This window comes from Stenotrophomonas sp. (assembly GCF_032061965.1).
Lineage (GTDB): Bacteria > Pseudomonadota > Gammaproteobacteria > Xanthomonadales > Xanthomonadaceae > Stenotrophomonas.
This window is the reverse complement of sequence record NZ_DAMBEF010000004.1, coordinates 1-115343: the sequence shown is the minus strand read 5'-3', so window position 1 is coordinate 115343 and position 115343 is coordinate 1. Positions and strand designations below refer to the sequence as shown.

The window sequence follows — 115343 nt, the reverse complement described above, 5'->3', positions numbered from 1 at the left end:
CCGCCAACAATGCCGACGGCACCGGCCTGTCCAACTACGACATCACCTATGTCGACGGCACCCTGGACGTGGGCAAGGCAGCACTGACCATCACTGCCACCGACATGTGGAAGTGGGTAGGACAGAGCCTGATCCTGCAGCGCTACTCCGTTACCGGGCTGAAAAACGGCGATACAGTCGACGGCGTGCGTTTGGCCAGCGCAGGGAGCGATGCTTCTGCCCTGCCCGGCTCGTACGACATCCTTGCCAGCGATGCCATTGGTTCCCGCCTGGGCAACTACGACATCCACTACCTGGGCGGTCAACTCGAGGTGGCCGGCACATCCGCCCAAGCCGCGGCGCTAGCGGCACAACTTGTCGCCGCCAACCTGCCGCCCGCCCCTGCCCCGCTGCCGGAAGGCGCCAGCCCGTTGATCTCGATCCGCGAGGGCGGGGTAAGGCAGCCGACCCTCTGCACCGATGCCGAACGGGGCAGCTGCCTGGGCATGCCGCCCGAGTGACGCCCCCAGCGGAATAAACAAGGGCGCATCCCGTGGGATGCGCCCTTGTTTTGTTACCTGGCCAACGATCAGTGATTGAACACGATGTCGGCGATGATGCCGGTGGCAATGGCCACCATCAGCATGTTGCCGCGATCATCGCGGATCCAGCGATGACCATGCGGCGGGCGGCGCACGTGGTAACGGTCATAGTCGTTGACCACGTAAACCGGGCCACCGTAGTAATTGCTGTAGCGGTAGCCGCGCTGGAAGCCATACGGCTGGTACACCACCCGACGTGGCGGGGCATAGTAGCGGCGATCATTGTGACGAGCGTCGCGGTAGCCCTCGCGGTAGCCGTTGGCGTAGTGGCGGCGATCATCACGCCATTCGCGGCGGTCATCCCGACGGTCATGCCCACGACCGCGGTCATTGCCCCGACCACGGTCATCCCAGCCATGACGGCCACGGTCATGGTCGCGATCGCCAGCGGCAAAGGCAGGGGCCGTGGCGCCAAAGGCCAGCAGGGCGGTCATGGCAGCGACAACTAGACGGTTCATTTTCATGGGTGGCCCTCGTAGGGTTGGGTGACGGTTTCCATCATGCTCACGGCGACTGAACGAACTCCGGCTGGAAACGGTTACCTTCTTTCGCATTCACAAATCAGCAAGCCACGTACCCCAATCCGGGCGGGCCGGGCTTGCGGCTATAATGCCCCATTCCCTATTTGCCTTGGGCCCAGTCCCCTCCCGGACCGGGCGCAGGCGTGCGCTACGGAGACGTCATGTCCTCGCAATACATCTACACCATGAACCGCGTCAGCAAGGTGGTCCCGCCCAAGCGGCAGATCATCAAGGACATCTCGCTGTCGTTCTTCCCCGGTGCCAAGATCGGCCTGTTGGGCCTGAACGGCGCCGGCAAGTCCACCGTGCTGAAGATCATGGCCGGTGTGGACACCGATTTCGAGGGCGAGGCCCGCCCGCAGGCCGGCATCAAGGTCGGCTACCTGGAGCAGGAACCGCGCCTGGACCCGGCCCAGACCGTGCGTGAAGCGGTCGAGGAAGGCGTGGGCGAAGTGCTGCAGGCCCAGGCCGCGCTGGACAAGATCTACGACGCCTACGCCGAAGAAGGCGCCGACTTCGATGCACTGGCAAAGGAACAGGAACGGCTGGAAGCCATCCTGGCCGCTGGCGATGCCCACACGCTGGAGAACCAGCTGGACGTGGCCGCCGACGCCCTGCGCCTGCCGCCGTGGGACGCGGTGATCGGCAACCTGTCCGGCGGTGAGAAGCGCCGCGTGGCCCTGTGCCGCCTGCTGCTGCAGAAGCCGGACATGCTGCTGCTCGACGAACCGACCAACCACCTGGACGCCGAATCCGTGGAGTGGCTGGAACAGTTCCTGGCGCGCTATACCGGCACCGTGGTGGCCGTCACCCATGATCGCTACTTCCTGGACAACGCCGCCGAGTGGATCCTGGAACTGGACCGCGGTCGCGGCATTCCGTGGAAGGGCAACTACACCGAATGGTTGATGCAGAAGGACGAGCGCCTGAAGCAGGAAGATAACCAGGAAAAGGCCCGCCAGAAGGCGATCCAGAAGGAACTGGAGTGGTCGCGCCAGAACGCCAAGGGTGGCCGTACCAAGGGCAAGGCCCGCCTGGCCCGCCTGGAAGAGCTGCAGAGCGTTGACTACCAGAAGCGCAACGAAACCAATGAAATCTTCATCCCGCCGGGCGAGCGCCTGGGCAACTCGGTGATGGAGTTCAAGAACGTCTCCAAGAAGTTCGGCGAGCGCCTGCTGATCGACAACCTGTCGATGATCATCCCGCCGGGTGCCATCGTCGGCATCATCGGCCCGAACGGTGCCGGTAAGTCGACCCTGTTCAAGATGATCACCGGCCAGGAAAAGCCGGACTCGGGCGAGATCGTGGTCGGCCCGACCGTCAAGCTGTCCTATGTCGACCAGAGCCGCGACGCGCTGACGGGCAACCACAACGTGTTCCAGGAAATCGCGGGCGGCCTGGACATCCTCAACATCAACGGTGTCGAGATCCAGTCGCGTGCCTACATCGGCCGCTTCAACTTCAAGGGCCAGGACCAGCAGAAGATGGTCGGCTCGCTGTCCGGTGGTGAGCGTGGCCGCCTGCACATGGCCAAGACCCTGCTGCAGGGTGGCAACGTGCTGCTGCTCGACGAACCGTCCAACGATCTGGACATCGAAACCCTGCGTGCGCTGGAAGATGCGTTGCTGGAGTTCCCGGGCAACACCTTCGTCATTTCGCATGACCGTTGGTTCCTGGACCGCATCGCCACGCACATCATTGCCTTCGAAGGCGACTCGCACGTGGAGTTCTTCCAGGGCAACTACCGCGAGTACGAAGAGGACAAGAAGCGTCGCCTCGGCGACGATGCCGGTCCCAAGCGCCTGCGCTTCAAGGCGTTGAAGTAATACCCGACAGACGGCCGCCCAGAGCGGCCGTCTGCTTTTGGCGACGGCGCAGGACAGCGCGCCCTTCGCTTTGAAGCCCCTCTCCCGCCTGCGGGAGAGGGGTTGGGGTGAGGGCAAGCTCTGCGCATGAAACTGGCATCGTTTGCTTTGGTCAGAAAAGCTCAAAGAGCCGAAGAGCGGGTGAAGCTCCCCCTCATCCGCCCCTTCGGGGCACCTTCTCCCGCACGCGGGAGAAGAAAAGGCAGGACTCCGTTTTCGGTTCCTGCGACGGATGGCAGCACGCCCCGCTCCCGCCTCCGGCCCCCTCTCCAACCCAGCGAGAGGACACAGCCTGCAATCCACGGAATTCCCCCATGTCCCTGCTAGACCGAATCTTCAAACTGCAACAACACGGCACCAGCGTCCGCACCGAAGTGCTGGCCGGTATCACCACCTTCCTGACGATGTCCTACATCGTCTTCGTCAACCCGGAAATCCTCGGCACCACCGGCATGGACCCGGGCGCGGTGTTCGTGGCGACCTGTCTGGCGGCGGCGATCGGCTCGGCGGTGATGGCCCTGGCTGCCAACTTCCCGATCGGCATGGCACCGGGCATGGGCTTGAATGCGTTCTTCGCCTTTACCGTGGTGGGCGCTGCCGGTCTGCCCTGGCAGCAGGCCTTGGCCGCGGTGTTCATTTCCGGGCTGGTGTTCTGGGTGCTGTCGCTCACCGGCATCCGCGCATGGCTGGTGGCAGGCATTCCGGCCTCGCTGCGTTCGGCCATCGTGGCCGGCATCGGCCTGTTCCTGGCCATCATCGCGTTGCAGAAATCGAACGTGATCATCGCCAACGAAGACACCATGCTGACCCTGGGGCCGCTCAATACCGCCCCGCCGCTGTTGGCGCTGGCCGGTTTCCTGCTGATCGCCATCCTGGAGGCACGCAAGGTGCGTGGCGCCATCCTGATCGGCATCCTGGCCGTCACCGGCATGGGCTGGGCAATCGGCTCGGTGCAATACCAGGGCATCGTCTCGCTGCCCCCCAGCCTGGCCCCGACCTTCCTGCAACTGGATCTGCCCGGTCTGCTGCATCACGACGGCGGTGCGCCGCTGGCGGTGCTGCTGCAGGTGGTACTGGTATTCGTGCTGGTGGAAGTATTCGATGCCACCGGCACCTTGTACGGCGTACTCGGCCGCGCCGGCCTGTTGAAACTGGAAGACGGCAAGAAGCGCTTCAGTCGCGCCCTGCTCGCCGACAGCAGCGCGATCGTTGCCGGCTCACTGCTCGGCACCAGCTCCACCACCGCCTTTGCCGAAAGCGCCTCCGGCGTGCAGGTGGGCGGCCGCACCGGGCTGACCGCGCTGGTGGTCGCCGCGTTGTTCCTTGCCGCCCTGCTGTTCTCGCCGCTGGCGGCGATGGTGCCGTCCTACGCCACCGCCCCGGCACTGCTGTTCGTCGCCGGGCTGATGCTGCGCGAACTGGTGGACGTGAAGTGGGATGACCTGACCGAGTCGGTACCCGCCGCGCTGTGCGCGCTGGCAATGCCGTTCACCTATTCCATCGCCAATGGCTTGGCCTTCGGCTTCATCGCCTACGCGGCATTGAAGGCCGGCACCGGCCGCTGGCGTGAGGTCCACGCCGCCGTGTGGCTGGTGGCCGGCTTGTTCGTGCTGCGCTACGCATTGGAGTGATTTCTGCGGTGCCGGGCACCGCAGATCGTCTCTATGGGATTATCCGATCCACATCACCGCGATCACCGCTGCCACCACTGCCGCGGAGCTGGCCAGCGAAAAAATCGCCAATGCCAGGATCGTTCGCCACAGGGTTGATCCCAATGGGCGCCCCTGGAAGAACTGCATCAACGATGCTGCGGTATAGATCATCCCCAGCACCCCCGCTAGCACCTGCGTCTGCGGCAACCAGCGGTGCACCAGTACCAGCACCGACCAGATGACGAAGGTCTGCACGGTCAGCAAGGTGGTCACCACCAGCCACTCGGGATAGTTCAGTCTGCTGTAGCGCTTGAACACCAGCCAGAACACCAGCGCTTCGATCGGCAACAGCATCAGGGTGAAGGCGGCGAAATGCGACTCGATCCAAGCGCTGACCGAGCGATAGGCAGCAATGAACCGCAGCGCCTCGGCAGGCAGGGCCTGGCCCATGGCCTCCGTCTGCGAAAAGCCCTCATCCATAAACCCGCCGCCGGTGATCAGGCGATTCAGCAATACCACTGCGGCGGACATCATCGTAATCAACAACAGCGGCTTGACCTGATTGCCGCGCCTGCCTTCTATGTAGTCCCTGAGCAGCGGCCCGGGCCGCAGCATCAACTGCTTGAGCGAGTAGAGGATGCCGCGGTCCATGTGCAGCACGCTGTGCTCCAGCTCATGGCCCAGGAAATGCCAGTCAATGCGATGCACCGGTGTGGGTTGACCACAATTCGGGCAGTACTTCTGGGTGTGATCGGCAACCGCACGATCACAGTTGATGCAAACCTCGTTGACGTGCATCCCCATGCACAGCCCCCCTGATGGTTGAGGCTGCATTCTAGAACGGCGCGCGGACCAACCACCATGGCAATCCGTGCAGGCGCGCCCGGCCGAGGCCGGGCGCCCCACCGTTCAAGCGGCAACACGCTAGTTGTACTGGATGGTGAAAGTGGCCCTGCCGTTGGCCTTGCCCGGCGCGACCTTGCCGGCACGTGTCTGGATGTAGCGCGCCCGCAGCGGCAGGCTGAAGACCTGCGTGGAGGGCGTGGTCAAGCCAAGGTCGATGTTCTGTGCAAAGCGCACCGGCAGTTCGCCGGTACCGCTACGCCTGACCATCTCGATTCCTATACCCGTCGCGGAATCAACCGCTGCGGTCAAGGGCAGGACCCCCGGCAGGTTGGACACGTCCTGGGTCGCGTCCAGGCGAATGGCTATCCGGCTTTGATACTGCGCCAGGTTGCTGCCCCTGCAGTCCAGGGCAATTTCAAAATCCCTGTCCGCCACACGGGCCCCCACACCGCTGAATGCACTGCTGGGCACCGCGCCGAAATCAACCACCACGTTGCGACTGCCCGCCTGCACCGAGCAGGTCGGCGTCACCACCGTGGTACCGCTGCCAAAGAAGCTGGACGTCAGCACGGGCCTGGCCTGACTATCACCGTCGAAGTAGTACGAGGTGAACAGCCCGGGCGGCGCAATGGGGCCTGATCCGGTAGCGGCAGCGGTCTTGATCAGCTCCACCTTGAACGTACCGCCGGCAAGGCTGAGGGTACCGTTACCAAAGGTGAGGCTGTGCGGATAGAACGCCTGGATCTCGCCAGAGTCCCGGTAGACGCGGATGCCGACGCCGACAATATTGGTGGCGAATACGTTGCTGAAACCGGGTACGGGTATCTGCTGGGGCGCATTGACGAAACGCCCAATGGCCGAGCCACCACCGCCCGTGCAGGTGGCCACGCTGTTGCGCTGGTTTATCGGCACTACCAGTTCCTTGATCACCGCACCAATGGGCAACGTCGGCAGGATCACCACCTGCCCCATGTCCAATGCGCACGTCCTGTGCGACGAACGCGGTGGAACTGAGTGAACAGCGGGCCTTTGCCTGCGGCGCGAACGCAACCCCGGCCAGCACCAGCATCGCCATCCCGTGGGTGCGCAACCCAATACACGTCAGCGACATGTTGCCTCCAGCTTGATGAAGCCCAGCGCCGCACCTTCCGTCTCCGCTGGCAATTGATAGTCGACCCCGCACCGCTGATCCTCGGCCTCACCCCAGGAAACCACCAAGTGGCCGCGCTCAAGTTCGGTACGCATGTACAAACGCCCGCCCTGCCCCATCATGCCCACCGTCTGTCCCTGCACATCCGCAGCCTGGGCCCCCAACGGCAGGAATCCGCCCTGCGCATCGCGCAGCTGGATCAGCACCGCGCGGCCCTTGCGGGTCTGGAATTTCAGGTAGCTGATTGCCCCGGCGTAAGGAGCGATCGACTGGCTGCTGCTTTCCAGCTCAACGTCGCGCGCCATGTCCTGCGGATCCAGCGTCACCGTATTGAGGCGATAAGGGGACACATAGGGAACCACCGCATAGCCGCGCCCATCAATGCGCAAGCCGGGTGCATTGGTCAGGTGCGCATCCACGGCCCCCGGCGCCTGCACCAGAACCATGGTTTCACCGCGCTGCGGCGTAAAGGTCAGGCCGCCACCGTGGCCAACGATGCTGCCGCTGGCGCCGAGCGAGAGCTGGCGGAAATCACTTGAATAGCCGTAGGACGCGGTCATTGCCGCATAACGTCCCTGGTAGGCCATGTTGGCGACGGCATTGCCGCTGCCCTGGCGACTGTCGGTCACCGCCAAGCCATAACTGAGCGCATTATCCCGTCCAGCCGAACCCGTGATCCCGACGCGGCTGCTGTCATACCCACCGTGCTGGCGTGCGCCGATATCGGTACTGAAGGACACAGGGCGATCACCCCGTCCCAAAGGCATGTTCACGCTCAGCAGGTACTGGGTGTCGTTCCTGCCAAAGATGCCCTCTTCGGTCCGCAGTGCGGACACACCCAGGTTGAGCCTGCGCCAGGCGGTGTTATAGCCCAACTGGTACTGGGTGCTTGTGCCGGGCCGGTCATAGAAGTCACGCACCGACCCTGTCAGGTACAAGGCACCATAGCGCTGTCCCAGTGGCTGGTTCATCGTCAACTGGAACTGGCTGCGTTGACGCCCCTGCGCCAGCGTACCGAAACCACGCTCCACCGCGTCACGGGCGTACAGCGCGTCCTGCAGGCTGTAGAAACCACGCGTGGAGTAGCGATACGCCGCCAACGTCAGGCTGGTACCGGTACCCGAGAACAACGAGCTGTAACTCAGGCGCACACTCGCGCCTTGCCGATCCCCGAGAAAGTGCAGCTGCGTGCGGGCGTGGGTGACATCGGCTGCAAATGCACCCAGCGGCGTCGAGATGCCTGCGCCATACAACAGGGAGCTGTAGCCTTCACTCAACGCAGCACCGGCGTACAGGGTCAGCTGGTTGCCGATGCCACGCTGATAGGTGCCTTGCAGCAACCAGGGTTCATCGAGCAACCGATCGCTGCGGACCTCGCCCGCAGTAATCGCATAGCGCGATATGCCCGGGCGCAACATCTGCGCCACCGAACCGAAGGGAACCTTGAACTGGCGGTTCCTGCCATCGGCTTCTATCACCCGCACCTCCAGATCCCCACCGTACCCGGTTGGGTACAGGTCCTCGATCACGAACGCACCGGGAGATACCGTGGACGAATAGATCAGCTGCTGGTTCTGGCGGATTTCCACGCGCGCATTGGTCTCCGCGATGCCGCGCACCACCGGCGCATAACCGCGCAGCGAATCGGGCAGCATGCGGTCATCGCTGACCAGGCTCACCCCTCGGTACCCAACCGAATCAAACAGCTCGCCGTTGCTGAAGGCCTCGCCGATGGTCAACATGCCCCGTATGGGTGCGATGCCGCGCTGTGCATACGTCGAAATCCGCTGCCAATGACTGCCTGCACCTTCGCGCCAGGTGAGATTGGAATCCTGTCGAAGCTGCCAGCCCCCCAGGTTCAAGCCCAGGTTCAAGCCGAGGTAGGCGTTGCGATTACTTTGGCCACCGACCGTTCGCACATCGCTGTCCAGCACGTTGAAGTTGTAGCCAACGAACCCCGCATTGATACCTCGGTCCCATAACGCTGGATTGACGTAACCACGCGCTTGCCGGCGCATGAACGTCTGCGGGATGCTCACGTCGTAACGCAGGGAAGCACTGTCATAACGCCCGTAGGCATCCTGCATGCGCTTGTGCACTGGCACGCAGTCATCCGTGGCAGTATCCGCCGCGCGTGTGCCATCGGCGAGCTGCTGGGTGTCCACGCCCAGTTCTTCCAGCTGCGCCAGGCTCAAGCAGGCAGCTACGTCACCTTGGCTGTCTGCCTTGAACATCACGTCGCGGCGCCCCTGCCAAACACCGTTGACGTAGATGTCCACCCGGTAGCTGCCGGCAACCATGGGGTTGCCATTGGCAAACACCGAAAGGTCGACCTTGCGCCCTTGGCCGGACAGAAAGTCGGAATCGAATTCGGCGGTTACCGGCGCGCGCGCCCGGCTTGCCGCCGCGCCATCCAGCAAGGCGTGCGCACCTGGTTCGGGCGCTGGCGCTGCATGGACAGGACTTGAGCAGGCTGCCGCCGCCATCAGGCAGGCACACGGGCGCAGCATCACTGGCCTGGCCGCCAGTATGTTCCGCAACGATGTCGCCAACCTGCTCTCGATCACAGCTGCGTTCCTTCAGGACGATTGCGCTGACAGATCACTCCACGACGCGCTCAATGCGCTTGGCCATCCGCATCCAGGCTGATGGTGTATTCATTCCTTCCGCCATAGTCGTTGACGGTAGAGAAGCGCAATGACCGCGCCGTAGCGGGTGCCTTGAACTGCAGTGACTGTCCCGGCCCGACCATCTTCCCCTTGTCATCGATCACCTCTTCGCCGGCACTGGAGAGCGCCCATACTTCGGCAAGGGTCACGTGGTAGGGCGTTGGGTTTTCTACCCGCAGCCGCCCATCCTCTCGCTTCCATTGCAGCGCCTTGGGTGCCTCGTTGGCCAAACCCTTCAGGCCCTGCGGGCGATAGAACAGCTTGATGCGCGAGCGAAACGCGACCTGCAGGTAGTTCTGCCCATCATCCAGCTGCTGTGGCGAAGGCGGGACGTCCAGCACGTTGAGCCAGAACAGCGATTCCTGGTCCCTTGGCAGCTCCGCACCGGTGAACACCACGCGCAGGGCCTGGCTGCGCCCCGGCTCGACGCGGCTGATCGGCGGCGTCAGCATGAATGGTGCATCCGCATTGTCGGCGGTCTGTTCTACGTCACCGCTGTCGATCCACGCCTGCACCAACGCAGGAGAATCACCCACGTTGTCGACCTGTATGGTGATCTCGCGCGCCTGCGCCGGATAAATCGCGCGGGTACCGTTGACCACCACTCCCGCATCGGCCCGCGCTGCCGAAAGCAGCAGCACGAGCAGCACGGAAATGGAAAATTTCGTCTTCATCACGCGTGGTGCCCCATGGGAAAGTGCCCCGGTTGGACGCTGCCAACCGGGGCAAGCACAGAGCATCAGTTGTAGATGATCGTGTACTTCACGCTGCTGGTGACTTCACCCGGCGTTGCCGCACCAGTGGCGTAGTACTCGACGAAGTAGTTCAGATTGGCCGAACCATCGGCGGCCACCGTCACCCACTGCGAGTTCGCCTGCGCGCTGCCGGCACCGGCGGTCACAACCGGCAGGAAAGAACTGTTGTCGCCCAGCAACTGCAGCTGCACCTGGCCAGCGGCATTGGCAGCAGCGGTGTTGTTCAGGCGGCCACTGGACAGATCGATGGTGGCGCCGGGTTCGAAGTAGGTGGCGACGTCACCCGGATTGCAATCGGTCAGATTGATGGAGAACGGCGTGCGTCCGGCAACCTGTCCGGCAACTGCCAGCGTGCTGCTGGAAACGGTTGGCAAGGTCACCGTGAAATCCTTGCCCTGCGGCGTGGCGATCGTGCAGGTCTTGTCGGTGACCTCGCCATTGAAGGTGATGGTGCCGTCGACAGCACCGGCTGCGAATGAGGTGGCTGCAACTACGAGGCCAACGAAGAGAGAGACAGTGCGCATTGCGTTTACCTTGCCCTGGATTGGAATGAAGACCGGTGAAACAGGGATCAACCGCGGAGAACGCCCCTGCCTCGCATTTGATTGGGAACCCGATGCAACGCATCGCGTCCGGGTGCGAACACTAGCAACAAATAATGTGATGGCCTTCGCATTAATTGCGATTTGGCGCCGTACCCCAGTTAGACGCAGGCGTTGTCGGCTTCCTCAGTTGTAATCAACGCGGCTGCATTAACGATTTATCGTTTCGTACCCTTGATAAAAGCGAACACTGATGCGCTTTCTGCAGCGTCATTTGCCTGACAAATCCTAGTTTGATGGCGATCACTCAATGCACGTGATGGCTGCTGGCAGTTCTGGAATTTGCCCCTTCTGCATCACGAACGACAGGCGCCTACTGAAAGCCCACAACGCGGAGCGCAGCCATGAACCGTTCTCTCCTGCTTGCCGTGGCATTGATCGCAACAGCCGGCGTAGCGAACGCCGATGGAGGCACTGTGCACTTCGGTGGTCGGATCACCGATCCTGGGTGCGCAGCAAGCCTTACCTTGGCGCGACAGCAACTCCAGTTGAACGACTGCCCGCGCTCCGCACAGGGCGCCACGGTAAGCGTCGCGTTGCTGGATACGGGACGCATCGTTGATCTGGGTACAGACACCAACGCACCCGGCCTGCACACGCTGATAGCGCCTTCGCACCAGAATGGACGCCTGTTTTCCACGCACTATCAGCTGCGCCATCGCGAGCCCGTCGGCAGCGGCTACATGGTGATGATCAATTATCTCTAGCAGGCGTGGCAGCTCGCCCCGCCTGCGGCCGGGGGGAGCGATGCACATGCAGGGTCCCGACCCAATCGGCTACGGGACCGTGCATGTCACCAACGCACGCAAGGATGCCCGACGAAACCATCGTCTTGCTGCAGCGGTCCACCGTTAGTTGGCCGGCCCGCCTTGTCGCACCGCCCGCACCGTCCAGGCCACCATCACCAACAGGCAAACCGTGGCCAACAGCGCCGCCACGCCGATCTGCTGCCATTGCCCCAATGCCATCTGGAACACGCCAGCGGCGAGAGCCAAGGCAACTAGCGCCACCAAGGGCAAGCGGTAGATGACCGGGGCGCGCAACAAGCCGTAGCTGCGCAGGAACAGGAATGCGGTCAACAGGCAGCCGGCCAGTGCAGCCCACGCAATACCTGCCGCGCCCGTCAATGCCGGCACCAGCAGCAATGCTACCGCGTTGAGCGCACTGCCCTGCAGCTCGCAGCGCATCGGCAACACGGTATCGCCGGTTGCATACGCATAACGTGCCAGCAGTGCGTTCCAGGCGCCGAACACGATTACGCAGGCAAACCACGCCAACAGCAGCGGCAACTGGCCTTGCGCCATGCCGGCTGGCAGGAACAGTTCGACCAGCGACGGTGCCGCGCCCACCATGCCCACGGCCGCCGGCAAGGTCATGCTGGCCGTGACCAGCAGTCCGATCTGCAGCGCGTGGCGGCGTGCCGCGGCATCCCCCGCCAAGCGCGTCATCCGCGCCAGCACCACCTGGTTGAGGCTCATCAGTGCCACCAGCGGCAGGTTGACCAACTTGCGCGCAAGATTGACCACGGTGATCGCGCCTTCGCCCAGGAACGACGCACAGATGCGCTCCAGCAACACCAGTCCTTGGCTGGCACCGGCGCTGACCAGCAATGGTCCGAGCTTGCGATACAGCGCCCGCGCATCGCTACCGTTCCAGTTCCATTGCCAGGGGCGCCAGCCGGCGCGCCACAGCAGGGGCAGCACGGACAACATCATCAGTACCGCGCCGGCAATGAACGCCAGGGCCAGGGTGCGCTCCTGGGTGTGGCTGCGTTGCAGCAGCAGCACGATTACCGCGGGCAGGTTGTAAAGGAACGACCCCAGGCCGGCCAGCATGAAATGCTCCTTGGCCTGCCCTACCGCCGCTGCCAATGCGTGGACCATCACCAGCGGCACCGTCCATGCCAGCAACATCAGACTGGACGCTGCCACCTGCCGCACGGCCGGCGCCATGCCCGGACCGATCACAGTCACCCACAGGGTGGATGCGACACTCAGGACAAGTGCAATCAACACGCCGGTCAGCAGCAGGCTACCCAGCTGGGTGGCGATCCAGCGCGGTTGCTGCGGCGCAGCCACCCGCTGGAACAAGGGCAAGGCGGCCGAGGACAGCAGGCCCGCAGCCAAGGTCATGCGGATCGCCTCGGGCACGAACAACGCCACCAGGAAGCCATCGGTGCGCGCGCCCGCGCCCCAGGCATCGACCAGCAGCCACTCGCGGCCAAAGCCCAGCGCAAGGCCGGCGATGGTGGCAAGGGTCAACCAGAGCGTGGCGCGGAACATCGCGGATCAGTGCAGCAGGGTGAGGATGTTCTTGCCACCCACGCGGTAATTCAGGTTATGCGGGCGCTCCCCCATGGACTTGGCACCGGTACCGCCGATGATCTTGTAGGGCGGCACTTCCTTGGCGACCACCGTGTTGGCGGTGATCACGCAGCCGCGGCCCAGGTGCGCACCGTGTGCCACCAGCGCGCGGCTGGCGATCCACACATAGTCTTCGATCACGATCGGGGCCGACACCGACCAGAACTCCGGTGCAGTGAGGTCATGCGAGCCGGCGATGATCAGTACGTGCGAAGCGACCGCAACGTGGTCACCAATGCGCAGGCCGGCGCGCGCGTCGATCTGGCAATGCCAGGCGATCACGCTGTCCTTGCCGATCACCAGGTTGTTGACCCCCAGCACCTCGGTGTTGCGCCAGATGGTGGAGCCCTCACCGATCCTGGCGCCGCCGATGCGCAGCCAGGTCAGCCGCACCCAGTGGAAAGGCACCTTGTTGATGGCGATGTTGTACAACTGCTCCCAGATACGCAGGCAGCGGTCCTTGAAGGTGGGCCAGTTGATGCCGTAGCGCGGCACCAGCTGTGTCGGCACTTCGGTCTTGAGCACGTGGTAGAGCTGGCGTGCCAGCGGATGCTCGAGCTGCGATTCGATGTCCACCGAGCAGATCGATACCCGCACCTGGTCGGCACTGGCTTCCTCAAAGGCCCCCTCATTGGCCAGCAGCCACTCATAGGCCTCGGTCAACGCGGCCGGGGACACGCCCATGCGGCTGGCGTATTCGTCCAGCCGTGAGCGCAGGTCCAGCGAATGGAAAATGCGATGCTTCATTGTTGCTTCCTCAAGCTTGCCAAGGGCTGGCCAGGGCTGCCCGGTAGCACGGCGCCCGCGCTCTGCAGGCCCAGGCCCATCACCAGCCAGAACAAGGCCACCAGGACCATGGTGAAACTGTAGTAGTGATCGATCAGGCCGGTGAGCAAGGCGGCCACCAGCCCGGTCGTGCAGCCCATCCACAGGCCGTTGCGTGCATCCACCGTGACCACCTTGCCCTGCGGCCGCACCAGGCACCACCAGCGCCAGGTGACAACGCAGTACAGCAGCATGCCCAGCAACCCCAGCTTGTACATGTAGTAAAGCCAGAGATTGGAAATGCCCAACAAGCCGCTGCCAGGCACCGGCGGCTCGGTACGGAAGCCGATACCCAACGGATAGCGCGCCACTGCCTCGGGGAAACGCTTGTACTCATCCACGCGCACCTCGGTGCTGGCGTTGTCGGAAGAGAACATCGTCGCAAGCCGATCCTGCAATGGCGTGTACGTCACCGCCAGCACCGCGCCCAGCAGGATGCCGGACACCACCATCGCCCGCGCGTAAGGCACCCGCAGCCACGACAGCCACAGCAGGACCACGCCAATGGCCAGGATCGCGCCACGGGAACTGCTCAGCAGCAGCGCCGCGCAGCCCAGCAGCGCCACCGCCGCGCCCAGCAGGCGACGCCAGCCGTGCTGGTAAAGCGCATAGAACGCGGCCAATGGCACGAACATCGCCATCGCGCCACCGGTCAGGTTGGGATGCACCCACGGGGTGCCCAAACGTGCATTCTCTGCACTGAAGATATCCAGCAGCGCCTCGGGATGCGCGTAGTGCATCTTTTCCAGGATCGGGATCATGTCCAGCGCGCTGCGCGATTTGACGAACATGCCCAAGGACAACACCAGCATCGCCAGATTGCCCAGCAACAGCATCACCACCAACTGGTCTCGCTGCTTCTCCTGCCGCAGCATCAACGGCGCCAACAGCAGCAAGGAAAGGTTGGCCAGCCAGCGCACCCAGTTCACCGGGCCGTTGCCATCAGCCACCACCATCACCTGGCCGACCAGGAACGGAAAAGTACTGAACACCATCAGCAACATCAGGCTGCGCTCCACGCCCTGCCACTGTGGCCGCTCCAGCCGCTGGAAGAACAGCTGCAGCATCACCCCGGCCCAGGTCAGCCCAAGCATGGCTTCGGCCAAGGTAAAGCGAAAGCCGATCTGCAACGTGCTGTAAGGCATGAAGGTCGCCACCAGCGCGAACAGCGACAGGCCCACCACCGGCCAGCGCAGCACCACCAGCGCGGCGGGCAGGCCCGCCAGCACCACGAAGAATTTCGAAGGCGGCAGGAACAGCAGCAGCACACCAAACAGCAGGCCGCACAACACCGCCACGCTGCTGCCCAGCTTCATCGCTGCAGCTCCTGCAACAACTGCGCCACCCGCTGTTGATAGGGCGCCACGCCGAACACGCCAGCGGCAGCCTGCAGGGCCTCCGGCTTCTCTTCGGCCAGCCTGCCCGGCAAGGCTGCGATCAAGGCCTGCTGCAGCGAGGCCGGATCCAGCGGATCGAACCGCAATGCCTGCGCCGGGGTGATTTCATCCAGGGCGCTGCCCGTGGCCACCGCCACCGGCGTGCCGCAGCGCAAAGCCTCGATGACCGGCAGGCCGAAGCCCTCGGCGGTGGCCGGATGCCAAAGCCTTTCGGCGTCATGGTACAGGCGGGACAGCTGCGCATCGGTCAGGCCGCTGCGCCAATGCAGACCCGGCAGCTTGCCCAGCTCCACCGGCACATCGGCCGGATCACCTACCAGTACCAGCGCCGGCAGCGCCCTGCCCTGCTCACGCAGCAACTGCCAGGATTGCAGCAGGAAGGGAATGTTCTTGCGCGGCTCGCGCGTCCCCACCACCAGCCAATAACGCGCTGGCAACAAGGGATCACTGGCCGCATCCGGCACAGCAAGCGGGGACACGGCATTGGGTAACACAGAGGTGCGCGCACCGGCACCGGCAAACAACCGCGCAGCTTCGTTCGCACTGAACCGCGAAGGCGTCCAGATCGCATCGGCGCCACGCACTGCGTGCCCGATCAGGAACCTGTCCATCGCCGCATACACTGCGCCGCGCAGGCGACTGGCATGGCGCCCAGGCAGGGTCAGCTGGAACACATCATGCAGCAACAGCACTTGTCGCTTGAGGGATTGCGGGCGGCGCAACGGCAGCCCGCTATTGGCGGTTGCGATATAGAGCCCGATACCTTCGCGGCGCAACGCGCCCGGCAGGAAGCCCAGTTCGAATGCCAGGCGCGCGCGTGGCCGGTGCAGGCCCTGCGCCGGCACCGCCTGCTCCGGGCAGCAGGCCAACTGCCGATGCGGATGCGCCGCCGGTGCCATGCTGAAGCGCACGACTTCCTGGCCGGCCGCGAGCAAGGCCTGCTCCAGCGCCAGTACCTGCCGGGCGATGCCCGAGTACGGCGCTGCGGTGACCGGGCGGTAGTCGATGCCTACGCGCATGCGAGCCCGGCGTAGACCGCCTCAAGCTGATCGGCCGAACGGTTCCAGTCGTGCTGGTCATGCACATAGGCGCGCCCCGCTTCACCGGTTGCCCGCGCCAATTGCGGATCTGCCAGCAGCTGCAGCGCGGCCTTCACCAGCGCATCGGCATCGGCACCGCCCTGGTAGTGGATGCCGTTGCGCACGTCCAGGCCGGACACCGCCTGCGGCGTCGCCACCAGCGGCAAGCCCGCCGCCATCGCCTCCAACACCTTGAGCTTGGAGCCCCCGCCGTCGCGCAAGGCAGCGATAAAGACACTGCTGTGCGCCTGCACCGGTTGCAGGCTGGGGACGAAGCCACGCCATTCGATGCGTTGATCCTCCCAGCGCTGCGCCCACTGCGACGGCAGCGCGTAGCCACACAGGCATAGCCGGGTAGCCGGGGCTGCCGCCCATATCCGCGGCATGATCACATCCAGCAGCCATTCCACCGCATCGATGTTCGGCGCGTACTCGAAATTGCCGACGAACAATATCCGTCCGGCTGCCACGTCCGGAACGACGTCGGCGAACGCTGCGGTATCGGTGCCATTGACCACCACTGCGATCGGCTGCCGGCTGTAGGGTTGCAGCATGCTGGCATCGGCGGCAGTCAACGCCACCACCCGGGCAGCGGCCGCAACCACATGGCGCTCCCAACGCTGATAGCGCCAACGGTCCAGTCCGGCCAGCGGCCTGAGCACTGCCGGCAAACGGCTGTAGGTAACTTCGGCGAGCGTGGACTCAACATTGTGCTCGCTGAGCAGGAACGCGCGGCGATGCCGCCGCAACGGCGCGCGGCACGGCTCGAACATGTAGGAGTGCTCGATCTGCACGATATCCCAGGGTTGCTCCAGCAACTGGTCAAGCCGGTCGCTGAAGGCGGGGGCATGCCCGTTGACCGATGCCAACAACGGTGCCGGTGAAAGCAACGCGCTCAACATCGTCTTCGACGAGCGCAGCGGGCGTCGGGGCATGACGATCAACTGTTCGAGCAGCGGTTCCAGCGTTGCGCGTGTTGCCGGGTCCAGTACCGTCTTGCTCTGCACCAGCAAGGTGATGCGGTGCCCACGCGCGGCCAGGCAGCGCAGCAGATGGTACTGGCGCAGCTTGCCACCACTGGTGGTTGGCCACGGCAGATAAGGCAGTACCCACAGGATGCGCAGCGCAGGCATCACCACTCCAGCACCGACAGCGACGTACCCACGGCGATGGTGCCGTCTGCACCAACGACGCGTTTGGCGCCGGTCAGCGGATCGTGCAGCACCGCCTCGCGCAGGCCCTGAACCTGCAGCTGGCCCGCCTGCGCCGCCCAGAACAACCATAGCCGGCGACCATCCGGGCGCTGCCAGGCGATGCTGACCATGCCCGGCGGCGCGCCCGAAAACGCTGGCGGCTTGCCTGGCGCCAGCCGCGGTCCGGTCAGCGTCATCAGCCGTTGCAGCGCCACGTACACCGGCTTGGGATTGCCAGCCTCGTCGAGCAGGCCGTAGCGCCGGTCGCGCGCACCGGCACGCTGGTCCAGGTCACTCAGCGCGAACAGGAAAATCTTGTCGTAGTCCAGGGCGCTCATCAGCGCCAGCCGGCGCGTCACGAAATCCGCCTGGCCCTGGTCGCCGATGATGGGCTGTTCTTCCTTGGGCCCGGCGTAGCTGGACCAACCCCACTCGTCGGCCCAGATATCCTTGGCACCGGCCGCACGCAACGCGGCATTGCCCTGCCGCGCACGCTGCACGAAATCCATTGCGTGCGGGTCATCGCCTTCGGGATACAGCGAGTACGGGTGATAGGCGGTGATCACATCCAGCGAAAACAAGCCGCCCTTGGCCAGTTCTTCCACCATCAAGGCGCCACCGCGCGTGGGCATCTGGCTGAAGTAGCCCATGCCGCCAAGGACGATCTGGCGCCCGGGTGCGTGGCTGCGCATGGCCTGCACGCTGGCCTGCAACAAGCGGCCGTAAGCGGCCGGATCCTCGCGCGGACGCCAGAACGCCGGCAGGTTGGGCTCATTCCACACCTGCCAGGCAACCACCTTGGGATAGCGCTGGGCAAGCTGGACCAGCGAGCGCGCATACAAGGCCGGATCACGCGGTGGGTACTGATCGGGGTTGGCGCTGCCCGCCGGTGCCGAGCTGGCATGGGGTGCGGACCCGACCAGATACACCTCGGCCTGCAGGCCCCGTCGCTCCATCTCCGCCATCAGCGGATCCAGCACATCCCAGCGAAATACGCCCTGCTTCGGCTCGATGGTGTCCCAATGCAGGTCCACCCGTACCCAGTGCAGGCCGAGCGCCTGCAGTTGGTCCATCTGACGGCGGTACTGCGCCGGCTCGAACCACAGGAAGTGGGCATTCACCCCGAGATAGTCCGCCCACACCAGCGGGCGCTCCGGCGTCAGCTCCAATGCCGGACGTTCACCCTTGGCGCAGGCGCTCATGCCCCACAGCAGGACACCGGCCAACATCACGCAAAGGCTCAACCGCCAGAAGCGACGGGCGCGCGCGGACAAGGATTTCATCGCTTGGCCTCCACGGTTGCGGCAAACAGGTCGGAAAATTCCTGGGCAATTGTCGACCACTGCCGGCGTTTTCCGAGCGCCGCGGCCTTCGCGGCCCAATCGCCTGCCAGTGCCGGCGCATCCACCAACGCGCTGATGCACTGTGCCAATGCCTGGCTGTTGCCTTGCGCGAACACCACGCCATTGCCATGCGAAAGCTCCTCGGCGAACGCGCGCGCATCGGAGGCGATCACGCCGCGGCCGCAGGCGTTGGCCCAGGACAGGGCGCCACTGGTACCGCGCATGCGCCCCAGCAACGCGAGCTTTCGCGAATCGCGGTAAGGCAGCACCATCGCATGATGGGATTGCACGCAATCGACAATCGCGGTCTCCGGCAGGTCCAGGCGCCACTGCAGCATGTCGGCGATACCCAGGCTGCGTGCACGCTCCTGCAAATGCGCCACATAGTTGCCACGACTGCCGAATGCCAACTCCGGCGCTGAACCACCGGCCATGGTCAGCGTAAAACCGGCCTGTGCACGATCCCGGCGAACCAGCGCCAACGCATCAAACAGATCTTCGATGCCCTTGCCCGGGTAGATGAAACCAAAATAGAGCAGACGCACACCAGCAGCCGTGGGCAGCGGCGACGGTGGCAGCGCCGGGTTGCCATGCGCAATGAAGTGCACACGATCGGGATCCACGCGCATGCGCTCGGCCAGGCAGGCCGCGCCGGTGCGGGTCAGGGTCACCATGGCATCCAGCCCCGCCGCCAGCCGTCGCTCACGGGCCAGGGTGTTTCGATCACCTGCCAGCGCCAGTAGCTGCGGTAGCGGCCGGGGCCATGCAGCCGCCTTCCGCGCCAGGCCCTTGGCAGGATCGGGAGAACGCCACACCAGCCGTTCCGGGTCATGCACCGTGGCGCTGGTGGCCAGCTTCGGCCAGCGCACACGCAATTGCTCCAACGCGACGAACTCCGGCCCACGCCCGCCACCCAGCTGCGCATGGACCAGGTCCACGTCCCGCCAGAATGCCGCATCGCGGGTATCCCAACCGCCATCCTCGCCGCTGGCGGGCACCACCACATCCACGCCGGCATCGCGTAACGCCGCGCGCCACCCATGGGCGTAGTCGGCGATGCCGTTCTGCAACGGCGGCAGCGGTGCCAGCAGTGCGACCTTCACTCAATAGGCTCCCAGCCAGCGACTGATCGGCGTCCAGAACTTGGCCGGTATCTCGAATACGCGGCGGTTGAGGACAATGCCGTCCACATGCCCCAGCGCATCGCGCAGCAGCGCCAGGGCGCTTTCCACCGCAGGAACGGTGGTGCTTCGCGCCTGTACCACCAGCACGATGCGATCGCAGCCGCGCAGGGCGATCAGGGCGTTCTCATCACTGACTGGCGGTGCTTCAACGATCACCACCTCACCCGGCCGTGCGGGCCCGGCACCTTCGCGAACCTCGTAACCGTGCTGCTTGAGCACGATGGCCAGGCGCGATCCGATGAAACTCACGCCCTCGCCAAGCCGGCTGGAGGTGAATCCCACCGACAGGCCGCGCTCGGCGATCTGTTCCAGCGGCAACCGGCTGTACAGGCGGTACAGCGCTGCGCGCAACGGCTGCGAGCCGTCGGGGTCGTGGGCCACCTCGGGCAGGCTGGCCAGCATCGGTACGTGCAGCTCCTTCTCGATGCGCCCACCATCGTGGATGCGCTGGTCCAGGAAGTACAGGACGAACACCACCACGAACGCCACCGCCAAGGCCACCGGCAAGGCCAGCAACAGCATCAGCATGCTCTTCGGAAACACCCGTGACGGGGTGAAGCTGGATTCACCCACCAGCGCCACGTTGCTGAGGCGGTTGCGGTTCAAGTCACGGATGACGCGTGCGCGCAGCAGATAATCCGAATATTGGGCAAAGGTCTTCTCTGCCGATGCCAGCTCCAGGCTCAGCCGCGACAAGGAAGGCTCGGCCGACATCACCTCTTCGCGCGAGGCCTGCAGCTGCTTGATCTGCGCATCGATCTCGGCAACGTTGGCGTCGATCTTGGCCACGTTGATGCGCGCGTCCTGCATGTCCTGGCGCAGGCGCGTACCCAAGGCGTTGGGCACCATGTTGCGTGAGCGCACGACATTGCCATCCACCGCGGCAACCTCGGCTTCCAACGCGGCAATGCTCTCGTCCAGGGCGCGCACCGGTGGCGCCCCTTCCTTGAAGTTGCGCAACAGATCCAGGCGTTGCTGCTTGAGACCGTTCAACTTCAGCTTGAGGTCTTCGCGTGCCGGATTGAGGCTGATCTCACGCTCACTCACCACCTCGCCGGTTACCGCCGGCAACTGACGACCCGCCGCGCCCAGGATACCCAGCAGCGACTCCCGTTCTGCCTGCAGTTCGCGGCGGTGCCGGTACAGCTTCTGCAACTGGTCGGTCACGTCTTCGATGCGCTGCTCCACGCTGGTCGCATCGATAACCCGCAGGCGGTCACGCAACTGCTGCTTCAGCTTGATGATGCTGTCGTTGAGTTCGGTGTTCTGGTCCTGGTAGAAATCAAACAGCGCTTCGCCGCCCGCGGCGTTGGCACGTTCATCGAAATAGGCATCCACCCACGCACGGGAAATGGCCTGCGCCACATGCGGGTCACCCCAGGTCACGCGCATTTCCATCACGTTGGAGCCGGGGTCATGACTGACCGCCAGACGCTTGAGCAAGCGCGCAGCCAAGCGGTCCTCCGCGGGCGCTTCATCCATCAACCCCACGCCGACCAGCACGTTGCGCACGGCCTCCTTGCACCAGGCTGCCGCCTGCCCCATGCGGAACTTGAAGCGCGCCCAGCCGCCCTGCGGCGGTATCGACGAGGCGGCCATGTAGGCCTTGGCGACCTTCAGCATCACTGGTGCGCTGGTGGCCATCTTCTCCTCGTCCAGCAACGGATCACGCTGCGGGCTCTGCTGCACGAAGCCCGATTCCGGGCCGGGCTGCACCGGCAGCTGCACGCTGGCGCTTTCGGTCGGCTTGACCAGCAGGCGCGCATCGGACACATAACGATTTGGCAGCAGGAATGCACCTGCCACGACCACTGCGATGGTCACCAGGAGCGCAAGACGGAATTCCTTGCCGAAAATGAAAAGCAGGCGCAGTGCGTCGCGCAGGCTGCGGACTTCGATCACGGCACGTCCTCCTGTGGGGTATTGATCCGGTAGGACGGTTCGTTGATCTGGTAATTGGCCGAGGCACCAAAGCCCCGGAACATCAGCAGCTGGCCCACGTACATATCCACGCGCTGGATTGCATTGCCGATCCGCGAGGTCGGCACGAACACCAGGTCACCGCGCTGCAGCTGCACGCTGGCACTGCCATTGGTGGCCGTGCCCAACAGCGCGGCGTAGTCGAAGAAGTAAACCTGCTGCACCCCGTCATCGTCCTGGCGCACCAGGGCAACGTGGTGGCTGTCAGCGGTGGGCAACACACCACCGGTGGCGGTGATGGCCTGCGGCACGGACACCGCCGAAGCCAGGTCGAACGCGCCCGGGTTGCGCACCGCACCGCCGACATAGACGCGGCTGCCCGGTGCCTCGGCAATGTTCACCGTCACCTTGGGTTCGCGATAGATGGCATCCAGGCGATTGCTGACTTCCTCGCCAATCTCTTCGGGCGTGCGTCCGCCGGCCTTGATGGTGCCGATGAACGGATAGGCGATGAAGCCATCGGGGCGTACCCGGTAGAGCGTGGCCTCGTCCTTCTCCGCCGGGGTCTGCGCGTCGCGGACGATGCGTAGCACGTCACCGGTGTGCACTTTCAGCACGGCAGGCGGCAGCTGCTGCGGCGTGAAGTTGGTGATCTGTCGCTCCCGTACCACCTTGCCCGACGGCAGCTGCACGACGTTGGACATCGCACAGGCGGCGCACAACAGGGCCGGAATCGCCGCCATGACCAAGCGCATGAGTTTCATGGTTGCCTCCAATACCCAGTGAACATTCCAAGATTGCGTTTAAGGGCCAGCGGCAGGTGCCGCTCCAGGTGTCCCAGGCGATAGCCGATGAACTTGCCGGCACTGCGCAACAATGCGCCAGGGATGTCCAGCGTCCGGCCCGCAGCGCGCAGCGCGCGCAGTTCCGAGCGCACGAAGCGCCCGCCCTCACCACCCGCACCACCGAATTCCTGCGCGATCCAGCTTTCACGCGAGTAGAACACGCCGATGTCGAAATAGCGGCGGAACTCCTCGGCGATGCTGTAATCGTGCGAATGCGAGGCCTCGGCATCGCCGACATAGTGAACGGCATAGCCGGCCAACAGCATCCGCCCGGCGACATGCGCATCCTCGCTGCCGATGACATCCTGCGGAAAGCCCCCCACTTCGGCGAGAACATCGGCACGGTACGCACAGAATGCGTCGGAACTGAAACAGGTCTTGATCCCAAGCTCGGGGACATCGGCGCGCCGCTTGATACGGCCCTGCGCGGGGTAGTTGAATGCCCGCGCATGGCGCGCCAGCAAGCCGGCCTCCGGATGCGGCACCTGCCGCCCATAGGCCACGCCGATATCCTCGGCCGCGTACAAGCCGGCGACCAGTCGCTTGAACGCGTCCGGCGGCAAGGGGATCGCATCCTGGGTCATGTAGATCAGGACATCGGCCTGCACCATGCCCGCCGCCAGTGCGCGGGTACCGCCGTGATTGAAGGTGGCCGCATCAATGCTGACCACCCGCGCGCCGAACTCGCGCCACAAGCGCACACTGTTGTCGGTGGACGCGCTGTCGATGATCAGGATTTCATCCAGCTGCAGCGACTGCGCGCGCAACGCCGGCAACATCCGCGCCATATGCGGCTCGCCATTGCGAACCGGAATGATCAGGGCGACCTTGGGCGTTGCCATCAGTAAGCCGCCTTCATCGACAGCACCGCCGGCAGCGTACGCAGCAGGATCAGGATATCCAGGCCCAGCGACCAGTTCTCGATGTAGGCCAGGTCGTACTCGACGCGCTTCTGCAATTTTTCCACCGTATCGGTTTCGCCCCGGTAGCCATGTACCTGCGCCAACCCGGTGATACCGGGTTTGACCTTGTGCCGCGCGACGTAGTTGGCCACCGCTTCCTCGAACAGGATGTCGGCCGCCTTGGTCGCGGTGGCATGGGGACGCGGCCCCACCATCGACATGCTGCCGGCCAGTACATTGAACAACTGCGGCAGTTCATCCAGGCTGGTCTTGCGGATGATGCGGCCCACCCGCGTCACCCGCGGATCACCCGCGCGGGTCTGCGTCTGCGCATCCATGTCACGCTGGTCGTGGAACATGGAGCGGAATTTGTAGACCTCAATCAACTGCTGGTTGTAGCCATAGCGCCGCTGGCGGAACAGCACCGGCCCACGCGAATCGAGCTTGATGGCCAACGCGATCAACAGCATGAACGGTGCCAGCAAGAGCAATGCCAGCCCTGCCAGCACGACATCCTCCGCGCGCTTGTAGGCGGGCGCCCACCCTTTCAGCGGCGGCTCGGACACCACCAGCATGGGCACTTCGGAGATATCCGCCACACGCGGCAGGGCGAAATTGAAGGCCTGCATTTCCGGCACCAGGAAGACCTGCACGGGCATCTTCTTGAGCAGCTCGACGTAGTGGTGGTTGCGCCCTTCGGCGGCGGCCGGCAAGGCCATCAGCACCTGATCCACTTCATTGGCGCGGATCAAACGCTCCAGCATCATGAAATTGCCGATCAACTGCGGCCGCAATGATGCGGGAACGCGATCAGCACTTCGATCGTCGATGAAGCCCAGCAGACCGCTGGCGATATCCGCGTTCTGCTGCATATGGCGGGCCAGGCGACCGCCATTTTCGGTCGCGCCGAGAATCACCGAGCGCCCGACGAAATGCCCTTGCTGGATGCGCCGCTGGAAGAACGCCAGCATCACCAGCCGGCCCGCGACCAGCAACAACAAAGTGGTCGCGTACCACAACAAGGCCATCCGGACCGGCAGATAGGCGATGACGCGGAACATCGTGTGCAGCAGCAGCACCAACCCGAAGCTCGCCGACCAGGCAACCACGGTGGCCTTGAACAGGATGCGGTTGCTGAACATCTCCCGCCCGTACAGACCGAACGCGGTGAACACCAGCACGGTCAACAGGCCAGCCAGCAAGGCGAGAACAAGATAGGTGCGTATCAGTCCAAGGTCATGGACCTGCATCACCCACAGCACCAGGGCGGCGGGCGAGACAGCTGCACAGAAATGAAACACGCGCGCCATCAGACGCGACCAGCGCATCACTATCGGGCGAGTGTTTGCAAACAATGCATCTGAAAACGGTAAGCGCATTACGAGGCCAGTCACCTGAGCTGGTCCGAACCAAAGCAGGCCCACGCCCGATCAATCCGCAGCGGCCGTGGCCAACACGACAACCGCAGATCACTCTGCGTGACCTACCCCCCATACAGATCGCAGAGATGAATGTACCCAGCTATCTGTTCCTTGGTAGCTACAATATCGTGACTTACAGCACATTTGTATAAGGGGCACAGCACCACTGGTGTGCGGTTAAGCTTGAATTGATGCCCGTCTACACCTCGTGACGGAATATTGACGCGACACGCCATGTGGCGTCGCCGAAGGTGACAGTTGGACGACGGTCAACGGCTTTTCTTGATGGAGGTGAGGCGCCTTTGAGCGGAAATGCCGGCCCTGACCTGTGGGCGAGCGGGAGCTGCCGGCAGTGTGATTGCCCATGCGCCCCCCCCTCCACGCCCTTGTTCGCACAACCACGCGAGCTCTGGGATCATGCCCTGTCTCCCTTGACCGGCTGTCGCGTGCCCATGACCGCTGTTCCGCCCAATGCCCCCGCTTCCCCGCTCCGCCGGCGCCTGCTCAAGGCCGCCGTGCTGGCCCCGACGGTGGCTGCGCTGGCCAGTTTGCCGGGCTGCTCACTGCCGGAGCAGGTCGATGGCACCTTCCTGCAGCCGTGGCTGGACCATCAGAACTGGAGCGCCGCGGACTGGCAGCGCTCGATGAAGCTGGCCCAGCGCGCCGGTTGCCGCGACCTGGTGGTGCAGTGGAGCGGCATCCTGGGCGGCGCGGAAGGCGATTGGCAATTGTCCGAGGCCAGCTTTGGCATGTTGTTCAACGCCGCCGACCATGCGGGCATCAACGTGCGCGTAGGCCTGCCCTTCGAGCAGCGCTGGTGGAAAGCGATCAGTGGCGACCAGACCGAGTTGCAGGCATTCCTTGACGAATCCCTGCAGCGGGCACGCACCTGGCTGAGCCAATCCACGTTGACGCGTCAGCGCCGTTTTGCAGGCTGGTATCTGCCGTACGAGCTGGAGCAATACCACTGGGCCGACGCCGCGCGCAGCCAGTTGCTGGTGGGGTGGTTACGAGGGCTGCAACAAGCCGCCGTTGCACGCGGCGGGGATTGCGCCATCTCCACCTATTTCAGCCGACTGCCGACAGAGGGAAACCTGGTCACGCTCTGGCAGAACGTATTGGATGGCACCGCCCTGCGCCCCATGGTGCAGGATGGGATCGGCGTCGCCGGCGCCGACAATCACCTGGCGCTGGCGCCCTTGCTGGCCTTTTTCAAGCAGCGCGGTGTCGCCTTCGATGCCATCGTCGAACTGTTCCACGAGCTGCCGATGATCGGTGGCGACGGCACCCAGTTCCAGGGCGTCAGCGCGGACTTCGAACGCGTGCAACAGCAGCTGGAGTGGGCACGCAACAACGGTGCCGCCAAGGTGCTGGTGTACGCATTGGAGCCGTGGCTGACCCAGGACACGCCGCAGGCCCAGGCATTGCGGCGCGCCTGGCGGTTGTAAGGCCTAAAGCCCGCGGCCGATGATCTCGCGCAGTATCTCGCTGCTGCCGCCAAAGATGCGCAGCGCCCGTGCATCGGCCCACGCGCGGCCTATACCGTACTCGCTGCTGTAGCCGTAGCCGCCATGCAACTGCAGCAGGTCGTCCAGCACCTGGCCCTGGATTTCGGTGGCATTGAGCTTGGCCATGGCCGCGGTGTCGGCGTCCAGCACGCCCTGCATCTGCTGGCCCAGGCACTGGTCCAGGAAGGCCCGCAACATCGCCAGCCGTGAGGCGGCACTGGCCAGCACGAAGCGGGTGTTCTGGTGATCGATCAGGTGCCGGCCAAAGGCCTTGCGCTGGCGCACATAGGCCAGGGTCTGATCGAGCATGCCTTCGGCCGATGCCGCTGCGCGCAAGGCAATGGCCAGGCGCTCGCCGGCAAGTTGCTCGGCCATATAGTCGAACCCGTGCTGCGCTTCGCCCAACAGGCAGTCCAGCGGCACCTGCACGTCCTGGAAAAACAGCTCGGACGTGTCCTGCGCATGCTGGCCAATCTTGGCCATCGCCGGGCCCTTGCTGGCCCCCGGCAGGCGCATGTCCACGCAGAACAGCGACAGCCCGCGCGCGCCCAGCTCGGGCGCCACGGTGGCCGCCACCACCACGATGTCGGCGTTCACGCCATTGGTGATGAAAGTCTTCTGGCCCGTGAGCAGGTAGTGATCGCCGCGCAGCTCGGCGCGGCAGCGGATCGCCTTCAGGTCACTGCCGGCACCCGGCTCGGTCATGGCGATGGCGCCGATGGCCGCGCCCTTGGCCATGGCCGGCAACCAGGTGTCGCGCACGCGCGGTGTGCCGTAGTGATACAGGTAAGGGGCGACCATGTCCGAATGGATCGAGAACCCGATCCCCAGGCAGTTGGCCCGCGCCAGTTCCTCGATCACGCAGGCTGCATGGCCGTGATCACCGCCCAGGCCATAGGGCTCGGGCAATTGGCAGTTGAGCAGACCCGCATCACCGGCCGCACGCCACAGGCTGCGCGGGGTGATGCCCTCGCGCTCCCAGCGCTCGTAGTACGGCAGGATCTGCTCGGCAATGAAGCGCCGCACCTGCTCGCGGAACAACGCGTGGTCTTCGCGGAAAACGCTGCGTACCGGCATCGCTCAACGGCCCACGGGGTCAGTGGTGGCTGGCAGGCCCTGCAGCACCGGGGCACTGCCCGTGCCGGTCAGGAACAGGCTGTAACGGTCCCCCGGTTGCAGCACCGGCAGTTCGAACGCGGCACTGTCATGGGTAGCGCAGCTGCCCACCAGTCGCGCCTTGACCGGGTTGATCGCGCGCGCGGTGCCCGCACCGGCGGCCACTGCATTGAACACCACCGGACCATTGCCGGCCATCGCCAGCTTGGCCTGCGGGCAGCTGCCGGCAAGATTGTAGAAACGGATCTCGGCCTTCAAGGCGTCGGTAGTGCCCGCGCCATCGGCAATTGCCTGCAAGGGCCGGCCTGCCCCGGCGGGATTGAGCACCAGGGTGGTGAAGCTGCCGGCGGCAACTGCCGGCTGACTACGCACGGCACCGGCCACGCGCAGATTGAAGGGCTTGCCGCCCTCGACGATGGCATAGCGCGTGGCGCGCTGGGCGGGGCCGACATTCTGTTCGGCACCATTGCCCACGGCCACCTTCTGCGCCGCCGTGCCCGGGTTGACCACACGTACGAAGGCCGAACCGGCCGGCGGGCGGGCCGCATACAACTGCGCCAGACGTCCTTCAGCCGGAGCGTGCTGGGCAGCAACGCTCAGCGGCGACACGGCCAACGCAACGGCCAGGAAACAGATCGGGGACCGGATGTTCATTTCGACTCCTGCGTGCGCAGCGTCCGCGCCAAAGCGTAACGCTGCTCCAATTGTTTACGATCGACCTTGTTGCTGATCGTGGACGGGAAACTGTCCACCGCCAGCAGCTCGGACGGAATCATGTAAGGCGGAACCCGCTGCGCCAGCAGCGCCTTCCAGTCGTGCAACGCCATGGGCAGCGGCTGTACGGCACCTTCGCCGGGCTCGGCCAGCTCGACGAAACCCACCATGCGCACCAAGGTGCCATCGGGGCGGCGCATCGCAACCGTGGCACCGGCGATCACCCCCGGCAGCGTCGACAGCACGGCGTCCACTTCGGCCAGTTCGATCCGATAGCCGTTGAGTTTGATCTGGTCGTCCTTGCGACCACGGAAATACACCCTGCCCTGCGCATCCATGTCGCCCAGGTCGCCACTGCGATACGCACGCTTGCCGTGGTGCTGGAACAGCACGCCCGCATCCAGGTCAGGACGCTCGAGATAGCCGCGCATTACATGGTCGCCCGCCATGCAGATCTCACCGTCGTCGATGAACACCTCGGCATAGGGCTTGCCCACCCCGATCGGGAATGGATTGGGCGCGGCAGCACGCAGCTCGTCGTCGATCTCCACCCAGGTGGTGGAACAGGTAGCTTCGGTCGGCCCGTAGGAATTGATGATGCGCACCTGTGGAAAGCGCGCCCACAGTTCCTCGGCCACGCGCGGCGTCAGTGACTCGGCACCGAATACGAATACCCGCAGCGCCGGCAGGTGCTCGGCATTGAACAGCGGGTTGAGCATCTGCTGGCGCACGAACGACGGGGTCGATGCCCACACCGCCACCTGCGCCTCACGCAGGTGATCGATGAACTGCGCGCTGTCGGCAATCACCTCGCGTGGGCACAGCACGCAACTGCCGCCCAAGCCCAAGGCGCCGCACAGGTCGAACAGTGAAAAATCAAAACTGAAGAGCATCTGGTTCATGAATGCCGGCGCTGGCCCCAGCGCAAGGCAGTCGCGGATCCAGCCGGTGAACAGCGCCACGCTGTCGCGACCGATCTGCACGCCCTTGGGGTCGCCGGTGCTGCCGGAGGTGAACATGACGTAGGCCAAGTCACGGTCAGCCAGCGGCCGCGGCTGCTCGGCGCCCGGCAGGAAAGCATCGGCGCCTGCGTCATACACCGCCTGCGCATGTACCAACCGGGTGATCTTGTGCAGCCGTGCCGCCGGGTTGATGGTGTCCACAGGCACATAGGCTACCCCCATGCGCAGGCAGCCGAGCATGGCGACCACGAACAACGCCTGCTTGTGGCCGCTGATCACCAACGCATGGCCAGCGCTGACACCCGCCGCCTTGGCCCGCAGCACCCAGTCCTCGGTCGCCGCCTGCAGGCCGCCCCAATCCATCACCCCCGCACTGCTGTACAGCGCGGGTGCACCGGTGGCCACGTCGCATTCAACGAACTGGCATTGATCGAAATCGAAACGCATGGCGGCCGCTCCGGGACGTGGGTATCAGGCGTTCTGGCGCGATGCGACGTAATCGGCCAGCACCTGCACCGACTCCACCAGCGCATCGATTTCGTCCACCGGCAAGGTGACGCCCAGGCGGTCCTTCACTTCCACCATCAGCTGCACCTTGGACATGGAGTCAAACAGCGACTCCATGTACTCATCGGGTTGCACGCGTACGCCGATCACGGCTTCGACGGTATCGATCAGTTGCCCTTGCAGGGTTTGCATGTCCATGTTGCTTGCACCTTTCTTAGAACTGGAAGTAGAGGAAACGCGATTCTTTGTGCAGGTTGAGCAGGCACAGCAGCAGCAGGCCCAGCATCACCAACAGCCAGGCGACGTTGGGCTGCCAGCGCATCCAGCGACGCGGCGCCGGATCGGGCTTGGCCAGTGCGGGCGAGTAAACGCCCATGATCTGGTGGGCGTTTGGCGTCAACCAGACAATCGCCAGCAATACCGCCACGTACAGCACCTGCACGTGATGACCGGCCAGCAGGCGCCAGCCATCGGCGGCGCCCATGCCACCGAGGTAACCCAGGTTTTCCAGACCTTCCCAGCCGCGCACGCCGGCCATGCCCTGCACCAGCTGCCAGGCTTCGGCCACCCCATCGGCACGGAAGAACGCCTGCGCCACCAACACCGCGGCAAAGGTGAGCAGCAGATAGCCGAACTGCTGCACGCGGCTGTTGCTGCGCTTGTTTGCCGGCAAGCGGCCACCACGGAAGATGCGCCAGGCATGGTTGATCGCCAGGTAGCCGGCATGCAGCAGGCCAAAGATCAGGAATTGCAGGCCGGCACCGTGCCAGATACCGGCCAGGCCCATGGCAAACACCGTCGGCAAGACGATCATCGAGGCAAAGCCCCCCGGCGTCGCCACCGCGCCCGGCCCATTGGGCCGGCCATGGCGGCTGCGCCAGCGCGTCACCGCCATCGCCACCGGGTAGTACAGATAGGCGGTGATGTAGCGGGTCAAGGTGATATGCCAGCGCGCCCAGAAGTCGATGATGCTGGTCGCCTTGTAGGGCGAATTGAAATTCAACGGGAAGCGGATGCCAAACATCCGCGCCAGCCCCAGGGCCATGTCCGAATAGCCGGAAAAATCAAAATAGAGCTGCAGCGCATAACTCGTTGCCGTTGCCCATGAGCCCCAGAACTGCAACTGGCCGGTACTGGCGAAGCCGGCGTCGGCATAGGGGGCGATGCTGTCGGCCAGCAGTACTTTCTTGGCCAGGCCAATGACGAACAGCATGCCGCCCACGGACAGGTTGTCCGCATGGAAGCGGTAGGTTTCCGGCTTGCTGAACTGCGGCATCATCTCCTTGTGGTGCAGGATGGGGCCGGCAATCAGGTGCGGGAAAAAGGTCACGAACAACACGTAGCTCAGCGGGCTGCGGTCGTTGACCACGCCGGCTCGGCAATCGAGCAGGTAACCGATCTGGGTGAAGGTGAAAAACGAGATACCCAACGGCAGGATCAACGCATCCATCGGCCCGACCGCAAAACCCAGGTCATGGACGAAGTTCACCATCGCCGCGAAGTATTTGTAATGGATCAGCAGCAACAGATCGGCGGCAATGCCCAAGCCGGTCACCAGCATCTGCAGCCGTGGCCGCTTGGCCAACGCCAGGATCGCCAGGCTGACCAGGTAGTTGAACAGGATCGAGGCCGACAACAGCACCACGAACTGCGGGTTCCACCAGCCATAGAACAGGATCGACGCCACGCACAGCCACAGCGCGGCCAGCCGCGGTTGCAGGGCACCCAGCAGGTAGTGCACACCCAACGCGATGGGCAGGAAGATCAGCAGGAACAGGAAGGAGTTGAACAGCATCGTCGTCAGGCGCTCAGTCGATATCGGCCAATGCCGCCTGCTCGCCGTCGGTCAACGGCAAGGACAGCGCCATCTCGGAGAATTCCCAGATCACCAGCTTCAGCGTTGGCGGCCACTGCTGCCGCTGTGGCCAGGCTGCCAACAGGGCGCCGGAGAACTGACCACCATCCAGGCTTTGATTCCACACCTCACGTCCCACTGCGTTGCCCAGTCGCTCAGCGAACAGGCTGCGGCGGCCGTTGGAACTACCCAGAAGCAGCACCTCCACTGGCGGCGTGTCATCCAGCAGGCCTCCGCCGCGTACTGGCGTGATGGTCTGCTCCGGTTCTTGGTCCAGCGCCGGTCGCCATCCTGGACGCGCGTGTTCCAGCCCGGCCAACACGACCAGGTCACCCATGCGCGGCTTGGGCGCACTTATCGGCCCCTGGTCGAAGGCCTGGCTGCCTTGGCCGCCCAGCAAGGGCAATGCCTGCGCGGCAACGGCATCGGCCGCGCGTTGGGCACCTACCCGATTCATATGCACATCGGTGTTGAAGAACACCGGCGTGTCGCCGGCATGCAACACCGGCAACAGATCCACCCCATGCACACCGGCCTTGCCCAGCGCGTCCTGCCACAGGCCATAACGTTCCCGCATCGATGCCGAGTAACGCAGGCCACAGCTGTGCGCCTGTTCGATGCGCGACTTGTCCGGCACCGCCACGACCAGCAACTGCACACCCTGTGCCTGCAGCTGCCGCGACCAGTGCTGCATCAGCTTGACGCGCTGGGCGAATACGTTGGCGCCCACGCCCGGCTGCGGCCGCAGGCCATCACGATAAAACAGCCACCCCGGGCATCCCAGTGCAACCTGCGCACCGGTATCGCCCAGCAGGCGGTAGCGCACGGCAGCGTTCCAGGTATCGGCGCTGCCCTGCATCGGCAGCTTCAGGGCATCGTTGATCGCCTTGCCGGCTGCACCATCAGCCCATTGCGCGGGCGCCAGCTTGTCCGCCGGCAACTGCGCCTTGGCCAGCATCCACGTACCCGCCCCCAAACCGACCAGCAGCAACAGCGCAACCACCAACGCGCTGGCACGATGGGCACGCAGCGGGGCCGCTGCTGGCAGTGGGGCCGGCGCGCCAGGACGGACACTCATCGGTTCAGTGCCCCAAGGCCTTGTGCAGACGTTCCTGCCACTGCGCCGGGGTCATGATCGAGGCGTTGTCCCATTGCCCCTGCGCTGCCGGCCCGAAGCCATACACCGGCTCGAACATCTGCCACACCAGTACCTGTGGCGGGTTGTCGCGGAAGTCAGCCGACTCCAGGTACTCCAGCAGCACCACCCACGGGCCGACATTGCCGGACTTCCAGTTCACCGTCACCGGGCGGTCGATGTCGTTGGACAGCTTCTGCGGGAAACCGAAGTAGGCCTGCACCATGCTGTGACCGGTGATATGCACCGGTGCCTTGCCATCATCAAGCAGCGATTGCGCTTCGGTCGCGCGGCGCACCACAAAGGTGTCGCGACCGACCGCGGTGCGCTGTGCCGGGTCCAGGAACAGCTCGGCAAGGTCACCGTAACGACGCTCGCGGGTTTCGCTGCCCAATGCCATGCCGGTACCTGCTTCACCGGCCAGCTGCGGCACTTTCTGTTTGATGCGTGCAGCAATGGCATCAGCGACGGCATCGGCGGCCGGCTGGGTCCAGTGCTGATCGCTGCGATAGAACACATCCTTGCCGGTGGCGCGGGTATCGCTGAGAACCTTGCGTGCGTCCAGCGCATCCACGCCAGCGGCCTGCAGGGAGCCGAGGATGGTGTCGTAACGCTTCTTTACCGTCGGGCTGACCACCCTGCCCTCGGGCAGGCGGTCCTCGTAGAAGGTCACCTTGTCCGGCAACACCAACACCTCCAACTGGATGCCGCGTGCAGCCAGCGCCTGCTTGGCATCTGCGATCAGCGCGGTTGAACTCTGCACCGCGGCGGTGTCGACTTCACTCAAGCTGCCCCAGGCAGGAAACAACCAGCCTTCCTTGCCAACGATCACCACATCCGATTGCTGTGCTTGCTGGGCGTGCAGGGGCGCGGCCCATGTCACGGCGGCCAAGGCAGCTGCGGCGGCGGCGCACATCATCCATCCTGTTGTCTTCATGCTCGGGTTCCAGATCAAAACGGGGTGGTCAGTAAGACAGGGTCAGGTTCACGAACAGCCCACGGTTGCGTTCGGCCTGGTCGCCATTGAGCGCAAAGCGGTACTGCATGCTGGCATCCAGTGATGAGCGCGGGCCATGCAGGAGGTCCTCACGGAACACCCTGCGCACGCCAACACCGACGCCGGCACCAAGGGCCAGGTCACCGTCCTCATTGGCCAGGCGGAAGCTCTGTCGCGACCCGTCCGGGTAGCCGACGCCTTCCACCCGGTCGCGCTGGCGGTACCAGTCGGCACCGACCACGGCGAACGGGTTGATCGTCCAGTTGTCACTGGCCGTGCGTGGCCGGAAGCTCCAGCCTGCCCGCAGCTCGGTGGAAGCAAACAACTGGCTGCGCTTGAGCTGGCCGCTGGAGCGCACTTCGTCCGCGGGCAAACCGCTGCCGTCAATCCGGGTCACGTGGAAGTCGGCATCATTGTTGCTCCACGCATAGCCGCCCTGTGCATACAGCTGCAGGCTGGGCCAACTGCGGTCATCCGGACCGGTGGCGGCACCGTGGTACCAGCCATAGGACAGATAGGTCATCCAACCGCCGGCAGCATCATCGAGCTGGTAACGCCCCTGCACGCCCTCACCATTGGCGACGGTATTGGACAGGCGGCATTGCTCGGCGGCCGTTTTCGCGTATAGACCGCCATGGCGGTTGGCCGAGCCGATGAACTGGCGACGCTCGATGCCGAAGCCCAGGCCCGTACCCGGCACCCGGAAGCGTGCGCCCAGCGCGGCAATGCTGCTGGGCCAGCCGGTGGCGGTGTGTGTGGTCATTCCATCCTGTGATCCGCCCAGGCCACCCAGGTCCTGGCCGGTACACGGATCGACATTGCGCAGCGCTTCGTACTTGCCGCCGCCGTCGTACAGCACGTTGGTCAAGCGCGCGTACAGCTCGACGTTCGGTTGGTAGTCGATCGGCCGCCAATACGCTTCTACCGAACTGAACGCAGCGTCACCCGGCGTGCTCAACGCAGCACCACCCAAGGTAGCCGTGGTCTGGCGGGCGCCACGCCAGCCGACGCTGGCGATGATGCCCCAACGGCGCTCCAGTTCAGTCAGCGAGCTGCGCGCATAGCGTTGCTGTTCCGGGGCCAGCGTCAGCTCGCCGCGCTCGGCCTGTTCCAGTGCCTGGCGGATCTGCTGGGCAGCCTGCGCGCGCCCGGCAGTTCCCATCCCAATGCGTGCATAGGCCTGGTCCAGGCCAATCGTGGGTGGCGCCTTGCCGGTCGCGGCCGCCGCTTCCAGGTCGGCGATGCCCAACGCGTCATCGCCATTGCGCTGATGCAGATGGGCACGCTGTATCAGCATGTCGGTGTTGTCCGGATCTTTCTGCAGGCCCGTGTTCAGGCGCTCAATCGCCTCTGCGCGTTGACTGGCGTTGCCGGCCGCCAAGGTGGCAGTCAACAGCCGCTGCATTGCCGGATTTTCCGGGGCCGCCTTCACCGCCGCCTGTGCCTGTTCAATCGCCTCGGCCCATTGCTGCCGACCATACGCCGCATAGGCGCGGCCCGCCGCTGTATCCGGCACCTGGTCGGCCGGCTGCATCTCGCACTGCGTGCCATAAGGCGTATCACGGCACGCCTGCAATGGAACCGGCAGATGGGTTGCATCAAGTGCCCGCGCCAGGTTGCGTTTGCGCGAAGCGTTGCGGCGGCTGATCACCGCCTCGTCAGTCGCATCCATCGGGTCGAGCAACGCGCCGGCGCGGACTCCATCACCGGCAGCCAATGCTGCATCCGCCGCCAATAGCCGGATGTTGCGCCGCTGCTCGTCATCCAGCCAATCCTGCGCCAGTGCCCTGTCGAAGTCGGCATTGGCGCCGGCATCACGCCCCAATCGCTGCAGCATGTACCCGCGCAGCACCAGGGCGTTGATGTCTTCGCCGTCGTTATCAAGGGCATCGGTAGCGGCCTGTACGCCCTCCTCCAACTGGTCATCCAGCATCAGTGCGCTGATCAGCAACAAGCGGTTGCTGGCTGATTCCGGTGCCAATGCCACCGCTTCACGGGCCGGGGCCACCGCATCGGCTGGCCGGAAATCCATCATCGCCTTGTAACCGGCCTGTGCCGGCGCAACGGCCTGCGCACGTTTGATCCGCAGCTTGCGGGCTTCCAGGTCGGTGATGTTTTTCGCGCCCAGGTCCACAGCCGTCTGCAGGGTCTTCAGAGCGTCATCCGGCCTGCCTTGGGCTTCCAGCGAGTCCACCCACAGCATCGCCCAAGTGCCCTGGCTCGGGTCAATGCGGAAGGCCTGCTCGGCCAGCCGTTCGGCGACCGGCATTTCTCCACGGTAATACGCCGCGTAGGCCTCGGTAGCCAGCGGGTAACCTTTCTGGAATGCGGTTTGTGCCGCCGTGCCGGCGCCTGCCACCGCCTGCGACGCCGCCGGACGCGGTGCAGTGGGCGTGGCACGTCCGGGCGATGGCCGTGCAGGACTGCCGCCTCCCTGCCCCGCCGCGCGTGCCTGCGACATCGCCAGCAGGTCACGCAAGCGCTGCACATCCGGACGCAGCCGCACCGCCTCGCGCGCCTGTGCAGCGGCTTGGGCATAGTCGCCGCGGGCATAGGACGCGTAGGCCTGCTCGGCGATACGGTAGGCCGCGCCCGACAGCGGCAGTTCCTCGCTCAGCGCCGCTGCGCTGGCGCTGAGCAGGACGAATGCAACAAGAGGTTTCAGCAGTTTCATGTTCATGCCAGGAACACGTCCGGGTGCAGGCGCGCTTCACGCGTACGCCGTTGTTGTTCTTCCGTCGCGGTGGCAATGGCCTGTTCGCTGGCGACGCCACGGCGCACAAGGTAGGCACCGATGCGACCATCGCGGTGCGGCCGGTACTGGTCCAGCGCCACCTGGAAGTGCTCGCGCGAAATCAGCTTCATTTCCACCAGCAGATCCCCAAGCAACGGCACCGCGTTGATCTTGTAGTCCGAACCACAGATCAGCCGCAGCCCGGCATTGATCTCGCTTTCACGCGCCACCAATTGCTCGACCCGCTCCACCTTCGCTTCCTCCGCCAGACCCAACAGCGCCGCCTCGGGCAAGGCACTGGCCACGGCAAGCCGCATGACGTCGGGCTCGGGACTTGGCAGTGGCAACACGCGCCAATGCACGCAGGAATCGACCGGCAGCGGAAATTCGCCCTGCTGGAGGTAAGCCACGTCGATATTGGCGCGCGGCAACTCCTCCTGGAAGGAAATCGCCTCGGCCAGGGTTTCATCGTCCAGCCAGCCCTGGGACACCAGGATCCGTCCCAACGGCTGCTGGCGACCGTCCTGTTGCTGCTCCAGCGCCTGCTGCAGTTGCTCGGGCTCGACCGCCTGCCAGACGCTGAGCAATTCACCCAGGCGTCGACGGGTCTGGACCAGTTGGCTGTTGCTCGGGAAGTCGTGCATGGTCTTGTCCCAGACCAGCCGCTTGCCGAACAACAGGTAGCCGGCGAACATGCGCCATGCCCGCGCAGTGGCCGCGCAATTGATGACGTTGCCAACAACCATCCGTGGCGCCGACATCACCGCATGCTCCCAACCGTACAGGCGGTTGACGAAGTACATGCGCTGCAACACGCGCGCCACCAGCGCACCGGTAGTGAACAAGGCGATGCTCATCGGCCAGGAACCCGCCTGGAAGACGGTGGGAAACTCCATCGTCCACACCCCGGCCATCTTCAGAACCCAGAACACCATCAGCTGGATGAACAGCAGATAGGCCAGGATGCTGACGAAGGACGTGACAATGCCTTTGCGGTCACGCAACAACAGGTAGCGATTGATCAGGCTGTTGCCCCAACCCAGGGTCTCCCAGCTCTGCAGGCCGATGCCCAGCACCCAACGTGCTTTCTGCCGGTACGCCGCGCGGAAGTTATCGGGGAAGTACTCGCGCACGCACAAGGCCATCTTCAGGTTGCGCTCGCGCTCGCCGCCCCAACCAAACCACGCCGACGGTCGCCGCACCCGGAATTCCACCGGGAAGCGCGCGAAGATCGAATGCATGCCGAGGCGGCTCAGGCGCTCACCGATGTCGTAGTCCTCGGTCAGGCTGTCGGTATTGAAGGGCTGGTTGTTGGTCTGCGCACTGAGCTCCAGCAGGGCCCGGCGTGAGAAACAGGTGCCAACGCCCGCCGAGGGAACCGTGCCCGCCAGACTTTCGCGCACTACCAGGTCCTTGGCATGCCACTCGGCGAACTCATCCATGTAGGTTCCCGCCACCAGCTCGTACCACTCGCGATCCAGCGAGGTGACGGGCAACTGGATCATGTCCTTGCGGGGCAACAGGTAGTTGAAGAAGCGCAGTTCCAGCGGATGCAGCACGTCCTCGCTGTCATGCAGGACCAGGCCGGCAAACTCGATGCCATTACGCTTTTCGTAATCGAAGATCGACAGGATCAGCCAGTTCAGGCAGTCGGCCTTGTTGGTCGGGCCCGCATGCGGCACTTCCACCCGCTGCAGGCGCCGGTAACGCCTGCGCATGCGCTCGACTTCGGCGATGGTCTGGTGGTCGTTGGGATAGGTGCCGACGAACACGACGTACTCGCGGTAGTCGAGCACGTCGATCATGTTCTCCACCATCTGCGCGATCACGTCGTACTCGGCCCAGGCCGGCACCATGATCGCCAGCGGCTGTTCGTCGCGCGCGCGCAGATCCTTGGCCGTCAACGGGCGGTAGGACGCACGCTTGAACACCGTGAGCCTGCGCCATACCAGCCGCATCCAGAACCAGAGATCGATGAACAGATCATCCAGGCTGGACAGCAGGATCAGGATGGCCAACACCACCGCACCTTTTTCAAGGAACGCGTAGTAGTTGGCCAGCTGGATGTTCCAGAAGACGGCGTCCATGCCGGATCAGTGGGTGGCGTCGAACTTGCGGCGATGGCGGACCTGCGCCACGCGAGCGGCCAGCAGCAGGAACAGGATCACCCCGACCAGCACCAGCAGCCACACCATATGACGCTGCCACACCGGCTGCGGATTGCCGTCGACGGCGACGCGCAGACCCGCCGGGTCTTCATGATCGAAGTCCTGCACCACGCCACGGCCATCCAGCAGCGCTACCGAACCACGCACCAGGCGGAACGGCTCGGCGATGTTGGGGACGCGGTTACCCAGCTCGCGGTAAACCACGCCCAACGTGTTGGCACCGCCGGCAACTTCCACCAGCGCCGAATCATCCAGGCCGGCCAGGTCCAGCACGGTGTCGTCTTTCTTGCCGTTGATGCGCAGATGCCCGCCATCGATGGTCGCGGCCGTCTTGGTGCCTTCCGGCTGCAGGTTGAAGGCTAGGTACGGTTGCGTTTGCGCCGGTACCGCCTTGCCCTTGACCACGTCCAGCGTGGCGCGTTCGACCGAGGCGCCCACCGCACTGCTGACGCGGATGACGGTCTGCAGCGTCGCAGGTGCGTTCTGCAACCACGCCTCGGGAACGAGCACATGGTGTGGACCGGCCAGGCGCGCCGCAGCGCCCACGAAATCCGGGCTGGTACCGCGCTCGGCCAGCACGATATGGCTGCTCGGCAGCAACGACACCGGATACGGCGTGGCCGGATCGTGGCAGTGCGGCCGCGCCGGCTGTCGCAGGAACGAGACCTTCACTTCATTGCGTGCGGCAATTGCGTACAGCGGCACGGTGGCGCTGATGCGCTGCGGCTTGCCGTCGGTGTTCAGCACTTTGGCGCCGAGCAGGAAATCATTGAAGAAAATCGAAGCCACCGCGCCTTCGCCGGCGCTGTTGGGTGCGGCCGATACGTCGATCACCACCTCTGAAGGCAACTTGCCTTCGGCAGAGATCAGGCCAAGGTCGGCACTGGTGATACGGTCACTGCGCGCAATGATGTCCTGGGTACCGGAGAACGCGCCCAGACGGTCCAGCAGTACCACGTCCTTGTCATCGACCAGTGGCTGGGCCTTGTTGACCTGCAGGTTCTTGCCCAACGCATAGGCACGCCATTGCGCGGTGAACAGGCCAGCGACCTGGGCGGCAGCACCTGTGCCAACCACCAGCATCGGCTGCCCGGCCACCACACCGGCACTCACATTCCTGCCATCCACCGCTGTCTCCAACGGGGCCATGCCGCTCTTGCGCCAGGCGGCAAAGGCGGCAGCGCCATCGGCATCAGCACCCGCAACCTCGCTACCCAACGCATCCAGCGCGCGCTTGACCGCCGCCCTGAGTGCCGGACTGGCAACGGCAACATCAATCGGCAGGCCACTGCTGCGGCCCAATGACAACAGCGCGCCAATTTCGGCCTCGCTGGCCACGCGGTGCTGCGCTTCGGCCGTCGCCAGGGCCGCGTAGGCCGGGACGCCCATCAGACTGGCAGGCACCTGGGTGCCACGCAGATCGATGCTGTCGCCCACTTTGGGCAGTGCGCTCACACTGACCCGCTTGCCTGCCGATTCCAACACGGCGCCGACCCGCCAGGCGGTGTCGTAGCTGGTCACGTCCAGCTGGCGGCCTTCCACCAGCAGACGCACATTGCGCGGCAATGCGGTCCAGGCCTTGCCCACGGTATCGATGGCACTGCCGTCGAACTCATAGCTGAAACGCGTATCCGGACCGATGCGCAGGACATTGGCCGGCGCGCTCTGGTCGGCGCACTGGTAATCGGAGACGATCGACCACCAGCCCACACCAAAGCGGACGAAGCCATTGGGTCGCGCAAACCCATCAATGCCGATCAACTGGCTCAGGTCGCCCTGGGCATCGGTGATGGTGCGTGCAGCCACGGCATCATCATCGATGCTCAGCAGATTGGAGGTATGCCCTGGATGCCCGCGCATGTAGCGCGCGTCCAACTGCAGCTGCGCGTTGCGCGTGGCCACGCCTGCCGGCACCGGCAGGTAGATCTCGCGCTGATTGTCCTGCCCTCGCAGGCTGAGCGGCTGGTCAAAGCCCAGATCACGCAGGGTCATGCTGCGCGACACCAGGCTGTTGGTACTCCACTCGCGGAATTGACCGCCCGCCGTATCGGCAGCAAATGCCGGCGCGGAGGAAATCACCAACGACAGGGACAGCGATAGCAAAGGCAGCAGTCTGCCGGACTTGCAGGGCATCGGATTCATCGGGCCAGCTCGAATAGATGGGATGCAAAGGACGACGCCGCAGGCGCCGTGATTGAACGCAGGCACACGGAAACCACGGGCAGGCGACGTCGTCGCCTGTACCCGCAACCGTTCACCACAAGGGGCGCGGCTTCCCGTTCGGGGCGTGGCCAGGGCTCACCTGCCACGCAGGGACCACCCTCGCTGTCACCGGCCAGGGGCGCCGACAACGCTGCAGGCAAGTCAACGGATGGAAGCTTGCTGGAGCCGCCGGAGGCCAGCGGCAGGTAAGGCAGTGCCCCGTCCCCGCATCCCCCGGGACGGAAGCCCGACAGCGAAATTCCCATGGTCCCCTCGCCAGAGACAGCACGTACCCCTGTGTACGCGGGGACAGATAATACACATCCGAGGGGATTCGATGTGAAAAATGAGAACTAGGTCACACCCGTAAGAGTTGTTTATGTGTACGGCTCAGCAAGATCAACGCCGTAGCGGCTCCATCCCGGAAACTCGCAAATCACTGATTTACCTGAAACACCTGCCGCAGATAGGACAGGTAGCCAGGGTCATCGCACATGCTCTTGCCCGGCGAATCGCTCAGTTTTGCCACCGGCTGGCCATTGCAGCGGACCATCTTTATTACGATGTTAAGTGGCGTCGGCCCGAGATCATTGGTCAGGTGGGTACCCACCCCGAACGCAACCTGGCAGCGACCACGGAAGTAGTCGTACAGCTGCATCACCTTCTCGATGTTCAGGCCATCGCTGAACACCAGGATCTTGCTGGCCGGGTCGGTACGGTTGGCCTTGAAGTGCGCCAGCATGCGGTCCCCCCAGGAGAACGGGTCGCCGGAGTCGTGGCGGACACCATCGAACAACTTGCAGAAATAGGTATCGAAATCGCGCAGGAAGGCATCCAATCCGACCACGTCGGACAGGGCAATACCCAGATCGCCACGGTATTCGCGCGCCCATGACTCCAGCGCCGCCACCTGCGAGTCGCGCAGGCGCGGACCCAGTGCCTGGAAGGCCTGCAGGTACTCATGTGCCATGGTGCCGTGCGGGGTCATGCCATAAAGACGTGCGAAATGCACATTGCTGGTGCCGACGAACTGCGTCCCCAACGCATCGCGCAGCATCGGCAGCATGGTGCCGTGCCATTCCCGCGAGTAGCGGCGGCGCGAGCCGTAGTCGGCGATGCGGCAGTTTTCGAACCCGGGCGTATCGCGTAGCAGCGCGGTCTTGACCTGCAGCCTGCGCTCGCCCTCGGCGAAATCCGGCGTACTGGTATTGCGGAACCAAACTTCGTTGATGATGGCCAGCAGCGGCACCTCGAACATGATGGTGTGCAACCACGGCCCGGAAATATCCAACTCGATCTCACCCGGCACCGTCTGCGACGGACGCAGGCTGATGTACTTGCGGTCAAGGTGGAACAGACCCAGGAAATCGATGAAATCGGGCTTCACGAAGCGCAGCCGGCGCATGTAGTCCAGCTCTTCGCTGCTGAAGCGCAGGCTGCACAGGTGGTCGATCTCGGCGCTGATCTGGTCGATGTAGCGCGCCAGGTCGATGCCGGGGGTGCGGCACTTGAACCGGTACTGGACGATGGCCCCGGGGTACTGGTGCAGTACCGCCTGCATCATCGTGAACTTGTAGAGGTCGGTGTCTAGCAGGGATTGGATGATCATGCCGGCATTATGCGCTGGCGGGGTACGGCGCAGGGTCAACACCCTGACCGGCACCCTGCCCCCGGCCGGATCGCCGGGCAACCGCCTGCGCCGCCCGCCCGCGCTAGGTTTTCAGCAGCAGCCGCGGCAACTGCAACGCTGCATGCGCCCAGATCGCACACCAGACGCCGATCCTGACCGGCAGGCTGCGTGAAGGCGCCTCGAACTTGCGGAAGTAACGCCACAGCCCCCGGTGCTTGTGCCATTCGACGAAGTACGGCCGCGAGCGACTGGACACCCCGCGCACATGCACCACCTTCAGGTCATTGGCGATCGCCACCACGGCGCCCGCCTCGCGAGCGCGCCGGCACAGGTCCAGATCCTCGGCGTGCAGGCGGTAGCCCGCATCCCAACCGCCAAGGCGATCGAACAACACGCGTGGCAGCAACAACAGCGCACCGGACAAGGCCTGGACCTGTTGCAGTGCTGCAGAATGATCCACTGCGACAGCCAGCCGCGATCCCGACCCAGGGTTACGCAGCATCGCCGCAAAGTCCGGGTCACGCCGCCGCACCGCCGCATCGGCGATACCCTGCTCGTCCACCTGCTCCACCCCGAGCAGGCAATCGCCCAGCGGCTTGCCGCGGTTGCGCAGCGAGGCCAAGGTCTGCGGTTCCACCATCAGGTCGGGGTTCACGAACGCCAGCCACGGCGCATGGCATTCACGCGCGCCCTGATTGCAGGCGGTGGCGAAGCCGGGGTTGTCAGGGTTGGCAATGAAGCGCACCCGCGCATCGGCCAGGGCATGGCGCTGGGCGATATCCACCGAGCCATCGCGCGAGGCGTTGTCCACCACCCGGATCTCGACCACGTCATCGGCCGCGCGCAGCTGGCGCAGGCATTGGTCCAACGTGGTGGCGCTCTGGTAGCTGACCACCACCACGGCAATAGCGTCGTTCACTGCAGCTCCGTGCCTTGCGGGAAATCACAGGCATCGAACAGATCGGGCTGTGCTGCCGGCATTATCGCTTGTACGTACAACTGCTGCAGCTGTTGCCGGTGGGCATACAGCGGGTCGTTCATCAGGAAGGCCGCCAGCCGCGCAGTCCATGCCGGCCAGCGATTGGCCAGCACTTCCATGTCACCATCGGCAGGTTGGCCTTCGTGCCTACGGCCGACAAAGGCGTTGTCACACAGCACATTGCGCCAGCCCAAACCGCTCATGCGCAGGCTCAGGTCCACCAGTGCCGCATACCAGGAGCCATAGCTGTCGGTATCCAGCCCACCGGCACGCTTGCGCGCACTGCCGCGTATCAACACCGCGTGGGTAATGGCCGAAGGCAGCTCCGGTTGCAACAGTGGCATCGCCGCCAACGCCAAGGTGAGACGAGCGACATCATCCGGCATCGGGTTGAGTTCACCGGCGCGCGGCCAGGCCACGGTTTCACCGGCATTGCTCCACGGTGTGGCGGTGGCGATGGAGGCATCGCGTGCCAGGCAATCGCTGAGCTGCTGCAACCACCCCAGACCCGGCAACGCATCCGGCGCCAGCACGACGACGTCGGCATCACCGCAGGCCTGCAGCATTTCCTGCAGATGAGCCGGCTCCCCGATCGGGCGCGGCCGTCGTGTGTACTCGGCCTGCAGGGCGGTGCGCGCCAGCCAGTGCTCGATCACCGCCAGCCCGCGCGGGCCGGCCTGTCCGTCGTCGGCCAGCCAGACCGGCGTGCCGGCTGGTGTATTGGCTTCCAAGGCACCCAGGCAGGCGTCCAACGCGGCGTCATCCACCCCGACCGGCAACAGGACGACCGGCAGCGGCATGCTCAGTGGCCTGCCTTGGGCGCGTTGATCGGGTCCAGCGCGCGGAAGCGGGTGCCATACTCGTCGGTGAGATTGCGCGCCTCCTGCGGGTTACGCACGATGGTGGGGGTGATCAGCACGATCACTTCATTGCGGCGGTGGTTCTGGGTCTTGGTACCGAACAGCCCACCAATCACCGGCAGGCGGCTCAGGAACGGCAGGCCCGAGGAACCATCGGTGCTGCTGTCATCGATCAGGCCGGCCAACATCACCGTCTCGCCCGCACTGACTGCGGCCTCGGTCTGCATGCGACGGGTGTTGATGCGGTAGTTGCCGTACTGGTCCTTCTCGCCTTCCGGCGCGCTGATCTCCTGCACGATGTCCAGGAACACCATGCCATCGCGAGTCACCCGCGGGCGTACCTTGAGGATGTTGCCGGTTTCGATGTACTGCACGCTGGAATAGGCGTTGTCGCCCACCGTCGAAATCGAGGTGGAGTTCACCGGGATGCGGCTGCCGACATTGAGCGTGGCCACCGCATTGTTGCGCACGAACAGCGACGGGGTCTGCAACAGGCGGACGTTGGTGACTTCGTCCAGCGCGGTGATGATGGCCGCCGCGTTCTTGCCAAGGAAGGTCCACGCAGCGCCGGTGCCGGTCACCTTGCCGGCGATATCGCCCCACAGGCCACGGCCCAGCGCGCTGGGCAGGCCTGCACCGCCCATGCCGATGCCGGAAGTACCGTCGGCGGCGCCATTGACCGCCTGTTCGAAGTACCAATTGACGCCGTAGCTCAGCTCACCGGTCAGGGCGACCTCGGCCACCTGCGCCTCGATATGCACCTGCAGCGGCATGACATCGAGTTTTTCGACAACCTCGAGGATCGAACGCCAGGCCTGCGGCGACGCCCGCACCAGCAGCGTATTGGTCTCCTGCACGGCAGATACGCCGACGCGGTCGCCTTCCACCTCCAGGGTGACGCTACCGTTGCCCGATGTCTGCGCCGGCAGCTGCATTGACTCGTTCATGCCACCGCCGCCAGACATGCCGCCACCGCTGCTGCCATTGCCGCCGTTGCCGCCAAGGCCCATATCGCTGGGGTTGAGGCCATCCTTGCTGGAACCACTGCCCAGCCCGGTGCTGCCCAGATTTAATTCATTGGCGCCCGGTGCCAGCGACGTGCCCGCATCACCGCCACCGCGCGACCCGCTGCCGGAGCCGAATACTTCGGCAAGACGATCCGCCAGGTCCTTGGCCTTGATGTACTTCAATTCGTACGAGAACAGGCGCGCGGTGCCACCGGCGCTGTCGATGCGTTCCAGCCACTGCTGGATCTGGTCCAGATAGCGCGCCTGCGGGGTGATCACCAGCACCGCGTTGGCGTTGTCCAGCGGCATGAAACGGAACATGCCCGCGCTGGGCGTCTTGCTGGTTTCACCAAACACCTTCTCCAGGTCACTGGCCACCTGCGAGGCACGGCCGGACTGGATCGGGAAGACGCCGACCGACATGCCGGACAACCAATCGACGTCGAAAATCTCGACCGTGCGCAGGTAGTTCTCCAACTCCGCGCGGGTGCCACCCAGGGTGATCACATTGCGCGCGCCGTCGACGCCGACGATTGCGTTGGGCCGTGCATACGGCTCCAGCACCTTCTTCATTTCGCTGGCGGAGATGTACTGCAGCGGCACCACCCGCACTTCATAGCCACGCGCGGCCGATGCCGGCGCCGTGCTCGGCGCCACCGTGCCGGCCAGTGGCTGGTCGGCCGGTACCACGTTGTAGCGGCCACCGCTGTAGACCAGTCGGGCGTTGTTCCAACCCAGCACCATTTCCAGCAGGTTCAAGGCCTGCGCCGGCGATACCGGCTTGGGCGTGGCCAGCGTGACCGTGCCCTGCACGGTCGGGGCGATCACGTAGTTCTGCCCCAGCATGTCGCCCAGGATGGCCTTGGTGACTGCCTGGACCGACTCGCCTTCGAAGTTGAACACGGCCGTGCCGTTGCCGGCCGCAGCCAAGGACGGTGGGGGCGCGGCGGCAGCTGCCTGGTTGATCACGGTGCCATTGCCACGGCGGATCACCGCGCGGCTCTGGGTATCGGCCTGCGGTGGATCGCGTGCGTCCAGCGCCGAGGTGACGGCGGGTTCGCCGGCCACGGGCATACGCGCTTCGGCAGCCGGATTGCGGCGTACCTCCGGTGCTGGGGTGGTGACGCAACCACTCAGGGCGGCGACCAGCAGGGTGATGGGAACTATGCGTGACGTCATGCGCTCACTCTACGGTTTCGGGCTGCCGGAGCTGCCGTTCTGGTTCTGTTGCGCCTGCCGACGGCGGGCCTGGATACGTTCGCGAATTGCCTGGATCTGTGCTGCCGATGGGCCTGCCGGGTCCGCGGCCGGGGCCGCTTCGCCCTCAGCTGCGCCTGCGGCAGGAGCCGGCACCGGCGTCGCCTGCCTGTTGGCCGATGCGGTGGGGGCCGCAGCGGGCAGCGGTGGCGCAGCACCGGCGTCGGAGGCGCTACCGGCGTGTGCCGCTGCCGCCCCCCCGCCGTTATAGACCTGCAGCTCCAGGTTGAGCGTGCCGGCGGGGCCGTTGACCACGGCACTGCGCGGCTCCACCGACAACAACTGCCAACCCGCCTGCGGCTCTGCCCCCATGCGCAGGCGCAAGGATTGTCCCTGCTCGGTGGTCAGCGTCGCCATTTCAAGCCCCGGCGTGATCAGCACGCCGGTGAGGCGCACGCTGCCGGTGGTGTCGGTCTCGCCGGGTTCGCCGATGGAGAACGGATGGGGGCGGCGGTCAGCAGCAAACAGGGGACGGGCCATCGCCTCTGCATTGTCCAGGCCGGCGGCAGCCTGCACGCGGGGCACCTCGGGCAAGGCCGGCGCACTGGCAACCGCGTCGCCAGTGCCGATCCTGCTGCCCAGTCCAAACAGGCTCGCGCCCCACAGCAGCAGCGTCCAGCCGCCCAGTGCGGCCAACAACCAGGTACGCAGCCCGGCAATATCACTGCGCATCGCCCACCTCCGCATCCGCCGTGGTCGGGGCTGCCGCACTCGCCACGCTGGGGGCCAGGTAACCACTCAGTTCAAAACTGACATCCAGCCCTCCGGTGGTCGCGTCCATGCTCGATGCTGACAGGATGTCCAGCCGATCGATGCGCAGTTGCGGCGCGCCGGTCTCAAGCGCCTGCAGCACCTGCATCCATTCGCCCATGCCACAGCGCAGCCGCGCCTGTACCACCACGCGCACGAAACGGCCGGAGTTGTCCGGGGGCAGCGGCGAGCGATCACTGATGGCGCAGCTGCGGTTGTCCGGGCTGGCCTGGCGGGCCGCCTCTTCCAAGCGCTGCACCAGCCGCGAGGTGGCCAGTTCCACCGACCCTTCCGGCATGAAGCCTGGCTGTTCGGCCAATAGCTGCTGCGCTTGCTGCAGCCGCTGGCTGACCTGCGGTGCCTGTCGCAACTGCTGTTGCACGCGTTGCTGGCGCTCCTGCAGGGCGCTGATCTGCGCGCCCACCTCCTGCATCGGACGGGTCCATAACGGATGGATCAGCAACAGGTAGATCACTGCCAGTACCGCTACCAGCAGGCCCACCGCCAGCCAACGGTCACGGCGATCCGGATGCTGCGCCATTGGCGGCCTCCTGGTTGCCACCACGCAGTTCGGCAATGAGGGTGAAACGCTCCTGGCCACTGCGTGCACCGGTCTGCAGCACGCCGGTGAGCGAAGGGGTTTTCCACAAGGGCGAGCCCTCGAGCGTGGATACCAGCGAGGACGCACTGCTGCTCATCCCGATCAGCTGCATGCGACCGGCTTCGATCGAGAGTTTTTCCAACGAGGTGTCATCGCCCAGGCGTTTGCTCAATTCGTTGATCAGTTCGGTGGCACGTGGTTGCGCCGTGCGTTGCTGAGTGAAAAAGGCCTGCCCATCGACCAGGTCCTGCAACTGCTGGCGTTGCGCCGCCACGGCCCTGGCACGCTGTGCCGCAGCTTCCACCTGTGCCGAGAGCTGCGCGGCGGCCTGCCGACGGTTGTCCAGGATCTGCCAACCCGCCAGCACCAGCATCACCACGCTACCCAGCAGCAGGATGCGATCCAGCCGGCGCATCGGATCATGCCGTTGCCTGCGCAGTGCCGGTGGCAACAGGTTCACCCCCAGCGGTTCGCCAGCCGCGGTGGCGGCATCAACGCCATCCAGTTGCCCCGACCAGGCCTCGCGTGCCAGCACGTTCTCCACCAGCGGACGGGGGGCCACCACCAGCTCGACATCCAGTTGCCCGTCGCCACGTCGCTGCAACAAGCGCACATCGTGGTAGGCCTGGGCAGCGGTGAACGGTGTCTGCCGGTCGATCTCGAACCCGAGCACATCCTGCATGCGTGCCTCGGCGGCGGCAGGCAGGCGCAACGGCTTGCATAGCACCGAGGCCGCAGGCAGCAACGCAAAACGTGGCAGCCGCAGCCAGCGTGCCGGCAACGCCGACTCCAGCTCGGCCGGGGTCAGCGCGGCCGGCAAGGTCTTCAGGAATTGGAACTGCCCTGCCTGCACGATCCCCATCGCTATCTGGTCACCGGCCGCCGCCAGCACTACCCGTGCATCGGAGTAACCCAGCAAGGTCCGCCAGGACGCCGGCAGGCACGACAGCAACGCGCGTTGCCACCACGTCCAGAAGCCGCCGGCTCCCGGCGCGATGCGCGCCCTCCACTGTCCCAGCCTTTCCTGCAACGCCGTCATTTTGCTGCCGCTCCTTGTTCCCACCGCAACACTGTATAGGGGGCACCCGCGACGCCCTCAGGATTCAGACGCACGACCGCGCGGGTTACCGCCTGCCGATCTCCCACCAGCGTCACCCGGCTGTCTACGTTGTAAGTGCCGGTGCCCGCTGCCGCCATCGCGCCCCCGGCAGTGTCGCCGATTGCCGCAGCGGCGTCTTCACGCTCACGCTGGGCCAGCAGCAGGGCCGCATCCAGTCCCATCGCGGTGAGTACCGGGGCCTGTGCAAATCGCGCATTGGGACGGGCGCCCCCAAAGACGGTGATATGCGGCGCCAGCTGTGCATACAGCGCAGCGTCCATTCCCATCACCCGCTGCAGTTCGCCAATACTGTCAAAACGTGCGTTCTTGGCGCCATAGGGAAACCCGGCGGCAGCATAATCACCACTCTCGGCGCCGCCGCTGGGTTGCTTGAGGTCATCGGCATCGCGCCAGTCCTGGATCGCGCTGCTGAGCTGCTGCGCACGCGCCTGCTCCACCCCCAGCGCACGCAACAGACCCTGCAACAACACCGGGTCCGCCTGGTTCAGGTCGACCTTGCCACTTTCATCAATGACCCGCAGGGTGATCGCATGCCCGTCGAACTGCCAACGGTACGGTCGGCCGTCGGCGCGCCAGGCGGGTTGGGTTGGCGTGCCCTGCATCCGCGACAATGCGTAATCGACGCCCGCATGGGCCAACTCCTGGCCGGCGGCCATGTCGCCCATGGTGCGCCCTTGCAGGTGCTCGACGCGGGCGGTCAACGCAAATGCGGCGATGGTGGTGGTCAGCAGCGCGATCAACCACATCACCAGAACCAGGGCGGCGCCTCGGCAGTTCATTGCCATGCCCCTGCCAGCGACTGCTGCGGCAATGCGACCAGCAGCGGTGGCCATGGTGCGCCACGGTTGGGGGTGACCTCGATGCTTACCAGCACCGGCATGCGCCCCGGCACTTCCCACCGTTCCTGCCAGTTGCCCAGGGCATTGGTGGCAGGGTCAATGCCGCGATAACGCAGCTTCACCTGTTTGAGATCATCGGCCAACAGCTCAGGTCCGCGTGGCGGCTTTTCTTCTATCGGCTGCCCTGCCTGCAGCAACAGCAGGCCCAGGCGCAGCTGCAGCTGCTCGCCAGTGCCGCTGACCTGCAGGTGGTGGATGTAGGGGCCGCCGCGCCCCAGGTAGTCAGGCACTTCGGCGACGAACTTCAGTTCGGCCGGGCCACCTTCAAACGTGCTTGCCGCGCCACTGAGTGCATCGCGTTGCATCGGCAACGCCATGGCCGTGGACAGGCGCCGCCGCAAGAACCCTTCCACCGCGCGCATCCGCTCGTTGTCGGCCGCGATCACCTCGCCACGTGCGCTGATCGCCAGCGTTGAGCGCACCGCGGCAAACGCCAGCGCCATGCCGGCGGCCAACAACACCGTGGCCAGCAATACCTCGATCAAGGTGAAGCCTTGCGCGCGCGCAGCCGGCGTCATTGCACGGTCTCCACGCCGGACCTGCCGCGCAGGCGCAGGCTGCGCCAGCGCATCTGCTGCTGTGCTTCATCGCCCCAACTCACCTGCAGGTCCAGCAGCCATAGCCGCGCCTGTGTCTGTCGTGGCTCGGTGTATGGGCTGACCTGCAAGGTCCAGCGATACTTGCCCTGCTCCCACTGGCCCTGCTGTCGCCCGGCCGCCAGCGGCGCCTCCACCCCCGCGGCGGCCAACAGCGACTGCGCATGCAACGCCGCGCGCCCATAGCCATCGGCCATGCCCACCTGGCGTGCCGCACCGGACAGACTGCCCAGCAACAAGGTCATGGCCAGCGCCAGCAAGGCGAAGGCGACGATGACTTCGATCAGCGAATAGCCACGCTGGTGTTTCATTGTGCCGCGCCCCGCAGCGGGCCGGACCGTACTTCGCCGGTGATCCATGCCACGTCGATGCGCCAGACCGACGACCCAGCAATCAGGTCGATACGACCACCGCTGGAAGCACCATCCTCGAAAAACCGCACTACGCCGGTATCGGCGCGTGTCTGCAACTGCCCGGCCCCGGTGTAGGCAAGCTTCAACCCCTCCGGCACCTGACCCTGTCGCCCGTCCGGCCCCTGCCAGCGATGCTGCGGCAGGTTCAACTCGAACTGCTGCGGCACGCCCGTGGCGATGGCCCGGGTGCGGGTATAGCGCAGCTCGGCGGCCAATGACTTGCCCGCCGAGCGCAGCTTGAGCCCGGCCAGCCCACCGTTCATCGCCATCGCCGCCATCAGTGCGATAACCGCCACCAACGCCAACACCAGCAGCATCTCCAGCAACGACATGCCAGCGACGCGCCGACGCGTGCTACGCACGCGGTGAGCGCGGTGACAACGGGCTACGGGGTGCAGTTGCTGCACGGCTTACTCGTAACGGATATCGGCGTTGTAACTATCGCCACCGGGTTGGCCATCGGCCCCCAGGCTGATCAGGTCGAACGGGCGGCCTTCGCCCGGCACGCGGTACTGCACGGCATTGCCCCACGGATCATTGAATTCCGCAGGCTTGGCGTACGGCCCCAACCAACCGGCCGTGCCGGCCGGCTGCGTGGCCAGGTCATCGAGCTTGGCAGGCAAGCGGCCGGTATCGAGCTTGTAGTTTTCCACCTTGCCGGCCAGCGTCTGGATCTGGGTCTTGCCCAGGTTGGCCTTGCCGCGGTCGGCGCCACCCAGCACGCGACTACCGACCAGGGTCAGCACCGCACCGATCAACACGATCACGATGATGATCTCCAGCAGGCTCATGCCCGACTGGTTACGGCGGAACGACGGTTGTTTAAAGCTGCGCTTCATTGCTTGGATTCCTTGGTAGCGACTACAGCAGGTTCAGCCGATGGCGTTGGTCAGGTCATACAGCGGTACCAGCACCGCAATGATGACCACGCCCACCACCGACGCCAACAACAAGGTGATTACCGGCACCAGCGCGGCCAGCATGCGATCGATGGCACGCGCACTTTCAAGTTCAAACGTGTCAGCGGTCTTGAGCAGCATGTTCTCCAACGTGCCGGACTCCTCGCCCACCTGGATCATCTGCAGGGCCAACCGCGGAAAGCGGCCGTTGCGGCCCAGCGAGGAAGCCAGCCCCGCACCGTTCTTCACGGCGTCGGCGGCTTCGGCCACGTCCCCCACCAGCGCACGATTGCCCAGCACGTTGCGGGCGATGCCCAGCCCGGCCAACAGCGGTACGCCGTTGCGCAACAAGGTCCCCAGGGTCCGCGCCAGACGCGCGGTTTCCAGCTTGGCCACCAGCCCACCCACCATCGGCCGGCGCAGCAACCAGCCATCCAGGGCCAGGCGGAACACCGGATCGCGACGCTTGCGTTCCATCCACAGCAGGGCCAGCGCCGGGATAACGATCAGGGCGATCCACCACTTCCGCACCACCAAGCCAATGGTCAGCACCGCACTGGTGAACCACGGCAGGGTCACGTCCAGGCTCTCGTACATCTGCGCGAACTGTGGCACCACGTAGCCCAGCAGGAACAACAGCGCACCGCCCACCACCAGCAGCAGGATCGCCGGGTAGATCATGGCGTTGATCACCCTGCCCTTCAGCTCCTGGCTGCGCTCCAGGTAGTCGGCCAGACGCTGCAGGGTTTCATGCAGGCTGCCGCCGGCCTCACCGGCACGCACCATGTTGACGTACAGGCGGGAAAACACTCCGTGCTGGCGCTCCAGCGCCTGTGACAAGGGCGTACCGCCGCGCACGCTGTCGCGGATATCGGCGATCACCCGCCTTGAACGCTCATCCTCCGGCGTCTCCAACAGGATCGACAGGGCGCGATCCAGCGGTTGCCCGGCGCTCAACAGGGTGGCCAACTGCTGGGTGAACTGCTCCAGCGTGGCACCGCCAAATGGTCGCTTGCGCCATTGCTTCCAGCTGGCACCTTCAAACGCCGAGCCGGTGGCCAACCTTGCCTCGACCGGCAGGTGCCCCTGTTCCTGCAGGCGTGCGATGACGTCGGCGTCACTGGCCGCTTCCATCTGCCCATCCAGCAGCTCACCGCGGGCGTCCAGCGCCTTGTAACGGTACAGCGGCATCAGTGCGGGTGCTCCGGCTGCAGGCGATGGCTCATGCGTCCTCCGTTACCCGCAGTACTTCTTCCAGCGTGGTTTCGCCACGCAATGCCTTGGCGATGCCATCTTCGTACATGGTGCGCATGCCAGCCGCGCGCGCCAGCCGCTCGATTTCGCCCATGCCAGCCTTGCGCATCACCGCGTTGCGCAACGCATCGTCCATCACCAGGAACTCGACGATGGTGGTGCGGCCCTTGTAGCCGGTAGGTGCGAGTGCCGAGGGCTGCGCGCGGTAAAGGAAAATCTCGCCCGTCGGTTGATAGCGGCGCAGGCTGAAGCGTTCGATCTCTTCGGCCGAGGCCGGGTAGCGCTGCGCATGGCTGGGCTCCAGCCTGCGCACCAGGCGCTGGGCGAGGATGCCGTTGATGGTGGAGGTGAGCAGGTAATCTTCCACACCCATGTCGAGCAGGCGGGTAATACCGCCTGCGGCATTGTTGGTGTGCAGCGTGGACAGCACCAGGTGACCGGTCAGCGCTGACTGGATGGCGATGCGTGCCGTTTCCAGGTCGCGCATTTCGCCGATCATGATGATGTCCGGGTCCTGGCGCACGATACCGCGCAAGGCATTGGCAAAGTCCAGCCCGATCTGCGGCTTTGCCTGGATCTGGTTGATGCCCTCCAACTGGTATTCGACCGGATCCTCGACCGTGATGATCTTGACCTTGTCGGTGTTGAGCTGGCTCAGCGCCGTATACAGCGTGGTGGTCTTGCCCGACCCGGTGGGCCCGGTGACCAGCAGGATGCCATGCGGTTGTTCCAGGACCTTGCGGAACTGCGGCAGGAAATCCTCGCTGAAACCCAGTCGCTGGAAATTGAACACCACCGCTTCGCGATCCAGCAGACGCATCACCACGCTCTCGCCATGCGCGGTAGGCATGGTGCTCACGCGCAGGTCCAGCTCCTTGCCCTGCACGCGCAGCATGATGCGGCCATCCTGGGGCAGGCGGCGCTCGGCGATGTTGAGCTTGGCCATGATCTTGATGCGGCTGATTACCGCCGCGGTCAGGTTGACCGGCGGGCTTTCACCATCGACCAGTACGCCGTCGACGCGATAACGCACCTTCAACCGGTTCTCGAACGGCTCGACATGGATGTCCGAGGCGCGCAACTCCACCGCGCGCTGGATCACCAGGTTCACCAGGCGGATCACCGGTGCTTCCGAGGCCAGGTCGCGCAGGTGTTCGATGTCGTCCAGGGGCGCCACCTCGCCATCGGCGGCTTCCAGGATGGTGCCCATCGCGCTGCGCCCTTGCCCATGCCAGCGCTCGATCGCGTCGTCCACTTCACTGCGCAGGCCCACCACCGGGGCGACCTTGCAGCCGGTTACCAGGGCGATGGCATCAATGGCATAGGCATCCTGGGGGTCGGCCATCCACAGCAGGATGCGTCCGCGCTGTTCGCCCAGCGGCAGCACCTGGAACTGCTTGAGGAAACGCTGCGGTATCGGCTCGGCCCCTTCCACCAACTCTGGCGGATGTTCCGGTACCTCGCGTGCAGCCAACAGCCGCAGGCCCAGCACCTTGGCGCAGGCTTCGGCGTGATCACGTTCGGACACCAACCCCAGGCGGGCGAGCAACACCAGCAGGTCACCGCCTGACTCGCGCTGCAACTGCCGCGCGCGTGACAGGTCCGCATCCTTCAGGCGGCCCTGGGCCAGCAGCTCGGTAACGATGCGTTCGGCAGGCGTTGGCGCAAGTTGGGCGTCGTGGGCTACCGCGTTCACGCAATCCTCCTGTGTTGGCCGAACTTTAGCAGTTCGATCCGCCGAGCCGTGCACATGAACGCGCATTACTTCAAAAAAAAGGAACCCCGGCCAAGCCGGGGTTCCTTCCGATTACCGCGACAGGATTACTGGCGTGCGACCAGGCTCACGCCTGCAAACGATGCAGCGCCTACCACCTTGACGTAGTACGTCCCTGCGACCGGCTTGTTCACGCGCACCGTTTCGCTGTTGCCGGCGCGGGTGGACTTGGCATCGAACTCGCTGCTGGTCGGCACCTCATCAAAGCTTACATACAGCGACACGTCACCCGAGCCGCCATAGGTCATGAAGGTCAGCACCTTGCCGGCCTCGGCCTGGAAGCTGTAAACCGCTTCGCTGCCCGCGCTGCCCGCAAGGCCAGTCACCGCCACCTTGTTGGTCAACGGCGTTGCCACCGGGCCGCAATCGTCAACATTCGGATCACACGGCGGGGTGGTCGCCTTCACCAGTGCGGCATTGATGTTGAGGATGCCGGCGCCGATCGGCGTGGAGGCCGGGATGGCCACCGGGAACGGGGTTGCGGTCTGCTTGAGCAGATCACGCATCTGCGTCCAGGTCAGCGGCGTATCGACAACGCTCTGCACCATCGCCACGGCGGCAGCCACGTGCGGCGACGCCATCGAGGTGCCACCCATGCCGCCCAGGACCCAGTTGTCGGCTTCCGGGCCCTTGGCACCACCGTTCATCACCTGCCAGATGTAACCGTTCGGGGTGCCTTCGACGCCGTTGCCGCCCGGCGCGGACAGGTCAACACGTGCGCCGTAGTTCGAGTAGCTGGCCTTGCCGCCGGTGTAACCGGTCGCGCCGACACTGATCACGTTGTTGCACGAGGACATGGTGTAGCTGGCGGCATTGCCATTGCTGTTGCCTGCTGCAACCACGACGATGGAGCCCTTGCTGTTGGCCAGGTCAATGGCGTCCTGGTACTCGGCCGGGCACGAGGAGGGCTGACGGCTGCCCAGGCTCATGTTGATGACTTCGGCCGGGGTGGTATTCAGCGGCAGGCCCGGGACTTCGCCACCGGCGGCCCAGATGATGCCGTCGGAGATATCGCTGCCGAAGCCACCGCAGGAACCCAGCACGCGGATCGGCATCACCTTGGCCTTGTAGGCCAGGCCCGCCAAGCCCTTGCCATTGTTGGTTTCCTGGGCGACGGTGCCGGACACGTGGCTGCCGTGCCAGGAGCTGTCCTCGGCAGCGTGGGGATCGGTGGTGGCCCAACCAGTGCAGTAGTTCGCTTCAACCCAGTCGCCCAGATCCCAGCCACCGGCCACGCGGGCATCGGTGTCACGACGCGACACGCGCTTGTCACTGATCATGTCGTAGCCCGGGATCACATTGTTCTGCAGGTCCGGGTTGCCCTGGGTGATGCCGGTATCGATCACGGCCACCACCACGCCCTCGCCCTGCGAGATATCCCAGGCCTGCGGTGCGCGCACGCCCGAGGTGGCGTTGGAGAAGTTCCACTGGTACTGCGCGTAGTTCGGATCGGTCGGCGTCATCGACGGCGAGATATCCGCCAGACGCTGGTACATCTGATCGATCTCGGCACGTTCAACCGCCGGGTTGGCCTTCAGCTCACGGACGAAGTTGGCCGCTTCCTGCGCGTTGAGGGCGCGCGAGGTCTTGATGACGTTCCAACCCGGGGCGGCCATGCGGCGCATCAGGGTGGCACTGGCTGCAGGCTGCGCGGCCGAGCGCGAGGTCTTGGCCACGGCACGATCCAGGCCGGCACGCGAAGCTGCAGCGCCCAGGCCGCGATTGAGGGTGGCAGTGTCGCGCAACTCGCTTGCACCGGCGCGGTACTTCACCACGAACCGGTAACTGCCACTGACGTCCACGGTGGAAGAACTGATGCCACGCACCTTTGCAGGTCCAATTCCGGCAGCAGATGCGGCAGGTACGCCGATCGAAGCCATCAGTACGACACCGGCAATCGCCACACCAAGCTGGGTCTTCTTCTTCATGTCGGATCTCTCGTCTAAATAGAACAGGGATGGAACCTCAACGCTGCACTGCCTTGCCGTCCTGGCTCGCCTTGCTCGTGTTGCCGGGGGACCCCACGATCGCTGGCAATGAACCCGGATGCCTCCGTCGCAGCGGACGGAGGCGATTTACCGAGACGCGTTACCAGCCGAAGCCGGCACCCACACCTACCGAACTGTCATCACTGCTGAACGCACCACCGATGGTGACCGTGGCTCGGTCGCTGATCGCACGCTGGTAGCCCAGCGACAACGCCGATTCACCACTCTGGTAGCCCACACCCACGCCGACGCGGTTCTGGGTACGCACACCGGCGGCACTGGTGGCCATGTTCAGCATTGCCGCGTTCATCGCACCCTGGCGATCAATACGGCGGTCGACATTGCGCAAGCGGTTGTCCATGTCATTGCGCAGCCCGCTGAAGCTGTCGTTGAGGCTGCCGAACTTGCTGTCGGTATAGCTGTTTGCCGATGCGATGCCGCTGTCCAGCTGGCCCTTGTTGACGGCATCCGTGGCCTGGGTACCGGCCGCCACGTTGGTGATCTGCCGCTCACTGCCGACGCTGCCCACCGACACGGTATTGGCACGATCAGCAACCGAACCCTGCCCCAGCGCCACCGCCCCTTGTGCGGTCACGCTCGAACCTTGGCCGATGGCCGTACCAGACGCCGCAGTGACACTGGCACCTTCACCCACAGCGACGGCATTGGTGGCTGCCGCCGAGATGTGCGTGTTTGCCCCCACCGCCGTGCTGCCGTCGGCATCGACACGCGCATTGCTGCCCAGCGCAGTGTCGTTGGGACCGTGCGCATAGCTGTTGTTGCCGACAGCGGTGCCCTTGACGTCATTGGCCTTGGCTTGATCACCCATGGCCACGCCACCCGTGGCAGCGGTCGGCGTTACCGGCGTATCGGTCGTGGCGGCGCCGGTATTCCTGGGACCATTGCCATTGCCATTGCCATTGCCATTCCCGTTGCCGTTGCCGTTGCCGTTGCCATTGCCGTTCCCCTTGGCCAACTGGCTGTTGATCGAGGTGACCTGCTTGTCCAACGCGGAAAGTGCGGCGCCTACGTTGTTGAAGCTCTTGCCCTGTATCACGTAGGTTGGGGCAACGAACATGCCCTGCATGCCCACGCCGGCACCGCCGCCCAGGAAGCTGGCCATGTTGCCCAGCGACTGGAACAGTTGACCGCCATTGATCGCCTGCATGCTGCCGGCCGCGATGCTGCCCGCAGCCACATTGTCCAGGCGGGTGCCCGTCGCCCCCGACAAGGTCAGCGTGTCTCGGCTGGCGTCGTCATAGGTCACTGCATTGGCGGTGACACCCTCGATGCTGCCGATACGGCCATCGATGTCAGTGACGCGGGTTTCCACCGCACCCACGCGCTGGTTGGTCACGTGCAGCTGACCACCGGTGACTGCATCCGTGCTGCCTTCGGCGATGCGTCCGGCACCGACATTGACGATGCGGCGCGTGGCGGGACCATTGGTACCGTTGCCGCCACCTACCGATACCACGTTGGCTTCGACGGCTCGCGAACCCGAGCCCAAGGCCACCGAGTTTGCCCCGGATACCCCTGCACCCGAACCAATGGCCACGCTGTTCGCACCATTGCTGGCGAAGGCGCCATAACCGATAGCCACACCATTGGTCGCGGTGATCGAGGTCTGGCGGCCCAGCGCGGTGCTGTTGCTCGCACGCGCTGAGGCATCGGCGCCCACTGCCGTTGCTCCATTCGCACTTGCCGTGCTGGCTGCACCCAGTGCCGTACTACGCTCGGCACTGGCCAGTGCGCCGGCACCAGAGGCCACCGCGTTGGTTCCACTGGCGGTCGCCACGCCATCACCGCTTGCCTGGAAGTACTTGCTGGTTTCGCCGGCGGCGTCGGCCACCGCATCCAGCTGCGACTTGTTCACCGCATCCGTCGCTTCCGTACCGTCGGCAACGTTGGTGATCTGGCGGGTGTTGGCGGCGTGGGTTACGCCGTACTCGTCGGTCCAGGCCTGTGCGGCGCCCACCGACACGGTGTTGGCACGATCAGCCAACGCACCGGAGCCCAACGCGACACTACCGGCGGCGTCGGACTTGGCATTGGCGCCAATGGCCACTGCATCCGTCCCTTGCTCGTACACCGAAGCACGGAAGCCCAGCGCAACGCCGTTGTTGGCCAAGGACATCGATGCGCGCCCCAGCGCCATCGAGTTGGTGGCGTCGGCCAAGGTGCTGTTACCAATGGCAATGCCGTTGTTGCCAGTGCTCAAGGCACCCACACCCATTGCAATGGAACTGGTTCCATTGGCCCAGGTGTTCGGGCCGATCGCGATGGCATTGACCGCATCGGCCCATGAGCCCACGCCCAACGCGGTTGCATTGGCGCCGGTCGCCCATGCAGACGCGCCCAGGGCGGTTGCGCCGTCTTCCAATGCCCACGAATAGCCGCCCACGGCGGTTGCGTTATCCACCTTGGCCCAGGCGTTGCTACCCACCGCAGTGGCCCAATCACCCGCCGCACGCGACTTCATGCCGGCGGCAAACGTGTCGTTGCCGTAGGCCTGGGCACCGCTGCCAAATGCCGAGCTGCTGATACCGGTCGCCTGCGCGCCGGAGCCCACCGCCGTACCGTTCTCACCTGCCTGGGTTGCCACCAGCAACGGCGTGCCATCGGGGTTCTGCAACGCGAAGTTGTACTCGTCGTAGGCCTGGCCCATGCCGCCTACCGCGACTGCACCGTTGGCACTGGCCGTGCTGTTCTGGCCAACCGCCACGGTGTTGTCGGCGACTGCCGAGCTGCCGCTGCCGAAGGCCGATGCGCCGTTGCCGGTCGCATTGGCCGCCTCGCCTGCAGCCGTGGCATTGTCGCCGTCGGCCAACGCACCTGCGTCGCTGTCATCACTACCGGTGGCGGTGAAGTACTTGCTGGTGTTCTCCGCCACCGCAGCCACTTCATCCAGCTGGTTCTTGTTGACCGCGTCGGTCCCTTCAGTGCCAGCGGCGACATTGGTGATCTGCCGCTCGGCACCTTCATCGCCAACCGACACCACGTTGTCGCGGCTGGCGACCGAACCGGCACCCAGGGCCACCGAGTTTTCACCGCTGGCCTCACTGCCCATGCCAACAGCGGTCGTACCCTGGCCAACGGCCCATGCCCCCGCACCGACCGCAGTGGAATCGTCACCGAACGCCCAGCTGCCACTGCCAATCGCGACCGCATTGGTCGAGCCGATACCGAAGAACCCAAAGCCGGTTTCGGCACCATCACCGATCGCCAGGCTGCCTTCACCCAGCGCCGATGCGTTGCGGCCCACTGCGACGTTGCCGTCCTCGTAGGCGGCAGCGTTGAAGCCCACCGCCGTGGTACCCACGCCTTCGGCATAGCTCTGCGAGCCGGTTGCCGTGCTGTAGTCACCCAGCGCGTTGGCGACCGCGCCGTTGGCAGTGGACTGATCGCCGCGCGCCAGGGCGCCCACACCGCTAGCAGTGGCGGCAAAGCCTTCGGCATTGGCGCTGGCACCCAGGGCGGTGCCACCGACGCCGGCGCTGGTGGCACCGGTCTGCACCGGCTCGCCCCCTACCGTGATCAGCGGATCGCCGTTGGCATCCACCGCATTGCCACCCACAGCCACCGCACCCGGGCCCATGGCCTGTGCGTTCTGGCCGAAGGCCGCCGCGTTCTGGCCGCTGGCCAGCGCGTTCATGCCTACCGCGGTTGCACCGTCGGCAATCGCGTTGGCGCCGCTGCCGAAAGCAGACGCGCCGTTACCGATGGCATTGGCCGCTTCACCGGCTGCGGTGGCGTTGTCGCCTTCGGCCAAGGCACCGGCATCGCTATCGTCGCTGCCGGTCGCGGTGAAGTACTTGCTGGTGTTCTCGGCGACTGCGGCCACCTCGTCCAGCTGGTTCTTGTTGACCGCGTCGGTACCTTCGGTGCCATCGGCAACGTTGGTGATCTGCCGTTCGGCACCCACATCACCCACCGACACGGTGTTGTCGCGATCCGCCCAAGAGTTTGCGCCCAAGGCCACGCTGTTGGCCGCAGCAGCAACTGCACTCTGGCCCAAGGCGGTGGAGTTGTCCGCATCGGCCCAGCTGTTGAAACCAATCGCCGTTGCGTACTCACCCAGCGCCCACGCACCGTTGCCAAACGCGGAGGCGCCGGTGCCCGAGGCTTCGGTGCTGATCAGCCCGCCGTAGGTGGTACCACCGACCGCCGTGGCCTCATCACCCGACGCGATTGCCGATTCACCGACCGCCGTAGTGCTGGCGCCGGAGGCCGATGCGGCCAGGCCCATTGCAACGCCATAGTCACCCGAGGCTTCGGCGCCGTAGCCAACCGCCGAGGCCAGATCACCGGACGCAACGCTGTAGCTGCCCACCGCGGTGGTGCCGCGGCCGCTGGCCTCGGCGCGGAAGCCATTGGCCAGCGCCTGCTGACCGGAGGCCACTGCTTCGGCGCCCTGCGCGGTGGCAAATGCACCGGATGCGTCAGCACCTGCACCCATGGCCGTGCTGCTATCGCCGCTTGCACTGCTGGCCGAGCCAACGGCTACCGCGTTGTCGGCATCGGCCAATGCCGCATCACCGATCACCACACTGCCGTCACCGCTGGCCACGCTGTTGCTGCCCAGCGCAATTGCATTGGCACCATCGACCAGGTTGGCCATGCCGAATGCGCTGCTGTTCTCGCCATCAACCTGATTGAAGTTGCCGAAGGCCGAGCTGTTGGTGCCATTGGCGGTATTCACGTAACCAACCGCACTGGAATAGTCACCGGCCGCAACGTTGTAGCTACCTACGGCCGTGCTCTGCACGCCGCTGGCCTCCGAACCCACGCCGGCAGCGGTCGCACCCTCGCCACTGGCAACCGCGTCATCACTGCCATCGGCAGCGCCGTTGGCCTTGAAGTAGCGCCCGGCCAACAAGGCACCTTCCGCAGCGGCATTGAGCTGATCCACATTCACCGCATCGGTGCCTTCGGTACCGGCAGCGACGTTGGTGATCTGGCGATCAATGGCGGCATGCGTTACGCCCGCCGCGTCGGTCCATTCCTGGGCCGCGCCGACCGACACCGTGTTGGCGCGGTCAGCAAACGACCCCGCACCCAGTGCCACGCTGTTCTCGGCATCCTTGCTGGTCCAGGCATTGGAGCCGAGGACCACGGCGTTCTGCGCCTGCGCGTAGCTGTTGTAGCCCACGACCGTTGCGCCATCCTCGGTGGCCCAGGCTTCTGCACCCACCGCGGTGGTGTTCTTGCCCTCGGTGACGCTGTAGAAGTCCTGGCCGGCCAGCGAGTTCACGCCGACGGCCACGCCCATCTGGCCGGTGGTGGCATTGTTGCCCACCGCCACGCCACCCTCGCCTGCCCGCGTCTGCACGCCGAACGCCGAGCCGGCGATGCCGGCGATGGCGTTCTGGCCCATCGCGGTGGCAACTTCGGCAGCCTGCGCCGAGGTACCAACAGCCGTTCCGAAGAACGTTGCGTAGGCACCACTACCGACAGCAACGGCTTGCCATGCGTCAGCAGTAGCGGCAAAACCCACGGCGGTTGACTCACGCCCGGTCGCCCAGGCCGAATTGCCGATGGCGGTAGCGGCCAGGCCTGCGGCCTGTGCATCGGCACCAATCGCCGCGGCGAACAGGCCTTGGGCGCTGGCATCAGCGCCGATGGCCAGGAAAGCTCCCTGAGAGGTACTCGCATTGGTGCCGATGGCAACATTGTTCGGATTGGCGGCATTGGCATTCAAGCCCAACGCAATGCTGCCCTCGCCCGTGGCCAACGCATTGGTGCCCAACGCGGTGGCATTGTCGGCAAGTGCGTTGGCACCGCTGCCGTAGGCCGATGCGCCGTTGCCGATGGCGTTGGTTGCCTCGCCCGAGGCCGTGGCATTGTCACCCTCGGCATAGGCACCCGCGTCGCTGTCCGCACTGCCGGTGCCGGCGAAGTACTTGGTCGAGCCGGTCACTTCATCCAACTGGCCCTTGTTGACTGCATCGGTAGCTTCAGTTCCGTCAGCGACATGGGTGATCTGCCGCTCTGCACCCTCGTCGCCCACCGACACCACGTTGTCGCGACTGGCGACGGAACCGGCACCCAGGGCCACCGAGTTTTCACCGCTGGCCTCACTGCCCATGCCAACAGCGGTCGTACCCTGGCCAACGGCCCATGCCCCCGCACCGACCGCAGTGGAATCGTCACCGAACGCCCAGCTGCCACTGCCAATCGCGACCGCATTGGTCGAGCCGATACCGAAGAACCCAAAGCCGGTTTCGGCACCATCACCGATCGCCAGGCTGCCTTCACCCAGCGCCGATGCGTTGCGGCCCACTGCGACGTTGCCGTCCTCGTAGGCGGCAGCGTTGAAGCCCACCGCCGTGGTACCCACGCCTTCGGCATAGCTCTGCGAGCCGGTTGCCGTGCTGTAGTCACCCAGCGCGTTGGCGACCGCGCCGTTGGCAGTGGACTGATCGCCGCGCGCCAGGGCGCCCACACCGCTAGCAGTGGCGGCAAAGCCTTCGGCATTGGCGCTGGCACCCAGGGCGGTGCCACCGACGCCGGCGCTGGTGGCACCGGTCTGCACCGGCTCGCCCCCTACCGTGATCAGCGGATCGCCGTTGGCATCCACCGCATTGCCACCCACAGCCACCGCACCCGGGCCCATGGCCTGTGCGTTCTGGCCGAAGGCCGCCGCGTTCTGGCCGCTGGCCAGCGCGTTCATGCCTACCGCGGTTGCACCGTCGGCAATCGCGTTGGCGCCGCTGCCGAAAGCAGACGCGCCGTTACCGATGGCATTGGCCGCTTCACCGGCTGCGGTGGCGTTGTCGCCTTCGGCCAAGGCACCGGCATCGCTATCGTCGCTGCCGGTCGCGGTGAAGTACTTGCTGGTGTTCTCGGCGACTGCAGCCACCTCGTCCAGCTGGTTCTTGTTGACCGCGTCGGTACCTTTGGTGCCGTCGGCAACGTTGGTGATCTGCCGTTCGGCACCTTCAGCGCCTACCGATACCGAGTCCGCGCGATCAGCCAGGGAGCCTGCGCCCAAGGCAACGCTGTTGGCGGCTGCCGCGGTAGCGTCCGCACCCAACGCGGTGCTGTTGGCGCCACGGCTGGTGCTGTAGAAACCGACCGCCGTGCTGTTGGCACCACTGGCCCAGCTCTCGGCACCGAGTGCACTGGCGTTGTCGCCAGGTGCGTAGGCGAAGTAACCGACCGCTGTGGCTTCACTGCCGGAAGCCTCGCTCAAGGCACCCGATGCCAACGAGTAGTCGCCGGATGCAATGGCACCGGCACCGACCGCCGTGGAAACCTCGCCGCTGGCCTGGGTGTCAACGAAGAAGCCAAAACCCGGGATCAGATCCGCCGGCCCGCCAACGGCGACACTGCTGGTACCTGATGCTGCACTCTGGCTGCCGACGGAGGTGCTGTAATCACCGGTTGCGTTGGACACGGCACCAAATGCAGAGGACTGCGCGCCCTGGGCAAATGCGCCGACGCCCGCTGCCGTCGCCGCAAAGCCCTCGGCACTGGCACTGGCGCCCACTGCGGTACCGCCGACACCGGCGCTGGTGGCACCGGTGGTGACCGGCTGGCCGCCAAAGGTGATCAGTGCGTTGCCCTCTTCATCCACCGCATTGCCGCCCACCGCGACCGCAGCCGGCCCGGTTGCCTCGGCATTCTGGCCAAGCGCTGCGCTGTTCTGGCCGGTGGCCAGGGCATTCTGGCCAACGGCCGTCGCGCCGTTGGCAAGGGCATTGGCACCGTTGCCGTAAGACGAGGCGCCGTCACCGATCGCGTTGCTGGCCTCGCCTGCAGCCGTTGCTGCATCGCCTTCGGCAAGCGCGCCGGCATCACTGTCAGCACTGCCGGTTGCCTGGAAGTACTTGCTGGTGTTCTCGGCCACACTCGCTACGGCATCGAGCTGGGACTTGTTGACCGCATCGGTATCTTCCGTCCCTGCGGCAACATTGGTGATCTGCCGTTCGGCACCGGCATCACCAACCGACACGCTGTTTTCGCGATCGGCAAGCGAGTAGGCACCGATGGCGACGCTGTTCGCAGCCGCGGCGGTTGCGCTTTGTCCCAAAGCAGTGGCGTCGTCTGCATCGGCCCAGCTGTTGAAACCAATCGCCGTTGCGTACTCCGCAGTCGCCCAGGCACCGTTGCCGAACGCCGAGGCGCCGGTACCCGATGCGCGGGCAGTGATCAGCCCACCGAAGGTGGTGCCGCCCACTGCAGTGGATTCTTCGCCCGAGGCAACCGCCGAGTCGCCCACAGCGGTGGTGCTGCTGGCAGATGCCGAGGCACCAAGGCCCATCGCAACACCATAGTCGCCGCTGGCTTCAGCGCCATAGCCCACTGCCGATGACAGGTCACCCGTGGCAACGCTGTAGCTGCCCACCGCGGTACCGCCACGACCACTGGCCTCGGCGCGGAAGCCATTGGCCGTCGCCTGCTGGCCTGATGCAAGCGCTTGGCTGCCCTGCGCCGTGGCATAGGCACCCGATGCTTCGGCAGCGCTGCCGTTGGCTGTGCTGCCCACTTCACTGGCGACACTGCCCGAGCCCACCGCGGTTGAATTGTCGGCGGCGGCATAAGCGCCATCACCGATTACCACGCTGCCTTCGCCACTGGCGATGCTGTTGCTGCCCAACGCGATGGCGTTGGCACCGTCCACCAGATTGCCCGAGCCGAATGCGCTGCTGTTGTCACCATCAACCTGGTTGAAGTTGCCTACCGCCGAGCTGTTGGTGCCGTTTGCGGTGTTCACATAACCGACAGCGCTGGAGTAGTCACCGGCTGCGACGTTGTTGTTGCCAACCGCTGTGCTTTCAACACCGGTGGCCTGCGAGCCAACACCTGCTGCCATTGCACCCGCACCACTGGCAACGGCATCGTCGCTGCCATCGGCAGCGCCATTTGCCTTGAAGTAGCGACCGGCCAGCAACGCGCCATCGGCGGCGGCATTGAGCTGGTCCAGGTTTACCGCATCGGTGCCGGCAGTGCCGGCGGCCACATTGCTGATCTGGCGTTCGCCGCCCACCGAGCCCACCGAGACGGTGTTGGCGCGATCAGCTATCGAACCGGCGCCGAGCGCCACGCTGTTGTCTGCCGAGGCCACGGTGCCTGCACCAATGGCAACCGCGTTGGCGCCGGACGCATCCGCATCATTGGCAATGGCGCAGTCAACCAGCGTTGCGCTGCCCAACACCATGCATTGCGCGTTACCGCCCACTTCAACCGACTGTGCCTGCACCACGGTGGCCCAGGCACTTGCCCCCAGGCCCAACGCAATGGCAACCGACAAGGCCTGCAGGCGAACACTGGAGCTGCGACGCTCATCCATGACCACACCGGCCGAGCTGGACGATGCCAACTCCGACGCCACCACCAACTGCCCCAACGCCTTGCTCCACACCTTGCGGTAGATCCGGTTCATCGCTGCTGCTCCTCAAGTGGACGGTTTTATTCGCTTGCAGAAACGCGCCATCGCTGGACTGCGTGCCCAACGATCCCCCTGAGGTGTTGTGGTCCAGCTCCCGGTCGAACCGGGCACGCAAGGCTCACGCCTTTCGTGGTCTACCCAATCGGTTCCATACCTGTTGGGCGACTACGGGATGGACCGAGTCTTAATCGACGATTCATCGTTCGTCAAATTTTTGGCAGCGCAGCATCGATTTGAGAGGCACAGCACAAATCTCGAAACTTACTGAGATTTTCGGATAAATTTCTTTTGAAACAATCGCATAAGCGTTCCGCACGCTAGGCCCAGTCGCGTTCACTCACGCCCCAACAGCGCAAATAAAAAGCCCGCAGGCCTTGGCCTGCGGGCTTTTTTATTCTTTTCCCTTTCTGGGCGACATCCGCCGCGCGTCGGCAGCTGAATGGAGTCCGCGGTTGCACCGCAGCAGACCTGCTGCGGCGGAAATCTACCTTTTCATCATTGGCGGGCCACCACGGTCACCTCGGAATACGACCCCGACAAGGGCCCCACAAGTTTGATGAAGTAGGTCCCCGCCTTCGGTGCGGTGAAGCGGACGGTTTCGATGGTCGTCCCGGAACGGGTGGATTTTGCATCCGCCGTTGCCACGGTCGGCACCTTGCCGTAGCTGACATACATCGAGGGGTCGCCACCGCCGCCGTACGACATGAAACTGAGCACCTTCCCGGCCTGTGCTTCAAAGCTGAACAATAGTTCGCTGTTCTCACCTCCCCTCTGGCCTTTTGCTTCCACCTTGTTCGTCAATACGATCGGCACAAGTGCCGGGGTACCGCAGGTTTCCTTGGTGGGATCACACGGCTTTTCACACGTCGGCAAATCAAGGCTGCAGCTTGGGCTGGCCAACTCCAGCAAGGCCGCATCGATATTGAGAATGCCCGCCCCCATGCCCACCACTGCTCCGCCCGGAGGACCCGGAGGACCTGGAGGACCCGGCGGATCAGCCGTAGTACCCATGCCCGAACTGGACGTCTTGATCGGGGACGCTGTGCGGCTGAGAAGATTGCTCATCTGCCCGAGCGTCAAAGGTGTCGCCGCCACGCTTTGCACCATGGCGGCAGCAGCAGCTACATGAGGCGACGCCATCGAGGTACCTGCAATGCCCTCGACCAACCAGTTGCCTGCCTCTGGCTGAGCCTTCCCGCCATTGACCATCTGCCAGATATAGCCCGTCTTGTTCGCGGACTGGGTACCTTTACCCACGTCATTACCGCCGGGTGCCGACAGCGTCACCCGTGTGCCCCTGTTGGTGAAACCAGAAGGCGCGGCGCTGTCCCGGGTTGAAGCAACCAGTATCAACTTCTGGCAGGACCCCATCGTATAGGTGTTGGCGTTACTGGCGCTGTTACCCGCTGCGGCAACCACGATTGCCCCCTTGCCTACCGCAATATCAATCGCGTCCTGGAAGAAAGCAGGACATTCCGCTGGCTCGCTGCTACCAAGGCTCATGTTGATGACCTCGGCCGGGTTCAGGTTCATCGGCATGTCCGGCACCTGTCCGCCAGCAGCCCACACCAGCCCATCGGCAATATCGCTGGTCATGCCGCCGCACGATCCGAGTACACGCACGGGAAGAATCTTGGCCTTGTAGGCCAGCCCCGCCACTCCCTTGCCATTGTTGGTTTGCTGCGCGATCGTGCCCGCCACGTGGGTACCATGCCAACTGCTGTCTTCAGCTGGATGCGGTCCAAACCCCAGCGACATGCAGTAATCCTTCTCAACCCAACTGCCGGGATCAAAGCCGCCGGGCACTCGCCGGTCACTATCGCGCCGGGACACCCGCTTGTCGGTGATCATGTCGTAGCCAACAAGTACGTTGGCTTGCAGATCCGGGTTGCCTTCCGCTACGCCGGTGTCGATAACGGCTACAACCACACCTTCACCCTGTGAACGGCCCCAGGCCTCAGAAGCGTGCACGCCGCTCGCCGTGCTGAGGAAGTTCCATTGATACTTGCCGTAGTCCGGGTCATTGGGCACCACGGCGGCCCGGCCGCTGACCATCGGCCTCATCCATCGATCAATCTCCACGCGCTCCACCGCCGGATTGGCCTTGAGCTCGCGCATGAAGGCCTCGGACTGCGCGGAGTTCAAATTGCGCGATGCCTGGATCACCCCCCAGCCGGGCATGCTCATCCTTCGCGCCAGGGCTGCCGTCGCCGCAGGCTGTGCCGCCGATGTGGCTGTCGCGGGAACTGCTCGTGACAGCCCTGCGCGCGAGGCAGCCTGGTAGATCCCCTTGTTGGCGACTGCCGCATCTCTTTGCTCCGCAGTACCTACACGGTACTTCACTACAAAGCGCGCATTGCCGATACCCGGAGCCGCCGCCGCAGAAGCGATTTTGGGCTGGCCGGTTGCTGCTGCCAAACAGGGAGCGACCGAAAACGTTCCCAACAAGGCCACCGAAATAGCGGCTGAAAGAGCAGCTCTCTTTTTCACTGTGTTTCTCTCCATGGGTTGTCCGAGGGCATGCGCAGCAGCGCATGCCCGGGACGAGAAATGAAAATCCGGATGAGTAGAAGACGGGCCGCCGTTGGCGGCTCGCAATTACTGGCGTGCCACGACGCTGACGTTGGTGAAGGCTGTTACACCGCGCACCTTGATGAAGTAGGTCCCTGACTTGGCCACCGGGAAGCGAAGCGTTTCGGTCGTGCCAGGCGCCGTGGAGCGGGCCTCCGCGGCGTCGACACCGGGTTCGCGGTTGAAACTGGCATAGAGCGAGATATCACCCTTGCCACCGTAGGTCATGATCGTCAGAACCGATCCGGCCTTTGCCTCAAAGCGATAGAGCCGTTCCTGCCCCGCAGCGCCAGATACCGCTGTCGAAACCTTGTTGTTCAAAGTTGTCGCAACAAGACCACAATTGGGGTAGCAAGGCGGATTGATGACCTTGCTCAACGCCTCCTCCACGTTGAGGATGCCAGCGCCTATGGTTCTACCACCGACGATAGGCAAGGCCAGCGGGCTAGCGGTCTGTTGCAGCAGGTCGCGCAGCTGCGAGAAGGTCAGCGGCTGCTTGGCAACGCTCTGTACCATTGCCACCGCAGCAGCGACATGTGGCGATGCCATGGACGTCCCGCTGTAACCCGCAACCGGCCAGCTACCTGGTAACGGGCCGCGCTCGCCACCATTGATCATTTGCCAGATCCCTCTGACGCGATCAGGAAGCGGCCAGCCAGTAGCGTTCCCACCCGGGGCGGAGATATCAATCCTGGGCCCATAGTTTGAATAGATCGCCTTGCCGCCCAGTTCGTCGGTTGCACCAACGGCGATTACCCCGTTGCAAGATGCGGGCGAATACGCGGACACGCGGTCATCCAAGTTACCCGCGGCCACTACAATGATCGTGCCAAGGCGATTGATCTGATCAATGGCCTCCTGCATGAAAGAAGGACAGCTACCGCGGCCCCCGAGGCTCATGTTGATGACGTCGGCTGGATTGGGATTCTTGGGCAATCCTGGCACCTCCCCCCCGGCTGCCCACAACGCACCCTCGAGGATATCGATCTCACTGCCACCACACGAACCCAGCACACGAATGGGCAACACCTTTGCCTTGTACGCAAGGCCGGCGAGCCCTGTCCCGTTATTGGTCTCCTGCGCGATTGTCCCGGCCACGTGCGTACCGTGCCATGAGCTCGGCTTGGCAACAGGGCGCCCCTCGGTGATGCCATCCAGGCAATAGTCCTTCTCCTCCCAGCTTCCCACGTCCCAGCCACCGGCAACGCGGCCGTCCGTCGAACGGCGTGAGAAGTAGTGACTACTGATCATGTCATAGCCAGGCAACACGTTCCCTTTCAGGTCCGGATGATCCTGGACTATGCCGGTATCCACCACGGCAACCACCACACCTTCGCCTTGCGAGTACGCCCACGCCTGTGGTGCATGCACCCCGCTCGCGGGATCGGAGAAGTTCCATTGGTACCGTGCATAGTCAGGGTCGGTCGGCTGGACCGGCGCGGCGCTTCGGGCTTCCACGGCGGCTGTCAGAATCCTTTCTTCTTCGACATACTCAACGGCGGGGTTTGCCTTCATCTCGCGAGTGAAGGCTGCCAACTCCTGCGCGTTGATGGGGGCCGAGGTCGACACCAGCGTCCATCCTGGCACTGCGCTTCGACGCAACACTGTCGCACTGACTGCCGGACGTCCTGGTGCAGACGCGGTCGCTGCCACCGGCCTGCTGATACCCGAGCGCAAGGCAGCGGCTGCAATCCCGCGGTTTACGGCAGAGACATCACGCAACTCCACGCTGCCCGCACGGTACTTGATGCGCAGCCGCTTGACGAAGGGTGACTTCGACGCTGACGACGCTACCGCCTGCTCATTCACGCGAGGCTGCATTGCCCGTCCCTCCAGCGCGTATAGCGTGAACAACAGGCCAGCAGATACAAGCGCGGATTTCGCTAGTTTCACACTCATGGTAATTCTCCAGATTTTTTATAGTGCATGCGTCAGGTACGGATTCTTGAAGAACTCCGGGTTACCAACCGAAGCCCGCGCCTATGCCGACGGAACTGTCATCGCTGCTGAAAGCGCCGCCGATGGTCACCGTGGCCCGATCACTGATTGCCCGCTGATACCCCACCGACAGTGCGGACTCACCGCCCTGGAATCCGACGCCTACGCCAAGCCTGTTTTCCGTGCGCACGCCGGCCGCGCTGGTTGCCATGTTCAGCATGGCGCTACCCATCGCACCCTGACGATCAATACGGCGATCGACATTGCGCAAGCGTCGATCAACGTCATTGCGTAACAGCTCGAAGCTGTCATTCAAGCCAGCGAACTTGCCGTCGGTATAGCTATTGGCAGTCGCAAGCCCGCGATCCAGTTGGGCCTTGTTCACTGCATCGGTCGCAGCGGTGCCCTCAGCGACATTCACCAGCTGACGCTCTTTCCCTGCGCGGCCCACGGAGACGCTATTCTTGCGGTCCGCGACCGATCCCTGGCCCAGGGCAACTGCGCCCTCGGCAGTGACGCTGGCACCTTGTCCGAGCGCGGTACCATCCGCTGCAGACACGGTTGCCGCCTGACCCACCGCTGTTCCGGCATTGGCGCTGACCGATGTGCCTTCGCCAATGGCTACAGCGTTCTTTGCGTCGGCCGTGATCAGGGAGTTCGTACCCACCGCGGTTCCGCCATCGGAAAGCACGCGGGAACGGTTACCCACCGCGGTGTCATTGTCGCCACTGGCCACCGCTTCGTGGCCAATGCCAGTACCGGTAACATCAGGTGCGGTGGCTTCATCGCCAAGCGTTACGCCCCCGCCTTTACCACCAACCTCGATGCCTTCCTCCAACTGCGTGGTGATGACCGAAATCTGGGTATCCAAGGCCTTCAGCGCATCACCCACGTTGCGGTAGCTTGCACCCTGTACGACGTAAGTCGGCGCTATGAACGTACCCTGCAGCCCGAGCGCCGCACCGCCACCAAGCATGCTGGCGAGCGAGCCCAGCGAGCTGTAGAGCTGGCCCCCGTTGATAGCCTGCAGGCTACCACTGGCAATATCACCGGCAGCGAGGTTTCCGATCCTGGTCCCGCCATCGCCGCTCAACGTGGCGGTGGCATGACTATCGTCGTCATAGGTAATGGCACGTGCGCTTACACCTTCAACGTCGCCAATACGGCTATCGATCGCGTCCACCCGGTCTTCAACCACAGTGACACGCTCATTGGTGGCGTGTAGCTGCCCGCCATTGACCGCGTCAGTGCTACCAGCCGCGAGCCGCCCTTCACCCACATTGACAATGCGGCGCGTCGCCGGCCCACCGATGCCATCACCGCTACCGATGGATACGACATCGTCGTCCACCGCACGTGATCCCGCGCCCAGCGCTACCGCGTTGCGACCAGATACGAAACCGTTGCCACCCAGCGCGACGGCGTTGTCGGCCTGCACCACGACATTGGCACCCAATCCACTGCTTGCCATCCCGGAAACGCTGCCATAGGCGCCCACCACGATGCTGTTCTCGCCCACCACCCGGCTCAACTGGCCAGTCGCGGAACTTCCAGTGCCTTCCGCCATGGCGCCCACACCTGCAGCCATGGCGCCATCGCCGACCGCCTCGGCATCATCGCTGCCATCGGCCACTCCATTTGCAACGAAGTAGTGCTGATCGGTTGCCGCGCCCACAGCCGCCGCCACTGCGTCGAGCTGGGCCTTGTTGACGGCATCGGTAGCCGCCGATCCCGCAGCAACATTGGTGATCTGACGTTCCGCACCAATGCTGCCTATCGATACGCTGTTGTCGCGGTCGGCAATTGCTCCCTGGCCCAAGGCGACACTTCCGGCAGCCATCGCCATCGCATCGGCGCCCAGGGCGACCGTGCCATCAAGCAACGCAGTGGTACGAACACCCAGAGCGAGTGCGCCGATCCCTATCGCGTTGGCTGCCTCACCCGAGGCAACGGCACCAGCGCCTTCGGCGTAGGCGCCCGCCGCACTTTCGGCATCACCCTTTGCCTTGAAGTAGGTTGCCGCATTCGCGCTGGCGCTGGCCACTTCATCCAGCTGTTCCTTGTTGACGGCATCCGTACCTTCAGTACCCGCCGCAACGTTTACGATCTGTCGCTCTTGATCGACCGAACCCACCGAGACGCTGTAGTCACGCGTCGCCACCGACTTTTCACCCAAGGCGACACTGCTATCACCCGTCACCCAGGTGCTGGCGCCAATTCCGATGCTCTTTCGACCGTAAACGATTGAATTCGTGCCAAAAGCCATGCTGGACTCGGTTATCGCCTGCGCCCACGTTCCCAACGCAATCGAATAGGTACCTTTCGAATTGGCTGCAGTCCCCAATGCTACCGAGGCCCTGCCCGATGCCATTGTCGCTACGGGCTGATTGTCGACCCACATCAGAGCCCCTATGGCGATCGATGATTCGCCGCCTGCCCCCGCGTCTGTGCCGATCGCGATACCATCGCGAGCGCTTGCCGAAGTCTTGGTTCCAAGGGCGATGGCGTTTTCGAACAATGAGCTGGCAGATGCACCCAAGGCGATGGAGTTGGATCCACCGGCCGCCGAACCACCCCCCATGGCCATCGCCCCCGCGCCCGAAGCTTGTGCGCCGCTCATTATTGCCAGGCTGCCCAACCCCGACGAAGTCGCGTTCGCCCCCAGCGCCATCCCGCCATCCGCCAGGACGGTCGCGCCATTTCCCAGCGCCGTGGTGCGCTTGCCAAACGCACTGGCGGCTTCTCCTATCGCAATGGCCGCATCACCTTCGGCATAGGCGCCGGCATCACTCTCGGTGCTTCCATTTACCTGCACGTAGCGACTACCACCGACCCCAGCCAAAGCATCATCCAGCTGTGCTTTGTTCACTGCGTCGGTCGCTTCCGTGCCTGCAGCAACATTGGTGATCTGCCGCTCGGCACCCACATCACCCACGGACACCGAGTTCTCGCGCTCGGCCAGCGAATTGGCCCCCAGCGCAACACTGTTGATCGCGAGCGCGGCGGCGTGCTGTCCAATCGCCGTTGCCGACTCGGCATCGGCCCAGCTACTGAATCCGATCGACGTGCTGTACGCACCGGTAGCCCAGGCTCCGTTGCCAAATGCGGCGGCTCCATCGGCTTCCGCCAATGTGTAGATCTGGCCATTGGCCACCCCACCCACCGCGACCGACTCGGCACCGAATGCGGAAGCCATCTGACCAATCGCAGCTGCGGACCGACCTTCAGCGACAGCCTCATTGCCCATGGCCAAACTACCTTCAGCCTTGGCGTTCGCCATGTAGCCGAAGGCCAGTGCACGATCAGCAGATGCCACTGCAAAACCGCCAAGCGCGGTGGACAGTTCGCCGCCCGCTTCCGCCATTACGCCGACGGCAACGGACTGCATTGCGGAAGCCTTGGCCAAGGTTCCCAACGCGGTAGCATAGTCAGCGGTCGCTTCCGCATCCCAACCCAGCGCACTGGCGCTGTTGTTGGTCGCCAGCGCGTCATGACCAATTGCGATGGAGTCCTCCCCCGTCGCCGAAGCAGTATGACCCAGGGCAAGGCTGCTGATTCCCGAAGCCGTACTGCTGCTACCCACTGCCGTCGCACTGGGCCCATCCACGAAGTTTGCGAAGCCAAATGCGCTGGCATCGTCCCCGTCGACCTGATTGAAGTTGCCCACCGCGGAGCTATTGGTGCCCGTAGCGGAATTCACATAGCCGACCGCCGTCGTGTAGTCACCGCGGGCCTCGTTGGAATTACCAATGGCGGTGCTCTCCACGCCTATCGCCTGCGCACCCACACCGGCGGCCATCGATCCAGCACCACTGGCGATTGCATCATCACTGCCATCGCCCAGGCCGTCGGCCACGAAGTAGCGATTGGCCTCGGCCGCTGCTGCATTGAGCTGATCCAGGTTGACGGCGTCGGTGCCTGCGGTAGCCGCCGCCACATGGGTGATCTGGCGCTCCTTGCCCACATCGCCCACCGACACGCTCAATGCACGATCGGTGACCGCGTTCGCGCCCAGCGCAACACTGTCCGCGTGCAGCGCCCGCGTGTTGGCGCCCACACTGACGGTGTTGTCCGCCTGGGCCTGGGCCTGCAAGCCCAGCGCCGTATTCCCAGCGGTTGCGCTCTTCGCGCCGGTACCTATCGCGATGCTGTCTACGCCATTGGCCTGGGCATTGTCGCCGGCGGCCAAGGCACGCTCCACCGTTGCCTGTGCTGCATTGCCCAGCGCCAGACTGCCCGCGCCCGTGGCCATCGAGCTGCTACCCAGCGCCGTGGCGTTGGCACCCTCCACCGCGTTGGATGCACCGAATGCGCTGGCGTTGGCACCGTCCACGGAATTTGATGCGCCGAAAGTGCTTGCGTTCTCACCATCGACCTGGTTGAAGTAGCCCGCCGCCGAACTGTTTGCACCCAGCGCGGTGTTCACATAACCAAGCGCGGTGGAATAGTCGCCGTCCGCCTGATTGGCGCTACCAACGGCGGTGCTCTCCACGCCTATCGCCTGCGCGCCCACACCGGCAGCCATCGATCCAGCACCACTGGCGATTGCATCATCACTGCCATCGCCCAGGCCGTCGGCCACGAAGTAGCGATTGGCCTCGGCCGCTGCTGCATTGAGCTGATCCAGGTTGACGGCGTCGGTGCCTGCGGTAGCCGCCGCCACATGGGTGATCTGGCGCTCCTTGCCCACATCGCCCACCGACACGCTCAATGCACGATCGGTGACCGCGTTCGCGCCCAGCGCAACACTGTCCGCGTGCAGCGCCCGCGTGTTGGCGCCCACACTGACGGTGTTGTCCGCCTGGGCCTGGGCCTGCAAGCCCAGCGCCGTATTCCCAGCGGTTGCGCTCTTCGCGCCGGTACCTATCGCGATGCTGTCTACGCCATTGGCCTGGGCATTGTCGCCGGCGGCCAAGGCACGCTCGACCGTTGCCTGTGCTGCATTGCCCAGCGCCAGACTGCCCGCGCCCGTGGCCACCGAGCTGCTACCCAGCGCCGTGGCGTTGGCACCCTCTACGGCGTTGGATGCACCGAATGCGCTGGCGTTGGCGCCATCCACTGCGTTGGATGCACCCAATGCGCTGGCGCTGGCGCCGGCCACCGCGTTGGAAGACCCAAATGCGCTCGCGCTGTCGCCATCGACCTGATTGACGCTACCCACGGCCGAGCTGCTGGTACCCAGCGTCGTACTCATGTAGCCAATCGCAGTCGAGTAGTCGCCGTTCGCTTCGTTATTGCTACCGACAGCTGTGCTCTCGATACCAACTGCATACGACTTCACACCCGCTGCCATCGACCCCGCACCACTGGCAATTGCATCATCACTGCCATCGGCCAGGCCATTGGCGATGAAGTAGCCCACACCTGCGGCCCTGGCAATCAACGCATCCGATTGCGCCGCACTCACTGCCTTCGCGGCAACTGCCCAACGTTGCGGGAGTGGTTGCCCCAGGACAGCTGCATCGCTTGACGCAACGGTACGATCGCCAATCGCCACATCACTATCAGCAGCAGTACAACCACCAAGCTCGGCGCCACCCAGAACACATCGGCTATCGCCGTCGACAGAGAGTGACCTCGCTTGCGCAGACACGCTATCGGAAGCCACTCCCAGCGCCAACGTGATCGCCAGGGCCAACAGGTGCACGCTGGCCTGTGTGCGCTTGCCGGCGCTGATCGATGTGCCCTGCGATGACGCCAGCTCCGATGCGACCACCAATTGCCCCAGCGCCTTGCTCCACACCTTGCGATAAATCCGATTCATCGAAAACGGCTCCCGAAATGATTGTTTACCTGCGCGTAGGCGCGGCCATACCGCCGCGCGCAATGCGCTCAGTTCCTGTTTTTCTGCTGGATGCTTGCTCCCCGATCCCGGTGGGAACGGCAGGTTCACTTCTGCCGCGGACGCCTGATTCCCCGTTTGGTAACGCTGGGCGTCTACAAGGTGTGCGGAGTTTTGGAGAATGGTTTCATCTGCGTCAAATTCGTAACTGTCCCTTTTGAAGCAGGGAAACAGGCACGAAACCGCAAGCCGGGAATGTGAATTCCGAAGTGTTTTCGAACGATTTCAATGTGATAAAAAAATGGTTGGGTACTGGCTAGCCGGAGCACCTGCAGCTGTACCCAGGTACAAACAAAAAACCCGCAGGCCTTGGCCTGCGGGTTTCTTCAAACATCGATGTACGCAACTGGACGTTTGGTGTCGCAGCCTGCTCAGCCGCACCATACTCTTGCGTTGCGGAACATCCGCAGCCACGGCGAATCCTCACCCCAGCTGGACGGTGCCCAGCTCAGGTTGGCTGTCCGCGGGGTGCGTTCCGGGTGCGGCATCAGGATGGTGACGCGACCGTCGCTGGTGGTCAGGCCGGTGATGCCGTCAGGTGAACCGTTCGGGTTGAGCGGGTACTGCGTTGCCACACGCCCATCACCATCGACATAGCGCAAGGAGACGCTGGCCGCAGCCTGGTCCACCGCACTGTCGAACTCGGCACGGCCTTCGCCGTGTGCCACCGCCACCGGCAGGCGCGAGCCCGCCATGCCGCGGAGCAGGATGGAGGGCGACTCCACCACTTCCAGCAAGGCGGTGCGTGCCTCGAACTGTTCGCTGGCGTTGCGCAGGAACTTGGGCCAATGCTCGGCACCGGGGATGATGGCCTTGAGCTGGCTGATCATCTGGCAGCCGTTGCACACGCCCAGGGCGAAGGTGTCGCTGCGGGCGAAGAAGGCCGCAAAGGCCTCACGCAGCGCAGGACGCTCCAGGATCGACGTTGCCCAGCCACGGCCTGCACCCAGCACGTCGCCGTAGCTGAAGCCACCGCAGGCCGCCAGGCCGCGGAAATCCGCCAACTGCACGCGGCCCTCGATCAGGTCGCTCATGTGCACGTCATAGGCATCGAAACCCGCACGCTCGAAGATGTTGGCCATCTCGATCTGGCCGTTGACGCCCTGCTCGCGCAGGATCGCCACCTTCGGACGCTTGCCACTGGCAATGAACGGCGCGGCCACATCCTCGGCAGGGTCGAAGGCCAGCTTCGGCTTCAGACCCGGTGCGTTGAAGTTGCGCGCAATGGCACGTTCCTGATCGGCAGCATCGGGGTTGTCCCGCAGCTTCTGCATGGCGTGGGTGACCGACCACCAGGCGTCGAACAACTCTTCCCAACGCCATTCCACCAGCGTGTCGCCGCCCAGCTGCACCCGCACCACCGGTGCGGTGGTCGGGCGCGCGATGCGCTGTGCGCACTCGGTCAGTGCATGGCGCTCGACCAGGTCAGCAAACGCCGCGCGGTCTTCCTTGGCGATCTGCACCACAGCGCCCAGTTCTTCGTTGAACAGGCTGCGGAACGGATCGTCGCCCCAGGCATCGAGCACGATATCCAGGCCCATGCGCGAGGCAAAGGCCATTTCGCACAGGGCCGCAAAGGCACCACCGTCGCTGCGGTCGTGATAGGCCAGCAGCAGGCCTGACTCACGCGCGTCGCAGATCAGGTCAAAGAACGCGCGTAGGCGCTGCGGGTCATCCAGGTCCGGTACTTCACCGGCAAAGGCCGGCAGCGCGCTGTGGTCGGCCTGGGTCTGCGCCAGGATCGAACCGCCCAGGCGCTGCTTGCCAGCACCCAGACCAATCAGCCACAACTCGCTTTCAGCTTCCCGGTCGAGCAGCGGGGTTAGCTGCTGGCGTGCATCGGCCACCGGCGCGAACGCGGTGATCACCAGGGACACCGGCGACACTGACTTGTGATGGATGATTTGGGATTCGGGATTCGCAACGGCAGCACTGCTACCTGCGCCACTGTTCTCCCCAATCCCGGCTCCACTCCACTGCGCCTGCATCGACAGCGAATCCTTGCCCACCGGGATGCTGATATCCAGCGCCGGGCACAGCTCCATGCCAACCGCCTTCACTGCGTCGTACAACAGCGCATCTTCGCCATTGTGGCCGCAGGCAGCCATCCAGTTGGCCGACAGCTTGACCGTATCCAGTGCAGTCACCGGCGCAGCGCACAGGTTGGTGATGGCCTCACCCACCGCCATACGCGCCGACGCCGCGGCGTTGAGCAGCGCCAACGGGGTGCGCTCACCCAGCGACATCGCTTCGCCGGCATAGGTGTCGAAGCCGGCCAGGGTGATCGCCACATCGGCCATCGGCAGCTGCCACGGGCCGATCATCTGCTCGCGCGCGGTCAAGCCACCGACGCTGCGGTCACCGATGGTGACCAGGAAATTCTTGGCCGCCACGGTCGGATGCGCGAGCACGCGCAGGCCGGCGTCATGCAGGTCGATGCCGGCGGTCTTGAGCTGCGGCCAACGCGGTGCGGACGGATGTGCAGTGTCGCGGTGCATCTTCGGCGCCTTGCCGAACAGCACGTCCATCGGCAGATCGATCGGGGCATCGGCGGGGATGTTGCCCGGCGTCGCGCCGTAGGCGACAACCAGGCGCTCTTCGGCCGTGGCAATGCCCACCGCCGCGAACGGGCAACGCTCGCGTGCACAGATGTCGGTGAACTCGCCCAGTCGCTCGGCCGGGATACCCAGCACGTAGCGCTCCTGCGATTCGTTGCACCACAGTTCCAGCGGCGACAACGACGGATCGTCGGTGGGCACCTTGCCCAGGTCGATCACGCCGCCAACGCTGGAGTCGTGCAGCAGTTCCGGGATCGCATTGGAAAGGCCGCCTGCGCCGACGTCATGGAAGAACTTGATCGGGTTGTTCGTGCCCATGGCCACGCAACGGTCGATCACTTCCTGGCAGCGGCGTTCCATTTCCGGGTTGTCGCGCTGCACGCTGGCGAAATCCAGTTCCTCGGCGCTTTCGCCCGAAGCAACCGACGAAGCCGCACCGCCGCCCAGGCCGATCAGCATCGCCGGACCACCCAGCACGATGACCACGTCACCGTGCTTCAGCAGCAGCTTGTCGACCTGCACGCGGTCAATCGCGCCCAGGCCACCGGCCAACATGATCGGCTTGTCGTAGGCGCGGGTAATACCGTCTTCCGGCAGCTCGAAGCTGCGGAAGTAACCCAGCAGGTTCGGCCGGCCGAATTCATTGTTGAACGCAGCGCCGCCCAGTGGGCCGTCCAGCATGATGTCCAGCGCCGGCGCCATGCGCGGGTTCAGCGCGCGCGGCGCTTCCCATGGCTGCGGCAGGGTCGGGATGCGCAGGTGCGAGACCGAGAAGCCGGTCAGGCCTGCCTTAGGCTTGCCGCCGCGGCCGGTGGCGCCTTCGTCGCGGATCTCGCCGCCGGCGCCGGTCGAGGCGCCCGGGAACGGTGCGATCGCGGTCGGGTGGTTATGCGTTTCCACCTTGATCTGGAAGGCGCTGGGCACGATCGCTTCACTGCGGTACTTGCCGGTGGCCGGGTCCGGGCGATAACGCGCTGCACGCTCGCCTTCGATCACCGCCGCATTGTCGCTGTACGCGCTGAGCGTGTGCTGCGGGGTCTGCTGGTGGGTGTTCTTGATCATCTTGAACAGCGAGCGGTCCTGCTCGTTGCCATCGATGGTCCAGCTGGCGTTGAAGATCTTGTGCCGGCAATGCTCGGAGTTGGCCTGCGCGAACATCATCAATTCGACATCGGACGGATCGCGGCCCAGTTCGCCATAGCGCTGGCGCAGATAGTCGATCTCGTCATCGGCCAGGGCCAGGCCCAGGCGCTTGTTGGCGCCTTCCAGGTCAGCCAGGGCGATGCGCTCAAGCTGTCCGCGCGCCAGGTGGCTGAACAATGCCTGCGCCTGATCGATGTCCTGCAGCAGCGATTGGGTCATCGGGTCATGCAGCAGCTTGGCTACGGCGGCCTGCTGGGCAGGGTCGCTGGGCCATCCACTCAGATCGATGCGGGTACCGCGCTCCACGCGCTGGATCGGCAGGCCGGCACCGCGCACCAGCTCGGTAGCCTTGCTTGACCAGGGCGACAAGGTCCCCAAGCGTGGCACCACATAGCGCGACACCGCGCCATCGGCCCGCTCGGCGGTCTGCGGCTGGCCTTGCAGGATGCGGCCCAGGACAACCTGGTCAACCGCGCCGGCATCGGCGGCCTGGGTGAAATAGACATGCCAGGCACCGGTGATACGCAGGTCGGCGGCGATGGACTGCAGGCGGGATTCAAGACGTTCGCGACGGAACGGCGAAAGGGCAGCTGCGCCCTCGAGGACGATCATGTCCGGGAGACCATGGTGGGAATCGGGCCCGCCATTGTACCGGAGTCGGCCGCCCCAGCCCGCTTTCCGCCGGCACGGGTTCAGCCGAAACCTTCGTCCTTGACGGGAATCACCCCTACGCCCGGCTCCGCCGGGATGGAAGCAGAGCCAGCCACCCACGTCGCTATCCTCACCGGGCCGGCGCAATCGCTCCGGTTTCCCCTTGAATTACGGCCCCCGGCCAGGCGTCAACACGCCTGCCAGGCCGAAGGCGTGCCACGCCAAATCCGTTTCTGGAGAACGACCTTGATGGACCATCCCCGCTGCCCCCGTAATCCCTCCACCACGGCTGCCCGATGGCGCAGATGCCGCCCGGCCAGTGCCTTGCTGGCCCTGGCCAGTGTCTGCACGCTGCCTGCCGCCTACGCCGCCGATTGCACCGGGGTCAGCCCGTGGCTCGGCACCCGCATCTACCAGCCAGGGCAGACCCTGACCAAGGACGGCATCCTGTACCAGGTCCGCCAGACCATCTGGAATGCACCTCCGGGCCACCCCGCCGGACGTCGCTATTACACCTCGCTGGGCAGCTGCGGCCAGCCGAGCCCCGGCCCAGCAGCCAACCAGGCCCCGACCGTGCGCATCACCGCACCCTCCAGCGGCACCCACGCCCTGGCCGGCAGCCGCATCACCCTCAGCGCCGATGCCCGCGACGCCGACGGCCAGATCCGCCAGGTTGAATTCTTCAACGGCAGCACCTCGCTGGGCATTGATCGCAGCGCGCCCTACAGCATCGTCTGGCAGGCCAACCCCGTGGGCCTGCAACGTCTGACGGCGGTCGCCACCGACAACCTGCAGGCCAGCACACGCTCGGCCGTGGTTGAAGTCCGGGTGCGCGCCGATGACAAGGACAGCATCGCGCCCAGCGTGCCGGCCAAGCTTGTCGCCGTGGCGCGTAGCGCCCACAGCATCCAGCTCAACTGGGCCGCTGCCGCCGACAACCCCGGTGGCAGCGGCATCGCCGGCTATGACGTGTACCGCGATGGCACGCTGATCGCATCGCCGCTGGCGAGTCAGTACCTGGACACCGGCCTTGTCCCCGAAACCGCCTATCGCTACGTCGTCCGCGCCCGCGACAAGGCCGGCAATGCCTCGGCCCACAGCGCGGCAGTCAAGGCCGTCACCTTGGCCGAACCTGCGCCATCGCCGGGCGGCGGTGATCCCTCCCCCGGCGGCGATCCGGGCGCCGCCGGCAAGCGCGTGATCGGCTACTTCACCCAATGGGGCATCTACGGGCGCAACTACAAGGTCAGGGACATCGACCGCAGCGGGGCCGCCACACAACTCACCCATATCAACTACGCCTTCGGCAACGTGCGCAACAACCGCTGCGAAGTGGGCGTCACCCAGGCCGCCGATGCAGGGAGCGGTGCCGGTGGCGATGCCTACGCCGACTACACCCGCAGTTTTGGCGGTGCCGAAAGCGTCAGCGGCGTTGCCGACCGCTGGAACCAGCCGCTGCGCGGCAACTGGAACCAGCTCAAGCAACTCAAAGCCAAGCACCCGCAGCTGAAAGTGCTGATCTCGCTGGGTGGCTGGACCTGGTCACGCGGCTTCGCCAGCGCTGCGCGGCCGGAAAACCGCCAGGCCTTCGTCGCGTCCTGCATCGACGCCTACATCAAGGGCGACCTGCCATTCACCGACAATGCCGGCGGCAAGGGCGTGGCGGCAGGCATCTTCGACGGCATCGACGTCGACTGGGAATATCCGGCCGCCTGCGGCCTGACCTGCGGTAGCCCCGCTGACCGGGAGAACTTCACCGCACTGATGGCCGAATTCCGACGCCAGCTGGATGCGGTGCGGCCCGGACTGCTGCTCACCGTTGCCGTCGGCGCCGGTATCGACAAGATCCGCGCGACCGACCCCGGGCAGTACCACCGCCACCTGGATTTCATCAACGTGATGACCTACGACTTCCACGGCGCCTGGGCCGGTCGTACCAACCATCACTCCGCCCTGTTCGACAGTGCCGCAGATCCCTCCACTGGCGATGCCCGCCTGTACAACAGCAATGACGCGATCGAGGCCTACATCAGCCGCGGCGTACCGGCGGCCAAGTTGAACCTGGGCATCGGCTTCTACGGTCGCGGCTGGACGCAGGTGCCACCCACCAACAACGGTCTGTACCAGAGTGGGCGTCCCGCCAACGGGCGTTACGAGGCTGGCATCGAGGATTGGAAAGTACTCAGCAAGCTCGGTTGGCCGACCTACACAGACCCGGTCGCAAAGGCCAGCTGGTTGTATGACGGCACCACCTTCTGGAGCGTGGACACCCCGGAAATGATTGCCACCAAGATGGCCTACGTCAAAGCACAGGGCTTGGGCGGTGCGTTCTTCTGGGAGTTCAGTGGCGATGACACGCAGGCCACCCTGGTCAAGAGCGTGAGCCAGGGGCTGAAGTAAGCGGCCTGAAACGCAAACGGCCCTCCCGGTTACCGGGAGGGCCTTTATCTGCAGCACGCGTTATGCAGCAGGACTCAGCGGCTGCCGCCGGCCGTGCCGATACGTTCCAACGCTGCCTTCAACTGCGCCGGCGGCAAATAGCCCCCCAACTGGCTGCCATCGGCGGCAAAGATCGCCGGCGTGCCATTGATGCCCAACTGCTGGCCCAGGTTGTATTGCATGGCCACCGGATTGGTGCAGGTCTTGGCCGGCACCGGCTGTCCACCCTTGGCCGCAGTGAGCGCCGCCTTGCGGTCGCTGGCGCACCAGACCGAGATCATGTCGGTGTAGTCCTTGCTGCCAAGGCCCATACGCGGGAAAGCCAGGTATTCGACGGCAATGCCATTGCGGTTCAGCTCGGCAATGTCCTGGTGCAGTTTGCGGCAATAGCCGCACTCGATATCGGTGAACACGCTGACCGTGTACTTGGCATTCGGCGGCGCGAATACGATGCGATCCGAATGCGGCAGGGTTGCCAGCAACGTGCGGCGGTAATCCAGCAACCCCGGGCTGGTGGCCTGCGCCTTCTTCTCGATGTCGTAAGGCGTGCCCTGCAGCAGGTAGCGGCCGTCATCGGTCACATACAGCACCTGGCCGGAAACCAGCACCTCGCGGAAACCGGGGAACGGCGCGGCACCGATGTATTCGGGCTTGAGGTTGGGATCCAGTTCCTTCAGCGCGTCGCGCACATGCTTTTCCACCGGGCCGTCAGCGACGGGGGTAGCAGCACTGGCAGCAACGGTAGGAGCCGGCTGCTGGGCGCAGGCGGTGAGGCTGATCGCGCCAAACAGCGCGGCAATGGCAAATCGGAACATGGCGACCCATCGGAAGAGAACCCGTGGATTCTCGCACACCGCCTGTGTAGAGACAGCGCTGACGCTGCTGCGCCAGAAGCTGTGAGTACGGCAGGCATTGGGGGTGAAACTGCGTCGCGCAATACGCCAGTTCCACCGAATCGGTGCTGGAATCGTGGAAGTTTGGGTTGTCGTGATCGAAATGGTTCGGGGTCTGAAGCCGCCTTGGCTTCGCGATATATGCCGCTTCTACCGGCATGCTCAGCCGCGCGGATGGTGCTTTCGGTGCAGTTTCTGCAGGTGCTCGCGCGCCACCAGGGTATAGATCTGGGTAGTGGACAGCGAACTGTGCCCCAGCAGCATCTGCAGCGCGCGCAGGTCGGCACCGTGGTTGAGCAGATGGGTCGCAAAACTGTGCCGCAGCCCATGCGGACTGATCTTGCCGGGGTCGATCCCCGCGACCGCCGCACAGCGTTTCACCAGTGACCAGAATTGCTGCCGGGTCAATGGCTTGCGTGTTTCCTCGACGAACAACGGCACCTGCCCCTCGGCCGTGGGAGCAACCGCCTTGCCGCCACTGAGCACGGGCCGCGCGGTAGCCAGATAACGCTCCAGCCAATGCTGCGACTCCTCGCCCAATGGCACCAGCCGCTCCTTGCTGCCCTTGCCGGTCACCCGCAGCACGCCTTGGCGCAGATTGACGGCGTTGGCGGGCAAGTTGACCAGCTCACTGACACGCAGGCCCGCCGCGTACATCAGCTCAAGCATGGCGCGATCACGCAGGCCTTGTGGCGTGTCGATGTCCGGTGCCGCCAACAAGGCCTCGATCTGGCTTTCGGCCAAGGCCTTGGGCAGGGAGCGTGGCAGCTTGGGTGGTTCGAGCAGGGCGGCCGGGTCGTCTGCACGCTCACCCCGTTTGAGCGCCATCCCGAAGAAGCCACGCAAGGCCGACAGCAGCCGTGCATTGCTGCGCGCCGACCAGCCATGGCGGGTACGCCAGGCCAGATAGTCGAAGAGACCCGCGCGATCCACCCCGACCAAGCCACCGCCGGCGCCATCGCGCCATCGGGCCAGCCCCTCCAGGTCCCGCCGATAACTGTCCAGCGACGCCCTGGCCAAACCTTGCTCGGCCCAGATGGCGTCCAGGAAGCGCTGGATATGGCGGCCATCGGCCTCGCCCAGGGGTGGCAGTTGCTGCACCAGTTGGCGGCGCTCGGCGGGAGTCAGGGAAGCAGGCATCGGCATAAGGATAGGGCCTGCACCACCCCCTGCCCATGCACGCGACGAGGGACAGGCCGTATGCTCGGGCCATGAGCGCACCTGCCCTTGCCGACACACCCCGCCCTTCCGCCCTGCTGCTGCGCCGGCTTGCCGCACTGTTCTACGACCTGTGGCCGGTGCTGGCCTTGTGGATGCTGGTCTCAGGAATTTTCACCCTGGGCTATACGCTGGCTGGCCACGCCAGCCGCGAGAACATCCACCCGTTCAGCGCCTTGCAGTGGCTGCTGTGGTTCTGCTGCTGGCTGGTAGCCGGCCTGTATGCGACCGAAAGCTGGAAACGCGGAGGCCAAACCCTGGGCATGCGCCCGTGGCGGCTGCGCCTGGAAGCACTGGACGGCAAGCCGTTGCGTCGCTCAATGCTGTGGAAGCGTTATGCCGTGGGCACCCTGTCGCTGCTTTGCGGCGGACTGGGATTCGTCTGGGCGTTGTTTGACCGCCAACGCCTGACCCTGCACGACCGCCTCAGCGGCACCCGCCTGGTGAAACTGTAGTGCCGAGCCATGCTCGGCAGAGGCTTCCCCTGTAGTGCCGAGCCATGCTCGGCAAAGGCATTACCCGCAAAAAGCGCCCTCACCCCAACCCCTCTCCCGTAAACGGGCGAGGGGCTCGCAAAAGACACTCAGTGCGGGGAACCGCAGCTACCCTACCCTGCGTCGCGACAGCCAACTGGAAATGGCCAGCATCAGGATCGGCGGCAACGCATAGGCAATGCGGTAGTCGAACTTCAAGGCACCGGCCATGCGGCCGAAGAACATCTGCAACAGCAGGAAGCCGATCGCAAACAACATGCCCAGGAACAGCCGCTTGCCCATGCCACCACTGCGCAGCGAGCCGAACGCGAACGGCACCGCCGCCAGACACAGCGCCAGCACGTTCAATGGGTAGAACCAGCGGCTCCAATAGGTGTCTTCGTAATCACGCGCGTCCAGCCCATTGCGCTTGCGGTAGTCGATGCTGGTCTTCAGCTCGGCAGCACTCAGGCTGCGCGGCTTGGCCAACCCCGATGCAAGCGCGGCGGCATCCAACTTGGAATCCCACGGCTTGCTCGCCGCCACCTCACGCTTTGCCGAACGCTCGCCGAACGTGTCGGTGCGAACGTTCTCCAACACCCAGCCGCGTTCGTCGTGACGCGCCGTTGCGGCGTACGTGAGGCTGGCGAGGTTGCCTTTCTCGCTCAAGGCATACAACCGCACCTCGTGCAGCAGCAGGCGGGATTTGCCGTTGTCGTCCAACTGCTCCTCGCCCGTCTGCGCGTTCAGGAAGGTGCTGCCTTCACGCGCCCACAAGCCGGAATAACGGGCGCTGGCCATGTCGGTGTTGTAACGGGCACTGGTCTTGAGGACATCGGCCCGGTTCTGTGCCCACGGCGCCAGGGTTTCGCCATTGACCACCATCAACACCGTCAGCAGCGACAGCGAGATGGCCACCGACACCGCGATCCGGCGGCGGGACAGACCGACCGCACGCAGCGCCGTCAGTTCCGAGGTCGCGGCCAGCTGCCCCAGGCCCATCAGCGCGCCAATCACCGCCGCCATCGGGAACAGGGTGTAGGCACGGCGCGGCACGGTGTACAGGGTCCAGGCGATGGCGTGGCCGAACGAATAGCTGCCATCACCGATGTTCTTGGCCTCGCCGGACAGCGCCATGATTGCGTCCAGGCCCAGCAATACCAACCACACCAGCAGCACGGTCGCCAACACGGTGCGACCAACATAAACGTCATGGATGCGCGGGGTCAGCCTCATGCCTTGGCTCCTGCGCGGCGACGGACAAGGCGCCCGTCACGGAAATACAGCCACAGCGCAAAAGCAAGCAGCGGCAGGGTCAACCACCACATCCCGAGGCCCATCGGCACCTTGCCGTCGGCCAGCCATTGCCTGCCCAGGATCGACAGGTTGACCCCCACCATGTAGGCCAGGAACGCCATCATGATGCGGCCGTAACGTTGCTGGCGCGGCGCGCTGCGGGCCAGCGGCAAGGCCAGCAGGGCGAACGCAAACGCCAGCAGCGGCGGGGTGATGCGCCAATGCAGCTGGGCCTTGGCCTCCGGACGCGGGTCGCTGAACAGCTGGCTGGTGGGCATCATTTCCGGGTCATCCTTGTCCCGCACTTCGTCGCGGTCAGGCAGGGCCACCTCGTTGCTGGCATAGCGCATCAGGCGGTAATCCAGCTCACCGTTGGCCGGGCCCTCCACGCGGTAACCGTCCTCAAGACGCAGGAAGCGCTGGCGCTCCCCCTCGAAGAACATCGAACCGCTATTGGCCGAGACGACGTCGATGCGGTCGTCTTTCTGACGCTGCATGAACACCTGGCCCATCTTGGTGCCGTCCTCGCTCAGCGAGGCCAGATAGACCACGCCGCCGCCGGACAAGGTGGTGAACTTGCCCGGCTCCAGCCCGGCCACCACCATGCTGCGGCTGGCATCGTCGACCATCTGCTCGGCGGTGCGATCGGCCCAGGGGCCCAGCCACAGCGAACACAGCGCAACCAGGCCCACGATCGGCAACACCAGCATCAGGATCGGTCGCAGCAGGCGCTTGGGACCAACGCCGACGCCGGTCAGCACCGCCATTTCCGAGTCCCGGTACAGCCGGGCAATGGCCAGGGCCATGCCCAGCAACAGGGCCAAGGGCAGGATGATGGGCAGGTAGACGATGAACTGCAGCCCCAACTGGGACAACAGCAGGCCCGCCGGGATGCGGCCGTCGGCCACCTTGCCCAGCACATCCACCAGCACGCCGCCCACGCTGACAACCAACAGGATGATCAAAGTGGCCAGAAAGCTCTGGAGGAAGTCGCTCAGAAGGTAGCGGTCAAGCTTTGCCATAGGGTCGGTGGTTTAAACTCTCTGTTTAGTCCGCGGCGCGCCCGGCCTTGACGGCCTGGCGAAACAGCCTGCGATTGTACGGATTTGGCAACGGAATCTGATCAATGTCTCTGGAATTCACCCTGAACCACGCCACCCCGGCCTCCGCCGCGGTGGATTGCGTCATCGTTGGCGCCTTCTCTGACAAGTCGCTGTCCCCGGCCGCACAGGCCCTGGATACGGCCTCTGGTGGCCGTTTGGCAACCCTGGTCGAGCGTGGCGATGTTGGCGGAAAGACCGGCAACACCACCCTGCTGCACGATCTGGCCGGTGTCACCGCCCCGCGCGTGCTGGTGGTTGGCCTGGGCGACCCGGCCAAGTTCGGCGTTGCCCAGTACCTCAAGGCCGTGGGCGATGCCGCCCGCGCCCTGAAGACCGGCAACACCGCCAATGCGCTGTTCACCCTGTCCGAACTGCCGGTCAAGGAGCGCGACGCGGCCTGGAACATCCGCCAGGCGGTGATCGCCAGCAACCACGCCAGCTACCGCTACACCGCCACCCTGGGCAAGAAGAAGCCCGAAGCCCCGGGCCTGGCTACCCTGGCGATCAGCGGCGAGGACGAAACCGCGCTGCTGCAGGGCCAGGCCATTGCCGCCGGCGTGGAATACGCCCGCGAGCTGGGCAACCTGCCGCCGAACTACTGCACCCCGGCCTACCTGGCCGAATCTTCGGTCAAGTTTGCCGCCGAGCACGACGGCGCCGAAGCCGAGATCCTGGACGAGGCGCAGATGGAAGCGCTGGGCATGGGTTCGCTGCTGGCCGTGGCCCGTGGCTCGGCCAACCGCCCCAAGCTCGTCGTGCTGAAGTGGAACAACGGCGGTGAGGCCAAGCCCTACGTGCTGGTCGGCAAGGGCATCACTTTCGACACCGGCGGCGTCAACCTGAAGACCCAGGGTGGCATCGAGGAAATGAAGTACGACATGTGCGGTGGCGCCAACGTCATCGGCACCTTCGTCGCCACCGTCAAGGCCAAGCTGCCGCTGAACCTGGTGGTGGTCGTTCCGGCGGTGGAAAACGCCATCGATGGCGACGCCTATCGTCCGTCCGACGTGATCACCTCGATGTCCGGCAAGACCATCGAAGTGGGCAATACCGACGCCGAAGGCCGCTTGATCCTGTGCGATGCGCTGACCTATGCGCAGCGCTTCGAACCGGCCGCGCTGATCGACGTTGCAACGCTGACCGGCGCCTGCATGGTGGCCCTGGGCCACCAGACCGCCGGCCTGATGAGCAAGCATGACGACCTGGCCAACGAGCTGACCGCCGCCGGCGAAAACGTGTTCGACCGCGCCTGGCGCCTGCCGCTGTGGGACGAGTACCAGGGCATGCTGGACTCGAGCTTTGCCGACGTCTACAACATCGGCGGCCGCTGGGCCGGCGCCATCACCGCTGGCTGCTTCCTGTCGCGCTTCACCGAAGGCCAGCGCTGGGCGCACCTGGACATCGCCGGCGTCGCCAGCGACGAAGGCAAGCGCGGCATGGCCACCGGCCGCCCGGTCGGCCTGCTGACCCAGTGGCTGCTGGATCGCGTTGCCTAAGCTAGAACCGGGGTTGGAAACCGGGGTCAGAGTCGGGTTTTGCCGGGGTCAAAACCCGACTCTGACCCCGGTTTCCAACCCCGGCAAAACCCGACTCTGACCCCGGTTTTCCAACCTCTTCCCTCCACTTCCTAGTGACCTGATGCGCGCCGACTTCTACCTGATCGCCAAGCCGCGTTTTCTCACCGAACCGTTGAAGCTGGTGTGCGAGCTCGCACGCAAGGCAAACGATGGCGGTCTGTATACGCTGGTTCTGGCCCGCGACCAGGCCCAGGCCGAGGAACTGGACGAGCTGCTGTGGTCGTTCGACCCGGACGCCTACATCCCGCACCAGATCATCGGTGAGGACGTGGACGAGGAAGAAGCCATCGTGCTGATCGCCGCGCCCGGCGCCCAAGCACCGGAGCGGCCACTGGTCATCAACCTGCGTGATGCGCCCTACCTGGGCAGCTGCGACCGCGTGCTGGAAGTGGTGCCGGCCGATCCGGAAGCCCGCGAACCACTGCGTGAGCGCTGGCGCCAGTACAAGGCCGCCGACTACACGCTCAACAAATACGACATGTAGTAAAGCCAGGAACCAGTGGACAGGAACCGGCAACGTAGTTCCTTCCCCACCTCACACTGGCTTGCAGCTCCCACACTCGTTTCTAGTTCCTAATTACTGGCTCCTGCCCCAATGACCCAACTCGCCTCCAGCTACGACCCCAAATCCTTTGAAACCGCGCTCTACGAGTCGTGGGAGAAGGCCGGCCTGTTCAAGCCGTCCGGCAAGGGCGAGCCGTACACCATCCTGCTGCCGCCGCCGAACGTCACCGGCACCCTGCACATGGGCCACGCCTTCCAGCAGACGCTGATGGATGCGCTGATCCGCTACCACCGCATGCGTGGCTACGACACGTTGTGGCAGGTGGGTACCGACCACGCCGGCATCGCCACCGAAATGGTGGTCAGTCGCAACCTGGCGCTGGAAGGCAAGGGCGAAACCCGCGATTCGCTGGGCCGCGATGGCTTCATCGGCAAGGTCTGGGAGTGGAAGGCGCACTCCGGCAACGTGATCGAAGGGCAGATGCGCCGCCTCGGCACCTCGGCCGACTGGTCGCGCAGCACCTTCACGATGGACCCGGGCCCGAGCGAGGCAGTAATCGAGTCCTTCATCCGCTGGCACGAGCAGGGCCTGATCTACCGTGGCCAGCGCCTGGTCAACTGGGACCCGGTGCTGAAGACCGCCATTTCCGACCTGGAAGTGGAAAGCGTGGAAGAAGACGGCTTCATGTGGTCGATTGCCTACGCGCTCAACGACGGTGCCAGCTATGAGCACGTCGAAGTGGACGCCGACGGCAACGAAACCCTGCGCGAAACCCGCAACTACCTGGTCGTGGCCACCACCCGCCCGGAAACCCTGCTGGGCGACACCGCGGTGATGGTGCACCCGGAAGACAGCCGCTACGCGCACCTGATCGGCAAGAGCGTGACCCTGCCGCTCACCGGCCGCAGCGTGCCGGTGATCGGCGACGACTACGTCGACAAGGCGTTCGGCACCGGCGTGGTCAAGGTGACCCCGGCGCACGACTTCAACGACTACCAGGTGGGCGTGCGTCACAGCCTGCCGATGATCAACCTGTTCACCACCACCGCCACGCTCAACGAGAACGCCCCGGAACGGTACCGTGGCCTGGACCGTTACGACGCGCGCAAGATGATCCTGGCCGAGCTGGAAGACCTGGGCATCCTGGTCGAGACCAAGTCGCACAAGCTGCAGGTGCCGCGCGGCGACCGTACCGGCCAGGTGATCGAGCCCTACCTGACCGACCAATGGTTCGTGAAGATGGACGGGCTGGCCAAGCGCGGCCTCGAATTGGTTGAGAACGGCGCGATCAAGTTCGTGCCGGGCAACTGGATCAACACCTACCGTCACTGGATGGAGAACATCCAGGATTGGTGCATCAGCCGCCAGCTGTGGTGGGGCCATCGCATCCCGGCGTGGTTCGACGAAGCCGGCAACTGCTACGTGGGCCGCAACGAATCCGAAGCACGCGCCAAGGCCGGGCTGGGCGACGACGTGGTGCTGACCCAGGACAGCGACGTGCTGGAGACCTGGTTCTCCTCACAGCTGTGGCCGTTCTCCACCCTGGGCTGGCCGAACGAAGCGGCGATGGCCGAGCGTGGCTTTGACCGCTACCTGCCGTCGAACGTGCTGATCACCGGCTTCGACATCATCTTCTTCTGGGTGGCGCGCATGATCATGGCCACCGACAGCTTCACCGGCCAGATCCCGTTCAAGGACGTCTACATCACCGGCCTGATCCGCGACGGCCAGGGCCAGAAGATGTCCAAGTCCAAGGGCAATGTGCTGGACCCGCTGGACATCATCGACGGCATCACCATCGACGACCTGGTTGCCAAGCGCACCCATGGTCTGATGCAGCCGAAGATGGCCGAGAAGATCGAGAAGGCCACCCGCAAGGAATTCCCGGACGGCATCATCGCCCACGGTGCTGATGCGCTGCGCTTCACCATCGCCGCGCTGGCCACGCATGGCCGCGACATCAAGTTCGACATGAGCCGCGCCGAAGGCTACAAGAACTTCTGCAACAAGCTGTGGAACGCCAGCCGCTTCACCCTGATGAACACTGAAGGCTTCGTACTCCCCTCTCCCACCGGGAGAGGGGCTGGGGGTGAGGGTGCGCCTGCCGCCAAGACCGATGCCGAGAAGTGGATCCTCGCGCGCCTGGCCAAGGTCTCGGCCGAAGCGCAGCAGCACTTCGCCGACTACCGCTTCGACCTGTTGTCGCAGGCGCTGTACGAGTTTGTCTGGAACGAATTCTGCGATTGGTTCCTGGAACTGACCAAGCCGGCACTCAACGGCGACAACGCCGAAGACGCCGCCAGCACCCGCCACACCCTGCTGTACGTGCTGGAAGCGGTGCTGCGCCTGCTGCACCCGCTGACCCCGTTCGTCACCGAGCAGCTGTGGCAGCAGGTGGCACCGCGCCTGGGCATCACCGACGCATCGCTGTCGCTGCGCGCCTACCCGACCGCAACGGAGTTTGCCGGCGACTACGCGCAGGCCGAAGTCGACGTGGAGTGGTTCAAGGTCATGGTCAGCGCCCTGCGTCGCGTGCGCAGCGAGTTGAACGTGCCGCCGTCCAAGCAGGTCCGCCTGTTGTTGCAGCGTGGCCAGGACACTGATCGTGCACGCGTGGAGCGCTTTGCCTCGCAGCTGCGCTTCCTGTTGAAGCTGGAGAGCATCGACTGGCTGGCGGCTGATGCGGTGACGCCGCCCGCTGCGGCCGCGATTGTCGGCGAGCTGAAGCTGCTGGTGCCGCTGGAAGGCCTGGTGGATCTGGACGCCGAGCGTGCACGCCTGGAAAAGGAAATCGCCCGCGTTTGTTCGGAGAAGGAAATGAGCGAAACCAAGCTGTCCAAGTTCACCGACAAGGTGCCGGCGGCGGTGGTCGAGCAGGAGCGTGTGCGTCTGGTCGATTGGAACAGCCAGCTGGCTGGCCTGCAGGAACAGCGCGCGAAGCTGTAAGGCTTGCTGGTTGCTGTTGTGGAAAACGCCGCCGTTGGGCGGCGTTTTCTTTTGTGCGTATTGGAAGCGAAGAGCTGGAAATCAAAAGGCGGAAGCTCCCTCATCCGCCCTGTCGGGCACCTTCTCCCGCAAGCGGGAGAAGGGAATGCAATGCACCATGCACTTCTGCAGGGTTACTGAGCAAACAGCTTTACTCGCTTTGGCTTTGGCTTTGGCTTTGGCTTTGGCTTGAGCGTGATCGCGCGACCCACCCATCACGGTGCAAAAATCACTGCATTCCCTTCTCCCGCGCGCGGGAGAAGGTGCCCGACAGGGCGGATGAGGGCGGTTTTGCCTTTCGCCTTTTCGCCTTTCACTCCCCACAACCCCACCACCCTTCAATCCCAGCTACCCTCCACAAGCCTCCAAACCAACCACCGCAATGTCCCTCGGCATCTTCTGCGCCGTCCTGCTCGCCGCCCTGCTCCACGCCAGCTGGAATGCCATCGTCAAACTCGGTGGCGACAAACTGCTGACCACCATCCTGGTCACCGGCTGGGCCGCCGCGCTGTCAGCCATGATCCTGCCCTGGCTGCCAGCGCCTGCAGAACAAAGCTGGCCCTGGCTCGCAGCGTCCGCCGTGCTGCAGACCGGCTACTACGTGCTTATCGCCCGCGCCTATCACAGCGCCGACATGAGCCTGTCCTACCCCTTGATGCGCGGTTGCGCGCCGCTGCTGGTCGCCATCGCCGGCACCTGGCTGTTCAACGAACACCTGCCCGCCAGCGCCTGGGCAGGGATCGCCCTGATCAGCGGCGGCATCCTGTGCATGGCGGGCAGCAGCAAGGGCGGCAACCTGCGCCTGCCGCTGTGCATCGCGGTGGTCATCGCCAGCTACACCCTGGTCGACGCGCAGGGCGCGCGATTGTCGGGCAATGCCTTGAGCTACACGCTGTGGCTGTTCCTGCTGTCCGGCCTGCCGCTGCCACTGTGGGCGCTGTTCGCGCGCCGCGCGCAACTGGGCAGTTATCTGCGTGGCAACTGGCAGCGCGGTCTGATCGGTGGCATCGGCACCACCGCTTCGTATGCGATCGCACTATGGGCGATGACGCTTGCGCCGGTGGCGGTGATCGCCGCGCTGCGCGAAACCTCGATCCTGTTCGCGTTGCTGATATCGGCGTTGTTGCTGAAAGAGCACCTCAGCCGCCGGCGGTTGCTGGCCGCCGGGCTCATCGTCATCGGCGTGATGGTGTTACGACTGTCGTGACAACGCGGACCAGAGGTGCTGCTTAAAGCGGGGGCATCACGCTGATGTCGTCGTCCACCAGTTCCATCGCCATCACCAGCGCATCCTCGCGTCCGCTCGCGGTGGGGTAATAGCGCGGGCGGCGGCCAATCTCGTTGAAACCCTCGCTGTGGTACAGCGCGATGGCCGAGGTATTGGACGGGCGCACTTCCAGAAACACCCGCAAGGCACCGCGCTGGCGGGCCACCCGCACCAGTTCGCGCAGCAATCGCCGGCCATGCCCGCGGGACTGACAAAGGGGATCAACGCAGACATTGAGCACATGCGCCTCGTCGGCGGCCAGGCTCAACATGCCATAGCCCACCAGGCCATCGGCCTGCTCCAGCACACGCCCGGGGTAACCGGCCTGCAGGCAGTCCTGGAAAATGCCGCGCGTCCACGGGAATGGGTAGGCACGCAGTTCGATCTCCATCACTGCGTCCAGATCGTCCACGAACATCGGGCGCAGGCTGGGCCCGGCCGAACTCATTGACGCATCTTCCGCCGCAGCGCGCGCAGCTGCGGCCACAGCGCCCGCTTGGCCGCCGGGTTGGCGCGCAGCTCGGCCAACGGCCAGCTGTCCATCAATACGCGGGTCTGCGGATCATTGGGATTGCAGCCGGAAGCGCGCAACAAGGCGATCTGCAGGCGGTCCGGCATGCGCAGGCTGCCGCCGCGGCGCGGCGGGGCCGATGCGGCTGTCGGCGGTGCCACCGGCGCGGTACGGGGCGCCTGCGGCGCCCTGGCAGCAGGCGCGCGATGGGCTGCTGGCGGCACCGGCCGCGCGGCAGCCGGCACCTCGTTTTCCATGGCTACCGGCGCACGCTCGGGCGCAGCCGGCTCCATCAGCGGTGCATCCAGCGCCCCGCCTTCCAGATACAACGTATAGCCCATCGCCTGCAGCAAGGCCTGCTGCTGCGCGGACCACAACGGCGCGGGCGCCGAACCGGTCATTCCACCTTGCCCGGGGTCGAGCGACCACGTTGCAACAGCCACATCACCGGCCCGGACAGGGCATAAACCACGCCGACCACGAACAACGTGCGCGGCAGGTCCACCACCAGGATGGCGATAATGATCGGCACCAAGGCCAGCACCACGAACGGCACGCGCTCGGAACGGGGGCCCTTTTCGCCGCCGCCCTTGAAGCTCCAGAAGCGGATGCGGCTGACCATCAACAGGCCAGATACCAGCGTTACCGCCAGCGCCACGTAGCGCAGTTCCTCGCCGTTCCAGCCCAGGGTGCCATCAGCAAAGGCCCAGACGAAGGACATCATCAAGCCGGCCGCCGCAGGGCTGGCCAAACCGACAAACCAGCGCTTGTCGACCGTACCTACCTGGGTATTGAAGCGGGCCAGCCGCAGCGCGGCGCAGGCCGCGTACAGGAATGCCACCGACCAGCCGACCCGGCCCAGCACCTCGCCGTCGTACTTCAGCGAGGACAGCGCCCAGTGGTACATGACCAACGCCGGCGCCATGCCGAAGCTGACCAGATCCGCCAGGGAGTCGTATTGAACGCCGAATTCGCTGCTGGTACCGGTCAGGCGCGCAACCCGCCCGTCCAGCCCATCCATCACCGCGGCGACAAAGACGGCGATGCTGGCATTGACGAAATCGCCGTTGGAGGCAGCAATGATGGCGTAGAAGCCGGCAAACAGCCCGGCGGTCGTGAACAGGTTCGGCAGCAGGTAGATGCTGCGCGAACGCGGTGGGGGTCTCATTTCATCCATGCCGCCCAGTTTAATCGACTTGCCAGCTACGTCACCGGGTGCTGCAATCGGCGCCTGCCCCTGAACTGCCCTGGAGTTGCGATGCGCGCCCTGCCCCGTCTCTGCTGCCTGCTGCTGCTTGCCAGCGCCACCGCCAGCGCTGGCAACCTCTACAAGTGGACCGACGCCAACGGCGTCACCCAGTACTCCGAACGGCCGCCGACTGGCCAGAAGTATGAAACCCGCCGGGTGACCAACAGCGGCGCCTCCGTCCCCGAGGCCACTGCAACCGCCGCCCCGACGGAAGACGCCCGCTGCACGACGGCTCGCCGCAACCTGGACCTGCTCAATGGCAGCGGCCCGATCACCCATGACACCGACGGTGACGGCAAGGCCGATGCCCAACTGGATGAAAGCCAGCGCGCCACCCAGAAGCAGCTGGCCGAGGCCATGGCCGCAGCGTATTGCAAACCTGTCAGCAGCAACTGATCAGTTCACCAGGCCCCGGCCAACCCGGGGCCTGGGATACCTGGCAAGGCGCAGATAGGCGGCGGCGTAAAAACCCAAGCTGCCCGGCAGGCGGGAAGACTGGCAAAATAGCCAATCGTCCGTTTTGCGAAGCCCCCTGCCATGCGCCTTTCCCGTTTCCACCTGCACACCACCAAGGAAACCCCCGCCGACGCTGAACTGGTCAGCCACCGGCTGATGCTGCGCGCGGGCATGATCCGCAAGCTGGCATCGGGCCTGTATACCTGGTCGCCGTTGGGCCTGCGGGTGCTGCGCAAGGTGGAAGCCATCGTCCGCGAAGAAATGAATCGCGCTGGCGCGGTGGAACTGCAGTTGCCCACCATCCAGCCCAAGGAGCTGTGGGAAGAAACCGGGCGCTGGGAGAAATTCGGCGGCCAGCTGCTGAAAATCAAGGACCGCAAGGAGCAGGAATACTGCTACAGCCCCACCGCCGAGGAGGCCATTACCGACTTCGCGCGCCAGGAACTGTCCAGCTACAAGCAGTTGCCGGTCAATTTCTACCAGGTACAGACCAAGTTCCGCGACGAAATCCGTCCGCGTTTCGGCGTGATGCGCTCGCGCGAGTTTCTGATGAAGGACGCCTATTCCTTCCATCTGGACGACGCCAGCCTGGTTGCTGAATACGAGAACATGAAGACCGCTTACAGCCGTATTTTCACCCGGCTGGGTCTTGAGTTCCGCGCAGTCCAGGCAGACTCGGGCGCCATCGGTGGCGATGCCTCGCAGGAATTCCATGTAATCGCCGAATCCGGCGAGGATGCGCTGGTGTTCTCCACCGGTTCGGACTACGCCGCCAATGTCGAGGCCGCCGTTGCCGCCGACCCGGCGCCGCGCGCGGCTGCCAGCGAGGAGCTGCGCAAGGTGGATACCCCCACCCAGAAAACCTGTGAAGACGTCGCTGCGCTGATGGGCATCGCCCTGCTGCGCACGGTCAAGTCGGTGGCGGTGATGACCACCGACGGCGACTTCGTTCTGGCGCTGGTCCGCGGCGATCACGAAGTCAACGAAATCAAACTGGCCAAGGTCGCCGGGCTGGCAGATTACCGCATGGCCAGCGAGGCGGAGATTGCCGATTATCTGGGCAGCGAACCGGGTTTCCTGGGACCGTTGAATCCGCGCAAGGCCATCCGGGTGGTGGCTGACCGCGAAGTAGCCGCCATGGCGGATTTTGTCGTCGGTGCCAATCAAGCGGGCCAGCATATTGCCGGCGTCAATTGGGGACGCGACCTTGCCGAGCCGGAAGTGGCCGACATCCGCAATGTCCAGGCCGGCGACCGTGCCCGCGACGGCGGCGAACTGAAGATTACCCGCGGTATTGAAGTGGGCCACGTCTTCCAGCTGGGCCGCAAATATGCCGAGGTTTTGAAGGCCACCGTGCTCGACGAGAATGGCAAGGCCGCGGTAATGGCCATGGGCTGCTACGGCATTGGCGTATCGCGCATCGTCGCTGCCGCCATCGAGCAGAACAACGATGACGCTGGCATCCTCTGGCCGGTCGCGATGGCGCCCTGGCAGGCCGTGGTGTGCATGATCAACCCGAAGCAGGACGCGGCGGTCACCGCTGCTGCCGAGGCCCTGCTGCAGGAACTGTTGAACGCAGGCGTGGACGCCGTGCTGGATGATCGCGGGCTGCGCCCGGGTGCAATGTTTGCCGATATGGAGTTGATCGGCATCCCCCACCGCATCGTGGTTTCCGAGCGCGGCCTGGCAGCAGGCACCTTCGAATACCGCGCCCGTGCCGCAAGCGAGGCTGAAAATCTGGATCAGGCCTCGGTATTCCAGCGGATTATTGGCTAAGTGAAACACCTGAAAAGCCGGGGCACAGTCCCGGCTTTTCATTTGCCGATAACGTCGAATCGATTATTCATTTGGCAATACCTTACCGCGCCGGTATGCTTTCCAGCGCTGCCACGGATTGGCACCTTTCCTTCGACCCATTATCCGGAGTAGTTATTAGATGAGTATTGACCTGTCGGGCCTGTCGGCCAAAGAACTCGGCGCCCTTATCCGCGATGCGCAGAAGCGCAAGACCGTGGTAGCCAAGCGCCAGCCGATCGCCAAGGCCCGCGCCCTGGTAGCTGCAGCCGCCAAGAAGGCCGGCTATACCGTCGAGGAACTGTTTGGCACCGGCGCAGCCACCACCAAGGCACCGCGTGCCGCCAAGGCCGGCAAGACTGCCAGCAAGGCCGGCCGCAAGCTGGCAAAGGTCGCCCCGAAGTATCGCAACCCGGCCAACGCCGAGGAAACCTGGACCGGCCGTGGCAAGCAGCCGCGCTGGTTGGCCGAATACACCAAGGCCGGCCGCAAGGTTGAAGATTTCCTGATCCAGCAGTAATCGCGCGATCAGCTGAAACAATTACGCCGGCGTAAGCCGGCGTTTTTGTTGGTGCGTCTTCCTCCAGCGGCGGGGGAAACTGCCCCACTCTCCGGCCCAGCAGGCACCCCGCCGACCTCAGCGAAGCCCGGGTAAGCGCAGCGCACCCGGGAAACAGGTAGCCGCCCATGGGCGTTACCAACAACCGCGGGCACACTGCGCCTACCCGCGTTGCCTCGTTACCCCTTCTTTCGTGGATGGGACGCTTACAGATTCTGGTTCTTGCGCGCCGGTATCAACAGATTTCCGAAAAGCAACCCCGCTACCAGCGCCATAACCACATTGACCACGGTCAGCAGGGCCGACTCGCCGGCATTTACATTCTGCTGCTGGATCAAACTGAGCACCCCGCGCAGGCTGGTACTACCGGGCACCAGCATGATGATGCCCGGCAAACGGACGATCGCACCTGGCCGGTGGGCGACGCGGCCGAACAGATTGCCGGCGGCGGTCAACAGCATCGCTGCCAGGAATATTCCGGCCGGCCCACCCCATTGCTGACCGCCATAACGGGAAATCGCATAACCGGCCACCGAGGCCGCCATTACCCACGGGTAATCCCGCTTGCTGGCGCGGAACAGCATGGCGAAAGCGAACGAGGCCACCAGCACCGAACCCCATTCCACCCAGTTGGACTGCGGCCGTGATGCCCGCACCACCGGCTCCAGGCCGATGTAATGGGCAATGGTGACCGCGATCATCGCGCCCACCGTCAGTTTCATGATGGTGGTCAGGGCACCGGCAAAGCGCGCGGTACCCGACACCCAGTGCTGGCTGGCCAACTCGTTGACCGAATTGGTCAGCGCCATACCCGGCAGCAGTACCACCAGCGAGGCGATGATCGTGGAATTCAGGTTCAACGGCCCGACAAAACTCGCCACCAGTACCGCCACAAAACCGGCCACCAGTGCCGCCAGCGCTTCACTGGCCTCGCGCGTGGCAACGCGGCGGTCGGTGTAGAACAACATCAGGCCAATCAATAGACCGGTAATGCCCGCGGTTGCGATATCCAACCAGGGCAAGCGCCACAACCCGGCCACGCCGGCCGAGCCGAGGGTGAAAGAGGCCAGCAGTTCGATCTTGCCGCGCAGGCCGGGGTCACGGTCCAGTTCCCGCAACGCGGTATGGCCCTGGGCAATGGACATTTCGCCGGCAGCGACGGCATCGGCGATCTGATCGGCCATCGCCAGTTTGTGCAGGTTGGTATCACCCGGACCCAGACGGATCACGCGGGTGATATCACTGGAGCCGATCGCACGCGTGGGGTCACTGAAACTCAGGATCAGGCCGGTGGGATTGGACCAGGGCTCGCAATCCAGATCCAGCCGTTGCGACAAGGCCACCACCGCAGCTTCGAGGCGCTGCGCGGTGGTGCCATAGCGATGCAGGCGGCCCGCCATCTCCGAAACGAAGGCCACGCGCTGCGCATAGGTGGCCCGGTTGGGGGCGGGCGCCGGAGCGGCCGGGACGATGGTTTCTGCGGACATGGGCATTAGTATCGCCTGAAGCCGGTGAATACTCATCCGGGCTGGACACCTGACAGGTTATTCTTCAACCGAATGCCAACAACGACCTCCCCCACCCCTCCCGAATGTGCGCTGGATCCGGGTGCCGAGGGCCAACTCAGGCTCTCCGGCAGTTGGACGCTGTCCACCGCGCTGCGTTCGATGGAGATATTGAAGGCGCAGGCCGGCGGGGTGACCAGTATCGATGCACGTGGCATCGACCAACTGGACTCAGCCGGGGTGATGCTGCTGTTGCGCTACGCAAGCAAGGCCGGGCTGGCCGAAGATGCGCTGCAGTTCCGCGACGAGCACCGTGCCTTGGTCTGCACCATTGACGAGGTTGCCGACGAACGCCCCAAGCCACAGCGCGACTACGGTGTACTGGCAGCGCTGGAACGCTTGGGCCGCTCGGTGCAGGCCATTGGCCGCAACATCAAGGTGCTGGTCAGCTTCCTGGGCGAGAACCTCTCCAAGATGGCGAGGCTGCTGCGCGAGCCCCGCCGCTTCCGCATGACCGCCACCGTCAACCAGATGGAACAGGTGGGCCTGGACGCGGTGCCCCTGGTCGCACTGCTGTCCTACCTGGTGGGCGCGGTGATCGCCTTCCTGGGCTCGACCATCCTGCGCGACTTCGGCGCGGAGATCTATGTGGTGGAACTGGTGTCCATCGCCTTCCTGCGCGAATTCGCCGTGCTGTTGACCGCGATCGTGCTGGCCGGACGCACCGCCAGCGCTTTCACCGCGCAGATCGGCGCAATGAAGGCACGCGAGGAGATCGACGCGATCCAGACCTTGGGTCTGGACCCGATCGACCTGCTGGTCCTGCCGCGCGTGGTGGCGCTGCTGTTGATGCTGCCGCTGCTGACCTTCATCGCGATGCTGGCCGGTCTGGCAGGCGGTGTCACCGTCGGCGCGTTCGACCTGGGCATTCCGCCGCAGATGTACCTGGCGCGCATGCACGAAACCATGGAAGTACGGCACTTCCTTGTTGGCCTGGCCAAGGCGCCGGTGTTCGCCCTGATCATCGGCCTGATCGGCTGCCTGGAAGGCCTGAAGGTCGAAGGCACCGCGCAGTCGGTGGGTGAACGCACCACCTCCAGCGTGGTGCAGACCATCTCGCTGGTCATCATCCTCGACGCGCTGGCCGCGTTGTGGTTCATGCACATGGGCTGGTGAGGCAGACACTTCGATGATGGCCATCCGTTCCACCTTCCCCGACCAGGACAGCAGTGAGCTGGCCATCCGCGTGCGCGGACTGGTCAACCACTTCGGCAGCCAGGTCGTGCACGACGACCTGGACCTGGACGTGCGGCGTGGCGAGATCCTCGGCGTGGTCGGTGGTTCGGGTACCGGCAAGTCGGTACTGATGCGCTCCATCCTGGGGCTGCGCACGCCCAATGCCGGCGAAATCGAAGTGCTGGGCGTCAATGCACGCTCGCAAGACCCCGCCGACCGCCTGCGCATCGAGCGCAATACCGGCGTGCTGTTCCAGGACGGCGCCCTGTTCTCCTCATTGACCGTGGGCGAGAACGTCCAGGTGCCGCTGAAGGAACATCACCCGGAACTGGATGACCGCTGGCATTACGAGCTGGCACTGCTCAAGGTGAAGCTGGCTGGCCTGCCGGCGGACGCCATCAACAAGTTGCCCTCGCAGCTGTCCGGCGGCATGCGCAAACGCGCCGGCCTTGCCCGCGCCCTGGCGCTGGACCCGCCGCTGCTATTCCTGGACGAACCCACCGCCGGCCTGGATCCCATCGGTGCAGCCGCCTTCGACCGCTTGATCAAGACGTTGCAGGAAGCGCTGGGACTGACGGTCTTTCTGATCACCCACGACCTGGACACGCTGTACGCCATCTGTGACCGCATTGCAGTGTTGGCCGACCACAAGGTCATCGCCAACGCGCCGCTCTCGGAGATCGAACAGCTGGACCACCCGTGGATACGCGAATACTTCCACGGCCCGCGCGCCCGCGCCGCGCGCGGCGAGGCCCCCCTGCAGGAGTTTCCGCAATGACGCCCGCTTGCCGACCGACTTTCACCCCAGGTTCCGCTGCAGCCGCGCAGATTGAACATGGCCTCCCACCAGACTCTCCACCTTCCAACAGGGGCTGCTGAGCCATGGAAACCAAAGCCAACTACGTCCTGATCGGCGCCTTCACCCTGATCGTCGGCGTGGCCCTGCTCGCCTTCGGGCTGTGGGCGGCCAAATACTCCTCCGATCGCACCTGGCAGGAATACAACGTCGTATTCACCGAGGCCGTCACCGGCCTGTCGGTGGGTAGCCCGGTGCAATACAACGGCATCGCCGTGGGCTCCATCACCGAGCTGACCCTGGCCCCGGATGACCCGCGCAAGGTGGTGGCCCGGCTGCGCCTGAACTCCACCACCCCGGTCAAGACCGACACCCGCGCCAAGCTGGCCATTACCAGCCTGACCGGCCCGTCGATCATCCAGCTCAGTGGCGGCACGCCCCAGGCCGCGGCATTGACCGCGGTCAGCAAGGAAGCCATACCGACCATCGCCACCACGCCCTCCGCGCTGCAGAACATCACCGACGTGGCCAACCGCGTGGTCGAGCGCATGGATGAGTTGCTCAGCGACGACAACGTCAACAAGATTTCGGCCACGCTCACCCACCTGGAAGCCATCAGCGGCGGCCTGGCTGACCGCGACCAGGGCACCCAGGCGCTGCTGGTGGAAGCCCGCGATGCCGCACGCAACCTCAACGCCACCCTCGGCACGGCCAACGGCGCCATCCAGAACCTGGACCAGAACGTCCTGCGGCAGCTGCCGGCAACGCTCGACAAGCTGGATACCAGCCTGAGCAAACTGGACTCGGCCGCCGGCAATGCCGATGCCATCCTGGGCGAGAACCGCGCGGCCATAAACAGTTTCGCCAATGATGGCCTGGCCCAGTTGGGCCCGACCCTGACTGAACTGCGCGGCCTGATCCGCGACCTGCGCCGGGTCAGTGACCGCCTGGAGAACAACCCGGCACGCTACCTGCTCGGCCGTGATGCCCCGAAGGAGTTCGAACCCAAATGACGCGCCTGCCGATGTCCAAACTGCTCGCTTCCACTTGCCTGCTGGCCTTGGCGGGTTGCTCGGTGCTTGCCGGCGGTGATCGCCAATCCACCACCATCTACGCGCCGCAGGTGCGGATAACCGCCGACCCGGCATGGCCCCAGGTTGATTGGCAGCTGGCCATCGCCAAGCCCAGTGCCGCGCGCCTGGTGGATAGCCCGCGCATCAACGTACGCCCCACCCCCGGCGAGCTCGAGGTGTACCGAGGCGCGACCTGGTCGCAGCCGGCCACCGACATGCTGGAAGACACCTTGTTGCGTGGTTTCGAGGACTCCGGCCGGATCAGTGGCGTTGCCCGCATCGCCACCGGCATCCGCTCGGACTACAAGCTGACCATCGACCTCCGCCGCTTCGAGGCCGACTACCGTGGCACCGAACTGCCGGCAGCCACCATCGAACTCAACGCCAAGTTGATCCACAGCATAGATCAACGGGTGGTCGCAGCGCGCACCTTCAACACGGTTGAGAATGCCAGCTCGACGGCAACCGGCGATGTCGCCAAGGCATTTGAAACCGCACTGGACAAGACCAGCACCGAGTTGATCGGCTGGACCCTGCTCAGCGGCCAGGCCGACGCGCAACGCATGGCGCAGACACCTGCCGGAAAGTAAGGTTGATGCGCTCGCCAGCCACGCCTGCCATCTTCGGCAACGCGTGCTGGTAGTCGCGCTGGCAATCACCGCGCATCACCAACAAGTCACCGTGGCCGAGCAGGTATTCATGGCGCTGGGAATGCGCATCGCCGCGCCGGAGTAGAAACCGCCGGCGCGTTCCCAGGCTCAGCGATGCGATCACCGGCTGCGCACCCAGCTCGGGTTCGTCATCGCGATGCCAGCCCATTCTGTCCCCGCCGTTGCGGTATCGGTTGAGCAGCACGCTGTTGAACCGCGCCGCGCACGCCTGCTGCAGCTGCCCGCGCAGCTGCTGCAGGGACGGCAACCAGGGCTCGGGTACGAAATCCGCTCCCGAATAGCGGTAGTGGGCATCCGCATCGCCCATCCAGCAGCTCAGCCGGGGCGAATCCACCCACCGCCCGAACATGCGGATACGGTGCACTTGCCACGGCACATCGCCCATCAACGCCTGCAACAGAACATCCGCCTCATCCTTGCGCAGCCAGCCAGGCAGGTGCTCAACCGCGGCAGGCCCCGTATCAGCAAAAAGGAAGCTGGTTTGCTCGTTCATGCCGCTGCCCTCAGAATCAGCTGCTGCATCACCAACGCGTGATGTGCGCTCCCAACCGATAGTGCCATGACCTTCTCCCTGCATCGCCAACTCACCCTGTACCGCTGGCGCCTGTCGCGTAACTTCGCCTTGCTGCGTGGATTGCTGAAAAGCCTGATCGGGCGTGGGGTAGTCGGTACCGTGCAGGTGATTCGGCGTCGCCTGCAACCGGTGGTCGGCGCGCCGCAGCAAGCGCCCTCCATCAGCGCAGCACCGGATACAACACGCAGCGACGCGCTGCTGCTGTTCATCGATGCCGCAGCGCCCACGCCCAGCCACGACTCCGGATCGGTGCGCGCGCTCGCGCTGCTGCGCCTGTGCCGCGAGCTCGGCTGGTCGGTGGCTTTCATGCCGGACAACGGCCAGCTACCGGCCGAATCGGCACCCCTGCTTGCCGAACTGGGGATCGAACGGGTGGGCACGCCCGGCCAGCCCCGCCTGGACCACTGGCTGCAGCAGAACGGCGAACGCGTGGATGCGGTGATGCTGTGCCGCCACCATGTCGCCCAGCGCCACCTTCCCCTGCTGCGTGCCTATACCTCGGCGCGGGTCATCTTCGACACGGTTGACCTGCACCATGTCCGCCTGCAGCGCGCGGCCGAACTGCAGAAAGACGCGCACCTGCAACGCCAGGCTGCGCGCGTTCGCGACGAGGAGTTCATGCTGTTCGCTGCCACTGACGCCACCACCGTGGTCAGCCAGGCCGAACTGGACTACCTGCGCGATGCCGGCGTGCACTCGCCGCTCCATGTGCTGTCGAACGTCCATGACGTAGCGGGCAAGCAACGGGATTTCAGCCAGACCGCCGGCCTGCTGTTCGTGGGTGGTTACCAGCATCACCCCAACCGGGAAGCCGTGGATTGGCTGTGTAGCGAGATCATGCCGCAGCTGCGGCAGCTGTTGCCTGGGGTGGTACTGCACCTGGTGGGGGACATCCAGCCGGCCGATGCCGCCCGCCTCGGTGCCAGCGATGTCCTCGTGCACGGCCATGTGCCGTCCATCGAGCCCTTCCTGGAGAGCAGCCGGATCAACCTGGCACCGCTGCGCAGCGGCGCCGGGGTCAAGGGCAAGATCAACCAGGCCATGAGCCATGGCCTGCCGGTGGTGGCCACCTCGATCGCGGCAGAAGGCATGTTCCTGCGCCACGAGCACAACGCACTCATCGCCGACAGTGCGCTGGATTTCGCCGCGCAGGTTGCCCGGCTATACCAGGACGCCACGCTGTGGCAGCAGCTATCTGACAATGGCTACATCAACATCGCCGAGCATTTTTCGTCGGCGCTGGCGCGCGACACGCTGCGCACGCTGTTGCCGTCAGCGTGAAGATTGGCGGCCAACGCCGCCAATCACCTCCACCCCGATCAGTGCCGGAACGGCACGCCGGTCTTTTCCTTCAGCTCGTCATCGCTGACACCCGGCGCTGCCTCGACCAGCACCAGACCTTCGTCGGTGATGTCGAATACAGCCAGGTCGGTGATGATGCGATCAACTACGCCCACACCGGTCAGCGGCAGGGTGCAGTCCGGCAGGATCTTGTGCTCGCCGTTCTTGGCGGTGTGCTCCATCAGCACCACCACGCGCTGCACGCCGGCAACCAGGTCCATCGCACCGCCCATGCCCTTGACCATCTTGCCCGGCACCATCCAGTTGGCCAGGTCGCCCTTGTCGGTCACCTGCATGGCACCGAGGATGGCCAGGTTGATATGACCGCCGCGGATCATCGCAAACGAATCATGGCTGCCGAAGTAGCTGGCACCGGCACGCGCGGTGACGGTCTGCTTGCCGGCATTGATCAGGTCGGCATCCACTTCGGCCTCGGTCGGGAACGGGCCGATGCCGAGCAGGCCGTTTTCGGACTGCAACCAGACATCCACGCCTTCCGGGATGTGGTTGGCGACCAGGGTCGGCAGGCCGATACCCAGGTTCACGTAGGCACCATCGGTCAGCTCGCGCGCGGCGCGCTGCGCCATTTCGTCACGGGTCCAGGCCATTTCAGTTCCCCTCCTGACGCACGGTGCGCTGTTCGATGCGCTTCTCCGGCGTTGCGTTCAATACGATGCGGTCGACATAGATGCCCGGCAGGTGGACCTGGTCCGGGTCGATGGCGCCCACTGGCACGATCTCCTCCACTTCCACCACGCAGACCTTGCCGGCCATGGCACAGGCCGGGTTGAAGTTGCGTGCGGTCTTGCGGAACAGCAGGTTGCCGGCCTCGTCGGCCTTCCATGCCTTGACCAGCGACACATCGGCCTTGAGTGCGGTTTCCAGCACGTAATGCTTGCCGTCGATCTCGCGGGTTTCCTTGCCTTCGGCGACGATGGTGCCGTAGCCGGTGGCGGTGAAGAACGCCGGAATGCCCGCGCCGCCGGCGCGCAGGCGCTCGGCCAGGGTGCCCTGCGGGTTGAATTCCAGCTCCAGTTCACCGGCCAGGTACTGGCGCTCGAACTCCTTGTTCTCGCCCACGTAGGACGAAATCATCTTCTTGATCTGGCGGGTCTCCAACAGCTGACCCAGGCCAAAGCCATCGACACCGGCGTTGTTGGAGATCGCGGTCAGGCCCTTGACCCCGCTGTCGCGCAGCGCGGCGATCAGGGCTTCGGGGATGCCGCACAGGCCAAATCCGCCGACTGCCAGGGTCTGGCCATCGGCAACAATGCCGTCCAGCGCCTGGGCGGCGCTGGCAAACACCTTGCCACGGCGCCCGGCGGGGGTTGAGGGATCGCTCATTGCATCACACCCACAGTGGTAAAGATGGCTTCATTCTAGCCATACCGGCGGCAACGCCCTCTTGGACCTTCGTCCAGCCTGCGGACAGCCAGTACACGCAGGGACGTCTAAACTAGGCGTCTACCCACCAGCAGGAGGCATGCATGCCCCTTCCCGCCTTCAAGGCCTATGACATCCGCGGCCGTGTACCCGACGAACTGAATGAGGACATGGCGCGCAAGATCGGCACCGCGCTGGCCGCCGAGCTGGCTGAAGGCACCGTGGTACTGGGCCATGACGTGCGCCTGACCAGCCCCGCCCTGCAGGACGCCCTGGCCATTGGCCTGCGCGGCGCGGGCCGCGAGGTGATCGACATCGGCCAGTGCGGTACCGAAGAAGTGTATTTCCAGACCGGCCATCTGCAGGCAGCCGGCGGGGTGATGGTCACTGCCAGCCACAACCCGATGGATTACAACGGCATGAAGCTGGTGCGCGAGCAGGCCCGGCCGATCAGTTCGGACACCGGTTTGTTTGCCATTTCCGATGCGGTCGCCGCCGATACCTCCGCTGCACAACCGCCACGCGCCGGGCAGCGCGCCGAGCACGGCAAGAGCGCGTACATCCAGCACCTGCTCAGCTATGTGGATGGCGCCAAGCTGAAGCCGTTGAAGCTGGTGGTCAACGCCGGCAATGGCGGCGCCGGCGCGATCGTGGACCTGTTGGCACCGCACCTGCCCTTCGAGTTCGTGCGTGTTTTCCATGAAGCCGACGGCAACTTCCCCAACGGCATTCCCAACCCGCTGCTGCCAGAGAACCGCGACGCCACCGCGCAAGCGGTACGCGAGCACGGTGCCGACTTCGGCATCGCCTGGGACGGAGACTTCGACCGCTGCTTCTTCTTCGACCACAACGGCCGCTTCATCGAAGGCTATTACCTGGTCGGGCTGCTGGCCCAGGCCATCCTGGCGCGCAGCCCCGGCGGCAAGATCGTGCACGATCCGCGCCTGACCTGGAACACGGTTGAAATGGTCGAGGCAGCTGGCGGCGTACCGGTGCTGTGCAAGAGCGGGCATGCCTTCATCAAGGAGAAGATGCGTGCCGAAAACGCGGTATATGGCGGCGAGATGAGCGCACACCATTACTTCCGCGAGTTCGCCTACGCCGACTCCGGCATGATCCCGTGGCTGCTGATCGCCGAGCTGGTATCGAGCACGGGGCATTCGCTGGCCGACCTGGTGGAGGAGCGCATGGCGCGCTTCCCCTGCAGCGGCGAGATCAACTTCAAGGTCAGCGACGCCAAGGCCGCGGTGGCCCGGGTACTGGCCCATTACGCTGCGGATGCACCCCAGCTCGATCACACCGATGGCGTCAGTGCCGACTTCGGCGCATGGCGCTTCAACCTGCGCAGCTCCAATACCGAACCGCTGCTGCGACTGAACGTGGAAACCCGGGGTGATGCGGCCTTGCTGGCGCAGCGCACCGCCGAAATTTCCAACCTGATCACTGCCTGAGACCCTTCATGAGCCAGATCCTGCCCGTCATTCTTTCCGGTGGTTCCGGTACCCGCCTGTGGCCGTTGTCGCGCGAAGCCTACCCCAAGCAGTTCCTGCAGCTTGCAGGCGAACACAGCATGCTGCAGTCGACCTGGCTGCGCGTAGCCGATGTAGCCACCCAGGCACCGCTGGTAGTGGCCAACGAAGCACACCGTTTCGTCGCTGCCGAGCAGCTGCAGCAGGTGGGCACCACGCCGTCGGCAATCCTGTTGGAGCCGATGGGCCGCAATACCGCCCCGGCGATCGCTGCTGCCGCGCTGGAAGCCCGCCACAACGGTGATGACCCGCTGCTGCTGGTGTTGCCGTCGGATCACCTGATCCGCGATATCGGCCAGTTCCACCAGGCCATCGAAGCGGCCGCCACCCTTGCCGAGCAGGGCAAGCTGGTGACCTTCGGCATCCAGCCGACCGCACCGGAAACCGGCTATGGCTACATCAAGGCTGTTGCCGGGCAAGGCCCGCGTGCCATCGAGCGTTTCGTCGAGAAACCCGACCTGGCCACCGCGCAATCCTACGTGGCCTCCGGCGAGTACTACTGGAACAGCGGCATGTTCCTGTTCCGCGCCTCGCGTTACCTGGAAGAGCTGCAGCGCCTGCAACCGCAGATCCTCAACGCCTGCCAGGCCGCTTGGGAACAGGCACGCCGTGACAGCGATTTCATCCGCCTGGATGCCGAGGCCTTCAAGGCCAGCCCGTCCGATTCCATCGATTACGCGGTGATGGAAAAAACCGCCGATGCCGCGGTTGTGCCGCTGGATGCGGGCTGGAGCGACGTCGGTTCGTGGACCGCCCTGCGCGACGTCTCCGAACAGGATGCCAATGGCAATGCCCATCGCGGCGACGTCATCGCCATCGACTGCCACGACACGTTTGCCTATGGCGACCGCTTGATCGCGATGGTCGGCCTGGACGACGTGATCGTGGTGGAAACCGACGATGCCGTGCTGGTCGGCAAGTCCGACCGCATGCAGGAAGTGAAGGACGTGGTGGCACGGTTGAAGGCCGATGGCCGCAGCGAAGCCACCTGGCACCGCAAGGTCTATCGTCCGTGGGGCGCCTATGACTCCATCGATCATGGCGATCGTTTCCAGGTCAAGCGCATCACGGTCAAACCCGGCGGCACGTTGAGCCTGCAGATGCACCACCATCGTGCCGAACACTGGATCGTGGTCAGCGGCACTGCCGAGGTCACCCGTGGTGACGAAGTATTGCTGCTTACCGAGAACCAGAGCACTTACATCCCGCTGGGTGTCACCCACCGCCTGCGCAACCCCGGCAAGCTGCCGCTGGAGCTGATCGAAGTGCAGTCGGGCAGCTATCTGGGTGAGGATGACATCGTGCGCTTCGAGGACACTTACGGGCGCGCGTGAAACGAGGGGAAGGTGGGGCCTGAGTGCTGCAACTTCCCCGTCTCACCTACCCCTCTCCCACACCGGGAGAGGGGCTTGAACAGCGCTTGCTCGCGGAGTGTCAGGCGACAGGTAACCCGCGCCTCCCCATGCGGAAGTGGGGACGTGAGGAAAGAAACCTGCCGAACAGCGGCTATCGAACAGCCCGCAACTCGCCAACAACACCGCGCACCCCCTGCTGCCAGTCAGGCAGCGCGATGCCGAAATCGGTCTGCAGCTTGCGCGTATCCAGCACCGAGTAGGCCGGCCGCTGTGCAGCCGTCGGGTACTGCGCGCTGTCGATGGCCTGCACCTGCGGCGCCTTCTCCAATAACCCAGCAGCAACTGCTTCGGCAAAAATTGCCTCGGCAAAGCCATGCCAACTGGTATGCCCCGAGGCGGTGAGATGCCAGGTTCCCGACAACCGGGAAGGATGCAGCAGCGCCTGTGCGGTGACATCGGCAATCAGCGACGCGGGTGTCGGCGTACCCAACTGATCGGCAACCACCCGCAGCACATCGCGTTCGGCCGCCAGGCGCAGCATCGTGCGCAGGAAATTTCCGCCGTGCGCCGCGTATACCCAAGCAGTGCGGAAGATCAGGTGGCGACCGCCGGCGGCACGCACGGCGTCCTCTCCATCCCGTTTACTGGTGCCGTAGACGCCCAGCGGCGCGGTCGCTTCATCCTCGACGTAGGGCACGCTTCCCTTGCCGTTGAACACGTAATCGGTGGAGTAATGAACCAGAGGGACGTCATGCACCGCGCACCAACCGGCAATGACGCCGGGCGCCTGCGCGTTGATACGGTACGCCAGCTCCGGCTCCTGTTCCGCCTTGTCCACCGCGGTGTATGCCGCAGCGTTGATCACCACGTCCGGTTGCAGGCGATCGAGCACGGCCGGCAGTTCTTCGGGGACATTGAAGTCCGCTTTCTCACAGGCACTGCCATCGGCGAGGCTGCCACTGCGCGTTGTCGCAACCCCCTCACCCAGCGGCGCCAGTGCCCGCAGCAGCTCCTGTCCTACCTGGCCGTTCCCCCCAAGAACCAGAAACCTCATGACTGATGGACCGGCAGGCGATCTTCCGCGATGTCCTTCAGGAAAGGCGCAGCCTCATCCTTGGCCGACAAGGTGGGTGCACTGATGGGCCAGTCCACCGCGATGTCGGCATCGTTCCAGCGTACGCCTGCATCCAGTTCCTTCAGATACACCTCGGTACACAGGTAACTGAACACCGCACGCTCGGACAGAACCGCGAAGCCATGCGCGAAACCTTCGGGTATCCAGAACTGGCGCTTGTTCTGCGCACTGAGAACTACCGCTTCCCACTTGCCAAACGTCGGCGAACCGCGACGGATATCCACCGCTACGTCGTAGACCTCACCCTCCAGCACGCTGACGAGCTTGCCCTGTGGCCGCGGCCACTGGTAATGCAGGCCACGCAGCACGCCCTTGCTGGACGAAGACACGTTGCTTTGCACGAAACGCGTGGGCAAACCCTGCGCGCCGAAGCGTTCGGCATTCCAGGTCTCGAAAAAGAAGCCTCGCTCGTCACCGAACACGGCTGGCTCGATCACCGCGCATCCCGGCAACTTCGTTTCAATCACTTTCACGGCACAACTCCACGCTGCAACAACTTCTCCAGGTACTGGCCGTAGCCACTCTTCAACAACGGCGCTGCCAATGCCTGCAGTTGTTCGGCACTGATCCAGCCCTGCGCGAACGCAATTTCCTCCGGGCAGCACACTTGCAGGCCCTGTCTCGTCTGCAGGGTCTCGATATAGTTGGATGCCTCCAGCAGGGACGCATGGGTGCCGGTATCGAGCCACGCATAGCCACGCCCCAACGGCTCCAACTGCAACTGTCCCTGCTCGAGGTAGCGGCGATTGAGGTCGGTGATTTCCAGTTCGCCGCGTGCCGACGGTTGCAGCGTGGCCGCGTAGTCGGCAGCGTTGCCATCGTAGAAGTACAGGCCGGTGATGGCGTAGTTGGAACGCGGATTCTCGGGCTTTTCCACCAGATCGATGACCTTGCCACCAGCATCGAACTCGGCCACGCCATAACGCTCCGGGTCATTCACCCAGTAGCCGAATACCGTTGCACCCTGCTGCCGCGTGTCGGCACGTCGCAACAACTCACGCAGGCCAGTGCCGTGGAAAATGTTGTCCCCCAGGACCAGGCAGCTGGGCTTGCCGTCGACGAAATCACGACCGATCAGGTAGGCCTGGGCCAGGCCATCGGGGCTGGGCTGCACGGCGTACTGGATGTCCATGCCCCATTGCGAGCCATCCCCCAACAGGCTCTGGAACAGCGCCTGCTCATGCGGCGTGTTGATGACCAGCACCTCGCGGATACCGGCCATCATCAGCACGCTGAGCGGGTAGTAGATCATCGGCTTGTCGTACACCGGCAACAGCTGCTTGCTGATGCCTTGGGTAATTGGATACAGCCGCGTCCCTGAGCCACCGGCCAGGATGATGCCCTTGCGCTGGCTCATTCGGCCATCTCCCCGGTACCAATGCGTTGCAGTCGATAGCTGCCATCGAGCACGCTGTTGACCCAATCCTGGTTGGCAAGAAACCAATCCACCGTCGCAGCGATTCCCTGCTCGAAGCTGTAACTGGGCTGCCAGCCCAGTTCATCGCGCAGCTTGGACGCATCAATGGCATAGCGGCGGTCATGCCCGGGGCGATCGGCCACAAAGCGGATCTGGCAGCTGCGCGGCTGGCCATCGGCGCGCGGGCGGCGCTGATCCAGCAGGGCGCAGATTGCCTGCACGACTTCGATGTTCTGCCGTTCGGCATTGCCGCCGACGTTGTAGGTCTGCCCTACCCGCCCCTGTGCCAGCACGGTGCGGATGGCCTGGCAGTGATCGCTGACATACAACCAGTCGCGCACCTGCCGGCCATCGCCGTAAACGGGCAGATCTTCGCCAGCCAGCGCCTTGGCGATCACCAGCGGAATGAGCTTTTCCGGGAAGTGGTAAGGGCCGTAGTTGTTCGAACAGTTGGTGGTCAGTACCGGCAGCCCGTAGGTGTGGTGGAAGGCCCGCACCAGATGATCCGATGCAGCCTTGGAGGCCGAGTACGGGGAGTTGGGGGCATAGGCCGTGGTTTCGCTGAAGCTGCCAGTCTCGCCGAGGCTGCCGTAGACCTCATCGGTGGAAACATGCAGCAAGCGGAAGGCATCGGCGCGCTCGCCGAGCAGCGCTTTCCAGTAATCGCGCACCGCTTCCAGCAGCGCCAATGTGCCTACCACGTTGGTCTGGATGAAGGCCGCTGGGCCATCGATCGAGCGATCGACATGACTTTCCGCGGCGAAATTGATCACCGCATCCGGCTGGTGTTCGGCCAGCAATCGATCGACCAGCTCCCGGTCACCGATATCGCCATGCACGAAGACATGCGCTGGGTTGTCCTGCACGCTGGCCAGGGTCTGCGGATTCCCCGCATAGGTCAGGGCATCGAGATTGACGATGCGCGTGCCCCGCGCCACCGCCTCCAGTACGAAATTTCCGCCGATGAATCCGGCACCACCTGTCACAAGCCACGTAGGCACGCCTTGGATCTCCCTTTGCTGCAGCCAACAAGACCACAAAATGATGGCACCAAGAATATACCGGGGGCCGTCAACTGAGCCTGACGTTGACAAGCGGCGCCGGGTAGCGACAATTTGTCCGGACATTTAACCGAAGGCCGGGATCACCATACGCATTCGCATGGAACCTATATCCCGGCTAGAATCGGAAAAATCTCGTCCCCGGCCCGCGCCGGCCCCCATCAGCAACCGAAGGACCCCGCAGCACATGAAAATCCTCGTCGCGTACAAGCGCGTGGTGGACTACAACGTCCGCATTCAAGTCAAGCCGGATGGTTCCGGCGTGGTCACCGATGGCGTCAAGCTTTCGTCGAACCCGTTCGATGAAATCGCCCTGGAAGAAGCCCTGCGCCTGCGCGACAAGGGCATCGCCACGGAAGTGGTGGTCGCCACCATCGCCCCGGCCGACGCCCAGGCGCACCTGCGCAACGGTCTGGCCATGGGTGCCAACCGTGCTATCCACGTGGTCACCGATCAGGCCATCCAGCCGCTGACCGCCGCCCGCACCCTGCTCAAGCTGGTCGAAAAGGAACAGCCGGACCTGGTCATTCTTGGCAAGCAGGCCATCGACGACGACGCCAACCAGACCGGCCAGATGCTGGCCACGCTGTGGGCGCGTCCGCAGGCCACCTTCGCCTCCAAGGTCGAGATCGCCGACGGCAAGGCCACGGTCACCCGTGAAGTCGACGCCGGCCTGGAAACGCTGGAAGTCGACCTGCCGGCCGTCATCACCACCGACCTGCGCCTGAACGAGCCGCGCTTCATCAAGCTGCCGGACATCATGAAGGCCAAGGCCAAGCCGCTGGAGACCCTGCAGCTGGCCGACCT

General features: G+C 64.8%; 83 protein-coding genes and 1 pseudogene (1 of these 84 running past the window's edge). 22 read left to right on the top strand and 62 right to left on the bottom strand.

Features of this window, described 5'->3' with window-relative positions:
• Window positions 1–500 carry part of the coding region annotated (locus RT460_RS03420) for an MBG domain-containing protein (protein ID WP_313317168.1) on the top strand (this coding region is incomplete at its 5' end). Its footprint begins 21 nt before the window's first position, so 500 of the 521 annotated nt are shown.
• A gap of 68 nt (window positions 501–568) precedes the next feature.
• Here RT460_RS03420 and RT460_RS03415 read toward each other — a convergent pair.
• On the bottom strand, window positions 569–1045 hold the full coding sequence (locus RT460_RS03415) for an RcnB family protein (protein ID WP_313317167.1): 477 nt from the start codon (window positions 1043–1045) through the stop codon (window positions 569–571).
• A gap of 218 nt (window positions 1046–1263) precedes the next feature.
• Between RT460_RS03415 and ettA the strand changes: the two genes are divergently transcribed.
• Window positions 1264–2928 carry an energy-dependent translational throttle protein EttA gene (gene ettA / locus RT460_RS03410; protein WP_313317166.1) on the top strand — a complete coding sequence of 555 codons (1665 nt, stop codon included), beginning with the start codon at window positions 1264–1266 and terminating at the stop codon, window positions 2926–2928.
• A 353-nt stretch (window positions 2929–3281) separates the two neighbouring features.
• The gene (locus RT460_RS03405) at window positions 3282–4598 is read left to right on the top strand and encodes an NCS2 family permease (protein WP_313317165.1); all 1317 of its coding nucleotides are present in this window, start codon (window positions 3282–3284) and stop codon (window positions 4596–4598) included.
• 39 nt (window positions 4599–4637) lie between these two features.
• On the opposite strand, the gene RT460_RS03400 is transcribed toward RT460_RS03405, so the two are convergent.
• The 5 genes from RT460_RS03400 to RT460_RS03380 form a co-directional block, all read right to left on the bottom strand.
• Window positions 4638–5423 (bottom strand): DUF3667 domain-containing protein, encoded by a 786-nt coding sequence (locus tag RT460_RS03400; protein WP_313317163.1) that lies wholly within the window; start codon window positions 5421–5423, stop codon window positions 4638–4640.
• Window positions 5424–5543: 120 nt separating this feature from the next.
• Window positions 5544–6437: a fimbrial protein gene (locus tag RT460_RS03395; RefSeq protein ID WP_313317225.1), complete on the bottom strand. Its 894-nt coding sequence runs from the start codon at window positions 6435–6437 to the stop codon at window positions 5544–5546.
• 129 nt (window positions 6438–6566) lie between these two features.
• A complete protein-coding gene (locus tag RT460_RS03390) occupies window positions 6567–9125 on the bottom strand; it encodes a fimbria/pilus outer membrane usher protein (protein ID WP_313317162.1) in 2559 nt (852 codons plus the stop codon).
• A 107-nt stretch (window positions 9126–9232) separates the two neighbouring features.
• Window positions 9233–9958 carry a molecular chaperone gene (locus RT460_RS03385; protein ID WP_313317161.1) on the bottom strand — a complete coding sequence of 242 codons (726 nt, stop codon included), beginning with the start codon at window positions 9956–9958 and terminating at the stop codon, window positions 9233–9235.
• Between the two features lie 65 nt (window positions 9959–10023).
• On the bottom strand, window positions 10024–10563 hold the full coding sequence (locus tag RT460_RS03380; RefSeq protein ID WP_313317160.1) for a fimbrial protein: 540 nt from the start codon (window positions 10561–10563) through the stop codon (window positions 10024–10026).
• 422 nt (window positions 10564–10985) lie between these two features.
• On the opposite strand from RT460_RS03380, the gene RT460_RS03375 reads away from it, so the two are divergent.
• A complete protein-coding gene (locus tag RT460_RS03375; RefSeq protein ID WP_313317159.1) occupies window positions 10986–11348 on the top strand; it encodes a hypothetical protein in 363 nt (120 codons plus the stop codon).
• Window positions 11349–11492: 144 nt separating this feature from the next.
• Here RT460_RS03375 and RT460_RS03370 read toward each other — a convergent pair whose 3' ends face one another.
• Genes RT460_RS03370 through RT460_RS03320 form a run of 11 tightly spaced genes read right to left on the bottom strand, consistent with a single transcriptional unit; the run spans window position 11493 to window position 25020 of the window.
• Window positions 11493–12923, bottom strand: a complete 1431-nt coding sequence (locus RT460_RS03370) for a lipid II flippase MurJ (RefSeq protein ID WP_313317158.1) — start codon at window positions 12921–12923, stop codon at window positions 11493–11495.
• A gap of 6 nt (window positions 12924–12929) precedes the next feature.
• Window positions 12930–13751, bottom strand: coding sequence for an acyltransferase (locus tag RT460_RS03365; RefSeq protein WP_313317156.1), 822 nt, complete (start codon window positions 13749–13751; stop codon window positions 12930–12932).
• Window positions 13748–15145, bottom strand: a complete 1398-nt coding sequence (locus RT460_RS03360) for an O-antigen ligase family protein (RefSeq protein ID WP_313317154.1) — start codon at window positions 15143–15145, stop codon at window positions 13748–13750. Before RT460_RS03360 ends, RT460_RS03365 begins: the two co-directional genes overlap by 4 nt.
• Window positions 15142–16245, bottom strand: coding sequence for a glycosyltransferase family 1 protein (locus RT460_RS03355; RefSeq protein ID WP_313317153.1), 1104 nt, complete (start codon window positions 16243–16245; stop codon window positions 15142–15144). Before RT460_RS03355 ends, RT460_RS03360 begins: the two co-directional genes overlap by 4 nt.
• Window positions 16236–17438 (bottom strand): glycosyltransferase family 4 protein, encoded by a 1203-nt coding sequence (locus tag RT460_RS03350; protein ID WP_313317152.1) that lies wholly within the window; start codon window positions 17436–17438, stop codon window positions 16236–16238. Before RT460_RS03350 ends, RT460_RS03355 begins: the two co-directional genes overlap by 10 nt.
• Window positions 17438–18781: a beta-galactosidase gene (locus RT460_RS03345; protein ID WP_313317151.1), complete on the bottom strand. Its 1344-nt coding sequence runs from the start codon at window positions 18779–18781 to the stop codon at window positions 17438–17440. The genes RT460_RS03350 and RT460_RS03345 overlap by 1 nt, the downstream gene beginning before the upstream one ends.
• Window positions 18778–19944 carry a glycosyltransferase gene (locus RT460_RS03340; protein ID WP_313317149.1) on the bottom strand — a complete coding sequence of 389 codons (1167 nt, stop codon included), beginning with the start codon at window positions 19942–19944 and terminating at the stop codon, window positions 18778–18780. Before RT460_RS03340 ends, RT460_RS03345 begins: the two co-directional genes overlap by 4 nt.
• Window positions 19945–21927: a hypothetical protein gene (locus tag RT460_RS03335; protein WP_313317148.1), complete on the bottom strand. Its 1983-nt coding sequence runs from the start codon at window positions 21925–21927 to the stop codon at window positions 19945–19947.
• Complete coding sequence (locus RT460_RS03330) at window positions 21924–22709, bottom strand: polysaccharide biosynthesis/export family protein (RefSeq protein WP_313317147.1); 786 nt, start codon at window positions 22707–22709, stop codon at window positions 21924–21926. Before RT460_RS03330 ends, RT460_RS03335 begins: the two co-directional genes overlap by 4 nt.
• A complete protein-coding gene (locus RT460_RS03325) occupies window positions 22706–23632 on the bottom strand; it encodes a glycosyltransferase (RefSeq protein ID WP_313317146.1) in 927 nt (308 codons plus the stop codon). The genes RT460_RS03330 and RT460_RS03325 overlap by 4 nt, the downstream gene beginning before the upstream one ends.
• Window positions 23632–25020: an undecaprenyl-phosphate glucose phosphotransferase gene (locus RT460_RS03320; protein WP_313317145.1), complete on the bottom strand. Its 1389-nt coding sequence runs from the start codon at window positions 25018–25020 to the stop codon at window positions 23632–23634. Before RT460_RS03320 ends, RT460_RS03325 begins: the two co-directional genes overlap by 1 nt.
• Before the next feature lie 545 nt (window positions 25021–25565).
• Here RT460_RS03320 and RT460_RS03315 point away from each other — a divergent pair.
• Window positions 25566–26561, top strand: a complete 996-nt coding sequence (locus tag RT460_RS03315) for a DUF4434 domain-containing protein (protein ID WP_313317144.1) — start codon at window positions 25566–25568, stop codon at window positions 26559–26561.
• A gap of 3 nt (window positions 26562–26564) precedes the next feature.
• On the opposite strand, the gene RT460_RS03310 is transcribed toward RT460_RS03315, so the two are convergent.
• The 30 genes from RT460_RS03310 to purL all read right to left on the bottom strand — a co-directional run bounded on the left by RT460_RS03310 (window position 26565) and on the right by purL (window position 81096).
• Window positions 26565–27698 (bottom strand): acyl-CoA dehydrogenase family protein, encoded by a 1134-nt coding sequence (locus tag RT460_RS03310; protein WP_313317143.1) that lies wholly within the window; start codon window positions 27696–27698, stop codon window positions 26565–26567.
• A gap of 3 nt (window positions 27699–27701) precedes the next feature.
• On the bottom strand, window positions 27702–28391 hold the full coding sequence (locus RT460_RS03305) for an alginate O-acetyltransferase AlgF (RefSeq protein ID WP_313317142.1): 690 nt from the start codon (window positions 28389–28391) through the stop codon (window positions 27702–27704).
• A complete protein-coding gene (locus tag RT460_RS03300) occupies window positions 28388–29860 on the bottom strand; it encodes an AMP-binding protein (protein ID WP_313317141.1) in 1473 nt (490 codons plus the stop codon). The genes RT460_RS03305 and RT460_RS03300 overlap by 4 nt, the downstream gene beginning before the upstream one ends.
• A 24-nt stretch (window positions 29861–29884) precedes the next feature.
• Window positions 29885–30118, bottom strand: a complete 234-nt coding sequence (locus RT460_RS03295; protein WP_313317140.1) for a phosphopantetheine-binding protein — start codon at window positions 30116–30118, stop codon at window positions 29885–29887.
• A 16-nt stretch (window positions 30119–30134) separates the two neighbouring features.
• Complete coding sequence (locus tag RT460_RS03290) at window positions 30135–31715, bottom strand: MBOAT family O-acyltransferase (protein ID WP_313317138.1); 1581 nt, start codon at window positions 31713–31715, stop codon at window positions 30135–30137.
• Window positions 31716–31728: 13 nt separating this feature from the next.
• Window positions 31729–32853, bottom strand: a complete 1125-nt coding sequence (locus RT460_RS03285; RefSeq protein ID WP_313317137.1) for a cell division protein FtsQ — start codon at window positions 32851–32853, stop codon at window positions 31729–31731.
• 4 nt (window positions 32854–32857) lie between these two features.
• Entirely contained in the window at window positions 32858–33847 is a 990-nt protein-coding gene (locus tag RT460_RS03280; RefSeq protein WP_313317136.1) for a twin-arginine translocation pathway signal, read from the bottom strand.
• 28 nt (window positions 33848–33875) lie between these two features.
• Window positions 33876–36581, bottom strand: coding sequence for a hypothetical protein (locus RT460_RS03275; protein ID WP_313317135.1), 2706 nt, complete (start codon window positions 36579–36581; stop codon window positions 33876–33878).
• Between the two features lie 2 nt (window positions 36582–36583).
• Window positions 36584–38728, bottom strand: coding sequence for a glycosyl transferase family protein (locus RT460_RS03270; protein WP_313317134.1), 2145 nt, complete (start codon window positions 38726–38728; stop codon window positions 36584–36586).
• Between the two features lie 6 nt (window positions 38729–38734).
• Entirely contained in the window at window positions 38735–40951 is a 2217-nt protein-coding gene (locus tag RT460_RS03265; RefSeq protein WP_313317133.1) for a cellulose biosynthesis cyclic di-GMP-binding regulatory protein BcsB, read from the bottom strand.
• A gap of 496 nt (window positions 40952–41447) precedes the next feature.
• Entirely contained in the window at window positions 41448–42620 is a 1173-nt protein-coding gene (gene pncB / locus RT460_RS03260) for a nicotinate phosphoribosyltransferase (RefSeq protein WP_313317132.1), read from the bottom strand.
• Window positions 42621–42723: 103 nt separating this feature from the next.
• A complete protein-coding gene (locus RT460_RS03255) occupies window positions 42724–43560 on the bottom strand; it encodes a glycosyltransferase family 2 protein (RefSeq protein ID WP_313317131.1) in 837 nt (278 codons plus the stop codon).
• The gene (locus RT460_RS03250; protein ID WP_313317224.1) at window positions 43557–44426 is read right to left on the bottom strand and encodes a glycosyltransferase; all 870 of its coding nucleotides are present in this window, start codon (window positions 44424–44426) and stop codon (window positions 43557–43559) included. The genes RT460_RS03255 and RT460_RS03250 overlap by 4 nt, the downstream gene beginning before the upstream one ends.
• On the bottom strand, window positions 44423–46666 hold the full coding sequence (gspD, locus tag RT460_RS03245) for a type II secretion system secretin GspD (protein ID WP_313317130.1): 2244 nt from the start codon (window positions 46664–46666) through the stop codon (window positions 44423–44425). The genes RT460_RS03250 and gspD overlap by 4 nt, the downstream gene beginning before the upstream one ends.
• A gap of 9 nt (window positions 46667–46675) precedes the next feature.
• A complete protein-coding gene (locus RT460_RS03240) occupies window positions 46676–47416 on the bottom strand; it encodes a hypothetical protein (RefSeq protein WP_313317129.1) in 741 nt (246 codons plus the stop codon).
• The gene (gene gspM, locus RT460_RS03235; protein WP_313317128.1) at window positions 47406–48035 is read right to left on the bottom strand and encodes a type II secretion system protein GspM; all 630 of its coding nucleotides are present in this window, start codon (window positions 48033–48035) and stop codon (window positions 47406–47408) included. The genes RT460_RS03240 and gspM overlap by 11 nt, the downstream gene beginning before the upstream one ends.
• Window positions 48010–49134, bottom strand: coding sequence for a PilN domain-containing protein (locus RT460_RS03230; RefSeq protein ID WP_313317127.1), 1125 nt, complete (start codon window positions 49132–49134; stop codon window positions 48010–48012). Before RT460_RS03230 ends, gspM begins: the two co-directional genes overlap by 26 nt.
• Complete coding sequence (locus RT460_RS03225) at window positions 49131–49994, bottom strand: type II secretion system protein GspK (protein ID WP_313317126.1); 864 nt, start codon at window positions 49992–49994, stop codon at window positions 49131–49133. Before RT460_RS03225 ends, RT460_RS03230 begins: the two co-directional genes overlap by 4 nt.
• Complete coding sequence (locus tag RT460_RS03220; protein WP_313317125.1) at window positions 49991–50632, bottom strand: prepilin-type N-terminal cleavage/methylation domain-containing protein; 642 nt, start codon at window positions 50630–50632, stop codon at window positions 49991–49993. The genes RT460_RS03225 and RT460_RS03220 overlap by 4 nt, the downstream gene beginning before the upstream one ends.
• Window positions 50629–51021 carry a prepilin-type N-terminal cleavage/methylation domain-containing protein gene (locus RT460_RS03215; protein WP_313317124.1) on the bottom strand — a complete coding sequence of 131 codons (393 nt, stop codon included), beginning with the start codon at window positions 51019–51021 and terminating at the stop codon, window positions 50629–50631. The genes RT460_RS03220 and RT460_RS03215 overlap by 4 nt, the downstream gene beginning before the upstream one ends.
• Window positions 51018–51485, bottom strand: coding sequence for a GspH/FimT family pseudopilin (locus RT460_RS03210; protein WP_313317123.1), 468 nt, complete (start codon window positions 51483–51485; stop codon window positions 51018–51020). The genes RT460_RS03215 and RT460_RS03210 overlap by 4 nt, the downstream gene beginning before the upstream one ends.
• A gap of 48 nt (window positions 51486–51533) precedes the next feature.
• Complete coding sequence (gene gspG / locus RT460_RS03205) at window positions 51534–51962, bottom strand: type II secretion system major pseudopilin GspG (protein ID WP_313317122.1); 429 nt, start codon at window positions 51960–51962, stop codon at window positions 51534–51536.
• Window positions 51963–51995: 33 nt separating this feature from the next.
• Window positions 51996–53213 carry a type II secretion system F family protein gene (locus RT460_RS03200; RefSeq protein WP_313317121.1) on the bottom strand — a complete coding sequence of 406 codons (1218 nt, stop codon included), beginning with the start codon at window positions 53211–53213 and terminating at the stop codon, window positions 51996–51998.
• Window positions 53214–53244: 31 nt separating this feature from the next.
• The gene (gspE, locus tag RT460_RS03195) at window positions 53245–54972 is read right to left on the bottom strand and encodes a type II secretion system ATPase GspE (protein ID WP_313317120.1); all 1728 of its coding nucleotides are present in this window, start codon (window positions 54970–54972) and stop codon (window positions 53245–53247) included.
• Window positions 54973–55097: 125 nt separating this feature from the next.
• Complete coding sequence (locus RT460_RS03190; protein ID WP_313317119.1) at window positions 55098–56978, bottom strand: S8 family serine peptidase; 1881 nt, start codon at window positions 56976–56978, stop codon at window positions 55098–55100.
• A 160-nt stretch (window positions 56979–57138) separates the two neighbouring features.
• A complete protein-coding gene (locus RT460_RS03185) occupies window positions 57139–66426 on the bottom strand; it encodes an ESPR-type extended signal peptide-containing protein (protein ID WP_313317118.1) in 9288 nt (3095 codons plus the stop codon).
• Window positions 66427–66927: 501 nt separating this feature from the next.
• A complete protein-coding gene (locus RT460_RS03180) occupies window positions 66928–68937 on the bottom strand; it encodes a S8 family serine peptidase (RefSeq protein ID WP_313317117.1) in 2010 nt (669 codons plus the stop codon).
• A 93-nt stretch (window positions 68938–69030) separates the two neighbouring features.
• Window positions 69031–70902 (bottom strand): S8 family peptidase, encoded by a 1872-nt coding sequence (locus tag RT460_RS03175; protein ID WP_313317116.1) that lies wholly within the window; start codon window positions 70900–70902, stop codon window positions 69031–69033.
• A 61-nt stretch (window positions 70903–70963) separates the two neighbouring features.
• Entirely contained in the window at window positions 70964–76705 is a 5742-nt protein-coding gene (locus RT460_RS03170) for an ESPR-type extended signal peptide-containing protein (RefSeq protein ID WP_313317115.1), read from the bottom strand.
• 449 nt (window positions 76706–77154) lie between these two features.
• Entirely contained in the window at window positions 77155–81096 is a 3942-nt protein-coding gene (gene purL / locus RT460_RS03165) for a phosphoribosylformylglycinamidine synthase (protein WP_313317114.1), read from the bottom strand.
• A 288-nt stretch (window positions 81097–81384) separates the two neighbouring features.
• Between purL and RT460_RS03160 the strand changes: the two genes are divergently transcribed.
• Window positions 81385–83535, top strand: a complete 2151-nt coding sequence (locus tag RT460_RS03160) for a glycosyl hydrolase family 18 protein (protein WP_313317113.1) — start codon at window positions 81385–81387, stop codon at window positions 83533–83535.
• Window positions 83536–83609: 74 nt separating this feature from the next.
• On the opposite strand, the gene RT460_RS03155 is transcribed toward RT460_RS03160, so the two are convergent.
• Both RT460_RS03155 and xerD read right to left on the bottom strand, forming a co-directional pair.
• Complete coding sequence (locus RT460_RS03155) at window positions 83610–84389, bottom strand: DsbC family protein (protein WP_313317111.1); 780 nt, start codon at window positions 84387–84389, stop codon at window positions 83610–83612.
• Between the two features lie 240 nt (window positions 84390–84629).
• Complete coding sequence (gene xerD, locus RT460_RS03150; RefSeq protein ID WP_313317109.1) at window positions 84630–85607, bottom strand: site-specific tyrosine recombinase XerD; 978 nt, start codon at window positions 85605–85607, stop codon at window positions 84630–84632.
• Window positions 85608–85678: 71 nt separating this feature from the next.
• On the opposite strand from xerD, the gene RT460_RS03145 reads away from it, so the two are divergent.
• Complete coding sequence (locus RT460_RS03145; protein WP_313317108.1) at window positions 85679–86140, top strand: RDD family protein; 462 nt, start codon at window positions 85679–85681, stop codon at window positions 86138–86140.
• A 147-nt stretch (window positions 86141–86287) separates the two neighbouring features.
• Here RT460_RS03145 and lptG read toward each other — a convergent pair whose 3' ends face one another.
• Window positions 86288–87394, bottom strand: coding sequence for an LPS export ABC transporter permease LptG (lptG, locus tag RT460_RS03140; protein WP_313317107.1), 1107 nt, complete (start codon window positions 87392–87394; stop codon window positions 86288–86290).
• Entirely contained in the window at window positions 87391–88476 is a 1086-nt protein-coding gene (lptF, locus tag RT460_RS03135) for an LPS export ABC transporter permease LptF (protein WP_313317106.1), read from the bottom strand. The genes lptG and lptF overlap by 4 nt, the downstream gene beginning before the upstream one ends.
• 104 nt (window positions 88477–88580) lie before the next feature.
• Between lptF and RT460_RS03130 the strand changes: the two genes are divergently transcribed.
• From RT460_RS03130 to RT460_RS03115, 4 genes are all read left to right on the top strand, one after another.
• The gene (locus tag RT460_RS03130) at window positions 88581–90053 is read left to right on the top strand and encodes a leucyl aminopeptidase (RefSeq protein ID WP_313317105.1); all 1473 of its coding nucleotides are present in this window, start codon (window positions 88581–88583) and stop codon (window positions 90051–90053) included.
• A gap of 139 nt (window positions 90054–90192) precedes the next feature.
• Complete coding sequence (locus RT460_RS03125; RefSeq protein ID WP_313317223.1) at window positions 90193–90618, top strand: DNA polymerase III subunit chi; 426 nt, start codon at window positions 90193–90195, stop codon at window positions 90616–90618.
• 111 nt (window positions 90619–90729) lie between these two features.
• Window positions 90730–93585, top strand: coding sequence for a valine--tRNA ligase (locus RT460_RS03120; RefSeq protein WP_313317104.1), 2856 nt, complete (start codon window positions 90730–90732; stop codon window positions 93583–93585).
• Between the two features lie 421 nt (window positions 93586–94006).
• Window positions 94007–94831, top strand: a complete 825-nt coding sequence (locus tag RT460_RS03115; RefSeq protein ID WP_313317103.1) for an EamA family transporter — start codon at window positions 94007–94009, stop codon at window positions 94829–94831.
• Window positions 94832–94853: 22 nt separating this feature from the next.
• Here RT460_RS03115 and rimI read toward each other — a convergent pair whose 3' ends face one another.
• Genes rimI through pssA form a run of 3 tightly spaced genes read right to left on the bottom strand, consistent with a single transcriptional unit; the run spans window position 94854 to window position 96579 of the window.
• Entirely contained in the window at window positions 94854–95339 is a 486-nt protein-coding gene (gene rimI, locus RT460_RS03110) for a ribosomal protein S18-alanine N-acetyltransferase (RefSeq protein ID WP_313317102.1), read from the bottom strand.
• Window positions 95336–95803: an alanine acetyltransferase gene (locus RT460_RS03105; protein WP_313317101.1), complete on the bottom strand. Its 468-nt coding sequence runs from the start codon at window positions 95801–95803 to the stop codon at window positions 95336–95338. The genes rimI and RT460_RS03105 overlap by 4 nt, the downstream gene beginning before the upstream one ends.
• The gene (gene pssA / locus RT460_RS03100; RefSeq protein ID WP_313317099.1) at window positions 95800–96579 is read right to left on the bottom strand and encodes a CDP-diacylglycerol--serine O-phosphatidyltransferase; all 780 of its coding nucleotides are present in this window, start codon (window positions 96577–96579) and stop codon (window positions 95800–95802) included. Before pssA ends, RT460_RS03105 begins: the two co-directional genes overlap by 4 nt.
• A gap of 81 nt (window positions 96580–96660) precedes the next feature.
• Here pssA and RT460_RS03095 point away from each other — a divergent pair, with 81 nt between their 5' ends.
• The 3 genes and pseudogenes from RT460_RS03095 to RT460_RS03085 all read left to right on the top strand — a co-directional run.
• A complete protein-coding gene (locus tag RT460_RS03095) occupies window positions 96661–97047 on the top strand; it encodes a DUF4124 domain-containing protein (protein ID WP_313317098.1) in 387 nt (128 codons plus the stop codon).
• Between the two features lie 141 nt (window positions 97048–97188).
• Entirely contained in the window at window positions 97189–98883 is a 1695-nt protein-coding gene (locus RT460_RS03090) for a proline--tRNA ligase (RefSeq protein WP_313317097.1), read from the top strand.
• Window positions 98884–99043: 160 nt separating this feature from the next.
• Window positions 99044–99418 (top strand): annotated as a pseudogene (locus RT460_RS03085) (H-NS histone family protein); the annotation flags it as partial.
• 248 nt (window positions 99419–99666) lie between these two features.
• On the opposite strand, the gene RT460_RS03080 reads toward RT460_RS03085, so the two are convergent.
• Window positions 99667–100947 carry a threonine/serine exporter family protein gene (locus RT460_RS03080; RefSeq protein WP_313317096.1) on the bottom strand — a complete coding sequence of 427 codons (1281 nt, stop codon included), beginning with the start codon at window positions 100945–100947 and terminating at the stop codon, window positions 99667–99669.
• Window positions 100948–101019: 72 nt separating this feature from the next.
• On the opposite strand from RT460_RS03080, the gene RT460_RS03075 reads away from it, so the two are divergent.
• The 4 genes from RT460_RS03075 to RT460_RS03060 all read left to right on the top strand — a co-directional run bounded on the left by RT460_RS03075 (window position 101020) and on the right by RT460_RS03060 (window position 104660).
• On the top strand, window positions 101020–102141 hold the full coding sequence (locus RT460_RS03075; protein WP_313317095.1) for an MlaE family lipid ABC transporter permease subunit: 1122 nt from the start codon (window positions 101020–101022) through the stop codon (window positions 102139–102141).
• A gap of 16 nt (window positions 102142–102157) precedes the next feature.
• The gene (locus RT460_RS03070; protein WP_313317094.1) at window positions 102158–102979 is read left to right on the top strand and encodes an ABC transporter ATP-binding protein; all 822 of its coding nucleotides are present in this window, start codon (window positions 102158–102160) and stop codon (window positions 102977–102979) included.
• Window positions 102980–103083: 104 nt separating this feature from the next.
• On the top strand, window positions 103084–104010 hold the full coding sequence (locus tag RT460_RS03065; RefSeq protein WP_313317093.1) for an MlaD family protein: 927 nt from the start codon (window positions 103084–103086) through the stop codon (window positions 104008–104010).
• Entirely contained in the window at window positions 104007–104660 is a 654-nt protein-coding gene (locus RT460_RS03060) for an ABC-type transport auxiliary lipoprotein family protein (RefSeq protein WP_313317092.1), read from the top strand. Before RT460_RS03065 ends, RT460_RS03060 begins: the two co-directional genes overlap by 4 nt.
• On the opposite strand, the gene RT460_RS03055 is transcribed toward RT460_RS03060, so the two are convergent.
• The gene (locus RT460_RS03055) at window positions 104608–105234 is read right to left on the bottom strand and encodes an alpha-ketoglutarate-dependent dioxygenase AlkB (protein ID WP_313317091.1); all 627 of its coding nucleotides are present in this window, start codon (window positions 105232–105234) and stop codon (window positions 104608–104610) included. The genes RT460_RS03060 and RT460_RS03055 overlap by 53 nt on opposite strands.
• Before the next feature lie 66 nt (window positions 105235–105300).
• On the opposite strand from RT460_RS03055, the gene RT460_RS03050 reads away from it, so the two are divergent.
• Window positions 105301–106596, top strand: a complete 1296-nt coding sequence (locus RT460_RS03050) for a glycosyltransferase (protein WP_313317090.1) — start codon at window positions 105301–105303, stop codon at window positions 106594–106596.
• 38 nt (window positions 106597–106634) lie between these two features.
• On the opposite strand, the gene RT460_RS03045 is transcribed toward RT460_RS03050, so the two are convergent.
• Entirely contained in the window at window positions 106635–107264 is a 630-nt protein-coding gene (locus tag RT460_RS03045; RefSeq protein WP_313317088.1) for a CoA transferase subunit B, read from the bottom strand.
• A 1-nt stretch (window position 107265) separates the two neighbouring features.
• The gene (locus tag RT460_RS03040; protein WP_293712290.1) at window positions 107266–108000 is read right to left on the bottom strand and encodes a CoA transferase subunit A; all 735 of its coding nucleotides are present in this window, start codon (window positions 107998–108000) and stop codon (window positions 107266–107268) included.
• A 143-nt stretch (window positions 108001–108143) separates the two neighbouring features.
• Between RT460_RS03040 and RT460_RS03035 the strand changes: the two genes are divergently transcribed.
• Both RT460_RS03035 and RT460_RS03030 read left to right on the top strand, forming a co-directional pair.
• On the top strand, window positions 108144–109490 hold the full coding sequence (locus tag RT460_RS03035; RefSeq protein WP_313317087.1) for a phosphomannomutase: 1347 nt from the start codon (window positions 108144–108146) through the stop codon (window positions 109488–109490).
• Window positions 109491–109498: 8 nt separating this feature from the next.
• Complete coding sequence (locus tag RT460_RS03030; RefSeq protein ID WP_313317086.1) at window positions 109499–110902, top strand: mannose-1-phosphate guanylyltransferase/mannose-6-phosphate isomerase; 1404 nt, start codon at window positions 109499–109501, stop codon at window positions 110900–110902.
• Between the two features lie 172 nt (window positions 110903–111074).
• Here the strand turns inward: RT460_RS03030 and rfbD are convergent, their stop codons facing one another.
• Genes rfbD through rfbB form a run of 4 tightly spaced genes read right to left on the bottom strand, consistent with a single transcriptional unit; the run spans window position 111075 to window position 114476 of the window.
• Complete coding sequence (gene rfbD / locus RT460_RS03025) at window positions 111075–111977, bottom strand: dTDP-4-dehydrorhamnose reductase (protein WP_313317085.1); 903 nt, start codon at window positions 111975–111977, stop codon at window positions 111075–111077.
• On the bottom strand, window positions 111974–112531 hold the full coding sequence (gene rfbC / locus RT460_RS03020) for a dTDP-4-dehydrorhamnose 3,5-epimerase (protein WP_313317084.1): 558 nt from the start codon (window positions 112529–112531) through the stop codon (window positions 111974–111976). The genes rfbD and rfbC overlap by 4 nt, the downstream gene beginning before the upstream one ends.
• Window positions 112528–113415 (bottom strand): glucose-1-phosphate thymidylyltransferase RfbA, encoded by an 888-nt coding sequence (rfbA, locus tag RT460_RS03015; RefSeq protein ID WP_313317083.1) that lies wholly within the window; start codon window positions 113413–113415, stop codon window positions 112528–112530. Before rfbA ends, rfbC begins: the two co-directional genes overlap by 4 nt.
• Window positions 113412–114476 (bottom strand): dTDP-glucose 4,6-dehydratase, encoded by a 1065-nt coding sequence (gene rfbB / locus RT460_RS03010; RefSeq protein ID WP_313317082.1) that lies wholly within the window; start codon window positions 114474–114476, stop codon window positions 113412–113414. Before rfbB ends, rfbA begins: the two co-directional genes overlap by 4 nt.
• Window positions 114477–114723: 247 nt before the next feature.
• On the opposite strand from rfbB, the gene RT460_RS03005 reads away from it, so the two are divergent.
• Window positions 114724–115343: electron transfer flavoprotein subunit beta/FixA family protein (locus RT460_RS03005; protein WP_313317081.1), on the top strand; the 620-nt coding region annotated here is incomplete at its 3' end.

Coding starts and splice junctions, on each gene's coding strand:
- RT460_RS03415 (WP_313317167.1), bottom strand. CDS start 1,045: ATGAAAATGAACCGTCTAGTTGTCGCTGCCATGACCGCCCTGCTGGCC.
- ettA (WP_313317166.1), top strand. CDS start 1,264: ATGTCCTCGCAATACATCTACACCATGAACCGCGTCAGCAAGGTGGTC.
- RT460_RS03405 (WP_313317165.1), top strand. CDS start 3,282: ATGTCCCTGCTAGACCGAATCTTCAAACTGCAACAACACGGCACCAGC.
- RT460_RS03400 (WP_313317163.1), bottom strand. CDS start 5,423: ATGGGGATGCACGTCAACGAGGTTTGCATCAACTGTGATCGTGCGGTT.
- RT460_RS03395 (WP_313317225.1), bottom strand. CDS start 6,437: ATGGGGCAGGTGGTGATCCTGCCGACGTTGCCCATTGGTGCGGTGATC.
- RT460_RS03390 (WP_313317162.1), bottom strand. CDS start 9,125: ATGCTGCGCCCGTGTGCCTGCCTGATGGCGGCGGCAGCCTGCTCAAGT.
- RT460_RS03385 (WP_313317161.1), bottom strand. CDS start 9,958: ATGAAGACGAAATTTTCCATTTCCGTGCTGCTCGTGCTGCTGCTTTCG.
- RT460_RS03380 (WP_313317160.1), bottom strand. CDS start 10,563: ATGCGCACTGTCTCTCTCTTCGTTGGCCTCGTAGTTGCAGCCACCTCA.
- RT460_RS03375 (WP_313317159.1), top strand. CDS start 10,986: ATGAACCGTTCTCTCCTGCTTGCCGTGGCATTGATCGCAACAGCCGGC.
- RT460_RS03370 (WP_313317158.1), bottom strand. CDS start 12,923: ATGTTCCGCGCCACGCTCTGGTTGACCCTTGCCACCATCGCCGGCCTT.
- RT460_RS03365 (WP_313317156.1), bottom strand. CDS start 13,751: ATGAAGCATCGCATTTTCCATTCGCTGGACCTGCGCTCACGGCTGGAC.
- RT460_RS03360 (WP_313317154.1), bottom strand. CDS start 15,145: ATGAAGCTGGGCAGCAGCGTGGCGGTGTTGTGCGGCCTGCTGTTTGGT.
- RT460_RS03355 (WP_313317153.1), bottom strand. CDS start 16,245: ATGCGCGTAGGCATCGACTACCGCCCGGTCACCGCAGCGCCGTACTCG.
- RT460_RS03350 (WP_313317152.1), bottom strand. CDS start 17,438: ATGCCTGCGCTGCGCATCCTGTGGGTACTGCCTTATCTGCCGTGGCCA.
- RT460_RS03345 (WP_313317151.1), bottom strand. CDS start 18,781: ATGAAATCCTTGTCCGCGCGCGCCCGTCGCTTCTGGCGGTTGAGCCTT.
- RT460_RS03330 (WP_313317147.1), bottom strand. CDS start 22,709: ATGAAACTCATGCGCTTGGTCATGGCGGCGATTCCGGCCCTGTTGTGC.
- RT460_RS03325 (WP_313317146.1), bottom strand. CDS start 23,632: ATGGCAACGCCCAAGGTCGCCCTGATCATTCCGGTTCGCAATGGCGAG.
- RT460_RS03320 (WP_313317145.1), bottom strand. CDS start 25,020: ATGCGCTGGTCGCGTCTGATGGCGCGCGTGTTTCATTTCTGTGCAGCT.
- RT460_RS03315 (WP_313317144.1), top strand. CDS start 25,566: ATGACCGCTGTTCCGCCCAATGCCCCCGCTTCCCCGCTCCGCCGGCGC.
- RT460_RS03310 (WP_313317143.1), bottom strand. CDS start 27,698: ATGCCGGTACGCAGCGTTTTCCGCGAAGACCACGCGTTGTTCCGCGAG.
- RT460_RS03305 (WP_313317142.1), bottom strand. CDS start 28,391: ATGAACATCCGGTCCCCGATCTGTTTCCTGGCCGTTGCGTTGGCCGTG.
- RT460_RS03300 (WP_313317141.1), bottom strand. CDS start 29,860: ATGCGTTTCGATTTCGATCAATGCCAGTTCGTTGAATGCGACGTGGCC.
- RT460_RS03295 (WP_313317140.1), bottom strand. CDS start 30,118: ATGGACATGCAAACCCTGCAAGGGCAACTGATCGATACCGTCGAAGCC.
- RT460_RS03290 (WP_313317138.1), bottom strand. CDS start 31,715: ATGCTGTTCAACTCCTTCCTGTTCCTGCTGATCTTCCTGCCCATCGCG.
- RT460_RS03285 (WP_313317137.1), bottom strand. CDS start 32,853: ATGAGTGTCCGTCCTGGCGCGCCGGCCCCACTGCCAGCAGCGGCCCCG.
- RT460_RS03280 (WP_313317136.1), bottom strand. CDS start 33,847: ATGAAGACAACAGGATGGATGATGTGCGCCGCCGCCGCAGCTGCCTTG.
- RT460_RS03275 (WP_313317135.1), bottom strand. CDS start 36,581: ATGAAACTGCTGAAACCTCTTGTTGCATTCGTCCTGCTCAGCGCCAGC.
- RT460_RS03270 (WP_313317134.1), bottom strand. CDS start 38,728: ATGGACGCCGTCTTCTGGAACATCCAGCTGGCCAACTACTACGCGTTC.
- RT460_RS03265 (WP_313317133.1), bottom strand. CDS start 40,951: ATGAATCCGATGCCCTGCAAGTCCGGCAGACTGCTGCCTTTGCTATCG.
- pncB (WP_313317132.1), bottom strand. CDS start 42,620: ATGATCATCCAATCCCTGCTAGACACCGACCTCTACAAGTTCACGATG.
- gspD (WP_313317130.1), bottom strand. CDS start 46,666: ATGACGTCACGCATAGTTCCCATCACCCTGCTGGTCGCCGCCCTGAGT.
- RT460_RS03240 (WP_313317129.1), bottom strand. CDS start 47,416: ATGCGCAGTGATATTGCCGGGCTGCGTACCTGGTTGTTGGCCGCACTG.
- gspM (WP_313317128.1), bottom strand. CDS start 48,035: ATGGCGCAGCATCCGGATCGCCGTGACCGTTGGCTGGCGGTGGGCCTG.
- RT460_RS03230 (WP_313317127.1), bottom strand. CDS start 49,134: ATGACGGCGTTGCAGGAAAGGCTGGGACAGTGGAGGGCGCGCATCGCG.
- RT460_RS03225 (WP_313317126.1), bottom strand. CDS start 49,994: ATGAACTGCCGAGGCGCCGCCCTGGTTCTGGTGATGTGGTTGATCGCG.
- RT460_RS03220 (WP_313317125.1), bottom strand. CDS start 50,632: ATGACGCCGGCTGCGCGCGCGCAAGGCTTCACCTTGATCGAGGTATTG.
- RT460_RS03215 (WP_313317124.1), bottom strand. CDS start 51,021: ATGAAACACCAGCGTGGCTATTCGCTGATCGAAGTCATCGTCGCCTTC.
- gspG (WP_313317122.1), bottom strand. CDS start 51,962: ATGAAGCGCAGCTTTAAACAACCGTCGTTCCGCCGTAACCAGTCGGGC.
- RT460_RS03200 (WP_313317121.1), bottom strand. CDS start 53,213: ATGCCGCTGTACCGTTACAAGGCGCTGGACGCCCGCGGTGAGCTGCTG.
- RT460_RS03190 (WP_313317119.1), bottom strand. CDS start 56,978: ATGAAGAAGAAGACCCAGCTTGGTGTGGCGATTGCCGGTGTCGTACTG.
- RT460_RS03185 (WP_313317118.1), bottom strand. CDS start 66,426: ATGAACCGGATCTACCGCAAGGTGTGGAGCAAGGCGTTGGGGCAGTTG.
- RT460_RS03180 (WP_313317117.1), bottom strand. CDS start 68,937: ATGGAGAGAAACACAGTGAAAAAGAGAGCTGCTCTTTCAGCCGCTATT.
- RT460_RS03175 (WP_313317116.1), bottom strand. CDS start 70,902: ATGAGTGTGAAACTAGCGAAATCCGCGCTTGTATCTGCTGGCCTGTTG.
- RT460_RS03170 (WP_313317115.1), bottom strand. CDS start 76,705: ATGAATCGGATTTATCGCAAGGTGTGGAGCAAGGCGCTGGGGCAATTG.
- purL (WP_313317114.1), bottom strand. CDS start 81,096: ATGATCGTCCTCGAGGGCGCAGCTGCCCTTTCGCCGTTCCGTCGCGAA.
- RT460_RS03160 (WP_313317113.1), top strand. CDS start 81,385: ATGGACCATCCCCGCTGCCCCCGTAATCCCTCCACCACGGCTGCCCGA.
- RT460_RS03155 (WP_313317111.1), bottom strand. CDS start 84,389: ATGTTCCGATTTGCCATTGCCGCGCTGTTTGGCGCGATCAGCCTCACC.
- xerD (WP_313317109.1), bottom strand. CDS start 85,607: ATGCCTGCTTCCCTGACTCCCGCCGAGCGCCGCCAACTGGTGCAGCAA.
- RT460_RS03145 (WP_313317108.1), top strand. CDS start 85,679: ATGAGCGCACCTGCCCTTGCCGACACACCCCGCCCTTCCGCCCTGCTG.
- lptG (WP_313317107.1), bottom strand. CDS start 87,394: ATGAGGCTGACCCCGCGCATCCATGACGTTTATGTTGGTCGCACCGTG.
- lptF (WP_313317106.1), bottom strand. CDS start 88,476: ATGGCAAAGCTTGACCGCTACCTTCTGAGCGACTTCCTCCAGAGCTTT.
- RT460_RS03130 (WP_313317105.1), top strand. CDS start 88,581: ATGTCTCTGGAATTCACCCTGAACCACGCCACCCCGGCCTCCGCCGCG.
- RT460_RS03120 (WP_313317104.1), top strand. CDS start 90,730: ATGACCCAACTCGCCTCCAGCTACGACCCCAAATCCTTTGAAACCGCG.
- RT460_RS03115 (WP_313317103.1), top strand. CDS start 94,007: ATGTCCCTCGGCATCTTCTGCGCCGTCCTGCTCGCCGCCCTGCTCCAC.
- rimI (WP_313317102.1), bottom strand. CDS start 95,339: ATGAGTTCGGCCGGGCCCAGCCTGCGCCCGATGTTCGTGGACGATCTG.
- RT460_RS03105 (WP_313317101.1), bottom strand. CDS start 95,803: ATGACCGGTTCGGCGCCCGCGCCGTTGTGGTCCGCGCAGCAGCAGGCC.
- pssA (WP_313317099.1), bottom strand. CDS start 96,579: ATGGATGAAATGAGACCCCCACCGCGTTCGCGCAGCATCTACCTGCTG.
- RT460_RS03095 (WP_313317098.1), top strand. CDS start 96,661: ATGCGCGCCCTGCCCCGTCTCTGCTGCCTGCTGCTGCTTGCCAGCGCC.
- RT460_RS03090 (WP_313317097.1), top strand. CDS start 97,189: ATGCGCCTTTCCCGTTTCCACCTGCACACCACCAAGGAAACCCCCGCC.
- RT460_RS03080 (WP_313317096.1), bottom strand. CDS start 100,947: ATGTCCGCAGAAACCATCGTCCCGGCCGCTCCGGCGCCCGCCCCCAAC.
- RT460_RS03075 (WP_313317095.1), top strand. CDS start 101,020: ATGCCAACAACGACCTCCCCCACCCCTCCCGAATGTGCGCTGGATCCG.
- RT460_RS03070 (WP_313317094.1), top strand. CDS start 102,158: ATGGCCATCCGTTCCACCTTCCCCGACCAGGACAGCAGTGAGCTGGCC.
- RT460_RS03065 (WP_313317093.1), top strand. CDS start 103,084: ATGGAAACCAAAGCCAACTACGTCCTGATCGGCGCCTTCACCCTGATC.
- RT460_RS03060 (WP_313317092.1), top strand. CDS start 104,007: ATGACGCGCCTGCCGATGTCCAAACTGCTCGCTTCCACTTGCCTGCTG.
- RT460_RS03055 (WP_313317091.1), bottom strand. CDS start 105,234: ATGAACGAGCAAACCAGCTTCCTTTTTGCTGATACGGGGCCTGCCGCG.
- RT460_RS03050 (WP_313317090.1), top strand. CDS start 105,301: ATGACCTTCTCCCTGCATCGCCAACTCACCCTGTACCGCTGGCGCCTG.
- RT460_RS03045 (WP_313317088.1), bottom strand. CDS start 107,264: ATGGCCTGGACCCGTGACGAAATGGCGCAGCGCGCCGCGCGCGAGCTG.
- RT460_RS03040 (WP_293712290.1), bottom strand. CDS start 108,000: ATGAGCGATCCCTCAACCCCCGCCGGGCGCCGTGGCAAGGTGTTTGCC.
- RT460_RS03035 (WP_313317087.1), top strand. CDS start 108,144: ATGCCCCTTCCCGCCTTCAAGGCCTATGACATCCGCGGCCGTGTACCC.
- RT460_RS03030 (WP_313317086.1), top strand. CDS start 109,499: ATGAGCCAGATCCTGCCCGTCATTCTTTCCGGTGGTTCCGGTACCCGC.
- rfbD (WP_313317085.1), bottom strand. CDS start 111,977: ATGAGGTTTCTGGTTCTTGGGGGGAACGGCCAGGTAGGACAGGAGCTG.
- rfbA (WP_313317083.1), bottom strand. CDS start 113,415: ATGAGCCAGCGCAAGGGCATCATCCTGGCCGGTGGCTCAGGGACGCGG.